Origin of the sequence: Myroides sp. C15-4, assembly GCF_050522745.1 — a bacterium.
Taxonomy (GTDB): Bacteria; Bacteroidota; Bacteroidia; order Flavobacteriales; family Flavobacteriaceae; genus Flavobacterium.
Map to the genome: position 1 here is coordinate 1 of NZ_JBMVQX010000006.1, position 115343 is coordinate 115343.

99 protein-coding genes (1 of these 99 running past the window's edge) are annotated in these 115343 nt (G+C 37.5%); 67 read left to right on the forward strand and 32 right to left on the reverse strand.

The genetic code is table 11. From position 1 onward, the window contains the following. Window positions 1–210: 210 nt before the first annotated feature. Window positions 211–1617, forward strand: coding sequence for a hypothetical protein (locus ACPDHL_RS04185; protein ID WP_430531551.1), 1407 nt, complete (start codon window positions 211–213; stop codon window positions 1615–1617). A gap of 46 nt (window positions 1618–1663) precedes the next feature. On the opposite strand, the gene ACPDHL_RS04190 is transcribed toward ACPDHL_RS04185, so the two are convergent. The 3 genes from ACPDHL_RS04190 to ACPDHL_RS04200 form a co-directional block, all read right to left on the reverse strand. Continuing rightward, entirely contained in the window at window positions 1664–2452 is a 789-nt protein-coding gene (locus ACPDHL_RS04190) for a S1/P1 nuclease (RefSeq protein WP_430531552.1), read from the reverse strand. A gap of 15 nt (window positions 2453–2467) precedes the next feature. Beyond that, window positions 2468–2977 (reverse strand): acyl-CoA thioesterase, encoded by a 510-nt coding sequence (locus ACPDHL_RS04195; RefSeq protein ID WP_430531553.1) that lies wholly within the window; start codon window positions 2975–2977, stop codon window positions 2468–2470. 80 nt (window positions 2978–3057) lie between these two features. Continuing rightward, on the reverse strand, window positions 3058–3990 hold the full coding sequence (locus ACPDHL_RS04200; RefSeq protein ID WP_430531554.1) for an SPOR domain-containing protein: 933 nt from the start codon (window positions 3988–3990) through the stop codon (window positions 3058–3060). A 166-nt stretch (window positions 3991–4156) separates the two neighbouring features. On the opposite strand from ACPDHL_RS04200, the gene dprA reads away from it, so the two are divergent. After that, the gene (dprA, locus tag ACPDHL_RS04205) at window positions 4157–5266 is read left to right on the forward strand and encodes a DNA-processing protein DprA (protein WP_430531555.1); all 1110 of its coding nucleotides are present in this window, start codon (window positions 4157–4159) and stop codon (window positions 5264–5266) included. A gap of 39 nt (window positions 5267–5305) precedes the next feature. Here the strand turns inward: dprA and trpS are convergent, their stop codons facing one another. After that, window positions 5306–6286, reverse strand: a complete 981-nt coding sequence (gene trpS / locus ACPDHL_RS04210) for a tryptophan--tRNA ligase (RefSeq protein ID WP_430531556.1) — start codon at window positions 6284–6286, stop codon at window positions 5306–5308. Between the two features lie 139 nt (window positions 6287–6425). On the opposite strand from trpS, the gene ACPDHL_RS04215 reads away from it, so the two are divergent. Both ACPDHL_RS04215 and ACPDHL_RS04220 read left to right on the forward strand, forming a co-directional pair. Next, window positions 6426–7208 (forward strand): lysophospholipid acyltransferase family protein, encoded by a 783-nt coding sequence (locus tag ACPDHL_RS04215; protein ID WP_430531557.1) that lies wholly within the window; start codon window positions 6426–6428, stop codon window positions 7206–7208. A gap of 68 nt (window positions 7209–7276) precedes the next feature. Then, entirely contained in the window at window positions 7277–7570 is a 294-nt protein-coding gene (locus ACPDHL_RS04220) for a hypothetical protein (protein WP_430531558.1), read from the forward strand. A gap of 53 nt (window positions 7571–7623) precedes the next feature. On the opposite strand, the gene recA is transcribed toward ACPDHL_RS04220, so the two are convergent. Continuing rightward, a complete protein-coding gene (gene recA / locus ACPDHL_RS04225; protein WP_182625969.1) occupies window positions 7624–8631 on the reverse strand; it encodes a recombinase RecA in 1008 nt (335 codons plus the stop codon). 437 nt (window positions 8632–9068) lie between these two features. Here recA and ACPDHL_RS04230 point away from each other — a divergent pair, with 437 nt between their 5' ends. From ACPDHL_RS04230 to ACPDHL_RS04275, 10 genes are all read left to right on the forward strand, one after another. After that, window positions 9069–11042 (forward strand): KUP/HAK/KT family potassium transporter, encoded by a 1974-nt coding sequence (locus ACPDHL_RS04230; RefSeq protein ID WP_430531559.1) that lies wholly within the window; start codon window positions 9069–9071, stop codon window positions 11040–11042. A 163-nt stretch (window positions 11043–11205) separates the two neighbouring features. Then, complete coding sequence (locus ACPDHL_RS04235; RefSeq protein ID WP_430531560.1) at window positions 11206–12564, forward strand: rhodanese-related sulfurtransferase; 1359 nt, start codon at window positions 11206–11208, stop codon at window positions 12562–12564. 13 nt (window positions 12565–12577) lie between these two features. Continuing rightward, on the forward strand, window positions 12578–13822 hold the full coding sequence (locus ACPDHL_RS04240; RefSeq protein WP_430531561.1) for a peptidase U32 family protein: 1245 nt from the start codon (window positions 12578–12580) through the stop codon (window positions 13820–13822). Beyond that, entirely contained in the window at window positions 13819–14049 is a 231-nt protein-coding gene (locus ACPDHL_RS04245) for a ferredoxin (RefSeq protein WP_430531562.1), read from the forward strand. Before ACPDHL_RS04240 ends, ACPDHL_RS04245 begins: the two co-directional genes overlap by 4 nt. Window positions 14050–14051: 2 nt before the next feature. Beyond that, window positions 14052–14408: an arsenate reductase family protein gene (locus ACPDHL_RS04250; RefSeq protein WP_430531563.1), complete on the forward strand. Its 357-nt coding sequence runs from the start codon at window positions 14052–14054 to the stop codon at window positions 14406–14408. Between the two features lie 517 nt (window positions 14409–14925). After that, entirely contained in the window at window positions 14926–15774 is an 849-nt protein-coding gene (locus tag ACPDHL_RS04255; protein WP_430531657.1) for a YicC/YloC family endoribonuclease, read from the forward strand. A 17-nt stretch (window positions 15775–15791) separates the two neighbouring features. Continuing rightward, complete coding sequence (gene gmk, locus ACPDHL_RS04260) at window positions 15792–16361, forward strand: guanylate kinase (protein ID WP_430531564.1); 570 nt, start codon at window positions 15792–15794, stop codon at window positions 16359–16361. A gap of 6 nt (window positions 16362–16367) precedes the next feature. Next, window positions 16368–16955: a nicotinate (nicotinamide) nucleotide adenylyltransferase gene (gene nadD, locus ACPDHL_RS04265; RefSeq protein ID WP_430531565.1), complete on the forward strand. Its 588-nt coding sequence runs from the start codon at window positions 16368–16370 to the stop codon at window positions 16953–16955. A 244-nt stretch (window positions 16956–17199) separates the two neighbouring features. Beyond that, window positions 17200–18195 (forward strand): NAD(P)H-dependent glycerol-3-phosphate dehydrogenase, encoded by a 996-nt coding sequence (locus tag ACPDHL_RS04270; RefSeq protein ID WP_430531566.1) that lies wholly within the window; start codon window positions 17200–17202, stop codon window positions 18193–18195. A gap of 200 nt (window positions 18196–18395) precedes the next feature. Next, window positions 18396–19379 (forward strand): TerC/Alx family metal homeostasis membrane protein, encoded by a 984-nt coding sequence (locus ACPDHL_RS04275; RefSeq protein ID WP_430531567.1) that lies wholly within the window; start codon window positions 18396–18398, stop codon window positions 19377–19379. Between the two features lie 245 nt (window positions 19380–19624). Here ACPDHL_RS04275 and ACPDHL_RS04280 read toward each other — a convergent pair whose 3' ends face one another. Further along, window positions 19625–20038: a c-type cytochrome gene (locus ACPDHL_RS04280; protein WP_430531568.1), complete on the reverse strand. Its 414-nt coding sequence runs from the start codon at window positions 20036–20038 to the stop codon at window positions 19625–19627. Between the two features lie 86 nt (window positions 20039–20124). Continuing rightward, window positions 20125–20535, reverse strand: coding sequence for a hypothetical protein (locus tag ACPDHL_RS04285; RefSeq protein ID WP_430531569.1), 411 nt, complete (start codon window positions 20533–20535; stop codon window positions 20125–20127). A 246-nt stretch (window positions 20536–20781) separates the two neighbouring features. Here ACPDHL_RS04285 and ACPDHL_RS04290 point away from each other — a divergent pair, with 246 nt between their 5' ends. The 12 genes from ACPDHL_RS04290 to atpG all read left to right on the forward strand — a co-directional run bounded on the left by ACPDHL_RS04290 (window position 20782) and on the right by atpG (window position 32222). Next, complete coding sequence (locus ACPDHL_RS04290; protein ID WP_430531570.1) at window positions 20782–22242, forward strand: DUF5687 family protein; 1461 nt, start codon at window positions 20782–20784, stop codon at window positions 22240–22242. Window positions 22243–22250: 8 nt separating this feature from the next. After that, window positions 22251–22952: an ATP-binding cassette domain-containing protein gene (locus ACPDHL_RS04295; protein ID WP_430531571.1), complete on the forward strand. Its 702-nt coding sequence runs from the start codon at window positions 22251–22253 to the stop codon at window positions 22950–22952. 338 nt (window positions 22953–23290) lie between these two features. Beyond that, entirely contained in the window at window positions 23291–25975 is a 2685-nt protein-coding gene (locus tag ACPDHL_RS04300) for a tetratricopeptide repeat protein (RefSeq protein ID WP_430531572.1), read from the forward strand. 14 nt (window positions 25976–25989) lie between these two features. Next, window positions 25990–26367 (forward strand): bactofilin family protein, encoded by a 378-nt coding sequence (locus tag ACPDHL_RS04305; protein ID WP_430531573.1) that lies wholly within the window; start codon window positions 25990–25992, stop codon window positions 26365–26367. Beyond that, entirely contained in the window at window positions 26367–26579 is a 213-nt protein-coding gene (locus ACPDHL_RS04310; protein ID WP_430531658.1) for an AtpZ/AtpI family protein, read from the forward strand. Before ACPDHL_RS04305 ends, ACPDHL_RS04310 begins: the two co-directional genes overlap by 1 nt. A 4-nt stretch (window positions 26580–26583) precedes the next feature. Beyond that, the gene (locus ACPDHL_RS04315) at window positions 26584–26997 is read left to right on the forward strand and encodes a DUF6168 family protein (protein WP_430531574.1); all 414 of its coding nucleotides are present in this window, start codon (window positions 26584–26586) and stop codon (window positions 26995–26997) included. 89 nt (window positions 26998–27086) lie between these two features. Then, entirely contained in the window at window positions 27087–28271 is a 1185-nt protein-coding gene (gene atpB, locus ACPDHL_RS04320) for a F0F1 ATP synthase subunit A (RefSeq protein WP_430531575.1), read from the forward strand. A gap of 61 nt (window positions 28272–28332) precedes the next feature. Then, window positions 28333–28527, forward strand: a complete 195-nt coding sequence (locus ACPDHL_RS04325; RefSeq protein WP_002988855.1) for an ATP synthase F0 subunit C — start codon at window positions 28333–28335, stop codon at window positions 28525–28527. A gap of 100 nt (window positions 28528–28627) precedes the next feature. Continuing rightward, window positions 28628–29128: a F0F1 ATP synthase subunit B gene (locus tag ACPDHL_RS04330; protein WP_430531576.1), complete on the forward strand. Its 501-nt coding sequence runs from the start codon at window positions 28628–28630 to the stop codon at window positions 29126–29128. Between the two features lie 7 nt (window positions 29129–29135). Next, window positions 29136–29672: an ATP synthase F1 subunit delta gene (gene atpH, locus ACPDHL_RS04335; RefSeq protein ID WP_430531577.1), complete on the forward strand. Its 537-nt coding sequence runs from the start codon at window positions 29136–29138 to the stop codon at window positions 29670–29672. 44 nt (window positions 29673–29716) lie between these two features. Further along, window positions 29717–31291, forward strand: coding sequence for a F0F1 ATP synthase subunit alpha (gene atpA, locus ACPDHL_RS04340; RefSeq protein ID WP_430531578.1), 1575 nt, complete (start codon window positions 29717–29719; stop codon window positions 31289–31291). 67 nt (window positions 31292–31358) lie between these two features. Beyond that, window positions 31359–32222 carry an ATP synthase F1 subunit gamma gene (gene atpG / locus ACPDHL_RS04345; protein WP_430531579.1) on the forward strand — a complete coding sequence of 288 codons (864 nt, stop codon included), beginning with the start codon at window positions 31359–31361 and terminating at the stop codon, window positions 32220–32222. 274 nt (window positions 32223–32496) lie between these two features. On the opposite strand, the gene ACPDHL_RS04350 is transcribed toward atpG, so the two are convergent. Then, the gene (locus tag ACPDHL_RS04350) at window positions 32497–34479 is read right to left on the reverse strand and encodes a DUF5689 domain-containing protein (RefSeq protein WP_430531580.1); all 1983 of its coding nucleotides are present in this window, start codon (window positions 34477–34479) and stop codon (window positions 32497–32499) included. Window positions 34480–34490: 11 nt separating this feature from the next. Further along, window positions 34491–37328, reverse strand: a complete 2838-nt coding sequence (locus ACPDHL_RS04355; RefSeq protein WP_430531581.1) for a carboxypeptidase-like regulatory domain-containing protein — start codon at window positions 37326–37328, stop codon at window positions 34491–34493. Between the two features lie 134 nt (window positions 37329–37462). Between ACPDHL_RS04355 and ACPDHL_RS04360 the strand changes: the two genes are divergently transcribed. Beyond that, window positions 37463–38518 carry an endonuclease/exonuclease/phosphatase family protein gene (locus ACPDHL_RS04360; protein ID WP_430531582.1) on the forward strand — a complete coding sequence of 352 codons (1056 nt, stop codon included), beginning with the start codon at window positions 37463–37465 and terminating at the stop codon, window positions 38516–38518. A 60-nt stretch (window positions 38519–38578) separates the two neighbouring features. On the opposite strand, the gene ACPDHL_RS04365 is transcribed toward ACPDHL_RS04360, so the two are convergent. Together ACPDHL_RS04365 and ACPDHL_RS04370 are read right to left on the reverse strand one after the other, a co-directional pair. After that, complete coding sequence (locus ACPDHL_RS04365; RefSeq protein ID WP_430531583.1) at window positions 38579–40093, reverse strand: DUF5689 domain-containing protein; 1515 nt, start codon at window positions 40091–40093, stop codon at window positions 38579–38581. Between the two features lie 11 nt (window positions 40094–40104). Beyond that, a complete protein-coding gene (locus tag ACPDHL_RS04370; RefSeq protein ID WP_430531584.1) occupies window positions 40105–42918 on the reverse strand; it encodes a carboxypeptidase-like regulatory domain-containing protein in 2814 nt (937 codons plus the stop codon). A gap of 111 nt (window positions 42919–43029) precedes the next feature. Here ACPDHL_RS04370 and ACPDHL_RS04375 point away from each other — a divergent pair, with 111 nt between their 5' ends. Beyond that, window positions 43030–44091: an endonuclease/exonuclease/phosphatase family protein gene (locus tag ACPDHL_RS04375; protein WP_430531585.1), complete on the forward strand. Its 1062-nt coding sequence runs from the start codon at window positions 43030–43032 to the stop codon at window positions 44089–44091. Window positions 44092–44126: 35 nt separating this feature from the next. On the opposite strand, the gene ACPDHL_RS04380 is transcribed toward ACPDHL_RS04375, so the two are convergent. Then, window positions 44127–44885, reverse strand: a complete 759-nt coding sequence (locus ACPDHL_RS04380; protein ID WP_430531586.1) for a 5'-methylthioadenosine/adenosylhomocysteine nucleosidase — start codon at window positions 44883–44885, stop codon at window positions 44127–44129. 303 nt (window positions 44886–45188) lie between these two features. Here ACPDHL_RS04380 and ricT point away from each other — a divergent pair, with 303 nt between their 5' ends. The 5 genes from ricT to ACPDHL_RS04405 all read left to right on the forward strand — a co-directional run bounded on the left by ricT (window position 45189) and on the right by ACPDHL_RS04405 (window position 51029). Next, window positions 45189–46781, forward strand: coding sequence for a regulatory iron-sulfur-containing complex subunit RicT (ricT, locus tag ACPDHL_RS04385; RefSeq protein WP_430531587.1), 1593 nt, complete (start codon window positions 45189–45191; stop codon window positions 46779–46781). Then, on the forward strand, window positions 46768–47262 hold the full coding sequence (locus ACPDHL_RS04390) for a gliding motility lipoprotein GldH (protein ID WP_430531588.1): 495 nt from the start codon (window positions 46768–46770) through the stop codon (window positions 47260–47262). The genes ricT and ACPDHL_RS04390 overlap by 14 nt, the downstream gene beginning before the upstream one ends. 16 nt (window positions 47263–47278) lie before the next feature. Then, window positions 47279–49579: a penicillin-binding protein 1A gene (locus tag ACPDHL_RS04395; protein ID WP_430531589.1), complete on the forward strand. Its 2301-nt coding sequence runs from the start codon at window positions 47279–47281 to the stop codon at window positions 49577–49579. A gap of 66 nt (window positions 49580–49645) precedes the next feature. Next, complete coding sequence (locus ACPDHL_RS04400; protein WP_430531590.1) at window positions 49646–50347, forward strand: CoA transferase subunit A; 702 nt, start codon at window positions 49646–49648, stop codon at window positions 50345–50347. A gap of 25 nt (window positions 50348–50372) precedes the next feature. Next, window positions 50373–51029 carry a CoA transferase subunit B gene (locus ACPDHL_RS04405; protein ID WP_430531591.1) on the forward strand — a complete coding sequence of 219 codons (657 nt, stop codon included), beginning with the start codon at window positions 50373–50375 and terminating at the stop codon, window positions 51027–51029. 31 nt (window positions 51030–51060) lie between these two features. Here the strand turns inward: ACPDHL_RS04405 and ACPDHL_RS04410 are convergent, their stop codons facing one another. Then, window positions 51061–51855 (reverse strand): NAD(P)H-binding protein, encoded by a 795-nt coding sequence (locus ACPDHL_RS04410; protein ID WP_430531592.1) that lies wholly within the window; start codon window positions 51853–51855, stop codon window positions 51061–51063. A gap of 97 nt (window positions 51856–51952) precedes the next feature. Between ACPDHL_RS04410 and ACPDHL_RS04415 the strand changes: the two genes are divergently transcribed. Continuing rightward, entirely contained in the window at window positions 51953–53224 is a 1272-nt protein-coding gene (locus tag ACPDHL_RS04415) for an ectonucleotide pyrophosphatase/phosphodiesterase (RefSeq protein ID WP_430531593.1), read from the forward strand. Window positions 53225–53278: 54 nt separating this feature from the next. Here ACPDHL_RS04415 and ACPDHL_RS04420 read toward each other — a convergent pair whose 3' ends face one another. From ACPDHL_RS04420 to ACPDHL_RS04435, 4 genes are all read right to left on the reverse strand, one after another. Then, complete coding sequence (locus tag ACPDHL_RS04420; RefSeq protein WP_430531594.1) at window positions 53279–54052, reverse strand: porin family protein; 774 nt, start codon at window positions 54050–54052, stop codon at window positions 53279–53281. 15 nt (window positions 54053–54067) lie between these two features. Next, window positions 54068–55198, reverse strand: coding sequence for a PCMD domain-containing protein (locus ACPDHL_RS04425; protein WP_430531595.1), 1131 nt, complete (start codon window positions 55196–55198; stop codon window positions 54068–54070). Window positions 55199–55471: 273 nt separating this feature from the next. Further along, window positions 55472–56287: a porin family protein gene (locus ACPDHL_RS04430; protein ID WP_430531596.1), complete on the reverse strand. Its 816-nt coding sequence runs from the start codon at window positions 56285–56287 to the stop codon at window positions 55472–55474. Beyond that, complete coding sequence (locus tag ACPDHL_RS04435; RefSeq protein ID WP_430531597.1) at window positions 56274–57359, reverse strand: PCMD domain-containing protein; 1086 nt, start codon at window positions 57357–57359, stop codon at window positions 56274–56276. The genes ACPDHL_RS04430 and ACPDHL_RS04435 overlap by 14 nt, the downstream gene beginning before the upstream one ends. Before the next feature lie 340 nt (window positions 57360–57699). On the opposite strand from ACPDHL_RS04435, the gene ACPDHL_RS04440 reads away from it, so the two are divergent. The 10 genes from ACPDHL_RS04440 to ACPDHL_RS04485 all read left to right on the forward strand — a co-directional run bounded on the left by ACPDHL_RS04440 (window position 57700) and on the right by ACPDHL_RS04485 (window position 69068). Further along, window positions 57700–60024 (forward strand): two-component regulator propeller domain-containing protein, encoded by a 2325-nt coding sequence (locus ACPDHL_RS04440; protein ID WP_430531598.1) that lies wholly within the window; start codon window positions 57700–57702, stop codon window positions 60022–60024. Continuing rightward, the gene (gene recO, locus ACPDHL_RS04445) at window positions 60024–60737 is read left to right on the forward strand and encodes a DNA repair protein RecO (protein WP_430531599.1); all 714 of its coding nucleotides are present in this window, start codon (window positions 60024–60026) and stop codon (window positions 60735–60737) included. The genes ACPDHL_RS04440 and recO overlap by 1 nt, the downstream gene beginning before the upstream one ends. Before the next feature lie 258 nt (window positions 60738–60995). Beyond that, a complete protein-coding gene (gene ileS, locus ACPDHL_RS04450; protein WP_430531600.1) occupies window positions 60996–64400 on the forward strand; it encodes an isoleucine--tRNA ligase in 3405 nt (1134 codons plus the stop codon). Window positions 64401–64410: 10 nt separating this feature from the next. Next, window positions 64411–64797 (forward strand): TraR/DksA family transcriptional regulator, encoded by a 387-nt coding sequence (locus ACPDHL_RS04455; protein WP_002988912.1) that lies wholly within the window; start codon window positions 64411–64413, stop codon window positions 64795–64797. Between the two features lie 85 nt (window positions 64798–64882). Beyond that, on the forward strand, window positions 64883–65476 hold the full coding sequence (locus tag ACPDHL_RS04460) for a lipoprotein signal peptidase (RefSeq protein WP_430531601.1): 594 nt from the start codon (window positions 64883–64885) through the stop codon (window positions 65474–65476). 160 nt (window positions 65477–65636) lie between these two features. Beyond that, window positions 65637–66593, forward strand: a complete 957-nt coding sequence (locus ACPDHL_RS04465; protein ID WP_430531602.1) for a succinylglutamate desuccinylase/aspartoacylase family protein — start codon at window positions 65637–65639, stop codon at window positions 66591–66593. Further along, entirely contained in the window at window positions 66586–67152 is a 567-nt protein-coding gene (locus ACPDHL_RS04470) for a 5-formyltetrahydrofolate cyclo-ligase (protein ID WP_430531603.1), read from the forward strand. The genes ACPDHL_RS04465 and ACPDHL_RS04470 overlap by 8 nt, the downstream gene beginning before the upstream one ends. Before the next feature lie 907 nt (window positions 67153–68059). After that, the gene (locus tag ACPDHL_RS04475) at window positions 68060–68368 is read left to right on the forward strand and encodes a hypothetical protein (RefSeq protein ID WP_430531604.1); all 309 of its coding nucleotides are present in this window, start codon (window positions 68060–68062) and stop codon (window positions 68366–68368) included. Continuing rightward, a complete protein-coding gene (locus ACPDHL_RS04480; protein WP_430531605.1) occupies window positions 68365–68547 on the forward strand; it encodes a hypothetical protein in 183 nt (60 codons plus the stop codon). The genes ACPDHL_RS04475 and ACPDHL_RS04480 overlap by 4 nt, the downstream gene beginning before the upstream one ends. A gap of 98 nt (window positions 68548–68645) precedes the next feature. Beyond that, on the forward strand, window positions 68646–69068 hold the full coding sequence (locus tag ACPDHL_RS04485) for a hypothetical protein (protein ID WP_430531606.1): 423 nt from the start codon (window positions 68646–68648) through the stop codon (window positions 69066–69068). Window positions 69069–69124: 56 nt separating this feature from the next. On the opposite strand, the gene ACPDHL_RS04490 is transcribed toward ACPDHL_RS04485, so the two are convergent. After that, window positions 69125–70897, reverse strand: coding sequence for a helix-turn-helix domain-containing protein (locus tag ACPDHL_RS04490; RefSeq protein WP_430531607.1), 1773 nt, complete (start codon window positions 70895–70897; stop codon window positions 69125–69127). Window positions 70898–71358: 461 nt separating this feature from the next. Between ACPDHL_RS04490 and ACPDHL_RS04495 the strand changes: the two genes are divergently transcribed. The 11 genes from ACPDHL_RS04495 (at window position 71359) to ACPDHL_RS04545 (ending at window position 87894) form a co-directional block, all read left to right on the forward strand. Next, on the forward strand, window positions 71359–71808 hold the full coding sequence (locus ACPDHL_RS04495; RefSeq protein ID WP_430531608.1) for a hypothetical protein: 450 nt from the start codon (window positions 71359–71361) through the stop codon (window positions 71806–71808). Window positions 71809–72311: 503 nt separating this feature from the next. Then, a complete protein-coding gene (uvrC, locus tag ACPDHL_RS04500; RefSeq protein WP_430531609.1) occupies window positions 72312–74102 on the forward strand; it encodes an excinuclease ABC subunit UvrC in 1791 nt (596 codons plus the stop codon). Between the two features lie 27 nt (window positions 74103–74129). Beyond that, window positions 74130–76382, forward strand: a complete 2253-nt coding sequence (locus ACPDHL_RS04505) for a patatin-like phospholipase family protein (RefSeq protein ID WP_430531610.1) — start codon at window positions 74130–74132, stop codon at window positions 76380–76382. Window positions 76383–76601: 219 nt separating this feature from the next. Next, entirely contained in the window at window positions 76602–77762 is a 1161-nt protein-coding gene (locus ACPDHL_RS04510; protein WP_430531611.1) for a homogentisate 1,2-dioxygenase, read from the forward strand. A 40-nt stretch (window positions 77763–77802) separates the two neighbouring features. Next, complete coding sequence (hppD, locus tag ACPDHL_RS04515; protein WP_430531612.1) at window positions 77803–78963, forward strand: 4-hydroxyphenylpyruvate dioxygenase; 1161 nt, start codon at window positions 77803–77805, stop codon at window positions 78961–78963. A gap of 257 nt (window positions 78964–79220) precedes the next feature. Next, window positions 79221–79997, forward strand: a complete 777-nt coding sequence (locus ACPDHL_RS04520) for a DUF3108 domain-containing protein (protein ID WP_430531613.1) — start codon at window positions 79221–79223, stop codon at window positions 79995–79997. A gap of 2 nt (window positions 79998–79999) precedes the next feature. After that, on the forward strand, window positions 80000–80929 hold the full coding sequence (locus ACPDHL_RS04525; protein WP_430531614.1) for a tryptophan 2,3-dioxygenase family protein: 930 nt from the start codon (window positions 80000–80002) through the stop codon (window positions 80927–80929). Window positions 80930–80965: 36 nt separating this feature from the next. Next, entirely contained in the window at window positions 80966–82189 is a 1224-nt protein-coding gene (locus tag ACPDHL_RS04530) for a peptidoglycan DD-metalloendopeptidase family protein (protein ID WP_430531659.1), read from the forward strand. A gap of 19 nt (window positions 82190–82208) precedes the next feature. Further along, the gene (gene pgi, locus ACPDHL_RS04535; protein WP_430531615.1) at window positions 82209–83831 is read left to right on the forward strand and encodes a glucose-6-phosphate isomerase; all 1623 of its coding nucleotides are present in this window, start codon (window positions 82209–82211) and stop codon (window positions 83829–83831) included. 106 nt (window positions 83832–83937) lie between these two features. Next, entirely contained in the window at window positions 83938–86799 is a 2862-nt protein-coding gene (locus ACPDHL_RS04540; RefSeq protein WP_430531616.1) for a TonB-dependent receptor, read from the forward strand. 144 nt (window positions 86800–86943) lie between these two features. Continuing rightward, entirely contained in the window at window positions 86944–87894 is a 951-nt protein-coding gene (locus ACPDHL_RS04545) for an aldo/keto reductase (RefSeq protein WP_430531617.1), read from the forward strand. Window positions 87895–87981: 87 nt separating this feature from the next. Here ACPDHL_RS04545 and ACPDHL_RS04550 read toward each other — a convergent pair whose 3' ends face one another. The 6 genes from ACPDHL_RS04550 to ACPDHL_RS04575 form a co-directional block, all read right to left on the reverse strand. After that, a complete protein-coding gene (locus ACPDHL_RS04550; protein WP_430531618.1) occupies window positions 87982–89373 on the reverse strand; it encodes a hypothetical protein in 1392 nt (463 codons plus the stop codon). A gap of 137 nt (window positions 89374–89510) precedes the next feature. After that, window positions 89511–91571 (reverse strand): methionine--tRNA ligase, encoded by a 2061-nt coding sequence (metG, locus tag ACPDHL_RS04555; RefSeq protein ID WP_430531619.1) that lies wholly within the window; start codon window positions 91569–91571, stop codon window positions 89511–89513. A 174-nt stretch (window positions 91572–91745) separates the two neighbouring features. Next, window positions 91746–92240 (reverse strand): hypothetical protein, encoded by a 495-nt coding sequence (locus tag ACPDHL_RS04560; RefSeq protein ID WP_430531661.1) that lies wholly within the window; start codon window positions 92238–92240, stop codon window positions 91746–91748. A 71-nt stretch (window positions 92241–92311) separates the two neighbouring features. Beyond that, complete coding sequence (locus ACPDHL_RS04565) at window positions 92312–92572, reverse strand: hypothetical protein (RefSeq protein ID WP_430531620.1); 261 nt, start codon at window positions 92570–92572, stop codon at window positions 92312–92314. A 13-nt stretch (window positions 92573–92585) separates the two neighbouring features. Further along, on the reverse strand, window positions 92586–93053 hold the full coding sequence (locus tag ACPDHL_RS04570) for a cytochrome d ubiquinol oxidase subunit II (RefSeq protein WP_430531621.1): 468 nt from the start codon (window positions 93051–93053) through the stop codon (window positions 92586–92588). A 3-nt stretch (window positions 93054–93056) separates the two neighbouring features. Next, entirely contained in the window at window positions 93057–93623 is a 567-nt protein-coding gene (locus ACPDHL_RS04575) for a hypothetical protein (protein ID WP_430531622.1), read from the reverse strand. A gap of 188 nt (window positions 93624–93811) precedes the next feature. On the opposite strand from ACPDHL_RS04575, the gene ACPDHL_RS04580 reads away from it, so the two are divergent. Continuing rightward, window positions 93812–94924 (forward strand): DUF2891 domain-containing protein, encoded by a 1113-nt coding sequence (locus ACPDHL_RS04580; protein WP_430531623.1) that lies wholly within the window; start codon window positions 93812–93814, stop codon window positions 94922–94924. A 40-nt stretch (window positions 94925–94964) separates the two neighbouring features. Here the strand turns inward: ACPDHL_RS04580 and ACPDHL_RS04585 are convergent, their stop codons facing one another. From ACPDHL_RS04585 to ACPDHL_RS04605, 5 genes are all read right to left on the reverse strand, one after another. Then, window positions 94965–95315 carry a tRNA-binding protein gene (locus ACPDHL_RS04585; RefSeq protein WP_286440526.1) on the reverse strand — a complete coding sequence of 117 codons (351 nt, stop codon included), beginning with the start codon at window positions 95313–95315 and terminating at the stop codon, window positions 94965–94967. A gap of 74 nt (window positions 95316–95389) precedes the next feature. Further along, window positions 95390–95953 carry a 2'-5' RNA ligase family protein gene (locus tag ACPDHL_RS04590; protein ID WP_430531624.1) on the reverse strand — a complete coding sequence of 188 codons (564 nt, stop codon included), beginning with the start codon at window positions 95951–95953 and terminating at the stop codon, window positions 95390–95392. 199 nt (window positions 95954–96152) lie between these two features. Next, window positions 96153–99563, reverse strand: a complete 3411-nt coding sequence (locus ACPDHL_RS04595) for a hypothetical protein (protein WP_430531625.1) — start codon at window positions 99561–99563, stop codon at window positions 96153–96155. Between the two features lie 119 nt (window positions 99564–99682). Then, window positions 99683–100936 (reverse strand): aspartate kinase, encoded by a 1254-nt coding sequence (locus tag ACPDHL_RS04600; RefSeq protein ID WP_430531626.1) that lies wholly within the window; start codon window positions 100934–100936, stop codon window positions 99683–99685. A gap of 6 nt (window positions 100937–100942) precedes the next feature. After that, window positions 100943–101413: an N-acetyltransferase family protein gene (locus tag ACPDHL_RS04605; RefSeq protein WP_430531660.1), complete on the reverse strand. Its 471-nt coding sequence runs from the start codon at window positions 101411–101413 to the stop codon at window positions 100943–100945. Window positions 101414–101506: 93 nt separating this feature from the next. On the opposite strand from ACPDHL_RS04605, the gene fbp reads away from it, so the two are divergent. Further along, window positions 101507–102517 carry a class 1 fructose-bisphosphatase gene (gene fbp / locus ACPDHL_RS04610; RefSeq protein WP_430531627.1) on the forward strand — a complete coding sequence of 337 codons (1011 nt, stop codon included), beginning with the start codon at window positions 101507–101509 and terminating at the stop codon, window positions 102515–102517. 50 nt (window positions 102518–102567) lie between these two features. Here the strand turns inward: fbp and ACPDHL_RS04615 are convergent, their stop codons facing one another. Continuing rightward, window positions 102568–102996 (reverse strand): TerB family tellurite resistance protein, encoded by a 429-nt coding sequence (locus ACPDHL_RS04615; protein WP_430531628.1) that lies wholly within the window; start codon window positions 102994–102996, stop codon window positions 102568–102570. A gap of 266 nt (window positions 102997–103262) precedes the next feature. Between ACPDHL_RS04615 and ACPDHL_RS04620 the strand changes: the two genes are divergently transcribed. Genes ACPDHL_RS04620 through ACPDHL_RS04630 form a run of 3 tightly spaced genes read left to right on the forward strand, consistent with a single transcriptional unit; the run spans window position 103263 to window position 105750 of the window. Beyond that, window positions 103263–103691 carry a deoxycytidylate deaminase gene (locus ACPDHL_RS04620; protein ID WP_430531629.1) on the forward strand — a complete coding sequence of 143 codons (429 nt, stop codon included), beginning with the start codon at window positions 103263–103265 and terminating at the stop codon, window positions 103689–103691. An 8-nt stretch (window positions 103692–103699) separates the two neighbouring features. Beyond that, window positions 103700–105277, forward strand: a complete 1578-nt coding sequence (locus tag ACPDHL_RS04625; protein WP_430531630.1) for a S41 family peptidase — start codon at window positions 103700–103702, stop codon at window positions 105275–105277. Between the two features lie 38 nt (window positions 105278–105315). Next, window positions 105316–105750, forward strand: coding sequence for a four helix bundle protein (locus ACPDHL_RS04630; protein WP_430531631.1), 435 nt, complete (start codon window positions 105316–105318; stop codon window positions 105748–105750). Between the two features lie 136 nt (window positions 105751–105886). Here ACPDHL_RS04630 and ACPDHL_RS04635 read toward each other — a convergent pair whose 3' ends face one another. Further along, window positions 105887–107953: a M13 family metallopeptidase gene (locus ACPDHL_RS04635; RefSeq protein WP_430531632.1), complete on the reverse strand. Its 2067-nt coding sequence runs from the start codon at window positions 107951–107953 to the stop codon at window positions 105887–105889. 250 nt (window positions 107954–108203) lie between these two features. On the opposite strand from ACPDHL_RS04635, the gene ACPDHL_RS04640 reads away from it, so the two are divergent. The 7 genes from ACPDHL_RS04640 to ACPDHL_RS04670 all read left to right on the forward strand — a co-directional run bounded on the left by ACPDHL_RS04640 (window position 108204) and on the right by ACPDHL_RS04670 (window position 114629). After that, the gene (locus ACPDHL_RS04640; protein WP_430531633.1) at window positions 108204–108914 is read left to right on the forward strand and encodes an SCO family protein; all 711 of its coding nucleotides are present in this window, start codon (window positions 108204–108206) and stop codon (window positions 108912–108914) included. Window positions 108915–109106: 192 nt separating this feature from the next. Further along, window positions 109107–109346, forward strand: coding sequence for a FeoA family protein (locus ACPDHL_RS04645; protein WP_430531634.1), 240 nt, complete (start codon window positions 109107–109109; stop codon window positions 109344–109346). An 18-nt stretch (window positions 109347–109364) separates the two neighbouring features. Beyond that, window positions 109365–111473 carry a ferrous iron transport protein B gene (feoB, locus tag ACPDHL_RS04650; RefSeq protein WP_430531635.1) on the forward strand — a complete coding sequence of 703 codons (2109 nt, stop codon included), beginning with the start codon at window positions 109365–109367 and terminating at the stop codon, window positions 111471–111473. 7 nt (window positions 111474–111480) lie between these two features. Beyond that, window positions 111481–111615 (forward strand): FeoB-associated Cys-rich membrane protein, encoded by a 135-nt coding sequence (locus tag ACPDHL_RS04655; RefSeq protein ID WP_430531636.1) that lies wholly within the window; start codon window positions 111481–111483, stop codon window positions 111613–111615. Window positions 111616–111856: 241 nt separating this feature from the next. Then, a complete protein-coding gene (locus tag ACPDHL_RS04660; protein ID WP_430531637.1) occupies window positions 111857–114217 on the forward strand; it encodes a TonB-dependent receptor domain-containing protein in 2361 nt (786 codons plus the stop codon). 82 nt (window positions 114218–114299) lie between these two features. Beyond that, window positions 114300–114440, forward strand: coding sequence for a ComC/BlpC family leader-containing pheromone/bacteriocin (locus ACPDHL_RS04665; RefSeq protein WP_430531638.1), 141 nt, complete (start codon window positions 114300–114302; stop codon window positions 114438–114440). A gap of 60 nt (window positions 114441–114500) precedes the next feature. Beyond that, the gene (locus ACPDHL_RS04670; protein WP_430531639.1) at window positions 114501–114629 is read left to right on the forward strand and encodes a hypothetical protein; all 129 of its coding nucleotides are present in this window, start codon (window positions 114501–114503) and stop codon (window positions 114627–114629) included. A 556-nt stretch (window positions 114630–115185) separates the two neighbouring features. Here ACPDHL_RS04670 and ACPDHL_RS04675 read toward each other — a convergent pair. After that, on the reverse strand, window positions 115186–115343 hold the final stretch of the coding sequence (locus ACPDHL_RS04675; protein WP_430531640.1) for an NADH-quinone oxidoreductase subunit N. Its footprint extends 1222 nt past the window's final position; 158 of the gene's 1380 nt are visible here — the last part of the coding sequence; its start codon lies off the right edge, out of view; its stop codon occupies window positions 115186–115188.

Sequence of the window (115343 nt, forward strand, 5' to 3'; positions counted from 1 at the left end):
AAAATAGATTGCAAATCGAACTGTTCAGAAGAAGATCACGCGATCAACAGACGAAGTGAGTTTGTCATCATTAAATAGTTAAAGTATTTAAGTTTAGTATATTTTAAGAAGCCCTTACCATATCGGTAAGGGCTTTTTTTGTACCTTAGTTTAAATTTGTTGGCACATTATTTGAATAACAACAAATGTTTAACTTAAAAAGTGGACAAAATGAAGTTTTTATATTATATGATCGTTGCTTTGTTTTTTGGTTTTGTTACGCAAGTGCAAGCCCAAAGAGCGGTGGTAACTGCTACTAATTATGACATTAGTGATAACTTAGATTTACAAGCAGTTGCTTCTATATTCGGGGATTCAAAAGATCTAGAAGATTTTGAATACCGTCTGAACGACCCTAGTTTGCGTATCAATAACCTCGATTTGAATAAGGATGGGTACGTAGACTATTTGAGAGTAATCGAAGTAACAGAAGGAAATACTCACTTGATCGTGATTCAAGCCGTTTTAGGACGCGATATGTATCAAGATGTGGCAACAATTGAAGTAGAGAAAAATAAGCGCCGTAATCAAGTGTCTGTTCAAATTGTAGGTAATAGTTATCTCTATGGACCAAACTATATTTATGAACCAGTTTATGTCGTAACACCACCTGTATTTAGTTTATTCTGGGGAGTTTCCTACCGTCCGTATTACTCGTCTTGGTATTGGGGTTATTATCCATCGTATTACTCGTACTATACGCCTTATCCAACGGCAACCTATGTCGTTCATGTACACAATCACATTAATTACAGCAATCGTTATGTGTATACCAATAATCACTACAGCAGTAATTCAAGATCTATGTACAGCGAGGTAAGAAAAGATTATTACGAACGATCAAACCCAAATAACTCATTTTATGTGCGAAATAACGGTTATTCTAATAGCCGTGATTTAGCAGAGGCTAGATCATCGTACACCAAAGAAACAAGTAATTATTCTCGAGGAAACAACAATACTTCAACGAGTAACTCAACACGTGATATCAATCGTGTGGATAATAGCAACTATTACTCAAGAAGTACAACCACGTCTAATGGAACGGATTCATATAAACGTGGCGAAGCGATAAACGGAACGAATAACACAACAGATAATTCAAATTCAGGCTATTATTCACGTAGCGCTAATTCGTCAGGAAATAGCAATTCCAATACAGGAAATTATTCACGCAGTTCAGGTACGTCAACTAGTTCATCAGGAACAACAAATTCAAATTCAGGATACTATTCTCGTAGTTCGGGCTCATCTAGTAATGTGGGTAGTAGCAATTCAGGCAGTAGCTCTAATTACTCCCGTAGTGCAGGCTCATCTAGTAGTTCGGGAAGTAGTAGCCCAAGTTATTCGCGTAGCTCATCGAATTACAGCTCAGGAAGTAGCAGCAGTCCAAGCTATTCGCGTAGTTCATCGAATTACAGCTCAGGAAGTAGCAGCAGTCCAAGTTACTCGCGTAGTTCCTCAAATTACAGTTCAGGAAGTAGTAGTCCGAGTTATTCCCGTAGTTCTTCAGGATCAAGTTCAAGTTCAAGAAGTAGCAGTGGATCATCGTCTTCCTCTTATTCAAGAAGTAGATAAGCAAAAAACATATAAAAAAAGAGCAAGTGATAAACTTGCTCTTTTTTTAGTTATATAATTCGTTTAGTAGCTTTGCTAAACGAAGACCTCCTTTTAAAAGTTGTTCTTCAACAGTGTCTTTAAAGTCGAAGTGGTAGCGGTAGCTTAGACTTTCATTCTCTTCAGCGCTGTTGTAAATCGTGTTAGCCGAAGTATACGAATCGAAAATCCAATCTTCTAATGTACCAGAAACTAAAGCCGTATTGTGTTTTTTGCCGTGAACGTCAAGTACAGTAGCATATTCGGTATAGCTGTATTTATCAAAATCTACTAAAGCAGAGTCCCAAAGGCTGTGTAAGTTCGTTGATTTTCTAAACCATTCTACTTTAATTCTGTTTCCTCCTAAATCTTCTGATCGTCCGATGTGAAGCGGTTGATGTGCATCGCCAATAATGTGAATTAAGAAGTACAATTTTTGTTGTTTCTCTTCTAAAGTAAGGGTATTATTTTTCAATTCCTCCATCAAAACCAAGGCGCGTTTGTATAAGTTTTCATCTGTAGAATTAGCCAATTCCTGATCAAAAGCAGCCCGACTTAAGTTACCAGGCATGTTTAGATAATGCCAGCTGTCGGCAAACTTCCAAGTAGGATCTGATTTAATAAAATCAGGCCAATTCGCCCAATAAGCCAATTGTTGGTTACCGATGATCTTTTGTAATTCTTTTTTAGCTTTTTTGTTTAGGTTTCTTTCTGCTATTTCAGCAATAACGCGATGCCCTGTGGTTCCCCAAGCAAAGATCGCACTAGTTTGTAACAGACAAAAAGTAAGCGCTAAACCAAATAAAATTTTTTTCATTGTTTGTTTTTAGTATTAATTAAAAAGAGCTTTTAACTCTGTTGCGTCGCTTGGTTTCATTTTCCCAGCGAGAACTAAGCTCAATTGTTTTCTTCTTAAAGCGGCTTCAAAACGTTGATGTTCTAGCTCTGTTTCTGTGATTAATTCAGGAACAGGAACAGGATTTCCCATATCATCAACAGCAACGAAGGTATAAATGGCTTCATTGGCTTTGGTCTTGCTCCCCGATTCGCGATCTTCAATCCAAACATCGATATAGATTTCCATAGAAGAAGTAAAGGCTCTTGATATTTTTGCCTCTATCGTTACGACACTTCCCAAAGGAATAGGCTTATTAAAAGCAACGTGATTCACTGATGCAGTTACGCAAATTCTTCTCGAGTGCCTTCTCGCAGCAATCCCCGCAGCTCTGTCCATACGCGCTAATAATTCTCCTCCAAACATGTTGTTTAAAGGATTTGTTTCTCCAGGGAGAACTAAATCGCTCATGATAGTAGCTGATTCAGATACTAATTTTGCCTTCATAAAGAATATATTTTTGACAAAGATAACGACAAAGCAAAAAAAAACCGAACGTTTTGCGTTCGGTTACTATATTTAACGTATTATTTAATAAAGATCCATGCGTCTTTATTTGTAGTACGGTGAATTTCTTTTAAAGCGTCTTTGGCTTCCTCATGTGTTGCATAACTTGCATATAATACGGGATACATCCCATATTTGGTACGTCCTAAGAAAGAAGCTTGTTCAAAGCCTTTCCCCTTTAATAGATCCACTTCGATTGCTGCGTTTTCCTCACTGCGAAAAGCTGCAGCTACTAAGTGATAAGGAGTCGCAAGAACTGTGGTTTCGTCTTTTACAGGTAGGGCAATCGCATCACTAGTAGGTTCAATGATGAAGGTCGCTTGTTGAATTTTATTTTGTAGTTGTGATTGTACATTGTTTTCAATTGAAAGTGTCTGGTCATTGACATAAGCTGTATAGCCATTTTGCACTAAAACACTTCCAATACCCGCAACAAGTACTAAAACAGAAGCATACTTAAAGAAAGAAGCTGTTCGTCTTGTTTTTACTGGTGTTGGGTGTAGCGCAACTACTTGTGGAGCTGCTTCAGCTGTTCGGGCAATTGCAGGCGCGCCAACAGAAGATAGACCGAAAGAAGTCGCCAAGTAATTTTGATTTTGAATCGGATCAAATTGCAAACTCTTCTCCTCATTATAGCTAAATACTCCAATTGATTCTAAGTTTAAAGAATCAAAAGAAGTTAAGGTACTATGCCAATCAGCTACCATATTTTGAATGCGCATAACGGCTTCCTCATACGAAATACGTTCTTGCGTCGCCAAGTGATTTGCTAATAATCCATCATTGTTTACGATATTTCTATTAAAAGAAATTCGCTTTTGAGGCGGAAAAAAAAGTTGTTTTTCAGCATCGTAAAAAGACGATTGGATTTCAGTGATAAAAGCACCAAAACCTGGAACAATAACGCAGGGATAGCGATATAATAAGGCTGATATGTATTGAGTCATCTTCATACTACAAAATTAGTCTAAACCAATCGGTTAGCAAATAATAAACTAGTTTTTTTTATTAACAATTCACAAAAGAATATGAGCTTGTTAAGTATTTGGTACTGAATGGTTAGGTTTTTGATATTGATAAGACTAAGATAAGTAATTTAAATTAATTAACATAGTTTTAATGAAGGAGGAAGATTTGTTTTATACGTTAGCGTTGACCAGAGTGAATGGGGTAGGACCGATTACAGGCAAGCGATTGATTGAAAGTTTTAGTTCAGCTAGGAGCGTATTCAAGGCTACGACAGACGAGTGGCGAAGCAAGAGCGTATCAGAGGTGTTAATTAAGAATTTACAAGAGAAGAGCGTTTTGACATGGGCAGAAAAGGAACTCAAGCAGATGCAGAAGCACAGTATTCAGCCTCTATTTTATCAAGCACCGACCTATCCTTTTTATCTGAAGCAATGTGATGATGCTCCACTGTTGCTTTTTTGTAAGAGTAACCAAGAACTTAACTGGACGTCTCGTCCAATCGTTAGCTTAGTGGGTACGCGAACGCCTACGCAAAGGGGGTTGGCCTTTTGTACGCAATTTATGGAGGCAGTTCATTCGTTTAATCCTATTATAATCAGTGGATTGGCTTATGGGATAGATGCCTGTGTACACCGGGAAGCCTTAGCCTTTGGATTAGATACCTTTGGGATTCTTGGACATGGTTTACACCGCATATATCCAGCAATTCACGCAAAATTGGCCAAACAGATGTTAGAACAAGGAGGACTGTTGACGGAGTTTGCTATACAAGGAAAAATAGAGCGTGAAAATTTTGTGCAACGCAATCGCATTGTGGCGGGGATTAGTCAAGCAACTGTAGTTGTTGAAAGTGCTCTAAAGGGCGGTTCTATGAGTTCTATCGCCTTTGCCAATGAGTATAATCGCGATGCTTTTGCCCTTCCAGGTCGTGTGGATGATTTGATGAGTCAAGGATGTAATGAATTGATTCGAACGCATCGCGCTCAGCTTTTACAACATCCAGCTGAATTGATAGAAGTATTGAATTGGAATCAAACCGCGCGAAAACCGAAAATTATTCAACCTCAATTATTTGTGAATCTTGAGGAAGATGAACAGTGTGTTTTTGATTATTTGTGTGGTGTAGAACGCGAGCTTATTGATGTAATTGCTTTAGCGTGTAAGTTGCCCATCTATAAAGTGAGTACATTGTTGTTACAATTAGAATTACAGGGCTTGGTTAAGCCCTTGCCTGGAAAGTATTTTGAACGCATCGGATAAAGTAAAAGCGGGCATCCTGTTTGAATGCCCGCTTTTGTTTTATTTTACGGTGTTATAGCCTAGTTTTTCTCTTACTCGATTTAGTGTCGCATTGGCAACTTCTCCTGCTTTTGCAGCGCCTATCGCTAATAAGCGATCTACTTCTTCTAAGTTATTGATATAGTAGTCGTACTTTTCTCTTATTCCTTGGTATTTCTCCACGATTAGTTCGTATAGCTCTTGTTTCGCATGTCCATAACCGTAGTTCCCTCCTTCGTATTTAGCACGCATTTGCGCATTTTGCTCTGGAGTAGCCAATAGCTTGTAAATCGTATACACATTGCAAGTGTCTGGATTTTTGGGTTCTTCAAGCGGGGTGCTATCCGTCTCAATACTCATTACTTGTTTGCGAAGTGTTTTATCGTTTTCGAAAATATTGATAATGTTATTTCTGGATTTACTCATTTTATTACCATCTAATCCAGGTACAATCATTACCTCTTCTGAAATTTTTGCATCGGGTAAAACAAAGGTTTCCCCCATTTGATGATTAAATCGAGCGGCTACATCACGGGTAATTTCTAGGTGTTGTAACTGATCTTTTCCTACAGGAACAAAATTAGCATCATACAATAAAATATCCGCAGCCATGAGCATAGGATAGGTAAATAATCCTGCGTTAACATCAGAAAGCACTTCCGCTTTGTCTTTGAAAGAGTGTGCTAATGTTAAACGTTGGAAAGGAAAAAAGCAACTTAAGTACCAACTTAGCTCAGTCGTTTGCGGTACGTCGGACTGGCGGTAAAAAGTTACATGATTAACATCTAAACCACAAGCAAGCCAAGTAGCCGCAACACTATAGGTGTTTTCCTGTAATGTTTTTGCATCTTTTATTTGCGTTGCTGAATGTAAATTCGCAATAAATATAAAAGACTCATTCTCTTTGTTGTTGGCCATTTCTACTGCAGGTAGAATTGCGCCTAAGAGATTCCCTAAGTGTGGAGTTCCTGTACTTTGAACTCCTGTTAGAATTTTAGCCATTGCGTGTTTGTATATATAATAACAACAAAGATAGCGTTTTTGGAAGTACTGTTATTTCTTTTTTTCTTTTTCCTTGGTTTAACATCCCTTTATTTTTTATTTTTGAAGGACTTCATGCAATATTAAAATGCATTGTTTAATGAAATATATTCGCACCTTTTTCAGCGTATTATGGCGTTCGTGGTTTTATCTGTGGATGCTTATCGTAATCCTGTTGTTGTCTCCTTTGCTTTTAGCAACTATTTGGTCTGATTCGACCTACCCTACTTTTTTTAAAGTGGCGCGTTTATGGGCGAAGTTGACGTTTTACGGGATGGGGATGTCGATTGAGATTGAATCTGCTTATGCCCTAGAAAAAGGCAAAAGTTATATGTTTATTGCCAACCATACCTCAATGATGGATATCATGATGATGTTGATCTTAGTTAAAGACAATCCTTTTGTTTTTGTGGGTAAAAAGGAGTTGGCTAAGTTGCCAATCTTTGGTTTTTTCTACAAGAAGACTTGTATCTTGGTGGATCGAAAGGATTCGAAGAGCAGATATCAGGTGTTTGAAAGTGCGCAAAAGAAGTTGAACAAAGGATTGAGTATTTGTATTTTTCCTGAAGGAGGCGTTCCTGATGATCGAAGGGTGGTGCTTGATAGTTTTAAAGATGGTGCTTTTCGCTTGGCTATTGATCATCAGATTCCAATTGTACCTATTGCGATAGGGTATTTAAAATACTATTTCCCCTTTCAATGGGGGATCGGAAAACCAGGCAATGTACCCGTTGTAATTCTACCACCAATTATTACTGCAGGTTGTAGCCAAGAAAATAAAAAAGACCTTAAAGATAAAGCCCATCAAGCGGTTTGGGAACAAGTTTTCTCTTGGGAAGAAAATCGAACTAAAAAGGAAATTAATTCAATAGTAAATTCGTGATTTTTACTATATAAACCTATTTTGGTATTTTTTTTGTTTAAACAGCAGGTGTGATTAAACAGCATACCATGCAAATTAGATTTTTTTTACAACGCCTTTTTATTCAATGCTTTTGGCTTAATATGCCTATTTTACTAAGTTGGGGGCTTTTCTTCTTGTTGCGTGATACTATTTGGAGCGCCTATGCGATCGTTTATACGTATTATTTTTTGCAAGTGTATATTGGTTTGTATTTGTGTATCCTATGCTATCAGTGGAGTACAAGTAAGAAGAAAGAAATTCAATGGGCAGATTGGATCAGTTTGGTTGTATTGGTCTGTGGAGCTTATATATCCTCTTGGGCGGTGTTACTCTTCTATTAAATAAAAAAGCCTCAAAACGAATGTGATGAGGCCCTTTTAAGATCAAGCATGTTTTATTGTGCTTCTCTATTTTTGATTTCTTCTTTAATTTTTTGTTCTAACTCGTCCATTAGTTCTGGATTGTCTTTAATCAAAGATTTAACAGCATCTCTACCTTGCCCTAATTTTGTATCTCCATAGCTAAACCAAGAACCGCTTTTCTTCACGATTTCATAATCTACAGCTAAGTCTAGTACTTCACCAACTTTAGAAATACCTTCTCCATACATAATGTCAAATTCGGCAGTACGGAAAGGAGGTGCAACTTTATTTTTTACAATTTTTACTTTAGTACGGTTACCAATTACATTTTCACCATCCTTAATTTGCGTAGAACGACGAATGTCAATACGTACAGAAGCGTAGAATTTTAAGGCGTTACCCCCAGTTGTTGTTTCAGGACTTCCGAACATTACACCAATTTTATCGCGTAATTGGTTAATGAAGAACACCGTACAATTTGTTTTACTAATGGTTGATGTTAACTTTCTCAACGCTTGAGACATCAAACGCGCGTGTAATCCCATTTTAGAATCACCCATATCACCTTCGATTTCCCCTTTTGGAGTTAATGCCGCAACAGAGTCAATAACAACGATGTCGATCGCACCTGAACGAATTAAGTTTTCCGCAATTTCTAATGCTTGTTCCCCATTATCTGGTTGAGAAATAATTAAATTGTCAATGTCAACACCTAATTTCTGAGCATAAAAACGATCGAAGGCATGCTCTGCATCAATAAATGCCGCAATTCCTCCTGCTTTTTGCGCTTCAGCAATCGCATGTAATGTTAGGGTTGTCTTTCCTGATGATTCAGGACCATAAATTTCAATAATTCTTCCTTTCGGATATCCACTTACACCTAAAGCTAAGTCTACACCTAGTGAACCAGAAGAGATGACTTCAACTTCTTCCACAGCTGTATCTCCCAATTTCATTACCGTTCCTTTTCCGTAGGTTTTGTCTAATTTATCTAATGTTAGCTGTAAGGCTTTTAATTTAGCTTCTTTATCTGCACTCATTTTTTTTGAAGTATTGATTCTTAACTGATGTAAAAATAAGATAAAAATACCATAGATTATTGCTTGATATAAAGAATGCTACAAATTGTAGCAAAAAAAGTTATTTTGATTGCTCGAAAAAATCATCTTCACTGAGCCAAGCCCAATAACCTGCTGTAAAAAAAAACAATCACAAGGCGTAGGAGAGGTGAAATAGTTAAAATTTGTACTAATTCTCCTTGATTTAACGTGTTGTTTTTTTAATAGATCCGCATTCCTACTAGAAAAAAAATAAAAATACACCTTTAAAAATTAATAATTAATTACAAAGCAGGGCTTTGCTTGTAAATTTCACATTGAATTTGAAGTTCGTATGGTCTTAGTTTATACCTTTGTAACAACAAAAAATGTAAAAAAATTGAGCTTAGACAATTTAGTTACTTAAAAAATAATTTGAGATGTCACAATCGAAAACCACGCATTTAGACCGCGTAACCTTAGGAACCTTATTAGTCACACTTGGAATTATTTATGGCGATATAGGAACCTCTCCTCTTTATGTAATGAAGGCGATTATGGGACGTGCAGTTATTCGTGAAGAAGTTGTTTTAGGTGCCATTTCTTGTGTTTTTTGGACGTTAACCTTACAAACGACAGTTAAATATGTCTTTCTTACTTTAAAAGCAGATAACAACGGAGAAGGAGGAATCTTTTCGCTCTTTACCTTGGTGAAAAAGCTCAAGAAGCCCTGGCTTATCGTACCTGCGATTATCGGAGGAAGTGCTTTATTAGCCGATGGGATTATAACACCACCTATTTCTATTTCCTCTGCCGTAGAGGGATTGAAAATATACAAACCAGAGCTGGCTACGATTCCCATTGTTATTGGAATATTGATGGGTATTTTCTTTATTCAACAATTTGGGACACGCACCATCGGAAAGTTTTTTGGTCCTATGATGATGATTTGGTTCTTGATGCTAGGTGTGTTGGGATTTAGTCACTTAATTGATAATTTAAGTGTGCTGAGAGCCTTAAATCCATACTATGCGTTTCACCTGTTGACCATTCATTCCGAAGGATATTTGGTGCTGGGATTTGTGTTTTTATGTACCACGGGAGCCGAGGCTTTGTACAGCGATTTAGGACATTGTGGAATAAAAAACATCCGTATTAGCTGGGTGTTTGTCAAAACGATGTTGGTATTGAGTTACTTTGGACAAGGGGCTTTGTTGATCGAACATGCAGGTAAAACGCTAGTGGATTTAACTCCAAATTCGGATCAGCCAGCCAATCCTTTTTATTTGGTCATGCCTGACTGGTTTTTGCCTTTTGGAATTGGTATCGCAACTCTAGCTGCTGTCATCGCTTCTCAAGCCTTGATCAGCGGATCATTTACCTTGATTAACGAAGCGATTCGCCTGAATTTATGGCCTAAAATACGCGTGAAATTTCCTACGAATATACGCGGACAATTGTATATACCTTCTGTAAACTTTTTGCTATTTATCGGCTGTGTTTTTGTGGTTTTACACTTTAGAGAATCTGGAAATATGGAGGCTGCCTATGGGTTGGCCATTACGTTGTGTATGATTATGACTACTATTTTGTTAGGCTATTTCATGGTGTTAAAACGCGTACCACTGATTTTGATTATTTTGGTGGAAATCGTCTACCTAACTATTGAAGTCTCGTTTTTTATCTCCAATGTACAGAAGTTCTCCCATGGTGGTTACGTTACGGTGTTTATCGCGGGAATCTTAGCTGCAGTGATGACCGTTAATTACCTCGGAAAGAAAATCAGACGCAATTATACCGATTTAGTGAATATCGTCGATTATCAAGAGATCTTAACCGATTTGAGTCAGGATCAAACCATGCCCAAATACGTGACAAACTTAGTGTATTTAACCAATGCCTATAACCCATCTAAAGTGGAGTATAAAGCAATGTTCTCCATTATCAATCGCCGTCCAAAACGCGCAGATAATTATTGGTTTGTGCACGTTAATGTGGTTGATGAACCCTATAAACTAGAATATAAAGTCGTCAAATACGGGGCGAATCAAAATATTTTACGCGTCGACTTCTATCTGGGCTTCCGCAACGAACAACGAATCAATGTATTGATGAAGCAAGTTGTTACTGAATTAATGCATCAAGGCGAAATTGATATTACAACCCGTTATGAATCCCTGCATAAAATTGATGCCATTGGTGATTTTGAGTATGTACTCATTGAAAAAGAGTTGTCGTATGATAACGATTTACCAATGAAAGAGAAAATTATTCTCGACCTCTATGATTTCTTGAAAAAGATATCACTCTCAGAAGAAAAGGCCTTCGGTTTGGATAGTAGTGCCGTAAAAGTGGAGCGTTTTCCACTGATTATTAATCCTATTGAAGACTTACCTTTGAAGCGTTTAGAATAAAAAGGTATAATTTTATAAAGAGCTGATGTATAGTGATATACGTCAGTTTTTTGTTTTAGGGTATTTGTTTTTTAAATCAAAAGCGTATCTTTGCATCTTGAAATTCTTCCATTTAGAATTTCATTTCGTTTTTTTATTTATTCTACACTTAAATTTATATAGCATGCAACTGTATAACACATTAAGCGCAGAAGAAAGAGCAGAACTTATTGAACAAGCCGGGGAAAACCGCTTGACTTTGTCTTTCTATGCGTATGCCAAAATCGAAAACCCACAACAATTTAGAGATGATTTATTCTTAGCATGGAATGCGTTAGACGCCCTTGGTCGTACTTACGTCGCTCATGAGGGGATCAATGCACAAATGTCTGTACCTGCCTCGAAATTCGAAGCATTTAGAGACACCTTAGAAGCCTATGATTTCATGAAGGGTATTCGCCTCAATGTTGCTGTGGAACAGGATGACTTATCCTTCTTAAAGCTAACTGTAAAAGTTAGAAATAAAATTGTTGCCGACGGATTGAATGATGATACGTTTGACGTAACCAATAAAGGAATCCACTTAAAAGCCAATGAATTTAACGACTTATTGGAAGATCCCAATACGATTGTTGTAGATTTCCGCAATCACTATGAGAGTGAAGTAGGACATTTCGTGGGGGCCATTACACCTGATGTGGATACGTTTCGCGAGTCTTTGCCGATTATCAAAGATCAGTTGGAAGAAATCAAAGAGGAGAAAAACCTGTTGATGTATTGTACGGGAGGAATTCGCTGTGAAAAAGCATCGGCTTATTTCAAGCACCACGGCTTTAAGAATGTGTACCAATTAGAAGGAGGAATCATTGAGTATACCCGTCAAGTGAAAGCCGAAGGATTAGAGAGTAAATTCATTGGAAAGAACTTTGTATTCGATCACCGTTTGGGTGAGCGTATTACGGATGATGTGATTGCCAACTGCCACCAATGCGGAAAACCTTGTGATGTACACGTAAATTGTGCAAACGAAGCGTGCCATTTGTTATTTATCCAATGTGATGAATGTGCTGAAACGATGCATGGTTGTTGTTCGAATGCGTGTTTAGAGGTGATTCAACTGCCTGTTGAAGAGCAAAAAGCACTGAGAAAAGGCGTCCAAAAAGGGAATTTAATCTTCAAAAAAGGGCGTTCAGAGTCTTTAAAATTCAAGAAAGACGTGGATGGAACAGCTGAAATTCAACCAGTGAAGGTGAGTACAGTGACTCAAATTCGCAAAAAACAAGCAGAGCGCAAGCAACTTGTGGGAACAGTTCAACACTATTTTACCAAAGCGGGTGTGGGACAATTTGAGATGGAAAAAGCGGTACAATTGGGCGATAAGATTGCCATTATAGGACCAACAACAGGAGATGAGCGTTTAGTGTTAGAGAAAATGTTGGTGAATGGACAAGAAGTTGCTGTGGCAAATGTGGGTGATCGCATGACAATGGAATTAAACTTCCGCGTGCGTAAAAACGATCAAATTTTTAAAATTTTAGATTAAAAATAGATAAGCTATGACAGTTTCAGGAAGAGTTGAATTGATGGCTCCCGCTGGAAACTTCGAATCATTGCAAGCTGCAATTGACAACGGAGCGGATTCAGTGTACTTTGGAGTAGATCAATTGAATATGCGCGCGCGTTCAACGGTAAATTTCTCCGTAGATGATTTACCCGAAATAGCCCGACGTTGCCAAGAAAAGAATGTACGTACCTATTTGACATTGAATACGATTATTTACGATCACGATTTGTCAGTAGTTAAAACATTGCTCAACAAGGCAAAAGAGGCGGGGTTAACCGCAGTAATTGCTTCGGATCAAGCGGTAATTGCTTCGGCAAGAGCCATTGGTTTGGAAGTACATATCTCGACCCAATTGAACGTGACTAATATTGAAACTGTTAAGTTTTATAGCTTATTTGCCGATACAATTGTCTTGTCGCGCGAATTGAGCTTACGTCAAGTAAAAAAGATCACCGAAGCCATTGAGCGCGAACAGGTAAAAGGACCTGCTGGGAACTTGGTCGAAATTGAAATTTTCGGACATGGTGCTTTGTGTATGGCGGTATCTGGAAAATGTTACTTGAGCTTACATTCCCATAATTCATCGGCAAATCGAGGAGCATGCAAACAAAATTGCCGTAAAAAGTATACGGTTATTGATCAAGAAAGCGGGTTTGAAATCGAGATTGACAATGAATATATGATGTCTCCTAAAGATTTGTGTACCATTGATTTCTTGGATCAAGTGATTGATGCTGGAGCAAAGGTCTTGAAAATAGAAGGAAGAGGAAGAGCACCGGAATATGTGGCTACTGTGATTCGCACGTACAGAGAAGCCATCGATGCCATTGCAGCGGGTACCTATAGCAAGGAAAAAGTAAGCGAATGGATGGCAGCACTAGAAACAGTGTATAACCGCGGATTTTGGAGCGGATATTACCTTGGCCAAAAATTAGGGGAATGGAGTGATAATCCCGGTAGTAATGCAACACAGAAAAAAGTATATGTCGGTAAGGCAGCACACTATTTTCAAAAAGCATCGATTGGGGAATTCAAAATTGAAGCCTATGACATAAAAGTAGGCGATCGAATTTTGATCACAGGCCCAAGTACAGGAGCACAAGAATTAACCGTGGAAGAATTATTTGTCAACGAACAAGCAGCGGAAAAAGCTACCAAAGGAGATGATTGCACCTTAAAACTGCCATTCCGCGTGCGACTATCAGATAAAATGTATAAAATAGTAAGCAACGAATGATTGTAGTTACCTTACAACGCGATAAGTGTATTGGATGCAATTACTGTGTTGAAGTGGCACCCCAACAATTTCAAATGTCTAAAAAAGACGGAAAAACCGTTTTGTTAAAGGCTGTAAATAACAAGGGATTTCATACGGTAAAGTCGCCAGATTATACGATATTAGAGGCTTGTGAACAAGCAGAGAAAATATGTCCCGTACATATTATTACCGTTAAAGAAGTCTAAAGATGAATAGGAAAATATATTATTTGAGTACTTGTGATACTTGTAAACGCATTTTGAAAGAAATGCCCCAGGTAGAAGGGTTTGAATTACAAGATATTAAAAAAGATCCTGTTACAGCACAACAGTTGGCAACGATGTATGCTGCTGTAGGCAGTTATGAAAAACTCTTTAATAAAAGAGCACAGCTGTATAAATCGCGTGGATTGAAAGATCAAAACTTGCAAGAGGAAGATTATAAAAACCTAATTTTAGAACAGTATACCTTTTTAAACCGGCCAGTTATCTTTATTGATAGAGCTGTTTTTGTCGGAAATAGCAAAAAAGTACTTGAAGAAGCCTATACACAGGCTGAAAAATAAAGAAAGTCGAAGTTAAACTTCGACTTTTTTGTGTTTAAAACTTGTTGATTATTAAAAGGTTGTAGTTTTTTATTCTTTTTTTTTAAAAAAAGATGTGACCAAATAGCGTCTATAATGTCTTAATAATGAAAAAGGGAATAATTGCTATGAGATTTTTCAGGTTTTAATAAGAAAAAGAAAAAAAAGTTACACTATACTGGTTTGGATTTTTAATTGTTTATTAAGGGGTTCAATCAGAAAGAAGAGCCGGTATAGTTCTTTTTACTAAAGATGAAGAATTGCTATTGAAAAAGAACATTTTTATTTCATAATAGAGTGAAGTTGGTTAAGACTTAACGTAGTTGAAAATGATTGGTTTGTTTTTAAAAAAGTTACAGTTAAGTACAACGTTGGTTTGAAAAGGAAAGCTTAGGCTTTCCTTTTTTTGTTTACGGTGAACCGTAAACAGTTAACGGTCTACTGTTCACCATTTTTTATTACCTTTGCAGTCATTATCTAGAAGAATATGATACATTCAATGACAGGGTTTGGTAAAGCATGCTTGCAATTACCCACAAAAAAAATTACGATCGAAGTAAAGTCACTTAATAGCAAGAACTTAGATTTAAACGTGCGTTTGCCTTTAAGTTATAGAGAAAAAGAGTTGACTTTGCGCAATCAGATTGCTCAGGAGTTGGAGCGCGGAAAAGTAGATTTCTCTCTTTTCTGTGAAATTACGGCAGAAGAGACTTCGAGTAAAATCAACGGCCCTATTGTCTTGGCTTATATTGGGCAAATGAAGGCGATTATTCCAAATGCAGACGAAACTGAATTGATGAAGATGGCTGTGCGTATGCCTGATGCATTAAAGGTAGAGCGTAATGATTTTGATGAAGAAGAATGGAAGGATATTGAAGTGGTAATTAACGAAGCGATTCAAAGTATGAAAGGATTTCGTTTGAGCGAAGGCCAGTCGTTAGAAAACGATTTTAAAGCGCGTATTGCCAATATTTTTTCCTACATGGAACAAGTATCGCTTTTAGATAAAGAACGCATTGTAAGCGTAAAGGAACGCCTTCGAAATAATTTGAATGAATTGCAATTGACGATTGATGAAAATCGATTCGAACAGGAGGTTATTTACTATTTAGAAAAGCTGGATATTACCGAAGAAAAGGTGCGTTTAGCTAAACACTTAGACTATTTCTTGGAAACCTTAAATGGCAGCGAAGCAAATGGTAGAAAACTAGGTTTTATTGCACAAGAAATGGGAAGAGAGATTAATACGATGGGCTCTAAATCCAATCATGCAGAGATGCAACAAATTGTGGTGCGCATGAAAGATGAATTAGAGAAGATTAAAGAGCAAGTATTAAACGTATTATAACGACAACATAAGACCATATGAATAAGGGAAAATTAATCGTTTTTTCAGCGCCTTCTGGATCGGGAAAAACGACAATTGTACGCCATCTATTAGCACAAGCAGATCTAAATTTAGACTTTTCTATTTCCTGTACTTCTCGTGAGCCTAGAACAGGTGAAGAGCATGGAAAAGACTACTATTTTATTTCGTTGGAGGATTTTAAGACACACATCAAAAACGATGATTTTTTAGAGTGGGAAGAGGTCTACCGCGATAATTTTTATGGAACATTGAAAGCAGAGGTTGAGCGTATTTGGGCTTTGGGAAAAAATGTTATTTTCGATATTGATGTAGCTGGTGGATTGCGAATCAAACGCAAATTTCCAGAAGAAACTTTAGCTGTTTTCGTAAAACCACCAAGTATTGATGAGCTGAAAATTCGCTTAAAAAAGCGTTCAACCGAAAGTGAAGATAAAATTAATATGCGCATTGCAAAGGCTTCTGTTGAATTGGCAACAGCCCCTCAATTCGATATTATTATAAAAAATTACGACTTAGATACTGCAAAAGCAGAAGCTAGTCAGTTGGTTCGCGATTTCGTAAAATAGTAGAAGATGAAAGTTGGTTTGTATTTTGGGACCTTTAATCCCGTGCACATTGGGCATGTGGTTATTGCTAATCACATGGTGCAATACAGTGAGTTAGATGAGGTTTGGATGGTGGTGACTCCTCACAATCCCTTGAAAAAGAAAAAGGGCTTGCTTGAAGACTTTCACCGGATTCACTTAGTGAATCTTGCTACCGCAGATTACGACTATCTACGACCTTCGGATATTGAGTTTAATTTACCCCAACCCAACTATACGGTAAATACCATGGCGTATTTACAAGAGCGCTTTCCCAAACACGAATTCGCTCTGATTATGGGAGAGGATAACCTAGATTCCTTTCCGAAATGGAAGAATTATGAGGTCTTGCTCCATACATATAAGATTTACGTTTATCCGCGTATTGATCACAGTCGAGTAGAACCAAGTCCTTTAATGCAACATCCTAATATTGTTGTTGTAGATAATGCTCCAATCATGGAGATTTCGGCTACCTTTATTCGAGAAGGAATCAAAGCAGGTAAAAATATGCAACCCTTATTAGATAAAGAGGTGTGGAAATACATCGACCACAATCTCTTTTATAAAAAATAAGAAGGAGATAGAACCAGAAAAAACAAATAAAAAGAGCTGTTTTACAGCTCTTTTTATTTGTTTTTTCTTTTTGTTAGTAGGACTGGGTATAAATTGTTAGTCTTAGACCAAAAGAGGTGGTTTTTTGTAGAGAATACAATAGAATGAAGTAAAAGAGAAAGAACTATAACGAATTGTTTTACAGTTTTTCAATTGTTTGCATTAAGTTTTTTAGTTACTTTTGACGAAGTTATAAGCTAAAATTATGAGTGATTATCCAAAGTTTGCAGTAATTGGAGGAGGGAGTTGGGCAACGGCTATCGTAAAAATGCTGAGTGAAAACCTACAGCAAATAGCATGGTACATGAGAAACGAGAATGCGATAGAAGAAATTAAGGTAAACCATCATAACCCGAATTATTTGAGTTCGGTTGAGTTTGATATCGATCAGTTGTTGCTGACGAATGATATTAATAAGGCTGTGTCGTATGCAGATTACGTTATTTTTGCCATTCCTTCTGCTTTTTTAAGTGAAGAAATGGAGCAATTATATGTAAGTCTTGACCAGAAGGTTGTTATTTCCGCAATTAAGGGAATTATTCCAGAAACGAGTCTGATCGTAGGAGAACATTTTCATCAAACCTATGGTGTCTCTTATGATAATATCGCTGTGATTACTGGACCTTGTCATGCAGAAGAGGTGGCTTTAGAGCGCTTGTCATATTTGACGATTGCTTGTCGAAATGATGAACACGCCAAAGTGATAGAAAGCTGTATCAGTAGCCATTATATCAAAGTAAAGCTTACTGATGATATCATTGGAACAGAATATGCTGCTGTGCTAAAGAATATTTATGCCATTGCCTGTGGAATGGCACATGGATTAGGATATGGAGATAATTTTCAAGCCTTGTTGATGAGTAACGCGATTCGCGAGATGAAAAAATTTATCAAAAAAGTACATCACATGAAGCGCAATATTAATAATTCGGCCTATTTGGGGGATTTATTAGTAACAGGTTATTCGCTTTTTTCTCGCAATCGCATGTTTGGAAATATGATTGGTAAAGGCTATACCGTAAAGTCTGCTCAAATGGAGATGAATATGATCGCTGAAGGCTATTACGCAACAAAAAGCGCTTATGAACTCAATGCGCAATATGGTGCTAAGACACCGATTATCAATGCCGTGTACGATATTTTGTACAATGGAAAAGATCCGAAAAAAACCTTTAGAAAACTCACAGAAAAGTTAGATTAAAAAAATAAAAAAAGGCCGTTATCGGTTTTTTTATGAAATAAAGCAATATAATAGGCTGATTAACAGTTAATTATGTTGCTTTTTTTGTTTGAGTATAATATAATAAATTAGTTGTAAATTGCTGATATATAATGACTTGTGAAGGTTTGCCTTGGGGGAGAATAGATCAAGTAGTTTTGTGCTGTTAAAAAATAAATAAGATGGATCATTTAATTAATCACCCCGGTCTATTGGCCGTTTTTGGAATTGTAGTTTTCGTTATGCTCTTGTTGGACTTAGGTGTTTTCAATCGAAATAGCCACGTGGTTTCCACCAAAGAAGCACTCATTTGGACCGTAGTTTGGATTGGTTTAGCCATGGTATTTAGTGGCGTAATCTACTACTATATGGATTTTGAAAACTTTGCACGCTTCCAATCAGCCTATTGGATTGAGAAAGCCCTCTCTGTTGATAACCTCTTTGTGTTTATCCTAGTCTTTACCTTTTTTAAAGTACCCAAAGAATTACATCATCGTGTTTTATTCTGGGGTATTATTGGAGCCTTAGTGTTTAGAGCGATTTTTATCTTTGCCGGAGTAGAATTAATTAACCATACGTATCTACCTGCATTTGAATTGTTCGGACAACAGGTAGAAATTAATGTTGTCTTGACTATTTTTGGTTTTTTCTTACTCGTTTCGGGAATTAAATCTTGGTTTGCTAAAGATGATCACAGCGAAGAACAAGATCTGACCAAGAACTTTGCCGTGCGCATGGTGCATAAGTTTTTTAAAGTAAGCAAAGAATACGATGGGGATAAGTTCTTTACCATTCAAAATGGAGTAAAGATGGTGACACCTCTGTTTGTTGCTTTAATGGTGATCGAGTTTACTGATTTAGTCTTTGCCGTAGACAGTATCCCTGCTATTTTTGCGATTGCTCCGGATGACCCCTTTATTCTGTATACGTCGAATATTTTTGCCATCTTAGGATTGCGTTCGCTTTACTTCTTGTTGGCTAATTTTATGGACAAATTCTCCAAGCTGAAATACGGGCTAGCAATCATTTTATCGTTTATCGGAGTGAAGATGATTATTTCGCCATTTGTTCACATTGAATCCATGGTTTCGCTAGCAGTGATTGCAAGTGTATTAATCTTATCGGTAGTCTTATCGTTGTTGTTTCCACCGAAAAAAGTAGTCTAAATATCCAAGTGAATACCTTATAAACAATTGTACCATTCTATCAGTTTTATAGGACATGAGTCCATAGTGAGTCCATAATGCGCCCATGGTGCCTCTATTAAAAAGTGGGTTTCCTATAGACTCACTATGGAGGAACTACGGAAGTATGCTGGAGGTAGGATAAGGTTAACAATACAAAAACAAAGTGGGTGTCCTTTTGGGGCACCCACTTTTATTTTATGCTGTTGCGGTAAAGAGTCAACAATTTACTTTGAAGCACTAGTATTTCCTCTGTGACACATGGTACAAGTGACCACATTAATATTTTCTGGATTTGGATCGTTCTCCCAGTTGAAATGTTCCGCGTTAATCTTGCGAGTCATCACAATCATGTGACGAGCAAATTCCTTTTCTTTTTTTGCATCAGAAGCAAAGTCCAATCCGTCTTTTCCTTCTGCGGGAGCATGGCAATAGCTACATTTAACTCCCAAAGCAGTATTGTACCCTTTCATTACTTTTTCTAAATCTTCTTTAGAAATATCTTGAGGAAGTACTTTTAAGTTTTCCCATTCCGATTGAGCTACAGTGCTTTCTGTTACTGTTGTATTGTTTTTAAAGGAAAGCAAGCTGATCATTAAGCCTAAAAAGCCCAATACAATCCACGTGTTTTTTAGTTTCATATTTTGTCGCAATTATAGTTTGAGACAAGATATAAAAAGTAACCTTTGGAATTAGTATAAATAAGGCCTAACCGTTTGGTTTATAGCTATTTTGTATGGGTTATCCCGTTTTTATTGACAAATGGGAGTTTTTTTAACGTTTCGTCTGATATACTTTTGGCAGGGAATACGAAATTTTTGTCATAAAGTTTAGCACCCTGAAAATAGGTCAACATAAAAGTATTAGATAAATCAAAAATAGCCTCGTCTAACAATTCAACCTTGATTGATTCCCCAGCAGCTAAAGAAGGAAATGCATGTCTAAAAATACTCGAATTTCTCTTTTCTCCATTGATTTCTCCCTCTGCTTTAGACACAATCATAATAGCTTCGATTGGTTCTGGAGAATTATTAAATAAATAGGCGTACCAAGCATCCTGTAAAAATTCTTCGTTATACTCTTTTACAACTGCCACTTCAACATCCTTTACTTCCGGTATTTCTATGTCTTTTTTCATTCGAATTAAATTTTGGACAAAGATAAAATTATTTCTTCGATTCCGCTTTCTTGTTTTTTCAAAAGAAGATTTGGCCTGAAGTTTGGTATGGATTACTATAATGTTTATATAATGGATTAGTTTAGAGTATAAAGGTCTTCCCTGTAGTTCAGGGGAGACCTTTATTATTAAGAGATTGTAAGAAATGTTGTAACGTTTGTATCTTTAGGCGTACTAATGTAGGTATACACCAAAAATAAAAGAAAAATGACGTACCAGTGGTTTTTAACGTTAGAACGGAAACGTTTAGCTCGAGGGAATAAAAGCAACATGGATATTGTGGTCCGTGTTTTCAAATGGTTGGGGATTGCCTATTTTACAGCTATGATGCTGTTGGCTGGAATTGCAACCTATGACGGTCTGTTAGAGTCGGACTTGGGAGCGACTCCTATTGAAGCGGTGAGCCGCTATTTGATTTACTATTTCGCATTTGAATTAACCATGCGATTCTTCTTTCAGAAAGGCCCCGTAGCCAGTATTAAACCTTTCTTGATTCTCAATATACCCCGATCGAAAATCGTGACGTTTTACGTGGGCAAAACATTCTTGAGTGCTTTTAATATCGTGCAGCTGTTTTTCTTGGTTCCCTTTACCATTATAGCGATCCGTGAAGGAGAAAGTGGATGGGCTGTTTTGGCGTGGTCCTTGGCTGTGTATAGTATCGTATTCATGCTGCATTGTATTACTATTTTGATGAGTGCTTATGCGCCTGTTTTTTATGGGGTAATTGGATTTATAGCGCTTTGTTTTGGTTTGCACTACTTCGATATTGTTGACCCTACTGTATATACCAAGTATTTTTATTTTACGGCTTATCAATATCCAATCAGTTTATTGGGCTATGTATTGCTATTGGCTGGGTTAGTTTGGAGTACCCATCGTTTTTTCTTGAAACGCTTGTATTTAGACGATTTAGAAAAAGTACGCGTGAAGGAGGGCATTGCTTTAGAAATGAAATGGTTGGATAGATTTGGACGCTATGCCAGCTTCTTGCGCAATGATATTCGCTTAATTGTTCGAAACAAAAGAGCGCGATTGACCGTACTTATGAGTGTTGTTTTTCTTTTTTATGCCGCTCTTATGTTCAATGCGAAAGGAATGGATTTCTTTTCTGTTTTCTTGGCTTTCTTTTCCACAGGTGGATTCTTAATGCTATTTGGACAGTATGTACCGAGTTGGGATTCTTCTTATTATCCGTTATTGATGACACAAAACGTTATGTACCGCGATTATTTAATGTCCAAATGGTTAGTTATTGCCTTGGGAACTTTGGTGTCTACCTTGCTGTGTTTATTTTATATCTTTCTCGATATGAAGTTATTCTATTTGATGATGGCTATGGGGGTATTCAACATTGGAATTAATGGCTATTTTGTCCTATGGGGTGGGGCTTATCTCAAGACGCCCATGGACTTGACAGCTGCAAAGAACGTTTTTGGCGATGTCAATGCATTTAATTTACGCGTGATGCTAATTAGTTTACCTAAAATGGTATTGCCCTTAGTTTTTTATTTCTTGGGAACATTAATTTATCCGTTTTGGGGTGGATTTGCACTCCTTATTATCATTGGATTAGCGGGTTTATTTCTACATAGTTATGTATTCCAAGCCATTGAAAAGATTTATAAAAAAGAAAAATACGCGACACTAGCCGCTTACAAAAAATAAAGATTCGTATGATACAAGTAGAACTTTTAAGCAAAACATATAATGGAACAACCGTTCTAGCATTAGATTCACTTTCAATTGGTGCAGGAGAGAGTATTGGATTGGTAGGGAATAACGGGGCAGGAAAGACGACCTTTTTCAGCCTATTGTTGGATTTGATTCAGCCCTCAGCAGGAGCCATTTACTCAAAAGGTCAAAATGTAGCTGTTTCTGAACAATGGAAGAATTACACGGCGTCTTTTTTAGATGACACCTTTTTGATCGGTTATCTTACTGCAGAAGAGTATTTCGTCTTTTTGGGAAATTTACGCGGTTGGTCCACCGCTGAGGTAGAAGCGTTTGTCAAAGGGCATGAAGATTTCTTTCATGGAGAAGTGCTGGGACAAAAAAAGTACATCCGCGACTTCTCTAAGGGAAACCAAAAGAAAATCGGTATTATTGGCGCTTTTATTGGCAATCCCGAATTGGTTATTTTAGATGAACCTTTCGCAAACCTCGATCCTTCCACTCAGATTCGCTTGAAGGAATTGGTGAAACAAAAAAGAGCAACACGCGCCATGACTATTATTATTTCCAGCCATGATCTACAGCATACCTATGAGGTATCGGATCGCATTATTGCGTTGGAAAAAGGCCGATTGATTCACGATGTGCAAACACAAGCAATTACGTACCAAGAATTAGAAAGTTTTTTTAGTGTAGCAGGATAGAAAATAAATAAAATTGAAAAATGGCGCTCAACTTTGGGTGCTATTTTTTTAAGCCGACCTCTGGTGTAATTTTATCAGTATCATTACTTTATAATAGAAGTTTCTTTCGTAATTTGCAGCTCTATATTGTCCTTCTTTAAGGAAAGTAGGAGTTACTTGCGCAAAGAATGCAAAAGCAATAAGTATCGTCCAGTATAAATGAAAGAAAGTATACAGCTAAAGCAAGTTTTAATTTTTAACAAAATTTGCATAAAGTATTAAAAAGTGATGTATTTTTACTGTTTGGTGTATACTAAAAGAGAGAAAAAATAGTTGTTATATAAAGTTTAGCCTAAATATTGAAAACAAAGATTGTCATCCGGTTTGGTGGAATTATTCTGCTCATTATGTCTTTTATAGCGTGTTCTGTAAAGAAGGATAAGATGTTGAATAGGGGGTATCATGCTTTGACAACAAAGTACAATATTCTCTTTCACGGGAATGAATCCTACACAGAAGCGTTGGACGCTTTAAAAGGAGACTATTTCGATGACTATTGGGAGATCTTGCCGATTGAGCGAATTGAAATTGAAGTCGATCCTGAACGTGAGTTTGAAAAAGGCACTTCATTAGAGTCTAAGCAGCGTTCGGTTTTAGATAATTTATCTGTGACAGGTACTGATTTAGGCGCACCCGAAAGCGTAGACGGACAAGGGTTTACCCGAGCGGAAAACAAGGCGACCAAAGCCATTCAAAAACACTCCATGTACATCAAGGGAAGAGAACGCAATAGTCAAATGGCCAATGCGTATCTTTTACTAGGGAAATCAAGATACTACGACGGAAGATTTGTTCCTGCCTTAGAGGCATTCAATTATATTTTATATAAATATCCTGATAGTGATTTAATTGGGGAAGCTAAAGTTTGGCGCGAAAAGACCAACTTGCGCTTGCGCTATGATGATTTGGCGATTAAAAATTTAAAAGAATTATTGCGTGAGCGAAAAGGGAGGCTACCTAAACAGGTGGAATCCGATGCCTATGCAATGCTAGCGCAAGGGTATATTAACCTTGAACAATTAGACAGTGCAAGTACTGCGCTGCAATCTGCGGTCGTACTAGCAGGAAATCACGAAGAACGCGCGCGTTACCACTATATCTTAGGGCAACTTAATGGGCGTATCAATAAAAAAGAAGAGGCAAAAAACAATTTTGAGGCGATTCTCGATATGAATCGCAAAGCACCACGAACGTATACCATACATGCGTATGCGGAACTATTTAACCTCGAAGGGGCAACAGAAATTGATTCAGTTGCCTTTCTAAAACAATATAGAAGCTTGCTCAAAGACCGAGAAAACCGACCGTATTTGGACGTTTTAAATCGTCAAATTGGCCTTTTTTATCGCGATATTGGCCTGCAAGAACAAGCCTTAGACTATCTAAAAGTCGCAGCGAAAGAGGGTAAACAAGACAAACAACTAAAGGCAAAGAACTTTTTGAGTATTGCTGATATCTATTTCAATGATGCGGGATACGCTATTGCGGGGCAATATTACGATAGTGCCATCGCCTTGTTGCCACCAAAAGCAAAAGAAACCTTCCGTATTACTAAACGCAGAGAGTCTTTGCGCGAAGTGGTAGACCTTGAAATTTTAGCCCATAAAAACGATAGCATTCTTCATTTGGTGGCCTTATCACCAGAAGAACAGAATGCCTATTTCCAAACCTATGTTGATGATTTGCGTAAAGAAGATGCTAGAAAACTACAAGCCAATTTAGGGAAAGGTGTGAATGCTGGTGCTGATTTTTTCAATGTGCCTAATTTTGGAGATGCCATCGAAAAGTCATTTGGCGAAACTAATTTCGGTAGTATGGGAGGAAAAACCACCTTTTATTTCTACTCGAATCAAGCCTTAACACGTGGAAGACAGGATTTTAAACGCCGTTGGGGCAGTCGAACGCTGACCGATAATTGGAGGTGGAGTTCGATGCAATCGAATGCGAATACTGCTAATTTGACCGAAGAAGAAGAGGAATTAGCCGCAAATAGCGGAGATAAAGGGAACAAAGGAGGATCTAATGACGATTTCGATGATCCGCGTTACCAATTGGATACGTATACCAGTAAAATACCTACGGATAGTACTCAAATAGCCAAGATGAAAGAAGATCGAGACCTCGCTTATTTTGAGCTAGGTGCTATTTACAGCGAACGTTTTGGCAAAATCCCGGAGGGAATTAGTCGTTTGGAGCAATTGTTGCTGTTTGATCCGAAGGAGCGATTGGTGCTTCCGACGATGTATAAATTGTATAAGTTGTATCAAGAAATTGATCCAGCCAAAGCAGCGCAAATGAAAGCGCGTATTATTGCAGAACACCCAACTTCTCGCTATGCTAAATTGATGCAGAACTTGAGTGTGTCTAATGATGGGGATTTATCACCAGAACAGATTTATGCTTCTATTTATCAGGTGTTTAAGGCGGAGAATTTTGAAGAGGCCAAAGCAATGATGAAGGATGCACTTGAAAATATTGATGATGGATATGTCAGCAAATTTGAACTGCTGAATGCGATGATCATTGCGCGTACAGAGGGGGTAAATCAATATAAAGAAGCGCTGAATTACTTGGCGTTAACCTATAGTACAACAGCAGAAGGAAAAGAAGCCGCACAGCTGTTGGAACATGTAATTCCTACCTTAGAATCCAAAGGATTTGCCACAACAGATTCGAGCAATTGGAAAATTTTAGTTGCTGTGCCTGTCGACAAAGTAGCTGATTTTGCTTCCATGAAAGCCAATATGCAACGCATGGCTGGGGTAGAAGCAGGAACAGGATTGAAATTTACGGAAGACTATTATATTGCTTCCACTAAATTATATGTATTACACGGATTTAAATCCAAAGCAGAAGCAGAGCAAATGATTGGTCGTTTGGGCGATGACCCTTCTTTTATTCCAATGATGCAGGAGGATTATACCGTGGTACAGATTAAAAAGAATTTACAAGAATACCAGGCTCCAGGAAGCATAGAGCCTTAAAAAAGCGTTTTTACATGTTTGAAAAATCGAAAAAGAAAGGAACAGGATTGGATTTGTTGGGACAAACTAATCGAATTGTAGAAGGAACAGTCATCAAAGGGGATATAGAAGCCATTGCCGATATCCGTATTGATGGCGTAATTGAAGGGAATATTGTGGTGAAAGGACGACTTGTACTTGGTCCCATCGCAAAGATTAAAGGAAATATCACATGCGAAAACAGTGAGGTGGAAGGTGAAATTGAGGGGAATATTTTAGTAAACGATTTATTGACAGTAAAATCAGCAGCGCGAATAAAAGGCGATATACGCGTGGGACGATTAGCTGTTGAACCCGGAGCAAAGATCGACGTAAAATGCCAAATGGTTGGCAGTCCATCGACTTCCGACTAATGGACGACAAGAACTCATCACGAAAGTGGTTATCCTTGATTAATATCCCCTTTCAAATGGGGATTATTATTTATTTAGCAAACCGATTAGGAGTCTGGTTAGATGAGAAGTACAATTTAGAACAAGCAATTGCAAATAAAATTTGTACGTTATTGGGAGTAGGATTAGCTTTGTACCAAGTAATTAAACAAGTCAATCAGTTAAATAAATAAAAAAATGGATAAAGAAACGGTGCAAATGGGTGTAAAACTTTTAGTAGGCCTGATCATTGTGTTTGCTTTGCATTATGCAGTGGTAGCCTTTACTAGTGCAGGAGATTCCTTAATCGCTTTGGGATACAGCTTAGAAAAGTTTTACGGATTTGAATTCATTTTTACACTTGCCACTTTTTTTGGGCTTTATGGAATCAAAAATAGCCTACCAAATAATTTGGGATTTGTGTTCCTTGGATTTATCACTTTGCGATTAATTGCAAGTTATTTATTCGCAAAAAAAGGATTGGATCACGAAATGATGGAGGAAGGATTTAAGTATAATTTTTTAGTGATTGTACTCGTTTTCCTTGGCGGGGATGCATTTGTAGCCTATTCTATTTTAAATAAGAATACTACATCAAACGAAACTAAGTAAAAAAAGTTTGATATAAAGGTATGATAATACAAGAATTATTGTACTTTTGCACAAAATTTTAGGAACCAAAATATTCAAGAAGTTAAGATATGGTGACTCTCAAGAAATCACTGAATTTATTAGCAGCTGTTTTATTTACAGCCTCGTCGGTATTTTCGTACGCGCAAACAACTACTCAAAAGCTTGAAAATTCAATTCAAGAAGCTGAGCAATCTATTGAAAAAACCCTAGAGCACATCGAAGGTGAAGGAATAGAAAACCCTGCTGAAATGACTCAAGCTGAGAAAGTTCAGGCACATATTAAGCATCACTTGGCCGATGATTATTCCTTTGTTTTCTTCTCAGATGAAGAAACTGGTAAAAACTACGGGTTTTCATTGCCTGTTATTTTAATCGACAACGGTCTTAAAGTTTTTATGTCTTCTGAATTTGACTACGGAAAGAACGTAGTAGAAAAAGATGGACAGTTTTACAAATTATACCACGGTAAAATTTACAAAACAGACGCTGAAGGTACAATCACGTATGATGAAGCACACCACCCTACCAATGAGAAACCACTTGATTTCTCTATCACAAAGAACGTAGCTTCTTTATTCTTCACTACAATTTTAATGTTTATCCTGTTCTTAGGATTAGCTAAAACATACAAAAACGGACCGAACAATTTGCCGAAAGGTATCGCTAGAGGATTAGAGCCTTTAGTACTTTATGTTCGCGATGAAATGGCTGTGCCAAATATTGGTAAAGCGAAGTACAAAAAGTTTATGCCGTACTTACTGTCGGTATTCTTCTTGATTTTTATTTTGAATATTTTAGGATTAACACCGCTAGGGTTTAACGTTACAGGTAGTATTGCCGTGACGGCTTGTTTAGCATTGTGTACGTTTTTTATTGTACACTTTTCTGCAAACAAGGATTACTGGAAACACATATTCTGGATGCCAGGTGTACCTGTTCTTATGAAAATTATGTTGATGCCTATTGAGATTTTAGGGGCAATTATTAAACCGTTCTCTTTAATGGTGCGTTTATTCGCAAACATTACAGCAGGTCACTCCGTAGTATTCGGACTAATCGCTATCATCTTCGTAATGAAAGAAGCGTTAGGAGCAGGTGGAGCAATTGGAATCGGATTCTTCTTGTCAACGTTCTTAGTGTTATTAGAGATCTTAGTTGCTTTCTTACAGGCGTTCATCTTTACGATGTTGTCGTCTTTGTTCATCGGAATGGCAGTAGCAGATCACGATCACGAACATGCAGAGGCACATTAATCAATATAGAATAAAAATAGAGTATAAATAAATTTGTTTAATTAATATTAAATTCAATACTATGACAATTCCAACTATCATTGGTGCAGGTTTAATCGTAATCGGAGCTGGTTACGGTTTAGGTAAAATTGGTTCTTCTGCAATGGACGCTATTGCTCGTCAACCAGAAGCTGCTGGAAAAATCCAAACTGCAATGATTATCATTGGAGCATTATTGGAAGGTTTAGCATTCGGTGCTTTAATCTTAGGTAATTAATCCAAGTCAGTACAAAGAGTTTATCTGTAACGGTTGGTTACAGGTAAACTTCTTATTTTAATTAAACAAAATCAGGTATTAAAAAGTATAATTTTAGATAATGGATAAGTTAATTAACGATTTCAGTTTTGGACTATTTTTCTGGCAACTAATTATTATGATAGTAATTGTTGTTATCTTAGGAAAATTCGCGTGGAAACCAATTGTAAATGCTTTAGAAGCTCGTGAAGAGGGTATTACTGATGCATTAGCAGCGGCAGAAAACGCTAAAAGAGAAATGGCTAATTTAAAAGCAGATAACGAGAAGTTATTAGCAGAAGCTCGTGCTGAGCGCGATACTTTACTAAAAGAAGCTCGTGAGATCAAGGAAAAATTGATTGCAGATGCTAAAACGGAGGCTGAAGCACAGGGTGAAAAATTAATCGCTCAAGCAAAAGCTACAATTGAAAGCGAGAAAGCTGCGGCTATTCTTGACTTAAAAACTCAAGTTTCATCAATTTCAATTGAAATCGCTGAAAAATTATTGAAAGATCAATTATCTAACAAAGAAGCTCAAACTAATTTAGTTGAGAAAATGTTAGATGATGTAAAATTAAACTAATATCACTATGGTAAGCACAAGAGCTGCAGCACGTTATGCAAAAGCAATGCTTGAGGTTTCTTTAGAAAAAGGAAATGTTGATGCTATCAATACTGATATGATCCTTATTTCTCAATCAATAGCTCAAAGCACAGAATTGAAAACGTTCTTGACTAATCCAATCGTTAAAGATCAGTTGAAATTAAATGCTTTATTGGAAGTATTTGCAACGGTAAACGAAGGGACAAAAGAACTTTTTAAGGTATTAAAAGCAAACAATAGATTTGGAATTTTGCAAGCAACAGCGAATGAATTCCAAAAACAATACGATTTGCGTAAAGGTATTGAGCAAGTAACAGTTACTACAGCAATGCCTATTGATGCTAGTATAGAGGCTAAAGTACTTGAAAAAGTAAAAGTTTTAGCTCCTGGAAAAGAAGCAGTCATTACAAATATTGTAGATGAATCAATTTTAGGAGGATTTATCTTAAAAATTGGAGATATTCAATACAATGCTTCTTTAGCAAATCAATTACAAGTATTAAAAAGAGAATTAATTAAGTAAAAAAAAATCACCGCACGAATTTTCGTGTATAAACATAGATAAAAATGGCGGACATTAAACCAGCTGAAATTTCAGCGATTTTAAAGAAACAATTATCTGGATTTAGCTCTGAGGCTACTTTAGAAGAAGTAGGTACAGTACTAGAAGTTGGAGATGGAGTTGCTCGTGTTTACGGGTTGACAAATGCTGAGTACGGAGAGCTAGTTGTATTAGACAACGGTTTAGAGGCAATGGTACAAAACTTAGAAGAAGATAACGTAGGTATTGTATTGTTAGGTTCTTCTGTTGGTGTAAAAGAAGGTACAACTGTGAAAAGAACAGGTCGTATCGCTTCTCTACGTGTAGGAGAGAAAATGGTAGGACGTGTTGTAAATACGTTAGGATTACCAATTGATGGTAAAGGTCCTATCGAAGGTGATTTGTATGAAATGCCATTGGAGCGTAAAGCACCTGGTGTTATCTACCGTCAGCCAGTAACTGAACCATTGCAAACAGGTATCAAAGCGATTGACGCAATGATCCCAGTAGGACGTGGACAACGTGAGTTAGTTATTGGTGACCGTCAAACTGGAAAAACGACAGTTTGTATCGATACAATTCTAAACCAAAAAGAATTCTATGATGCAGGTCAACCAGTTTACTGTATCTATGTAGCTATTGGACAAAAAGCGTCTACTGTTGCAGCTATTGCTAAAACATTAGAAGAAAAAGGTGCAATGGACTATTCAATCATTGTTGCGGCTAACGCATCAGATCCTGCTCCAATGCAAGTGTACTCTGCTATGGCAGGTGCTGCTATCGGAGAGTATTTCCGTGATACAGGTCGTCCAGCATTGATTATTTATGATGATTTATCTAAACAAGCGGTTGCGTACCGTGAGATGTCTTTGATCTTAAGAAGACCACCAGGACGTGAGGCTTACCCTGGAGACGTTTTCTACCTTCACTCAAGATTATTAGAAAGAGCAGCTCGTGTTATTGGTGATGATGAAATCGCTAAAAACATGAATGACTTACCAGAATCAATCAAACCTTTCGTAAAAGGTGGTGGGTCTTTAACAGCTTTACCTATTATTGAGACACAAGCGGGTGACGTTTCGGCTTATATTCCAACAAACGTAATTTCAATTACGGATGGACAGATTTTCTTAGAGTCTGACTTGTTCAACTCAGGGGTACGTCCAGCGATCAACGTAGGTATTTCGGTATCTCGTGTTGGGGGTTCTGCTCAAATTAAATCAATGAAAAAAGTAGCTGGTACATTAAAATTAGACCAAGCGCAATTCCGTGAATTAGAAGCATTCGCGAAATTTGGTTCTGACTTAGATGCAGCTACAATGAACGTTATTTCAAAAGGTCAACGCAACGTTGAAATCTTGAAACAAGCAGTTAACGATCCGTATACAGTAGAAGATCAAGTAGCTATTATCTATGCTGGATCTAAAAACTTATTGAGAAATGTTCCTGTAAACCAAGTGAAAGCGTTTGAAAAAGATTTCTTAGAAGCGCTTAACTCACGTCACAGAGATGTGTTAGATCAATTAAAAGCTGGTAAATTCGGTGACGAACAAACGAGCGTTTTAGAGAAAGTAGCTAAAGAATTAGCTTCAAAATATTAAGAATTTTTTGAAAGAGTATAAGCTGGTCTAACCGCTTATTCTCTTTCTGAATTATATACGTTTTCAAATGGCAAATCTTAAAGAAATACGCAATAGGATTTCTTCTATTGGATCTACAATGCAGATTACATCTGCGATGAAAATGGTATCAGCAGCTAAATTGAAAAAAGCAACTGATACGATTACAGCTATGCGTCCTTATTCAGAGAAGCTAACTGAGATTATTCAAAATGTTAGTTCTACTTTAGAAGGAGAGAATTCAAGTGTATATTCGCAAGTTAGAGAGGTAAAAAATGTATTGTTCCTTGTCGTAACTTCTAATAGAGGGTTATGTGGTGGTTTCAATGCCAACATTATTAAACAAGTTAATGTATTAGCGAATACAGTATACAAAGGAGCTAACCTTGATTTATTGACGATCGGTAAAAAAGGAAATGATATCCTTAAAAAATCGTTCAACATTGTAGATAATCAAAGTTCGCTTTATGACCATTTCGATTTTGATCACACCGCAGTTATTGCTGAGCATGTGATGGAAGCATTTGTGAATGGAAAGTATGACTCGATTCAAATTGTATATAACCAGTTTAAAAATGCAGCTACACAAAACGTAATGACGGAGCAATTTTTGCCATTATTGCCAATAGAAGCAGAAGCAACTGCTGCAGCATCTGATTATATTTATGAGCCTTCAAAAGAGGAAATCATAGAAACATTAATTCCTTTGTCGTTAAAAACACAGTTGTTTAAAGCCATTGCAGACTCTGTAGCGTCAGAACACGGTGCGCGTATGACTGCGATGCACAAAGCAACAGATAACGCACAAGAATTGAGAAATGAGCTTAAGTTAAGTTATAACAAAGCACGTCAGGCGGCGATTACAAATGAAATTTTAGAGATTGTTGGAGGTGCAGAAGCATTGAAAAACTAATCAATAGATCATATACTTTTTAAAAAGAGGGTGTCCCAAAAGGTCACCCTCTTTCGTTTTCTATACGTAGGTTGATCCTCCCATCCTTACTTTTGAAGGTATAAGCAAAGACTAAACGTTCGTATTTGAACCCTACATGGGTCTTTCTTCTTGTTTGGGTTTGCTTGAAAATAATTTTATGTTAGATTAAACAATGAAAAAACCCCGCTTTTTGGCGGGGTTTTATTTATAGGCCTTTTTGAAAGCCACTGTTCTAGTTAGGTGAAGAACTATGTTATTCGAAGTAAATACTGTCTATTAGTAACTCATACGTAGAACCACTTCCTGTTTTTAAGGCGAATACATCTCCAGTTCCCGTAGTGTTGTATTCTGTTTCGGTTAGATCTAGGGTTAGTTTTACCCAGTTTCCACCCGTATCTATTGTACCTGTATATTGATTCGAATTGAACTTAGACAGACTCAGATCTGTCGTTTCAATACCCCCCGCATTGAATGGGTCGAAACCACCTGCTGCCTTGTTGACATTGAAAGAAAGTGATTTTTTGTCTGAGGTACCTTTTACCCAAATCACAACTTTCGTTTTCCCAGCCGGAACTTCTTTGTTGGTAATGGTAAAGACATAGTCATTCGCTGTCGTCGTGCCTGATAGTTTTAAGGCATCTTTTCCATCTCTACCTTGACCTGGTGCATGTGTAGCATACGGTTTTAAGCCAAAGTTGTTTAACGTTCCTACAAATCCATCCCAAGCATTGAAATCAGCCACAATAAAGGGCTCTCCTGGTTCTGGATCTACAGGCCCTTCCCCGTTATCATCTACTGGTGTTCCGTCTTCAAAGCGAATTTCGTCGATCACAAGGTCATAGTTAGCTTTATTTCCATTTCTAAAACTAATGAATGTTCCTGTGCCCGTTTTGTGGTAATCGCCGTTTAAAGCGCCTAAATCAAGGGTTATTTTTACCCAGTTTCCACCTGTGTCAATTGTACCCGTGTATACATTTGTCGTATTACCTGAAGGAACGCCGTCAAAAGAAGTTTCTTCCATATTCGGTTGAATTACTTTACTTGTTGTTACATTCTCTAGGTTGTAGGCATAGTAATTCGTTCCATTGGCTTTGTGAATGTTAATCGATAATGATTTTGCTGATGTTCCTTTTACTAAGAAAGAAAGTTTGGTTGCATCGGTTGGCATTTTTACTTTTTCTACAGAGAACAAGTATCCATTTTTATCGCGTTGTCCTTCTACAGCTAATCCAGTTGAATTTTCCCATCCTTTATTTGGCGCTTTTTGCGCTGTTGCATCGCTCAATTGATTTTTGAAAATTACCCCTAAGAATGCATCCCAGTCTTCAAAATCAGCTCCAGGGAAAGCTAAAAATTTACCTAAAGTAATGTCTTCTGGTTCTGGATCTACTCCACCATCGCCAAACGGTTGATCTTTTAGGTTAATATCATCTAGCACACGAGGATAAAATTGAACGTTGTTGCTAAATACATCGACAATACCTGTAATTGAACCGCTGTATTTAGTTATTTCATAGGCTACAAAATCTCTAGAGTATTGGCTTGTTCGAATAAAAAAGGTGCGACCGTCTTTGTCTACCATTTCTCTTAAGGTTTGACCTTGGCTGTCTACATCCGATTTGTCATAGAGTTTTTTCCCTATGAGGTTGCGGTTGAATTGCACATCTTTAATCGTTACTAATTTTCCTTTGTAGAACTCTTTTTTCGAATTCAATTCTTCTAATGTAATGATAGGATTGTAATCGTTAAAGTCTTTAATAGGCGTACAAAATTTACCTACAAATTTATTGATTGATCCCTTTGGAATAGTTGTTGTATACTTTCCGTTAGTTCCTCCCCCCACGTTAAGTAGGTCATAGCTGTTGTTGAAGTACAACCCGCCTAATCGAACATAGATCACTGTTCCCGGAGGATATTGCACAAAAGAAGCACTATTCTCAATGTTTAGCACAAGTGGCTTTTTTGTTTCTTTATCCAGGATGTGTAATTTGTTGTGAAAATTTCCACCTTGATCACTCGATACGACAACACCTTCCAGGATATCTTTTGGATCTCCACTGTAGGGTTTTACTGTTTGTTCTGCAAGGAGATACAGCTCGTCAATGGTCTTGTTGATCGTTACTTTGGGATCCTCACAATTTAATGTGGGAACCGAAAAGTCGTCATTTTTTGCACAACTCCCAAAGAAGAGTGTTGATAGTGCAATAAAAAATATAGATTTAAAAATTGTTTTCATAAGTACAGAAATTAGAAGTTGTAGTAAACATTTACAAAGAAGTTACGACCATAGCCATAGAAGTATTTATTTCCAAATAGGTTGTATGGACCTTTATTGTTTTTCACTTCTTCGGCATAATTAGCATTTCTTGCTTGTTCAAATCCTCCTGTTTTATATTCTTTGTTGAATACATTGTTTATCGATGCAAAGAACCCTACAATGGTTCTATTGGGTAAACGCCAAGATTTACCTCCCGTAATATTGACGATGGTAAAGTCAGCCAGTTTCTCTTGTTTTAAGATTTGGTGTAATTTATCATCTGTCAAATCCGTAAATGGTTGACCTGGTGTAGTCGGATCGATCACAAAATTACGCGTTCTGCGTAATGCAGAAATATCCGTATACGCATCAGCCATATAGTTTAGGTTGGCTCCAACGAACCAAAATTTAGGATCTCTATATTCTAAACCTAGGGATAATGCTGTTTGCGGACCATTGGATAGCTTGTATTTTTTTAAAGCCGCTTCCCCATAGTCAAATACACGTGTTTGATTGTCCGTTGATAAGGTTACATTGGGATTGCTGATGTAAAACGCTTGTCCTAAAGCAGCAGCAGCAGTAGCCTTAAGGGTTGGTGTGATTTGATATTCTGCACCCAATTCAAAACCAAGTTGTCTCTTGTCGATACCCGATAAAATCTCTGAAACAAAGTTGTTTCCTGAATTCTCTAAATTACCTTCTGCATCTTTTATACCCGTACCATTAGCAAAGTAGAAGTTAATTTCTGTGCTGTTGCGAATTTCAGAAAGATAACCTGTTACTCTTGCCTTTAAGCGTGGAGTTCTCAAGATATAACTACCGTCTACGCTAAAGATATCTTCTTTTTTGTTGTCGGGAACGAGGTAGTTGTTCACTCTGACATTGGCAAACGTATTTTTGATGGACGGTGCCTGATTGTGGTAGGAGATGTTGAAATCTAAGGCGTGTTTACCTGTAATTTGATAGGTACCTCCTCCTTTAAATCCAAAAGTAGTATAGTCTGTATGTCCGCTTTTTCCATAGGAGTTGTCTATGAAAATAGGATTTTTATACAAGCCTTCTCTTTGGTAGTCGGTATACCCAATGTTTTGAGCAAGGTAAAAATTCAGTTGGCCATAATCAAAAACAAATTGTGTAAAAACATCTACGACATCCGCATATAATTTGTAGTTGTACCCAAAGCGATCCCCTTCTTTGACGATGCGATCTGGATTGTTGATGTCTTTATCCTGCAATCCCGCCTTTTGGTAAGTATCTACATCCATATAGTACCATCCGCCAAGTAGGTCCGTTAGTTTTTGATAGTTTTGGGAGTTCAATTTGCGATAATTAGCTCCTGCATCAAAGGTGATATTGTTGTTTAATTTCGTTTTGAATGCGGTATTTAAAGCAAATATTTTTTCTTGTTGTCTGTCTTCATATTGAACAACTTGACTTCTTCCGCCATTTTTAGTGTTCAATGCATAGATATGACTCCAATCGATTTGTCCATCATCAGCGAAACTTGATCTGTTTCGTTCTGCTTGATTCAAATGAGAGATCGTTTGTTCTTTGAAAGGGTCGTCATCTGAAAGTGCATCGAATTCTGCCTGTGACATCTCCCAATATTTAGGATCGATTTGTGTTAAGTAATAACTAGGCAGTCTTTTATAATGCGCCGGATCAGGGTTTTGGTTGTTTTGATAGCCAAGTCGACTATCGGCAATATGACCAAATTGATACGAAGCTGTTGTTGTTAAGGAGCTTCTGTCATTGATGTTCCAATAATGCGTCAACATAAAAATAGGTTGCTCAATGTCTCGATAACGCGAATTTCGCTTATCTCCTTCTTGCGATCCCCAATACGAACTGTATTTAAAGCCTTTAATGTCCGCTTGTTCTTGGGTGATTGGTGAGTTTTTTCCTCTTTTGTTTTTGGCGTAAATAGCAGAAAAATTCAAACTATGTTCATCGTTGAATTTCTTCTCAATGGCTGTGAAAAACGAGAGCGCATCGTAATTACTCCCTTCCCAATAGCCTTCTTTCGCTCCGCGATAGGATCCTGCAACAGCATAGGCCCATCCTTTTTTGTTTAGCCCTGAAGAGTGCATAAACGTTGGACGCCAATTGTAGTTGGTGTTGGAACCAGAAAACGTGGCACGCGAACCTTTGCGAATATGAGAAGCACGGGTAGAAATGGCCTGTGTTCCCAAAATACCTCCAAAGGTATAATCAGAAGGTGTTGATCCAGAAGAAAATTCCTGGTTGCGCATCACATCGTTTAATCCTCCCCAATTGCTAAATTGTGGACGACCATCCAAGATGCGATTCATTACAATACCATTGATCAACGTTTTGCCGTATTCATTGTTCAGTCCACGGACTTTAAAAAAGGACTGTCCCCAATTGAAAGCAGCCACTTGTTGAAATGGATCTTTGGTTGCCTGTAATAATCCAGATGACGTTTCAGAGCCCGAATTGTCATCGCTAAGATCATTTTCAGTTAAGGTAATAAAGCCGATTTGGGCTTGTGCCATCAAATCTTCTTCCAAGAATACTTCACCCAAATCAAAAAAATGATCGGCGTTGGGCTCAATTGGCAATTGCTGGTTGACATATCCTGGATAGGATAATTCGAGCAAGAGTTCGCCAGATTGATTGTTTTCTAGGACAAAGATTCCTTCACTGTTTGTTAGAGTTGAATTATTCGAGCCAGAAACTCTCGCAGATACCGCATTAATTGGGGTTCGAGATTTGGCATCGAGTACTTTTCCTCTAATTTCGTGACTACTTTGTGCAAACGTAAATGAAGATACGGCACAAAGCAAAACAAATAAAAGTTTCCTCATAAGTGCTAATAAATGATTAAAGTGCTAATCTAAAAAGTGCGATACTTTTTATAGCAGTAAAGTTAAGTTTTTAAGATAAAAACTACTACTTTTGTGGAGAGTATTTTTGTAATTTACGTTAACTTATGAAGAAAATGGTAAAAAAACTGATTTTAGCGTTATTTCTAGTAGTACTAGGTATAAACCTTCATGCACAGGATAAGAAATTTCAGATTCACACAATCGCATTTTATAATGTTGAAAATTTGTTTGATACGATTCGCGATCCAAAGATTTACGATGAAGAATGGACTCCAGATGGAGCACAAGCATGGACGAAAAAGAAATACGAGAAAAAAATCGACAACCTCACTCGTGTTATGTCACAAATTGGCACGGATGAAAATCCCAATATGCCTGTTGTTATTGGTGTAGCTGAAATAGAAAACAGAGGAGTATTGGAGGATTTAGTTCGTGCACCTGCGATGCAACCTGGTGATTATGGCATTGTGCATTACGATTCGCCTGATCGACGTGGGATTGACGTGGGATTGCTATACAGTAAAAAACACTTTGTGCCAACATCTACTTCAGCTCACACATTGTATATCTACGATCAATTAGCGAAAGCAAGTGCTGGGGGTAAAAAGCGTATTTATACCCGTGATCAGCTATTGGTTACTGGATTATTAGATGGAGAAGAAATACATTTTATTGTTAATCACTGGCCTTCACGCGTGGGTGGTGAGAAAGCAAGTAGCCCTAATCGAGAGGCAGCTGCAGCATTAAATGTCAAAATTATTGATTCCCTACAAGCCCTTAATCCACAAGCAAAGGTGATCACCATGGGAGATATGAATGACGGACCTCTAAATAAGAGTATCAAAAAAGTATTGAATGCAGGTGGAGACAAAAAATTTGTACAACCGCAAGGGCTCTTTAACCCGATGGAGAAAATGGCGAAAGATGGTTTGGGTACTTTAGCCTACCGCGATGCATGGGATATCTTTGATCAGATGATTTTGACTGAAGCGTATTTGCAAGAAGGCTATGATTCTTGGAAGTATTGGAAGGCGAAAATATTTAAAAAACCGTTTATGATCCAATCTACAGGACAATATAAAGGCTATCCGTTGAGAAATAGCAACAGTGAACCTGGGTTTAGTGATCACTTTCCCGTTTATATATATTTGATTCGCGAACAAAAATAGTAGAAAAGAGTGCCATTTGGCACTCTTTTTTGATAGGGTTGTACTTTAGTTTGGACACTTTTATTCTGTGCTTTCTTGTTCAAAGCGAATTTCATCAATCACAAGGTCATAAGTACTGGAAATTGTAGCTGTTTTTCCTCCAAAACGAATAGCAAAGAAAGGACCCATACCTGTTTGATTGTAAGCAACACCTGATAGAGGCAGTAAAATCTTAATCCACTGTCCTTGGGTATCAATGGTACCATTGTATTGATTGACATTGCCTTCCTGATTGGTGTGCGTAGATGGTAAAACGGATTGACTGTGTTGGACATCACCTAAATTGTAGGCAACAAAATACCCTGCTGCATCGTATATTTGAATGCATAGAGAGCGTCTACTGGCTTGACCTTTCATCAGAAAAGAAATCGCTGTTGCTGATGAGGGAACTGACACATCGCGAGCAATAAAGGCCATCTCCGTTTTAGTAGGTGAGCCGCGAAAAGCCAATGCCGTGGAATTGTTCCAGCCTTCGCCTGTTGCTTGGGTAGCAAATTTGAGTCCTGCTCGAGTTAAGGTTGCATTAAATGCGTCCCAATCTTCAAAATCTGCACCAGGGAAGACTAATACACCTCCTGGTTCAACAGGAATATCTTCGTCGGTATTGCCTCCTTCATTGTTATCTTCACTGTTATCTTTATTTCCTTCTTCATCATTGTCATTACCGGAAGTTGTGCTATCTTCCGTTAAGGGATCTTGATCCAACAATAGATCTGTCAGTAAGCGAGGATACAGCTGCATTTGCTTGCTAAAAACATCGAGAATTCCCGTAATCGATCCGCTGTTTGCAGGAATAACATAATCAACAAACTCTTTACTCATCTTTCCTGTTCGGATGTAACAGGCGTTTCCTTGATTGTCAATGAGTTTTCTCAGGGTATAGCCTTGAGCATCAACATCCGTAGGATCATATAGTTTTTTCCCCACTAAAGAAGGATCGAATTGCACATTTTCCAGTGTAAGAAGTGTACTCGTATACTGAGCTGTGTTTTCTTTGAGGTCTTGTAGGGTGAGGTGATGGGTGTAAGGCTCGAGATTGACTGGAGCTTCGCAATATTTTTCTAGATGCTTAACCACGTTGTTTTTCGGAATACTTCCCATGTATTTTTTATCTTTCGACGAGGTGTAAATTCCGCCACCAAGAGTTAGTTTATCGAAACTATTGGTGCAATAGAGGTTGTCTAATTTGACAAGTATTTTTGTTCCTGGTGGAAATTCTACGAAGGAAGCCGCTAGTTCTAAGTTGATGATCAATGGACGTTGCGTCTGTTCATCAACAAGATAGAGCTTGTTGTAAAAATTACCTCCTTGATCACTGGATATGACGATTCCGGTAAGGACGTCATCTGCAGCGCCAGGGTAAAGACGTATTCGCTCATCAGCTAAACTGTATATGTTGTCAATGGTTGTGTTGGGTTGAGTATTAGGATTTGTACAGTCGAAAGACGGAGGACTAAAAGGGTCTGTTTGCGCACAACTTGTACATATAAAAGCCCAAGTGATAAGAGCTATTCTTAGAAGGGGTTTGATTTTCATATATTTAGGGATTAAAGGTTATAATAGAGTTGAATAAAGAAATTGCGGCCATAACTATACCAATATTTGGTTCCAAAAACAGCATAATCACCACTGCTTCGTGCCATTTCTTGAGGATAGGTTGCATTGCGTGATTGCTCAAAACCACCCGTTCGATATCGGATGTTGAAAATATTTTGAATGGAGCAAAAAAAGCCAAGGATTGAACGATTGGACAGTCGCCAAGATTTTCCCGCTGTAATCGAAGCTAAAGTAAAGGCAGGGAGTTTTTCTTGTTGTAGTAGCTCTGCTAAGTTTAATGCCGTAATTCCATCATAGGGGCGTCCCATTTTTTGAGGATCGCTAATAAAGGTTGGAGACCTTTTTAATGGTGATACGCGTACATAAGAATCAGTGAGATAACTTAGTGTTGTTTCGATGAACCAAAACGACGGTGCTCGATAAGATAGACCTAAGGCAAGGGCAGTTTGTGGGCCATTCGCAATTCGGTAATGACGCAACTTTGCTTGACCAAGGTCTTGGGGTTTGGCTGTGTTGGTTGCTTGGATATACAGCCTTGGGTTGTTTGTATAAAACGATTGTCCAAATCCGGCCGCCGCGGTAATTTTTAAAGTCGAGCTGAGGGCATAAGCAAGGCTTAGCTCAATTCCAATATGACGGGTATCCACAGGGGTTAGTAGTTCAGAAACCAAGGAGCCTTTCGAATCTGTGAGGTCCATGCCTTCGGTATAATAAAAATTAAGTTGGGTACTCTGGCGTATTTCTGTTAGATACCCAGTAAGACGCGTTTGAAGGCGCGTTGTTCGCAAGCGGTAACTACCTACTATATTCCAATTATTCTCTGCTTGGAGATGAGGAGTAATAGTATTGGTTACCCTTACATTGTCAAATACATACTGAAGGACAGGTGGCCTATTATTATAAGTAAGGTCCAATTGTACGAGGTGTTTACCCGTGAGGTAATAGGTGACTCCCCCTTTAATGCCCAAAGTATTAAATGGTATACGTTCACTGCGACCATAAGAATTGGTGGGATAATTGGGGTTTCGATATAGTCCTTCTCTCTGGTAGTTAGTAAAATTGACCTGCTGTCCAAAATAGAGATCCACCCGATGGAGGTGCAAGGTAAACTGAGTAAATGCTTCTAAACTTTGACCTAAAAGGAGATAGTGATACCCATAGGTATCTCCAGCATAAATAGTTCGGTTTGGGTGATTCAGGTCACTGTCCTGTCGAGTTTTTTCCTGATAAGAATCGATGTCTTTGTAATAGCTACCTCCTAATAAGTCTACGGCTTTTTTGAAGTTCATTGAGCGCAGATTGCGGTAATTTACTCCTGCAAATAACAAGAGGTGATCATTGAGTGCTGTTTGAAAGGCGGTATTAGCCGAAAGCGTTTGATCTTCCTGTCGATCCTCAAACAGAATAATTTTACTTTGACCATTAAAGCTAGTATTCTTTTTATAAAGTGCTTCCCAGTCAATTTGTCCTTGCTGAATAAACGATGAACGCGATTCTTCTGCTTGTTGCAAGTGAGCAAGTGTCGTTTGTTTGAAATCGTCTGCTTCTGGTAATGCGTTAAACTCATCCGAAGACATTTGCCAATAGGTTGAGTCTATTTGGGTCAGGTAATAACTAGGAAGATTCTTGTAATGAACGGGGTCTGGGTTGAGGTTGTCTTGGTAGTCCAATCTACTTTGTGCCTGATATCCCCATTGATAGCCGAGGGTTGTGGTTAATTTACTGCGTTCATTGAACGTCCACACATGGGTCAATAAAAGTAAAGGTTCTTGAATCGTTTGATAACGGGCATTTCTTTTTCTATTGCCTTGCCAACCCCAATAGGCATTGTAGTTAATTCCCTTTAGTTCAGTTTGCTCTAGGGTATTGGATGAATTTTTTGCGCGTTTATTTTTTGCGATTATACCCGAAAAATAGACGCTGTGCTTCTTGGTTATCTTTTTTTCGATCCCCATAAATAGAGAAAAAGCAGTATAATCACTTCCTTGCCAATAGCTTTCTTTGGCCCCCCGATAGGAGCCAGATAGTGCAAATGCCCAACCCCGAGAGGTTAGCCCCGAAGCATAGTTGAAAAAAGGCTTCCAATGGTAGGTGGTCGTTGTTCCTGCTAGTCCCAATCGCAAACCCTTTCTGAATTGAGCGGGGGAAGTAACAATGGATTGCGTACCTAAAAGGCCACCAAAGGTAGAGGAAGCGAGAGCAGGACCAGAAGAAAAGACTGCATTTCTCATGACGTCATTTAGACCACCCCAATTGCTCCATTGGGGACGTCCGTGGTGCATTTTGTTCATAATAAAACCATTAATCAGCACAGATCCATAGGAATTATCTAGCCCACGCATGCGATAGAAACTCGATCCCCAAGTATAAGCCGCTGCTTGCTGAAAAGGATCTTTGGTCGCTTGTAATAAACGCGCGGAATTGGCTGTAGGAATTTCTTCTTCTTCGAGGTCCTGGTCTTCTAATAAGATCAGCCCTAGTTTCTCTGTAGAAATCCAGTCTTCTTCGAGGAAAATAGACCCTAAGTCGAGCTGTTCCTCTTGGAGTATTTCTACAGTTATTCGTTTGTTGGCATAGTTCGCTAAGGAAAATTCGAGTTCCCAGTTTCCCGATGTGGGCGGATAGAGAACAAAAGTACCTTCTCGATCTGTTAAGGTTGAAAGAGCCGTTCCGATTAGACGAACGACCGTTGCTTGGAGGGGCATTCGCGTTTTGGCATCCAATATTTTACCTTTTATTTCGCGTTGTGCCAGTGCATAGGGGATGGAAAGTACTAAAAACAGGGCCAATACAAGTTGCTTCATAAATAGTGGGAGATTAAAGTGGATTGATTTTTGATTGATTTATATTAAAGTTAGTATTTAAATAATTTATTATTTGTTTTTGGAGCTATTTATTGAGTAAAAATTAGAAAAATGAATGATTTTGTGTATTTTTGTTTGAAAGTATTAATTGTGGCTTTCAGTTTGATGAATGGAAAGAAGGGGTGGACCCAACAGAAGCAATATCAAATTCGGACGATTGCTTTTTATAATTGTGAAAACTTGTTTGATACAATACGTAATCCCAAAACATATGATGAGGATTGGACGCCTAACGGAGCGAAAAGGTGGACAAAAGAAAAGTACGAGCAGAAAATTGCAAATCTTGCTCGAGTTTTAGCTCAAATTGGAAGGGAGGAGAATCCGAATATGCCTGCTATTATAGGCGTTGCAGAAGTAGAAAATAGAGAGGTATTGGAAGATCTAGTGCTACACCCAACGTTGCGTAAGGGGAATTATGGTATTGTGCATTTTGACTCTCCAGATAAACGCGGGGTAGATGTGGCTCTGCTATACGCCAAGGACCATTTTATTCTTCAAAATGCCTCGCATCATACGTTGTGCCTTTACGATAAAGCCCATTCCGGCAAGCGCAAGAGAATTTACACCCGGGATCAGTTGTTGGTATCTGGGTTATTGGATGGAGAAGAGATGCATTTTATCGTCAATCACTGGCCCTCGCGATTGGGTGGGCAAAAGCGGAGCAGTCCCAATCGAGAAGCGGCAGCAAGGTTAAATAAAAAGTTGATCGATTCCCTACAGAACATCCATGCCAAGGCAAAGATCGTCAGCATGGGGGATTTTAATGATGGGCCGTTAGACACTAGTATAAAGCAGGTGCTGCAGACAGAAGGAGAGGCAATTAAGGTGCTGCCTTTGGGATTGTTCAATCCCATGGAAAAAATGGATAAAAAAGGCTACGGTACATTGGCCTATCGCGATGCTTGGGCTATTTTTGATCAGCTAATCCTAACGGAAGCCTTTTTACAACAAGAGTTTACTTCTTGGAAATATTGGAAAGCTCGTATTTTTCAAAAGCCATTTATGGTGCAATCAGACGGACTCTATCAAGGGTATCCCTTGAGAAACAGCAACAATGAGCCAGGATTTAGTGATCATTTTCCCGTTTATTTCTATGTGCTGCGCGCTTGGTAAAAGTAAAAAAGACAGCGGATGAGGCTGTCTTTTTGTTATTGAAAGAGTTTTTCGATAATTTCTTGTCCGTAGACTTGTGATATTTTCTGAACAAAAGATTCAAAACTGAAGCTGGCTTCTTGATTGGCTTTGTCTGAAATAGTGCGTATAACGCTGCATGGTACTTGGTATTCGTAGCAGATTTGCGCTACAGCAGCACCTTCCATCTCTACACAAAGTACTTGAGGTAGGGCTTGTTGCAAATTTTCTTTTTGTATATCAGTAGAAAAAAATTGATCTCCGCTGGCAATGGTTCCTACGTAAACCTTAGGTTGATCGATGGCGAATTTTTTCAACTCATCAGACGCAATTTTGGTATGAAGTACTGCGGGGTCAAGGAAGCTCTCAATGTGTTGCTTTACTTGATTGGATCGCATGGCACTAGTCTCAAAGTAGGTTTTGTTGAGCAGGGGAATTTCATATTTTGGTCGCAAAGGCGAAACATCCATGTCATATTGAATTAAATCTTTGGCAATGACGACATCACCCACTTCGATGTGAGGAGCAATACCACCAGCAACACCAATAAAGATAATTTCACTAACGCGGAAATGCAACAGTAAAGCTGATGCCGTTGCTGAAGCTGCAACTTTTCCAATACGAGAGTAGACGACCACGACTTGTTGTTTACCAAGTAATCCCTGATAATAGGTGCGATTGCCAATCGTTGTAGCCGTTTTATCTTGTAAAATAGCGATGATTCCATCTATTTCCTGGGGAATGGCACCCATGATTCCAATTAGTTGTTCCTCCATATTGAATTGTGTATTTGCAGCTCAAAAGTAGAAATAATTGTTCAATATCCTGAGGATATTCTCCTACTGACACCTGAGCGATCCTAAGTCTTCACAGGGAAGCGTTAGCGATACTTGTCTTTTTTAGCTAATAAAATAAAGATAAGAGTTGTATTTTATTCTTTTAAAGCAAAAGAGCTAATTATTGCAACTAAAAAAATCTTGAAGTAGCCTATAAAAAAATAGTATCTTTACAACGAAAAGTGAGAAAATAATTCCTCCTGTTTTTTGGAGGATCAAATATATAAATACATAAATACACAAATGGCTTGTACAAATTGTTCAACGAAGACAGATAGTAATGGCGTACCCAGAGGGTGTCAGAGTAACGGAACATGCGGAACAGACAGCTGTAATAAATTAGCAGTTTTTGATTGGTTGTCGAATATGGTTTATCCAAATTCAGACAGCATTTTTGATATAGTTGAGGTTCGATTTAAGAACGGAAGAAAAGATTTTTACCGCTATCCAAGTGGAATGACTGTGGCAATGGGAGATATCGTTGCAACAGAAACATCACCAGGACACGATGTGGGAATCATTTCATTAGTAGGAGAGCTTGTTAAGGTTCAAATGAAAAAAAAGAAAGTAGACCCAGAGGGAGAAATCTTAAAAATTTATCGAAAAGCAACGCAAAAAGATATTGATATTTGGCAGGAAGTTCGAGAAAAAGAAGAACCTGTTCGAATGAGAGCAAGAGAGATTGCAATCAATTTAAACCTTGAAATGAAAATATCAGATGTGGAGTTTCAAGGGGATGGATCAAAAGCAACGTTTTATTATACAGCGAGTGAGCGTGTCGATTTTAGACAGTTAATTAAAGAGTTTGCTAGAGAATTTAGCATTCGAATTGAGATGAAACAAGTAGGATTCAGACAAGAGGCCGCGCGTTTAGGCGGGGTTGGATCTTGTGGAAGAGAACTTTGTTGTTCGACTTGGCTAACGGATTTTAGAAGTGTAAATACTGCAGCAGCACGTTATCAACAATTATCGTTAAACCCACAAAAATTAGCAGGTCAATGCGGTAAGTTAAAGTGTTGTTTGAACTTTGAATTGGATACGTATTTGGAAGCATTGAAAGATATGCCAGATTCGGATACGAAACTAATGACTGTAAAGGGAATTGCCTTTTGTCAAAAGATCGATATTTTCAAAGGTCAAATGTGGTTTGCTTATGCAAATAATTCAGCGAATTGGTACGTTTTGACAGCAGAACAAGTAAAGGAAATCTTAGACTTGAATGCGCAAAACGAAAAAGGAAATGAATTAGAAAGTTATAGCGAAGATATTCCTTCAGATAAAGATCATTTCCAAAGTGCGGTTGAACAGGATAGCGTAACGCGTTTTGATCAACCTAAGCGAAGAAAAAAGAATACGAAACCCAAAGGAAAATCAACAGATCGCAATGAGTCTTCTGCTGGTGCAAGAGGGGAGGCGAGAGAATCGGCGAATGAAAAAGACGATAGAAAACGCAGACCAAGAACCCGAACTAAAAATGCAGAAGGTAGAGAAAAACCTATGGCAAAAGAGGGAGAACGCAGATCAGAAGGTAGAGTGGAGGCAGGCAGACCAGAAGGAAGGCCGCAACGTAAAACAAAACCAGAAGGACGACCAGAAGGTAAAGTAGAAGGAGGAAAACCGGAAGGGAGACCTGAGCGAAAATCACCAGATCGAACGGAGGGTAGACCAGAAAAAAAACGCGTAAATAAAGAGCCAAGAACAAACAATGAGGCAGAAGGTGAGGATAATAAAGGTAAGAATCAAAAACCGCGTTCCAATAAACCCAAGCCGAGAAAACCTCGTCCAGCGAATCCAAATACAAACCCAACAAATAAACCAGAAGGTGAAAATAAATAGTCTTTATTTAGCTTTGAGTCTTTCGTTAGGCCTATTGATGAGTTGTCAACATGACCACAAAGTGGTTTTTGACGAATTTCAGCCTACCAAAGGAGTTTGGGAAAGACAAGATATCAAAACATTTGTGTGGGATGTTCAGGATACCCTGACTACCAACAATTTATTTATGAATGTAAGGGTAAATAAGGAGTATCCTTTTAGCAATCTGTTTGTCATAGCTAAGTTGTATAAACCCAATGCTGAAATTGTGATTGATACCCTACAATTTCAAATGTCAGATCCTAATGGAGCTCTTTTAGGTAATGGTTTTTCGGACGTAAAAGAGAGTAAATTGTGGTTGAAAGAAAATTTCGTTTTTGACCAAGCGGGAAAATATAAACTCACACTTGAACAGGCGGTACGTGCACTTGGCGATGTCGAAGGGGTACCGGAGTTAAAAGGAATTAGTGAAGTCGGATTTAGAATCGAAAAAGCAGAATAAGTTTCATAAAAGTTGTATGAATAATAAAAAACAAATGAATAAAAAAGCACCAAGTTTCAAAAAGTATGTAGCTGCTTTTTGGATTGCCTTTTTAGGATTAGGTGTTGCTCTTGTGTTATTTTTCCTTTGTGCTTCTTGGGGCGTTTTTGGGGCAATGCCTACATTTGATGAGTTGGAAAATCCATCGAGTAACGTTGCAACAGAAATTATCTCTTCAGATGGGAAGACGATCGGAAAATTTTATTTAGAAAATCGCGTACCGGCGAAATATGAAGATTTACCTCCGCATTTGGTTCAATCGTTAATCGCTACAGAAGATGAGCGATTCTATGGGCATTCGGGAATTGATGCTAGAGGAACCTTACGTGCTGTTACTTCAGTAGGAAGTAGTGGAGGAGCGAGTACAATTACCCAACAGTTAGCGAAATTGTTATTCCATGGGGAAGGATCTCGTAACTTAGCAAAACGTATTACACAAAAAGCAAAAGAATGGGTAATCGCAGTTAAATTAGAACGTCAATATACCAAAGAGGAAATCTTGACGATGTATTTGAACAAAGCAGATTTTGTGAATAATGCCGTGGGAATTCGCTCTGCAGCCAAAGTATACTTAGGTAAAGAACCCAAAGACTTAACGGTTGATGAGGCAGCTATGTTAGTGGGGATGCTTCAAAATCCAGCGTATTTCAACCCTGTTCGACGACCAGAATTGGTGCAAAAGAGAAGAAATGTCGTTCTGCATCAAATGGCTAAAAATGAATTTATTAGCAAAGAAGAGAGTATTCGTTTACAAAACGAACCATTGTCTTTGCATTTTACACCAGAAAGTCACCGCGAGGGAATCGCGACCTACTTTAGAGAGTATTTACGCGATTATATGCGCCGTTGGGTAAAAGAGAATCCGAAAAAAGACGGAACGACTTACGATATTTATCGCGATGGATTGAAAATTTACGTTTCGATTGACTCGCGTATGCAAAAATATGCAGAAGAAGCTGTACAAGAGCATATTAGTAATTTACAAGAGGAGTTTTTTATTCGACAAAAGACCAATAAAAATGCGCCTTTCTACAATATCTCAGCAGCTGATACGGAAGCAATTATTTTGCGCGCGATGAAAACGTCTGAACGTTGGCGCCAAATGAAAGATTTAGGAAAATCAGAGGATGAGATTCTCAAGTCATTTGAAGTGAAAACAGACATGCGTATTTTCTCGTGGAAAGGAGAAATAGATACGGTTATGACACCAAGAGATTCGATTGTGTACTATAAGCACTTCTTGCAAACGGGAATGATGTCTATGGAACCACAAACGGGTCATATTAAAGCTTGGGTTGGTGGAATCAATTACAAACACTTCCAATACGATCACGTAGGACAGGGAGCAAGACAGGTAGGATCGGTATTTAAACCTTTCGTTTATGCTACAGCTATTGAACAATTGCACTATTCTCCTTGTGATTCGATTATTGATTCACCATTTACGATGCCAAAAGGACGATATGGTATTGGACAAGACTGGTCGCCACAAAATTCAAACAGAAGTTATAAGGGAATTATGACTTTAAAACAAGCTTTGGCAGGATCTGTGAATACGATTACGGCTAAACTAATGGATAAAGTAGGCCCTAAAGCGGTTGTTAATATGACACGTGATTTAGGTATCTCAGCAGAGATACCTCAAAGTCCTGCGATTGCATTAGGAGCAGTTGATATTACAGTAAGCGATATGGTGGCTGCTTATAGTACATTTGCCAACCAAGGAATTTATGTAAAACCTGTATTTGTTACGCGAATCGAGGATAAAAATGGGGTAATCTTATTTAATGCAGTACCAGAAACAAAGGATGTATTGAGTAAAGATGTTGCTTATACGGTAGTGAAGTTGCTCGAAGGCGTTACAGAAAGTGGTTCTGGGGTTCGTTTGCGTACAACTTGGCAAGGACCAGGATATAAACGCGTAACGGGACACCCCTACAAATTCACCAATCCAATTGCTGGAAAAACCGGTACAACACAAAATCAAAGTGATGGGTGGTTCATTGGTATGGTGCCCAATTTAGCAACAGGAGTTTGGGTTGGAAATGACGATCGTGCCGCACATTTTAATACAATGCTGTACGGACAAGGAGCGACAATGGCCTTACCGATTTGGGGCTTGTATATGAATAAGTGTTATGCTGATAAAACACTGAATGTTTCGAAAGGAACTTTTGAAGTGCCCGAAGGATTATCGATCCGAGTGGATTGCTCAAAAGTACTACAAGAAACCGATAAATCAGATGACGAACTAGATACAAATGAATTTGATTTCTAATAAAAAAACGCCTTTTTTTAAAGGCGTTTTTTTTATATTTTAGAGGAGTTAATTAAACCAGAGATTATGATAAATAAAAAAGTAGCTAATGTCCAAGAAGCATTGGCTGATGTTCAAGATAATATGACGATAATGCTTGGTGGTTTTGGATTGTGTGGAATACCAGAAAACTCAATTGCAGAGCTTGTTCGCAAGAATATTAAAGGCTTAACGTGTATTTCTAACAATGCCGGAGTGGATGATTTTGGTCTAGGTTTGTTGTTGCAAAAACATCAAATTGACAAAATGATTTCTTCCTATGTAGGAGAGAACGCAGAGTTTGAACGTCAAATGTTGTCTGGAGAACTTAATGTTGAGTTAACTCCACAGGGTACTTTAGCAGAGAAATGTAGAGCTGCTAAGATGGGAATTCCTGCTTTTTTTACACCAGCAGGGTATGGAACGGAAGTAGCAGAAGGAAAAGAAGTACGTGTCTTTCATGGTAAACCCCATATTATGGAGGAAGCTTTTGAGGCGGATTTCGCTATTGTGAAAGCGTGGAAAGGAGATGAAGCAGGAAACTTAATCTTCAAAGGAACGGCAAGAAACTTTAATGAATGTATGGCGGGTGCTGGTAAAATTACCGTAGCAGAAGTAGAAGAATTAGTGCCAATTGGAACGCTGGATCCGAATGAAATTCACGTACCGGGTATTTTTGTAAAGCGCATTTTTCAAGGTGAAAAGTACGAGAAGAGAATTGAACAACGCACTGTTCGTCAAAGAAAATAACCAACCAACTGTTTAAAGAAATATTATGTTAGATAAAGTAGGTATTGCAAAACGCATAGCAAAAGAGTTACAAGACGGATTTTTTGTAAACTTAGGTATTGGTATTCCAACACTTGTTGCTAATTATGTACCAGAAGGAATGAATGTTGATTTTCAAAGTGAAAATGGCGTTTTAGGGATGGGACCCTTCCCTTATGAAGGAGAAGAAGATCCAGATTTAATTAATGCGGGAAAACAAACGATAACAACCTTAGCGGGAGCATCTTTTTTTGATTCGTCAACGAGTTTCGGAATGATTCGCGGAAAACACGTCGACTTGACTATTTTAGGTGCAATGGAAGTTTCTGAAAAGGGAGATATCGCCAACTGGAAAATTCCTGGTAAGATGGTAAAAGGAATGGGAGGTGCTATGGATTTAGTAGCTTCTGCAGAAAATATCATTGTCGCTATGATGCATGTAAATAAAGCAGGTGAATCAAAAATATTAAAATCGTGTTCACTGCCATTAACAGGCGTTGGTTGTGTGAAAAAAATTGTGACTGAACTTGCCGTAATGGAGGTTACACCACAAGGAATTAAATTACTAGAAAGAGCACCTGGTGTTTCGGTAGAAGATATTATTAAGGCAACAGAAGTTGAGCTAATTATAGAAGGAGATATTCCAGAAATGATGTTAGATTAAATAGAAAAAGGAGGTTTTTAACCTCCTTTTTTTATAGCGCTTGGTAGTTGATTCCCGTTTGTTGTACTATTTTATCGCCAGCTATTTTGCGATGCGTTTTCCAGTCGTTCTCACCCAAAGGAGGCAGCGTTAAGGCTAACTCATCTGCTTCTTTGCTGTAGTAATCCAATCGGTTCTCATAATAAGGAGACACTAAATTATATACTGCATTAGCCGTGAAATCTTGTTCTATTAGGGCAGTTGTAAATTGAATAATATCGTTGAGGTGAATCATGTTGATTGGCAACTCCGGATTATCGAGAACATCGCGGTTTACAATATAACGGACTGGTTTTCGATCAGGACCGAATAAACCACCTAAACGCAAAATGAAACTAGTTAATCCATCCGCAGTAAGTATAATCTCTTCTGCTGCTAAAATCTGTCGACTTGTTGGATCATTACTATACGATGTACTAGATTCAGTGACTACGGATTCACTAGGTGCATAAACTGAAACAGAACTCATCATCATTACCTTTTCAACTCTATTTTTCTTTAAATACGGCAATAAACGTTGAAAACTCGCCTGATATAAGGTGCTCTCTTCACCTCGAATGGGCGGAATTGTGATAATTAATAGATCAACACCTTGTAAAAAAGCGTGAATTTGTGCGTCATCCGGATGTTGTAAATCCACAAGATAGGGGTCAATGCCCTTTGTTTGTAGTTCTTCCAACTTGGATGCGCTTGTTGTTGAACCCTTTACAGTAAAGCTTTTATTTAGAAGATGTTGACTTAGGTGCAATCCCAACCAACCACAACCGAGTATGCCAATTGTTTTCATTTGTATTATTTTTTGACTATCAAAAGCTAAAATTACGGAATTACTTTGTGAGTGTAAATTAATCTATTGATATTTGAAATTATAAATTTCAGTAGACATGAAAAAAATCGCATTATCCCTGATGGCTTTCTTTCTTGTAGGAGGTAGTTTGACTACTCAAGCACAAGAAGTAGAAAAGCAAATTGTTATAGAAAATAGGAAAAACGCACCCGAACAACAAGATAAACCTTATGTTATTTTAGTGTCTTTGGATGGCTTTCGTTATGATTACATAGAAAAGCACCAGGCTAGTTTCTTACAAAAGTTGGCAAAAGAAGGTACGTCTGCAGAATCATTAATTCCGTCCTATCCTTCGGTTACGTTTCCCAACCATTATTCCCTTGTTACAGGAATGTACCCTGGGCATCATGGATTAGTAGGAAATACGATGTATGATCCTAAAATGAACGAGCGTTATTCGTTGGGTAATGCAAGTGCAGTGACCAATGCCAAATGGTATGGAGGAACACCTTTGTGGGTCTTAGCAGAACAGCAAGGCATGTTGAGTGCTTGTTACTATTGGCCAGGTTCAGAGGCTCCTATTCAATCGGTATTGCCAACCTATTATTACAAATACAGTGAGAAAACAGAGATAAAAAGCCGTATAGAAGAGGTAAGAGCTTGGTTGAAGTTGCCTGAAGAACAAAGACCACATTTTATTACGTTCTATATGCCAGAGGTTGATCATGCAGGACATAAATATGGACCTGATGCAGTGGAAACGTTTAAAGCTGTTCAACACGTAGATAAGGCAATAGAAAAACTTTATCAATTGATACAAGAATCTAAAATGCCAATCAATTTAGTTGTGGTGTCAGATCATGGGATGTTAGAATTAAATCAAGAAGAATTATTGAAATTGCCCTTTGAGGTAAATGACAAAGAATTAACCGTTGCTTCTAATGGAACGTTTGTCAGCCTTTTTGTCCAACATCCAAAAGAGGTAGAAAAATGGTATAAGATAGCAAAAGAGTCAGCAGATTCTAAATATATGCAAGTATTCTTAAAAGATGAATTGCCTAAAGAATATCATTTTGGTAGGGCTGACGATCGTTTTAATCGAGTAGGCGATATTGTGATAACAGCTAATCCACCTTATTACTTTACGAATCGACCATTGGCAGGTAGCCATGGATATGATCCCGCATTGGTCAAAGAGATGCATGCTTTGTTTGTTGCAATTGGTCCTAACATTCGAAAGCAAAATAGGATACCATCTTTTGAGAACATACATGTGTATCCGATAATTGCCAAAATACTTGGCTTATCAGTAGATCAAGTTAAAATTGATGGCAATATGAGTGTTGGCGATCAGGTGTTGACAAATTAAAAAAGACCTATATAAAATAAAAAACTCGATCTTGAAAAAGATCGAGTTTTTTTATTAGAATTGATATCCAAAACCAAGATTCAAATAGATGTTGTGCATACTAAATGAAATGGCGTCAAAATTTTTGTCTAATAGCCCATTAAAACCATAGGTAACATCTCCGAATAGGAAGAAGTTTTGATTGACCTTCCACTCAGCGCCAATTTGTGTACCCCATTGGAATTTATTCACATGATTCGAGAAATCGTAATCTGCTTTTTTTCCGTCTTCGAAGATTAGTTTTTGACCTGTCGGATTGTTTTGTCTGAGGTAACCATCATATACATAGCCATCAAATGATTGATCAATAGCTGTGGAGAAATACAATCCTCCATAGACATTCCATTGCTCATTGATGTTATATGTAGCCAGTACAGGAAAAGTTAAGTACGTATTTCGGATTTCAGTTTTTACATCTCCTGTAAAGTGTCCCTTTACATAAGCGCCATTGTAATTGATTTCGGTTAAATAATCTTTTACTCTAGCGTCCGTTTTCATTCCTTTTCCTTCTACGCGAATTCCAAGTCGAATCCCCCATTTGTGTTCGTCAGATAGCCATTTGGTCATATTAGCTTCCATGCCCAATTGTAGTGTTGGATTATAACTTTTTACCTTTCGTATTTCACGAGGTAATCCCAAAGGAGCGGCTCCACCAATACTAAATTGAGAACGCACTTGGTAGGTTACATTATGATTGAAAAAATGTTGTTTTTTTTGCTCTCCTTCTTGTGCATAGGTTGATAAGGCTATAGAAGAGAGAAGAATAATATATAGATAATTAAAATTCATTGCTGTAGATTTAAATTAGTTTTTTAAGATTTCAACTTCATCAATGTAAAGTGTACTTCCAATAGCTCCATTAAAGAGACTTCCTTCTTCACTAGAGGAGAAAACAATTGCTAATTTGTATTTTTTATTTGAATCGTATGATTTACCTTCTACATAAGTAAACGGAATTTCAAATAAGGTCCACGTGGTTGTTTCCTTTTTTAGTTCAGCTGGTACACGTGCAATCGAAACGATTTTTTCATCAATAAAGTCGTGATCCCCATATAAAAAGTCCGTTTTGTCAGCCTCAAAAAGTACTGCATAAGCATCCCAGCGGTCTTCTTTGAGTTTGTTTTTATCGGGATTATTTACTTGGAATTCTTTTCCTCTAGTATATTTATAGAATCCTCTAAAAACGGTTGGTTCATAGTTGAATTCAAAGCCAAATTTCGTTCCTTTTAACGGTTTTGAAACCGCGGTAGCGATGTCAAATTCTCCTAAAAATAAATTTCCTGCTGCTAATGGACTTCCCATCATTGGGCCTAGCGGTTCAGTAGATAAAGTTGTTAACTTGATACCGTGTCCGACAAAACCATTTGGTACAACAGAGGTTGGGAAATCACTTGGTTTTTTTGCATTGTCGGGATCTCCATCTGTCATTGCGAAACCAATGTTTCCACTAGCCCAAATGTATTCTTCTTTCTCTATGCCCTTGTCATCTAGGGTAATGTCATAAAGCACATGGTAGATATCAGTACTATAGAATCCTCCTGCTACTTCTTTGAATCGTTCAAAATTGTAGATCGTAGAAATTTCGGCATTGGTAAAATCAACCGTATAAATTTTACTCCAGTTTTGGCTCTGTGAAGTCACGCGATAAATTAACGGTCCCTGACTAAAATCGCGTACTGTTCCACTTGCAGGAACAATTGTGGCCCCATTAGTCAGTGTAAATTCAGGTGCCACTTGAGTTAAGTCTAATGACTTGGAAACTCTAAATGTTACTTTATCATTGCTGATAATAGGCGCTGTTAACAAAAATTCAGGATTGATTTTTGCCGTTTCAATATCGGCTTCTGCATTTAATGCTTCATCTTTGATACAAGATGAAAAAAGGATCCCTATCACTAGCGATAGGGATAAGAAAAAGTATTTGTTTCTCATCATTGAAATGGATTTATTATGTTTTGTACACGCAATTGCACTAATGGTGTAACCAAGACTTACAAATTTACGCTATATTAACGAGAATATGCGTTTTTTGCTTATTCGGTGAATGTATTGTGATTTTTTGTGCTTAAAACAAAAAAACAAGGGAATCCTTTTAGTACTATCAACGTAAAATTAATTTTTTTTTGATAAAATGATTCACAATGGACTGAAAGAACGATATAATTCAGTAGTTATGATCTTGACCTATTGGATAAGACAGGTGAAAGACTAGAATTGATAGCCAAATCCCACATTTAAATAAATGCTGTACATGGAGAACGAGATTGCTTCAAAATCTTTTTTAAACAGGTTGTTTAATCCCCAATTAAGATCAGAAAACAAGCGTAAATGATCGTTTACTTTGTATTCGAAACCCCAAGCAGTTCCCCATTGAAATCGATTTAAATCCGAAGAAAAGTCGTATTCTCCTTTTGCGCCATCTTGAAACTCAACGGGTGTACCAATAGGATTGCCTTCTCGCAAGACTCCGTTGTATACATAGCCCGTAAAATCTTTGTCAATTAAACCTGAGAGATAGAGTCCACCATAAATGTTCCAATTTTCATTGACTTGATAGACGGCAAGTACGGGAAAGGTAATATATGAATTTTTCATTTTTGTTTTTACGTTCCCTGTAAAGTATCCTTTGGTTTGTTTGCCATCGTCACCATCAATTTGTGTATAGTAATTTTTAACACGCGCATCGGTTCGCATACCGCGTCCTTCAAAGCGAAGACCTGTTCGTATTCCCCACCTATGTGTATCGGTTAGCCATTTGGTGGCATTCACCTCTAATCCCAATTGCAGGGTTGGGTTGTAGCTGTTTATTTCTCGAATTTGAGCGGGGATACCCAAAGGTGTACTGCCGCCAATACTAAATTGCGCTCGTGCTTGATAGGTTGTGTTTTTCTTGAAAAATACAGCAAAAGAAGAGGTGTTTTGTTCTTCAAAGAAAGAGGTCTCGAGCGATTGTGCAAAAAGGCCATTGGGAAGCGCAACAAGACAGATCAACAGCAGGTATAGAAGGGAATTATTCTTTTTCATACACTAATTCTATTTCATCAACAAATAAGGTGCTTCCAATGGCACCTTTAAAAGCAGCGCCATCTATACTTGAGGTCATCACAATAGCAAGCATATAGTCTTTATGGGGATCATACGTTTTTCCTAGTACAAGCGTAAAGGGAATATTAAAGGTAGACCAAGTTGTCGTTTCCAAGCGGTCAGCTGCTGAGATTCGGGCAATCGCAACATTTCTTGGATCCGCAAAATCGTGATCTCCTGTTAGGTAGTTGTCCTTTTTTTGTAATTCAAAAATAATAGCATAGATATCAAAAGAATCTCGTGCACCTACAACTTCATTGTAATCCTCATCTGTTACCTTTTCACCAGGGGTATATTTGTAAACCCCACGAAGGGTTTGAGGTAGTGCGCCTGAATAGGGCAAGCCAAAACGAGTGGATTTTAAGGCGTTGAACGGATTGAGTTTAAATTGCCCTAAAAATAAATTTCCTGCAGCGATTGGATTACCGGTTGCTGCCGCAAAGTTTGAGGTATAAACGGTTTGCATTTTTACCGCTAATCCTCCGCGACGACCTTGGGCTACTGCTGTGGGATAGCCTTCTGGAGGTGTTGAACCTGCGATAGTTGCGTACCCTTGATTTCCGCTATCCCAATCGTATATTTTTTCTCCATTGGAGCCAATTTCATAAAAACGATAGTAGCGATTTCGATCCGTGAGTTCAGCGTTGTTGAAATCGTAAAACGTACTTAATTCATCACTGGTAAAACTCACCAGATACGTTTTTTTCCAACGTTGATCTTGAGCCGTAACCACTACTTTTTGAGCCGTAGTAAAATTCCTCGTCACTCCATTAGGTGGATCCATTGTTGCATTGGGCGAAACGATGAAAAATGGTGTTTGTTTTTCTAGATCAACATTTGATTTAACGCGAAACTCTACAGTGGTATTGGTGATAATAGGATCCATTTTCAAATATTCTGTAGGAATATAAGCTTCTAGAATGTCTGCATTTGTATCTAGTTCTTCGTCTTTAATGCAACTACTATGCAGTAGACCTAAACCTAGCAACAAAAGTGAAATACGGTGCTTCATAAAGGGGTTAATTAAGTAAAGACTTGTTTTACAATTATCTTGCCATTTCTACTGGTGTTTTTTATCTTTTTGAATAAGGAAAGATACTGTTATTTTAGTTTCAAAAATGAGTTTTAATCCTGTTTTTTTTAAGGTAAATATCTCTTTTGTTGTTAAAAGAGTTGGTATAATTGTTTTTAAGAGTAAGAAACAAATAAAAATAAAAAGTAAAGTTTCAGGTTCCTTAGTGTAGAATTTCAAATTTGTTCTTTGTTTTGTGCGGTATGCAGATGCAAATCTGAAGGAATCTCTCATTATTTCTATCGATAATAGTATATTTGTTTGATTGTAAATAGACTATATGAAAATCAAAGGATTCGTTTGTTTGCTGTTTCTTGTGGTTGCAAGTCTGAGAGGACAAGAAAGAGCCGTGTGGAGTAGCTATTTTTCTTATAAAGAATTAGTTGCACTAACCCAAGGTAGGGATGTTGTCTTCGCAGCGACACCTTCTGCTTTGTTGCGCTATAATGTAAATAGCGCTAGCGTTGAGGTGTACAATTCTATTAGTGGACTAAAAACCAATACCATTACGGCCCTCCATTTTAGTGAGGTACACCAAAAGTTACTAGTTGGAAATGAGGATGGAAGTTTGCTTGTATTTGATTTAAAAAGTGATCGCATCCGCACCATCTTAGACATAAAGAATAAACCCTCTTTGCAACAGTCAGAACGCAGAATTAATGCGTTTTTGGAAGTAAAAGGAGAGGTTTATATTGCAACTAATTACGGAATAAGTGTTTTTAATCTCAACAATAACGCTTTTGGAGATAGCTTTTACATTGGGCAGAACGGAAAGAATACCGTGGTACGTGATGTGGTTGCTACTAGTAAGGATTTAATTGCTATTACAGCTGAGGGTATCAAGCAAATTGATTTACAAAGTTTAAATAAAGTAGATTACAGACAATGGAATCTTTGGGAGAATAGCACCAAATGGGAACGTGGATTTGTTCGTCAAGAGAAGTTGTATCTTAGTGCAAAAGAGGAGGCTGTGTTGTACCAATGGCTTGAACCGAACCAAGTTCAAACAATTGTGTTGCTAGAAGAACCGATTGTGAAATTCAATGTAAATGAAGAAGATCGCTTATTGGTGATTACGCCATCTAAAGTCTTTGCTTTACAGGCAGAGAATCAGCTAGTGGAAGTAGCCCAGCAAAACAACTTGATTGATGTTGTTGCAGTGAAAGGAAATTACTATTTGGGAAGTAATTACGATGGGTTGTTGCAACTGTCTAAATCGGGAGCTAAAGAATCTCTTTCGCCTGACGGACCAGAATCAAACCGCATTTTTTCGTTGCTCGCTACGCGTGCGGGTACTTGGTTTATCAGTGGTGGATATGATAAAAATACCTACAATCCCTATGTGCCTACGTTAACAGGAAGGGGATTGAGTTATTTCAATAAGAAAAAGGGATGGGAATTTATTTGGCTTACTCAATTAAAAGACGCAAAAGCTTTAACCTATGCAACGTTAAACCCTAAAAATGACAATGAATTGTTTGTGGGGTCTTATCACTCTGGGTTGTTGCAGATCAAATTAAATTCCAGTAAAATTAGCACAAGCGAAGTTAGCTTGTGGAATCACGAAAATACGGGACCTACGGGATTGGAGAATTTGGAAATTGACCCAGAAGATCCGTCATTTCCTCCTGGTTATGCCAGCGTACGCGTGAATGGAGTCGTTTTTGATACACAAGGCAAATTGTGGATGACGAATAATTTTGTGCGACGTGCCTTGAAAATGAGAGAAGCAAGTGGCAAGTGGGAATCCTATACAACTACTTCAGGCATGTTCGATTATAAGAGAGGGAACTATGGGCGATTGGTTGTCGATAAAAACAACACCAAATGGATTCCGTCTTTGGAAGATGGGATGATGGCATTTAACGAAACAAAAAACAATCGATTAGCCTCATTTAATACTGATTTAGGAACATTGCCTTCCAATAATGTCAGCACTTTGGCTTTGGATAAAAACAATCAGCTTTGGATTGGAACAAATAAGGGATTGCGCGTTATTCAGAATGTCAATCAGTTTTTGCAAACGACCAATCTCAAACCGACCAATATCGTGATTGAGGAGAATGGAATAGCCGAAGAACTTTTTTATCAGCAATATATTACGAAAATTGAGGTAGATGGTGCAAACCAAAAGTGGGTCGCTATAGCCGATGCAGGGGTATTCTTAGTTTCTCCAACAGGTAAGGAAATTAAATATCACTTTACGAAAGATAATTCACCTTTGCCAAGTAATACAATCAATGATATTGCTGTGGATCCAATTGCAGGAGAGGTCTTTTTTGCAACTGATCTGGGCGTTGTATCTTTCTTAGGAGATACTTCTGAAGGACAAGAATCCAATAGTTCTTTTTATGCCTATCCCAATCCTGTACGTCCTGAATATTTAGGCGAGGTACGCATTGTAGGATTGATGGATCGCTCCGTTGTAAAAATAACGGATATCGAAGGGAACTTGGTTTTTGAAGCCACATCAAATGGAGGAACCGTTGTTTGGGATACCCATGCATTCAATGGAAAGAGTGTTGGATCAGGTGTATATTTAATCCTAGTATCTTCCGCAGATAACAGCAATACTAAAGTTAAAAAATTAATGATCATTCGCTAATGGTTATACAGACAAAGGCCATCGTCTTACAGTCCATAAAATATCAAGATAAAAGTTTGATTGTTAAGTGCTTGACAAAAGAAGTGGGAATCCAGACTTTTTTTGTACGCAACGCTTTCGCTAAAGGGAAAAATGCACAGAAAATTGCGTATTTTCAGCCGTTGATGTTGTTGGATATTACTTTTTCCTTTAAAAATAAAGGGGGAATGGAGTATTTCAAAGAGATTAAAGTCGATCAAGTCTATCAAACGATTTACTATGATTTTTCTAAAAATAGCATTGCTCTTTTTGTCAGCGAAATATTGAGCATGATTGTCAGCGAGCAAGAACGCGATGAACAATTTTATACGTTTATTGAAGCTGCCTTACTTTGGTTGGATACACATGATGAAACCGCAAATTTTCACCTGTTGCTCTTAGTGGAACTCACCAAATACCTTGGCTTTTACCCAGACTCCTCCGAGATGGAATGCCATTACTTTGACTGGGTAGAAGGTGTTTTTACCAATGTACACGTGGCTAGTTGCTTTGATGGGGAGGAAACTTTTTTGTTTAAGCGACTCCTGCGTTTAGGCTTTGAATCTGATCAAAAAATATTTTCGTCTCGTGATAGAAAAACGTTATTGGCCCTCTTGATGAAATATTATGAAGTGCATTTTACAGCATTTAAGAAGCCCAAGTCGTTAGAGATTTTGAAAGAGGTGTTTTCGTGAAGTAGCATACTTTGTTTTTGCCCAGTCAATTGTGACTGTTAAATACGATAAAAACAAATTTTCCCAAGAATAAATTCCACAAGCTACAAAAGCTAGATTAAGCAAACCGTATGTTTTTACTTCTTACCATCCTATAAAAAACGCAAATTCATCCAAAAAAGCCTTTTTTTGCTCTTTTTAGTAGCAATAATTTGAGCTGTAATTAAATGAAAATGCGTAAATTCGCCCAATTGATTAAAAAATAGTAGAATAATAACGATGAGCACTAAATTTACAGAATATAAGAATCTTGATATGTCAGGGGTAGCAGCTGAGATGCTGGCATTTTGGAAAGAACAATCAATATTCGAAAAAAGTATTAGTACGAGAGAGGATAATAAGCCTTTCGTATTTTTTGAAGGACCACCTTCAGCTAATGGAAAACCTGGTATTCACCACGTAATGGCTCGTACGATTAAAGATATTTTTTGTCGATATAAAACGCAAAAAGGATTTCAAGTTAAGCGAAAAGCAGGTTGGGACACTCATGGATTACCTGTTGAGTTAGGTACAGAGAAAGAATTAGGGATTACAAAAGAAGATATCGGGGTAAAAATTACCATCGAAGAATATAATCAAGCTTGTAAGCGTACGGTGATGCGTTATACAGATTTGTGGAATGAATTGACACAACAAATGGGGTATTGGGTAGATATGGAAGATCCATATGTTACCTATAAACCAAAGTATATGGAGTCTGTTTGGTGGTTGTTAAAACAGATTTACGACAAAAATTTATTGTATAAAGGATATACCATCCAACCCTATTCGCCCAAAGCTGGTACAGGTTTGTCTTCGCATGAGATCAACCAACCAGGCGCGTATAAAGATGTAACAGATACTACCGTTGTAGCGCAGTTTAAAGCCATAGAAGCAACGCTTCCTGACTTTTTACAAGGATTGGGGACGATTCACTTCTTGGCTTGGACGACAACACCTTGGACGTTGCCATCGAATACCGCTTTAACCGTAGGCCCTAAAATTGACTATGTATTGGTTCAATCATTCAACCAATATACAGGAGAGCCTATTCAAGTAATTTTGGCTAGTGCATTAGTTGGCAAGCAATTTGCAGGAAAATTTACAGCAGTAGAAACGGCAGCCGAAGTAGACACCTACCAAGAGGGAGATAAAAAGATCCCGTATTTTATCGTTAAATCGTTCAAAGGAGCTGATTTGGTGGGGATTAAATACGAGCAATTACTTCCATATACCTTGCCTTATCAAAACCCAGAAGATGCATTTAGAGTGATTTCGGGTGACTTCGTAACGACAGAAGATGGTACGGGTATTGTACATACAGCTCCTACTTTTGGTGCGGATGATGCGAAAGTAGCGAAAGAAGCTACACCTGAAGTTCCTCCTATGTTAATTTTAGATGTTGAAGGAAATCCTGTGCCTTTGGTAGACTTACAAGGTCGCTTTGTCAAAGAAATGGGGGAAGAGTTTGGTGGAAAATACGTGAAGAATGAGTATTATGACGACGGAACTGCACCAGAACGTTCGGTAGACGTTGAAATTGCCATCAAATTAAAAGAAGAAAATAAAGCATTCAAAGTAGAAAAATACGTGCACAGTTATCCACATTGTTGGAGAACGAATAAACCAGTATTATACTATCCTTTAGATTCTTGGTTTATCAAGATCACGGAAGTAAAAGACCGCATGTTCGAATTGAATGAGACGATTAACTGGAAACCAAAAGCAACAGGAGAAGGACGTTTTGGAAATTGGTTGAAAAATGCCAACGACTGGAACTTATCTCGTTCGCGTTATTGGGGTATTCCACTTCCAATCTGGAGAACAGAAGATAAAACAGAAGAGTTAATCATTGGTTCAATGGAACAAATGATGGCGGAGATTGCAAAATCAAAAGCTGCTGGTTTCCAAGGAAATAATCCGTATGAAGGGTTTGTGGTAGGAGATATGTCGGAAGAAAACTACGACAAAATCGATTTACACAAAAACGTGGTCGATGCGATTGTACTCGTTTCCCCTAGTGGAAAACCAATGTACCGCGAAGCGGATCTAATTGACGTTTGGTTTGATTCTGGATCGATGCCATACGCACAATGGCACTATCCGTTCGAAAATAAAGAGCTAGTGGATCAAAATGGAGCCTATCCTGCTGATTTTATCGCAGAAGGAGTGGATCAAACCCGCGGATGGTTCTATACACTACACGCAATTGCAACGTTGGTATTTGATACAAAAGCCTATAAAAATGTGGTGTCGAACGGTTTAGTTTTGGATAAAAATGGATTGAAAATGTCTAAGAGTTTAGGCAATACCATCGATCCTTTTGAAACATTAGCGGAACATGGCCCAGATGCAACGCGTTGGTATATGATTTCCAATGCCAATCCATGGGATAACCTAAAGTTTGATTTAGAAGGGATTACGGAAGTTAGAAGAAAATTCTTCGGCACGTTATATAACACCTATAACTTCTTTGCACTATATGCTAATATCGATGGTTTCAACTATTCAGAGGCTGAGGTTCCATTAAAGGATCGTCCAGAAATTGACCGTTGGATCTTATCCGAATTGAATACTTTAGTACAAAAAGTAGATGAGTGCTATGGCGATTATGAACCAACACGTGCTGCAAGAGCGATTACAGAATTTGTAACAGAAAACTTGAGTAACTGGTATGTGCGTTTATGTCGTAGAAGATTCTGGAAAGGCGAGTACGCTCAAGATAAAATTGCCGCTTACCAAACGCTGTATACGTGTTTAATCACGGTGACTAAATTAGGTGCTCCGATTGCTCCATTCTTTATGGATAGACTTTACAGAGACTTAACCTTAGTGACGAATAAAGAAAATGTAGAATCTGTACATTTGGCTGATTTTCCAACATTCGATCCCTCATTCGTTGATGCAGGATTAGAGAGTAGAATGCACAAAGCACAGGTGATTTCTTCTTTGGTTCTTTCTTTACGTAAAAAAGAAATGATTAAAGTACGTCAACCGCTGCAACGTATTATGATTCCTATCTTGGATGAGAATCAACGTTTAGAGATACAAGCGATTGAGGATTTGATCAAAGCAGAGGTTAACGTGAAAGAAATTGAGCTGTTAGATGATGCTTCAGGAATTTTGGTGAAGCAAATCAAACCAAATTTCAAAACATTAGGACCGCGTTTTGGAAAAGATATGGGGTTGATTGCTAAGGAAATACAAAAATTCACCCAAGAAAATATTTCTGAAATTGAGAAAAACGGAGAAATTGTTTTAAAATTAACGGAAAAAAGTATTATATTAACACTTTCGGACGTAGAGATTACCTCTCAAGATATTGAAGGATGGTTAGTAGCCAATGAAGGAGGAATTACTGTTGCACTGGATATTACCATCACAGAACAATTGAAAAAAGAAGGGATTGCTAGAGAATTAGTAAACCGCATCCAAAATATTAGAAAAGATTGCGGGTTCGAAGTAACAGATAAAGTAAAAGTTACATTGCAAGATGTAGTAGAAATAAGAGAAGCTGTTTTAGCAAATGAGGATTATATTAAATCTGAAACATTAACTCATACATTAGAATTTGTAGAAACATTAGAAAACGGTGTAGATGTAGAGTTTGATGAGCTGAAAACGCGAGTATTAATTTTAAAATAAAATTAAAATTATGAAAGAGACTGGCGAATTAGTACGTTATTCTGACGCAGAGCTGGCAGAGTTCAAAGAGTTGATTCAAGCTAAAATTGAAAAAGCACAAGCTGATTTAGAATTGATCAAGAGTGCATATATGAATGATTTAAACAACGGGACAGATGATACATCTCCTACGTTTAAAGCATTTGAAGAAGGTAGTGAAACAATGTCCAAAGAGGCAAATTCACAATTGGCTATTCGCCAAGAGAAGTTCATTCGCGATTTAAAAAATGCATTAATTCGCATCGAAAATAAAACCTATGGGTTGTGTAAAGTGACAGGTAAATTAATTGATAAAGAACGATTAAAATTAGTCCCTCACGCAACCATGAGTATTGAAGCAAAAAATATGCAACGATAAATCATAAAAACAACGCTCTTTTAACTAAAGGAGCGTTTTTTTTATCACGCAAAATCGTTTACATTTGCCTGTAAAAGAGAAAAGAATGTCATTAAAGAAAGCCTATTTACTAGTTGCTATAATTTTAATTATCGACCAGTGGTCAAAGATTTATATCAAAACGAATTTTTTGTTAGACGAAGAGATTTTTGTCTTTGATTGGTTTCGAATTCACTTTATAGAAAATGAAGGTATGGCTTGGGGCGTTTCTCTTCCTGGTGACTATGGAAAATTAGCATTAACCCTGTTTAGAATTATCGCTGTTTTTGGTATTGGCTGGTGGTTACAAGATTCCATCAAGAAAAAGCTGTCTAATTACTTGATTGTGGCTATTTCGTTAATTTTAGCAGGTGCAGTAGGTAATATCATTGATTCGATGTTCTACGGTGTTATTTTCAACGATAGTACGCACCAATTAGCAACGTTGTTCTCGGATAAACCCTATGGAACCTTTTTCCATGGAAAAGTAGTGGATATGCTGTATTTTCCTATTTGGCGTGGTAACTTGCCAGAATGGCTTCCAATCTGGGGCGGTAAGTACTTTACTTTTTTTAACGCCATTTTCAATTTTGCCGATACCGCAATCTCCGTAGGTGTGGGGATTCTAATTGTTTGGAATAAACGCATTTTTAAAAACTAGCTTGGTTAGTTAGGGGTGAATAGTGATGTGTTAAGGGTGAATCATCTGACTGAGTGCAAACTTTCTAAACCACAATCCTGACAACGAGCAAACCGCGCAACAAACAAACCACACAAAATAAAAGAATTTCACTATCTTCACTTCTCGAAAAAAGTGAGTTATGAAGATATTAGAGGAAGTCATTCTACCTGGAGAGAGCAAGACCGTACATTTAGAAATTGCGCGATTGCATACGGCAACCAAATTAAAGATTCCCGTAATTATTTCCCGAGCATTGGAGGACGGACCTACGATTTTGCTATCAGCAGGATTGCATGGAGATGAGCTCAATGGCGTAGATATTGTCCGTCAAATTGTACACAGTGGATTAAACCGACCGAAGCGCGGAACGATTATCTGTATTCCTGTGATTAATATCTTTGGGTTTATTAATAAAACTCGCGAATTTCCCGATGGACGCGATTTGAATCGCGTATTTCCTGGAAGTAAAACAGGATCGTTGGCTGGGCGTTTTGCCTACCATATTCTAACGCATATTATTCCACATGTTGATTTTGTGATCGACTTTCACGCAGGGGGACAGAGCCGTTTTAATGCGCCTCAATTGCGCATTGCTACAGACGACAAGGAAAGCCTAGAGCCTTTAGCTGCGATCTTTCATCCTCCTTTTTTACTGTATTCTAATCAAATTTCAGGATCCTTTCGAAATGCCTGTGCAAAACGAGGAGTGAAAATGTTGCTTTTTGAAGGTGGAAAATCATTAGATATCAACGCCGATATCTCCAAAATGGGGGTAGAGGGAACCAAGCGTGTGTTGCGTCATTTTGATATGTTACTCGAGGAGTTTGATGTTGAAAATCGCACGGATAAAATGGTGGTGATTACCCAATCCGTTTGGGTACGCGCAAAACAATCGGGCTTGATGCACGATCAAGTCGCTGTGGGTACCTATGTGCGAAAAGGAGAAGCCCTCGCTTATATCTCAGATCCTTATGTAAAGGAAAACATGATGATTAAAGCACCAAATAGCGGATACGTCATCAATGTTAATGATTCGCCTATTGTATACCAAGGCGATGCTATTTTTCACCTGTCAAAAAATGTAAGCAATGAATAAAAACACCTTGCGTCAAACCTATATTCAAGCGAGAGAAGCCCTTTCTCCAGAAGAAATTGACGACAAAAGTCTGGCCATCGCCAATCAAGCGCTGCGTTTGCCCATTTGGGATAAAACCAACTATCACTTGTTTCTATCAATTGTAGCAAAAAAAGAAATAGACACGGACTATTTGTTGCAAGTATTAGCGGGCAAGGATAAGAATATCGTACTGTCTAAGTCGGATTTTAAAACAGGCGATATGCAACATTACCTCCTAACGGATAATACCGTTTTGCGTGTGAATACGTATGGTATACCAGAACCACAAGGGGGAATTGAAATTCAAGAAACTCAACTCGATGTTGTTTTTGTTCCCTTACTTGCCTTTGATCAACAAGGAAATCGCGTGGGATATGGCAAAGGGTTTTACGATCGATTTTTGCAAAAATGTAAACCAGAAGCCATCAAAGTGGGACTTAGCTTTTTTGAGGCTGTTCCATCTATAGATGAAGTATCTGAATTAGATATCGCACTTGATTATTGCATTACTCCAACAGAAATTTATACGTTTAAATAAAAAAGCGATGCCTAGGCATCGCTTTTTTGTTGCAGTTATTACCGCGTCCAATACAAGTAGAATACTGTCTCATTTATACTTTTGAACGTTGAGTTGAACGAGGTCAACTATATTGTTTTATTTCTAGTGATATGAAATACAATCAATTGGTAATCAATGTAGTAATAGTATAAGTAAAGGATTTATTTTAGCCGCTGAATTTGCTAGCAGTAGGGAAAAATAAAGAAAGTTAAAAAATTTAACGATACGTCTACTTTTGGCATCGTATTTGCATTTTTTCATAGTGAAATGAATGTGATAATTACCCAATAATCATGTCTTTTGTTTTTAATACTCTCGTATTTTGAGATTATAGACTAGGCCTACTGTTTTTTTATATCATTTTATTTTAAGAAACAAGTAAGTAAGTTGCATAGTATAGGATTTGCTGTTCATCTGTTTTTTCTTCAATATTTTTTTGCGGTACCCGATTAGAATTGCTTCGACAATCTAATTTCTTTATGCTTTGTGAAAGCAGTTTTCAGGAGAAACGTCTTCATCGGTAGAGCTTAATTCGTGTAAATAGGTTGGATGTAAAACTAGTGTTGAAGAATCTATACTATTTGTGGATTGACAATTGAGTTGGTTAATAAAAAAATCTCCTCCATAACTATTTATAGTATAGGTTAGGGGTAGTTCGTGTTATAGGCAAGGGGGCTTTGTGTATGGACGAATGGGGTATTGGAGGACATCAAAATCTTTTTTAAAGTTATGAGTTTGAAGTTTGTTAGGAAGATGTAGAGAAAAAAACAATTGTTTATTCGCAGTGGTCCGGAATACAACGAATAAACAAGGTGTTACTTGTATAATCAGTTGATTCAATCGCAGTAGATGGATTGACATAAAAACTTTAAAAATGAAAAAATCGATGAGAGTAGTACTATTTATAGTTTTGTTTTTAATCATCGAAAATGCTTTTGGGCAAATGAGAATTAAAGATTGCGCTACACAACAATTCGTTGCGGATGTTGTGGTGTATGATGCACAAAACAATACCATTCTAGGTGTTTCAGATAAGCATGGCGCAGTAGAAATAGATCCGCACATAGTAGATCTAACACTGGTGCATCCAGACTATGGGAATATTAAAACGATGAGACAAGAGGTGATTTGTATTGATCAATCGCTAAACACGATTGTTATTGAAATGCAATTTGATGCTAAAAAGAATTGTTGAGCGTGCTTCAAAATACCTATGATCAGTATCGTATTGATCCGTATGATGAACAGCTGTTTTTGTATACAGGAAATATTTATGAAAACAATAGGCAAGGAGAGTTATTGGCACAGGAAAAAGGGGGGGCAACCAAAATTCAACCTTTTATGATACTTCTTTTTTTATATCTGATCGGTTAGCAGATTTTTACGATCACATGAGTATAGTCTCTTTTCTTCCATTAATAGCAGATGATAAAATCTACTTTTTTTTCAACAGTAAAAAACATTTCAACAGGTTGATTAAAAAAGTTAAAGCAGCAAAGGTCAATAAGATCAAGTCAGATTATTTTGTTTATGACAATACGGGGGTTAATTATTGGCAGTTTGAGATTGATCCTGTGGACAAACGAGTCGTGCGCTTTGTTAATTCAAAAGTAGAGCTCTTTGCTTCTGATCGCAAAAGAAAAAGCCCAATAGTACAGCGCTTGATTGAGGTCCGTTATAACCTAGTCGGCAATAAATTAGGGCAGAGTTTGCATTTATTCGAATGGTACAAATCAACTTCTTCAGAACTGTCGATGACAAAATATTTGACGATCAACACCGTTGGTGCACAGGATGTGCCATTTGAAAAGAGTTATTCTGCTTTGGAGTATGGTAAATTGAAAATGCAGAGAAAAAAGGAAATTAGAGATTTAGTCTATGAGAGGAGAAAATAGAACCTAGTTGATGTAGGTAGAGAAAATAAAGCGATGCCGATGCATCGCCTTTTTGTTTAGGAAATAGGATGTTTTTGATCCATGTCTTTAAAATCTTCATCTTGTTGACGCATCTTAATAAAATCCGTCACCGATAGTTTGGTGATCTCTTTAAAAGCAGTAGAAAAGCTTTTGGAATTACCAAAACCAAACTCGTCAGCTAAACCCGTTAGGTTGAGCAAGTGCAATTTGGGATTATAGGTTAATTCTCTTACCGCATGTTGAATGCGCAATCGCTTTAAGTAATCAGAGAAATTGATGTGCTTCTCTTCGTTAAAAAATTTAGATAGGGTATTGCGGTTGGTGCCGAATTGACGGGCCAACTCATCCTGCGTAATTTTTTGTAAGAATCCCTTTTTATTTTCAAAATCCTCTAATTTCTTTACAAGAACCTGTGTGGTATTGAGTGGTTGACTTATTTCGGGTATTTCTACAACTGGAATAGTAGCTTGTACCTGTTGTAAACGATCCGAAAGCTGTATAGGTGTCTGAGGCGCATGATCAATAATATGCCTGTATTGCTGCTGTAATTTTTGCTGTTTCTTTTGGTAGTATAAAAGCCCGACAAATACAAGTAAGATCAATACCGTAACTAAACCATATAACCCTCTGATTTTTGACTTGCTTTTCGAAAGCTCATATTCTAACTTTTTCTGTGAGGCTTCTAATTTCTTGGTATCAAGATGTACATGCATATACGAGCTCAATTTGCTGTTCTTTTTGTGTAGTTCAGACGAAAGCCCCATCAAAAGTTTGGTATAGTACAACTCTTTTTCTAGGTTCTTCTTATTTTGATAATAGGTAATCAAATAGTCAAAGGCCTCACTTAATTCCGTATTAGCAAAAGCCGTTTCGAGGTATAGCTTTTCTATTTTTTCAAAATAAGGCAATGCTTTCTCTCGCTGATTGGTTTCCCACGCATTTTTTCCAAGATATAAATAGGCTAAATGCTCATTGCCAAAATCGCCATTGGTTTGTATAGGGGGTATAGATACTGTAAGTAAGGAATCAGAAAGGGGATAGTTTTTTATGCGATGATTATACATCCCATTGATTAAGTCAAAGTAAGCGGTTTCTAATGCTTTATCTTTTGAGGTCAGTTTGGCAATGGATGCATAACCGTCACGCAATAAAAGTTGAAGGGTATCATTCTTTTGCTGACGAAAATTGGTTTTGCTTAATGAGAATACACTGGTGATATAGCCTCTTAGATTATTGTAGGTATTGCTAGTATCGTGGAGTTTACTTTGATAATAGTCAATAACTTCTTTGGTTACTTTTTCTGATTTATCATAATCGTCTAAATGGTAATAGATGGAACTAATAGAACTTTTAACTTTGTTTAATGTATATTCATCTTGGGCGCCTTTTAAATAATCTTCCGCTTTTAATCCATATTCAAGGGCTGTTCTATAGTTTTTGTTAATGTATTCCACATAGCTTTTTACATTATAGGCTGTACCTACGGCTTTGATATCATTAAGCGTTAAAGCATAATTAAGTAAGCTATCTGCGTATAGTGTTTGTTGTGTATAGGCTTTAACTTGAAACACTTTTTTGCGATAACCCACAATAATCGCTTCAGGTACTTGCTCTTTTTTTGCTTTTTGTAAGTAATATTCGAGGTAAATGTCCTTATCAGTAGGGCTCAATAAATCGGAGTTGATACTAAAAAGTAGATCCTGTAAGGACCAATTCTTATAATCAACATGATTTTGAGCAGGTAGAGCATAAGAAAGCCCCCCACTAAGGGTTAGAAAAAAGAGAAGCCAGAGTTTTTTTAAAAACATTTTGTAAGGTTTTAAAAGCGTTTTCTTAAAGGTAGTGTTTTTTTGTATTTTATAAAACATTGATGTTCAGTGTTTTTTACAAATTTTCCGATCAATTGACAAATTTTCTGCTATGCTAGTTTTAAGGGTTTAACTCGTTAAAAATCAGTGTGTTTTACAAATTATCCTTTGCTGTTTACAATACTTCCGTCATTGCAACGATCAAAATTTGCGATTTTTTTACAAACGGTCTAAGTTTGCTTTGAAAATCATACGAAATCAAGTTTGTTTGAATGAGAAATAGATTTGGATTCAAAAGGAACGAACAGTATAATTAAAAAGGCAAAACTATGAAAAAGATTTATATATGCGCAGTATTCGGCTTGTTGTTTGCTTCATGTAGTACAGATGAAGGACAAATGGAACCAGTAAAATACTCAAATGAAGTTCATAGCATAACAACATCTAATTGGTTAAGCGTAATGACGAGTATTGAGCAAGCAGCTCAAGATAAAACGAGTTATTACGGCACAAAACAAATGGTTTCCCATGTGGAAGGTAAAGCCTTGGCCAATGCAGGTTTTGTTGCTATGATGGATGCTTCCTATTTGGCTCCAACAGAATCAGAAATAAAAACGATAATGATGGCGGATAAAACGCAGTTGATCAATGCAATGAATTATAGCACAACCGCGAAAGCGTATCTGAAACAGTTGTTGGTAGATAACAAATCATGGGCAGTTAGTCCTGAAACAAATTCAGCATTAAGTGCGAGAGAGGTTCAATTGTTGCAATTTGCAAAAGAGATTAACGATCCAGATGATGAGTGGAACAGATTAAGACCATTAGCATTTGCTTACGGATATCAGAATAGCGATGCGCGTGCGGTAGTATTTGCAGTAATGGCGCATGAATTTAAAAAAGTAAAGTAAGAAAAAACGTGTTGTTTCTATATAACTAGCAGTCCGGAATGCTGGTATTGGAACAAAACAGAAGATACACTAGAAAGAGGGTATGTAATGAATGTATAAAAACAATAATCAATATTGATTATATCCTTAGAAAGTAAAAATAGTAATGGAACTTATAATTACCTATCGGTTTAAAATATTTGCAGTGTTATTGCTACTATGGGCAGGGATGAACTTTTGGGTATTTCCTCCTGCTTGGTTTTGGGTTGCCATTGTTTGCATGGTTCTGGTTTTGGGGATCAGTGTTAAATTGTTTAAGGCCAAACCTTAGATTTAATATGATAGACCAGCCATCAAATAATATCGGCAGAAAAATAGTTGGCATTATCTTTTTAGACGATAAAAAATAGAGGAGTTATATCCATTATAATTGATTAATTTAAATGGAAAAAAGCGATGAATTTTCATCGCTTTTTTGTTCTCATCTATTTTAGCTTTAATTTTGTGACTTAATCATGGAGTAGATGCAAGTAAAAGAAGAGTTAGCGTTACAGATACAAACCTTGCCCGATCAACCGGGTGTATATCAGTATTTTGATAAAGAAGGGAAGATATTGTATGTCGGTAAAGCAAAGAATCTAAAGAAGCGCGTGAGCTCCTACTTCAATAAAGTGCACGACAATGCGAAGACCAATGTATTAGTCCGAAAAATTGTAAAAATAAAACACATTGTTGTTCCTACTGAAACAGACGCACTGCTGTTGGAAAACAATCTGATTAAACAACTCCAGCCCCGATACAATGTTTTGTTGAAGGACGATAAATCCTATCCGTGGATTTGCATCAAAAAAGAACCTTTTCCTCGTGTTTTTACCACACGTCGAATGGTCAAAGATGGTTCAGAATACTTCGGACCTTATACTAGCACCAAGACCGTAGCTACTTTATTGGATTTAATCAAAGAATTGTATGCGATACGTACCTGCAGTTATGACTTATCTCAACAAAATATCCGCAGTGAAAAATTCAAGGTATGCTTAGAGTATCATATTGGCAATTGTGGAGGCCCCTGTGAGGCTTACGAATCGGTGCAACAATACGACAAAAAAATTACAGAAATACGCGATATCCTCAAGGGGAATTTCAAGGAGAGTCTCAAGGGATTCAAAACGTATATGTTGGAATTAGCCGCTGATATGCGTTTTGAGGAAGCACAACAAATCAAAGAAAAGATTGAGTTGCTTGAGAATTATCAAGCCAAGTCAACCATTGTCAATCCCAAAATTGGCAATGTAGACGTCTTTACTATTCTTTCGGATGAAACCAATGCTTATGTCAATTTTTTACAAGTTTCCTATGGAGCAATCATTCGCTCTCACAATATGGAGATGAAAAAGAAATTGGAAGAGACGGATGCTGAATTACTCGAATTGGCTATTGTTGAGATACGAAGTCGATTTGAATTATTGACTAAAGAGATTTTGGTGCCCTTTGAGGTAGAATTAGGAGAAGAGATTAAGGTTACCGTACCTAAAATGGGAGATAAAAAAGCCCTGTTGGACTTGTCTGAACGCAATGCTAAGTTCTATCGTTTAGATCAATTGAAGCAAATTAAAATTGTTGATCCCGATCGACATGTGAAGCGCATCATGCAACAGATGATGAAAGATTTGCGACTCCCGAAAGAACCGCGTCACATTGAGTGTTTCGATAACTCAAATATTCAAGGAACCAATCCTGTTGCCGCATGTGTGGTATTTAAAGACGGAAAACCCAGTAAAAAAGACTACCGTCATTTTAATGTTAAAACCGTAGAAGGTCCAAACGATTTTGCTTCCATGCAAGAAATTGTATTCAGACGTTATAGACGTTTGCTCGATGAAAAAGAACCACTACCAGATTTAATTGTTATTGATGGAGGTAAAGGACAGTTAGGGGTTGCGTTAAAAAGCCTTGAAGATTTAGGATTAAGGGGGAAAATTCCCATTATCAGTTTAGCAGAACGATTGGAAGAAATTTTTTATCCAGGGGATAGTTATCCGTTGTACTTGGATAAGCGATCAGAGACAATGAAAGTGATTATTCACCTTCGAGATGAAGCCCACCGTTTTGGTTTGACGTTTCACCGAAACCAACGCAGTAAAAATGCAATTACTAGCAAGCTAGATGAAGTACCTGGTATTGGTGAAAAAACGAAGACCAAGTTGCTCAACCACTTTAAATCTGTGAAGCGAATTAAAGAAGCACCACTAGAAGAAGTAGAAAGTATCATTGGGAAAGTAAAAACTAAAGTTTTATTGGAACATTTGAAGTAAATTAGTAGGGCGAAAAAAAGAAAAACTATGTACAGAATTATTGTTGTTATAGCAATTGCACTACTTGGTGCTACGGGAGTTGCTCAAGAGACTAATCAAACGAAGGAAAAGTTGAAGGATCGACCAAAAGTAGGAGTGGTTTTGAGTGGAGGTGGTGCAAAGGGATTGGCTCATATTGGGGTGCTCAAAGTGCTAGAAGAACAAGGTGTACAAGTCGATTATATCACGGGAACGAGTATGGGTGCTATTGTTGGAGGTCTCTATGCATCAGGGTATACGGCTAGTGAGTTAGATTCTATTTTTAGCAGTATCGATGCAACGGCTTTAATCCGAGATTATATTCCTCGTGTGTCCAAGTCATTTTACGAAAAGAAAAATGATGAAATTTATGCGTTGACTTTGCCTTTTGATAAATTTAAAATAGGATTGCCCAAGGCTTTTTCTCGTGGTATGTACAACTACAACTTGATGAATAAGCTTTTGGCGCATGTGCGTCATGTACGTGATTTTAACGATTTGAATATTCCTTTTTTGTGTATTGCAACCAATATTGAAACGGGTAAACCCGTATTAATTGACTCGGGCTATTTGCCACAAGCTATCTTGGCTAGTGGTGCGTTTCCCTCTTTGTTTGCACCAGTGTTAATTGACGAACATCACCTGATTGACGGAGGAATTGTCAATAATTACCCTATTGATGAACTTAGAGCGTTAGGGGCTGATATTGTGATTGGTGTCGATGTACAGGATGGGTTAAAATCCATTGATGATATTAATGGAGCTGCGGATGTCTTGCTTCAAATCTCCAACTATTCCACGATCAATCAAATGAAAAATAAGATCGATCAGACGGATATTTATATCAAGCCTGATATTTCTGGGTATACTGTTATCTCTTTTGATGAAGGAAAAGCGATCATTGAAAGAGGGGTAGAGGCTGCCAATGTCAAATTGGAGGAAATAAAAAAAATTGGAGGCAGAAAAGATGTTTTACAAAAGCAATTTGTGCCCAAATACACGGATAAGCTATATGTTAACTCCATTGATATTAATGGATTAAAACATTATACTCAACGGTATGTACACGGGAAATTAGGTTTTAAACCTGAAAGTTATATTTCTTTTGATGATCTAGAAAAGGGAATTGATCAGCTGAATGGATCCGATAACTTTAGTAGCATTTCCTATCGTTTTGACGCAAATGGCGAAGGTGATGCATTGGTATTAGATCTAGTAGAAAATCCGACGAAACGCTATCTTAAGCTTGGGGTGCACTACGATGGACTTTATAAATCAGCAGCCTTAGTCAACGTAACGCAGAAAAATCTCTTGATGAAAAGTGATGTCGCTTCTTTGGATGTTGCAGTAGGAGATAATGTGCGCTATAATTTCAACTATTTTGTAGATAATGGTTTTTATTGGAGTGTGGGAATCAATTCCAAATTCAACCAATTTAGCAGCGATTTGCGCTATAAAATGTTGACCGATAACGATCGAGTTACCTTGCCAGGACAGGGAGATTTAGCGAATTATCCGTCTAAATTCAGCGTTGATTATAAAGATTTTGAAAACCGCTTGGTTTTCCAAACATTTTACCAACAAAAATTTTTGGTTGCTGCGGGATTGGAGCACCGTTATTTTGATGTAAAGAGTAATACACTAGCAATTGAGCACAATAATTTTGATATCAGTACTTATCTTGGTGGATTCGCTAGTTTTACTTTCGATACTTATGATAATAAGTATTTTCCACGTAAGGGATTTATGTTTAAAGGAGAATATAAGAATTACTTCTTGTCTTCGGATTACCTCGGTAATTTTCAGAACTTTTCAACCATTACAGGGCAAGTAGGTTATGCAACAAAGGTAACAGATAAGTTGTTTGTCGATTTGCGTTCACGTATGGGAGCGACGATTGGAAATACACCTTCTATTGGATTTGTTTACTTTTTAGGCGGATATGGATTTGCAGAACGCGATAATATTATTCCCTTCTATGGGTATGATTTATTGAGTATTGCCGGAAATTCCTACATTTTGGGATCGATCAATTTAGATTATGAAATATTCAAAAAACACCATCTGAATTTCTCTGCTAATTTTGCCAATGTAGGAGAAGACATATTCTCTGGTTCCGAATGGTTGTTTAAATCGAAGTATTCAGGCTATGCCATAGGTTATGGGATGCAAACGATGATTGGCCCTATCGAAGTGAAATACAGTTACTCGCCAGATACGGGAAGTAGCTATACTTTTTTCTCGGTTGGTTTTTGGTTTTAGTTAAGAATTAAAAAAAGATAAAGCGCTGTATTTTAGCAATACGCAAATAAAATTTGGTTATAAAGTTGGATATATCATTTTTATTTCGATATTTGTGACATTATGAATATACAATGGGACGGTTTATTGGCTTATATTAAGTTTCTGATCAAGAGAAATCCTGAATGAGAAACTTTTACTTATATTATTTTTTTTCCAACCTTAAAACTATAAGTAATTATGCCTTTATATCATCGCTTAGGGAGTATTCCCCCTAAACGTCATACGATTTTCCGCAAGGAAAACGGTGACTTATACTATGAACAATTGTTTGGTACAGTTGGTTTTGACGGAATGTCAACAAATATGTACCATGTACACCGACCAACACAGGTGAAAGAAATACGCAAACAGTATTCTGTCGCACCTAAAATTGCGAAAGCAAATAACATTCAATCTTACCGACTAAGAGGATTCCAAGTAGAACCCGAAAATGATTTTTTAGAAAGCCGAAAAGCAGTTTTGACCAATAGTGACTGTACCATTGTATTAGCGGCTCCTAAACAATCAATGAAGGACTATTTCTATAAGAATACCGATTCAGACGAATTGATTTTTATCCATAAAGGATCAGGAACCCTGCGTACTTTTTTAGGTAACTTAACCTTTAAATACGGAGATTACTTGGTTATTCCACGCGGAATGATTTACAAAATGGATTTTGATACAGAAGATAATCGATTATTTATCGTAGAATCTAAACACCCGTTTTATACGCCAAAACGCTATAGAAACTGGTTTGGACAATTGATGGAACACTCGCCTTTTTGCGAGCGAGATATTCGTCGTCCTGAAAACTTAGAAACGCATGATGAAAAAGGAGATTTCTTAATCAAGTTGAGAAAACAGGATGAAATCTTCGAAATGGTTTATGCTACGCATCCTTTTGATGTCGTAGGATACGATGGATATAACTATCCTTATGCGTTCTCCATTCACGATTTTGAGCCAATTACCGGTCGCATTCACCAACCACCTCCGGTGCACCAAACATTTGAAACCGCAGGCTTCGTAGTTTGTTCTTTTGTACCAAGGTTATACGACTATCATCCAGATGCGATTCCAGCACCTTATAACCACAGTAATATCGACAGTGATGAGGTGTTGTACTATGTAGATGGTGACTTTATGAGTCGTAATGATATTGCACCAGGTCATATCTCGCTTCACCCAGCAGGAATTCCACATGGACCACATCCAGGGGCTGCAGAGCGTTCAATCGGAAAAACGGTAACGGAAGAATTAGCGGTTATGGTAGATACCTTCAAGCCGTTAATGGTAACGGAAGAGGCCATGAAGATTGCCGATGAACAATACTACCAATCGTGGTTAGAAGAATAAAAAATCAAAAACAGAATAAACAACAACTAAAAACTATATTATGAGTAAAGAAGTAAAGTCAGTTGAATTTGGCTTAGAAAAAATATTTGAAGGAGCACAAGATTTCTTACCTTTATTAGGAACAGATTACGTTGAATTTATCGTAGGAAACGCAAAACAAGCAGCTCATTTTTACAAAACAGCTTTTGGATTCCAATCGTTAGCTTATGCTGGATTAGAAACAGGTGTAAAAGACAGAGCGTCATACGTTCTAGTACAAGATAAAATCCGCATTGTTTTAACTACGCCACTTACAGCAGAGTCTGAGTTAAACGACCACATCGTTAAACACGGAGATGGAATTAAAGTAGTAGCGTTATGGGTAGAAGATGCTCGTAAAGCTTATGAAGAAACAACTAGCCGTGGTGCAAAATCATACATGGAGCCTGTTGTAGAAAAAGATGAATTTGGAGAAACGGTACGTGCAGGTATTTATACGTACGGTGAAACAGTTCACATGTTTGTAGAGAGAAAAAACTACAACGGAGTGTTCTTGCCAGGTTTCGTGAAATGGGAAAGTGAGTACAACCCAGCACCAGTAGGATTAAAATACGTAGATCACATGGTAGGAAACGTGGGATGGAACGAAATGAATACATGGGTAAAATGGTACGAAGATGTAATGGGATTCGTAAACTTCTTATCGTTTGACGACAAGCAAATTAATACAGAGTACTCTGCTTTAATGAGTAAAGTAATGTCAAACGGAAATGGACGTATTAAATTCCCTATCAACGAACCAGCAGAGGGAACAAAACGCTCTCAAGTAGAAGAATATTTAGACTTTTACAATGGTCCTGGTGTTCAACACATCGCAGTTGCTACAGACGATATCATCAAAACAGTTGCTGAGATGAGAGCTAGAGGAGTTGAGTTTTTATCTGCTCCGCCACAAGCGTATTACGATGCAATCCCTGGACGTTTAGGTGTTCACATGGATATGATGAAAGAAGATATCAAAGAACTTCAAAAATTAAGTATCTTAGTGGATGCTGACGAAGAAGGATATTTATTGCAAATTTTCACTAAACCAGTAGAGGATCGTCCAACTTTATTCTTCGAAATTATTCAAAGAATGGGTGCAAGAGGATTCGGTGCAGGTAACTTTAAGGCACTTTTCGAATCAATCGAACGTGAGCAAGAGTTGCGCGGTACACTATAATCTGAGTTAAGGATATCTTAAAAAGCCTCATTTTGAATATGTTATAGTTAAAGTGAGGTTAAAAGATAGTAGATATATGAATAATCAATAAAAAACCATACATTTGCACTCGCAAAAATAAAGATGTCATAAGCTTTATTTGAGTGTAATAAATTTTTCATAATTTATAGTTTTTTGGTTGGTTAATAGCATAAAAACTCAGTCAATTATTTGACTGGGTTTTTTTGTTTGTTATTTTTGAATAAAATTAGCCGATTATGAAAAAAGTATTATTTGTTATTTATACCTTCCTATGCTGTGCGACGATCTCGTTTGCACAAACGAAGCCAACGGCATTTAAAGCTGGAGAATATCTGAAATTCAGAGTTTCCTATGGTTTTTTAAATGCAGGAATAGCTGAACTACAACTCTCTGAGACTACGTATAAAGGAAAGAGCATGTACCATGCAAAGGGTATTGGCTATACAACAGGACTCTCCAAAGTGTTTTTTAAAGTATACGACGATTATCAAAGTTATTTTGAGAAAGATCAAGTTGTGCCTCATCGATTTATTAGAAAAATTGATGAAGGAGGTTATACCAAAAATCAAGAGGGCTTTTTTGATTATGCCAAAAACAATGTTCTTGTCAAAGACTACGAAAAGAATAAAGACAGTACATATCCCATTGTAACAGAGGTGCAAGATATTGTATCTGCGTTCTATTATCTTAGAAATCATCCTAAACTCGATAATCTAAAAAAGAATGAAGCGGTCGAAATCGATATGTTTTTCGATGGAGAAGTTTTTCGTTTTAAACTATTGTATTTGGGAACAACTGAATTAAAAACTAATTTTGGGAAAATTAAGGCCCTAACTTTCAGACCCTATGTTATGGCTGGTCGCGTATTTAAAGAAAAGGAAAGCTTAACTGTTTGGGTATCAGCTGACAGAAATAAAGTTCCTTTGCGAATTAAAGCAAGCCTAGCTGTTGGATCACTAAAAGCGGATTTAGAAGAATACAAGGGATTAGTTTCAACCTTAAAGCAAGAATAACCATGAACGACTTAACCAAGCAACACATACAAAATTTAGAAGAAAAGTTTACACAAATGGGACAGAATCCCAATGTGCATTTAGAAGGGCTATTGCATGGCAAACCCTTAACGTATTGGGATTATATTCAAACCGATGCGCTACTGGGCCTGCAAATCCAGCGTAGCTTGTATCCAGATGAGATGGTGTTTATTATGTATCACCAAGTCAATGAGTTACTGTTTAAAATGATCTTGTGGGAAATTGAGCAATTAGCCGATACGGTTCAAATTGAAGTGGAAGTATTTACCGATAAATTGATGAGAATTAGCCGATATTTTGATATGTTGACTAATTCTTTTAGCATTATGGGTGATGGAATGGATGTGGAACAGTATAATAAATTTAGAAATACACTGGCGCCAGCGAGTGGTTTTCAAAGCGCACAGTATCGTTTGATCGAGTTTGGATCAACGGATTGGAGAAATTTAATCGATAAGCGATTTATTCGCGATTTAGCGGAAAATATTTCGGAAGAAGAAGCGTTAGAATTTATGTATTGGCAAGCCGCTGGAAAAAATTACAAGACGGGCGAGAAGTCCTATTTACTCAGTGCATTTGAGAAGAAATACAGTCAAACTTTTGTTAAAGCAATGAAAGATTATGAAAAAACAAATTTATGGCAGAAATTTGTTGAACTTCCCAAAGAAGCACAAGAGCGTCCAGAATTGATTCAGGCCATGAAACACTACGATTATACCGTGAATGTGACTTGGGTGATTGGACACTATAAAACTGCGTTGAAGTACTTAGAAAGTACGGGGGTAACGAAAGAAGCAACGGGCGGTAGTGATTGGAAAAAATATATGTTGCCAGAATATCAAAAAAGAATATTCTTCCCAGCCTTATGGTCTGCAGAAGAAATGGAAAATTGGGGAAAAGGATTGGTTTAAAATAGAAAAAAGAAAGGTTTGAAGTATAAAATTTTTATGTTGTTAACAGGGCTACTTTTATTTACTTCTTGTAAAAAAGAAGGAGAAATGGAAGTAAGTACAGATACTGAAGAAGAAACAGTAGAGGAGATTGTGGCCGAATTATATGGGTTTAATTTGAATGATTACGTCGTAACAGAAGATACGATTAGGTCAGGCGATAACCTTGGAAAGATATTTGGCAATTACAATCTCAATGCTTCAGATGTACACAATATTGTTACCAAAGTAAAAGATACGATTAATGTAAGAGGAATCCGTGCAGGACAGCCCTATACGTTGATTAAGTACAAAGATAATCCAGATAAGTTGGCGGCTTTTGTCTACCATCCGAATATTTCAGGGTATCAAGTCATCGATTTACGCGATACAGTTACGGCTTATACTAAAACTTATCCCGTTACCATACGAAGAAGAACGGTGGCTTCTACTATTGAGGGGTCGCTTTCTGTAAGTTTGAGCAATGAAGGTGTGGACCAATCGCTAGCTACGCGTATGTCTCAGATTTTTGCTTGGTCGATTGACTTCTTTAAACTACAGCCTAACGATCGATTTGCGGTAACGATTGAAGAAAAATACATCAACGATACGGTGTATGTCGGCATTTCAAAAATTGAGGCGGCGTATTTTAACTATAGAGGAAAAGACCTATACTCTTTCCCTTACCAACGATCAGGAGCAAAAGGAAAAGATTATTACGATGAGGAAGGACGCCCAATGAAGAGTATGTTCTTAAAAGCGCCATTAAAATTCTTCCGCATAACTTCGCGCTATACGAAAAGCAGATTCCATCCCGTTCAAAAAACATGGAAGTCGCATAATGGAACAGATTATGCTGCACCAACAGGTACGCCAATCATGACGACCGCTTCAGGAGTTGTAGAACGTACGGGTTATACGGCTGGAAATGGAAATTACGTCAAAGTAAAACACAATGGAACGTATTCAACCCAATACCTGCATATGTCTAAAATTCTCGTGAAAAAAGGACAATATGTAGAGCAGGGACAATCAATCGGTTTAGTTGGGAGTACAGGATTAGCTACAGGGCCTCATGTGTGCTATCGCTTCTGGAAAAATGGTGTTCAAGTAGACCCTTTGGGACAAGTTTTGCCAAATTCAGAACCGATGGACAAAAAAGATATACCCGCTTATAAAGAATATATCCAACCGCTTAAAGCGGAGTTGGATGCTGTGATAAAAGAAAAATTTAATAAATAACTGCTGTTTTTACATAAAAATGTTACAAGCTATTAATCCTACTAGTACTGCTGCATGGAGTAAACTACGCGAGCACTTTGAGCAAATGAAGTTGATCCAAATGCAAGACCTCTTTGAAGAGGATTCTAGTAGAGGGAGTTCATTTAATATTCAATTCGATAATTTTCTATTGGATTACTCTAAAAATAAGATAACAAAAGAAACGTTATCTTACCTGATTGAGTTAGGAGAGGAAGTACATTTGAGAGAAGCTATCGAAGCTTTGTTTAATGGAAGTAAGGTAAATAAGACAGAAAATAGAGCCGTATTGCATACGGCTTTACGCGATTTTACCCCAGAGGCATCTATTGTTGTGGATGGTGTAAATGTCTTAGATGAAATCCGCCAAACTAGAGCGCGAATCAAAGACTTTGTCGACCGTGTTGTACAAGGTGATTATACTTCTAGTACAGGCGAAGCTTTTACCGATATTGTCAACATTGGTATTGGTGGATCGGATCTTGGACCTAAAATGGTGGTACAAGGATTGGCGAACTACAGCAATCATCTACGTGCCCATTTTATATCCAATGTCGATGACGATTATTTGTATTCGATACTCGATAAGTTGAATCCCCAAACGACCTTAGTACTTGTTGTGTCCAAGACATTTACAACGCAAGAAACGGTATTAAATGCCGATAAGGTTGTACAATGGCTTTCCGAATCTGTTGCGAAAGATCAGTTGACCCAACACTTGGTGGGGGTGACAGCAGAGGTGGAACGTGCTGTTGCGTACGGAATTAATCCAGCAGTGATTTTCCCGATGTGGGATCACATAGGGGGGCGCTTTTCGCTCTGGAGCTCTGTGGGACTTTCAATTGCCTTGGCCATAGGGTACGAGAATTTTGAAAAGCTATTGAAAGGTGCAAATAAAATGGATGTTCATTTTAGAACGGCTCCTTTTGAACAAAATATCCCAGTTGTTTGTGCATTATTAAGCGTGTGGTATAATAATTTCTTCGGATATGAGACAGAAGCCGTCGTGCCCTACAGTCAATTTTTGGAGCGATTTCCTGCGCATTTGCAACAAATGATCATGGAGAGTAATGGGAAAGATAAAAATCGCGAAGGATTTCCAGTGAATTACGAAACAGGAACTTTAATTTGGGGAGATGTAGGCGTATCCGCCCAACATGCCTTTTTTCAACTGTTTCACCAAGGAACGAAAGTTGTTCCTGTAGATTTTATTGGATTTGTTAACCCTTTTTGTTCCTCAGATAGTAACCACACCATCTTGATGTCTAACTTTTTTGGACAAACAGAGGCTCTGTTAAACGGAAAGGAAGCGACGCGTGAAATAGATACAGAAGATCCATTGATTCAAAACTTTAGGGAATTTACTGGAAATAAACCATCCAATACACTTTTAATCGATAAGTTGACACCAGAATCACTCGGTGCACTTGTTGCGTTGTATGAACACAAGACTTTTGTACAAGGTGTGATCTGGAATATTTATAGTTTTGATCAATTTGGCGTAGAATATGGCAAGGTTTTAGCAAAAAATATTCAGGGCGAAATTATTTCGAATAATGTACTGAAACACGATAGTTCTACAGCCTTTTTGCTGAATTACTATTTAAGAAACAGAAGTCTTTAGAATTCAATAAATTGGGTCGCACGTTAAATTTAATAATTTCGTAACATTTGAGGAGTATCTTTTTGTACATTTGCGGTGAAATTAATTTATCACTTACACTTACAAAATGAAAAACTTGAAGAACTGGATGTTGTTTTTCGTAATGGTTATTACGTCAACATCTGCATTTTCACAAAACAAAGTAACGGGTACAGTTATTGATGGTGAACTTAACATGAGTTTACCAGGTGCGACTGTACTAGTGAAAGGAACGCAAAATGGAGTATCAACAGATGCCAATGGAGTGTTTACTTTAGATGTAAATAACGATAAAGGAGAGGTTGTTCTTTCGTTTATTGGTTATCAGTCTAAAACAGTGGCTTTTAAAGTTGATGCAAACAAAGTTGCAAACTTAGGAAACATTGTTTTAAACCCAGATGAGAACATGTTAGAAGACATCGTGATCATGGGAGTTGCGGACGTTGCAAAAGACCGTAAAACACCAGTTGCCGTTTCTACAATTAAGGCAGCTGAAATTCAAGAAAAATTAGGATCTCAAGAGTTTCCTGAAATTTTAAACACGACACCTTCAGTTTATGCCTCTAAAGGAGGAGGAGGTTATGGTGACTCTAACATCAATATTCGTGGATTTGATCAAAGAAACGTTGCTGTGTTAATTAACGGTATGCCTGTTAATGATATGGAAGGTGGTGCTGTATACTGGTCAAACTGGGCTGGTTTATCAGATGTAACTTCAGCCATGCAAGTACAACGTGGTTTAGGATCTTCTAAAATTGCGATTTCTTCTGTTGGAGGTACAATTAACGTATTAACTCGTACATCAGATGCAAGAGAAGGTGGATCAATCTCTGCAGGTGTTGGAACAGGCGATTACTTTAAAGGATTAGCTTCTTACAACACAGGAGTATTAGAAAATGGATTATCTGCTTCAATTTTGTTAGGATATACACGAGGAAGTGGATATGTAGAAGGAACAGGATTTGAAGGGTATAATTACTACTTAGGTTTAGGATATAAATCAAAGGATTCACGTCACAATGTTCAGTTTACTTTTACTGGTGCTAAACAAGATCACGACCAACGTTCTACTTCAGTTTCTATTGAAAATATCCAAAAATGGAACAATGGGAAAATGAATAAAAGATTCAACCCAGATACAGGATTCTATAATGGAGAGCGTTTTAACTTTAAATCAAATTACTATAATAAACCAGTAATGTCGATTAACTATGATTTCAATATCAATGAAACATGGACATTAGGTGCTGTTTTCTACGGTTCTTGGGGACGTGGAGGAGGAACTGGAACAATTGGTGGAGGACCAAATGGTTACAGAGACTTTGGAACTGAAGTAAGAGATGCAAACGGACATATGCGTTTTGACGATATCGCTGCTTGGAATAGAGGAGAGATTGTTGAAGATTGGAAAGAAATTAAAGATAAACAACCAGTAGGTCCTGGTACAAGTAATAGTTTAATGGATGATCCGAATAATCCAGGGCAACAAGGATACTATATTACGGATTTTGACAATAAAACAAAAGCATATAGAGGAGGTTGGGCTCGTCGTTCTAGTATTAATTCACATGACTGGTATGGTACGGTGATTAATATGAATGCTAAAGTAAACGAAAACTGGACCGTTGATTTTGGTTTAGATGGACGTATTTACAAAGGATACCACTACCAATTACTTGATAATTTGATGGGGGCTGATGGTTTTTATGTTGCTAAAAACAAGAATAATAACAACCAACATTATGTTGTAAATCAAGTGTATGATGCTAAAGCTTCTTTGAATCCATGGGTAAATTGGAATAATAGAGAAAAAGTAGGATACCACAATGATGGTAACGTAAAATGGTTAGGTGGATTCGGTCAAGTAGAATACTCTAAAGATGATTTGTCTGTATTCGTTCAAGGAGCAATTTCTAACCAATGGATGCAGCGTGTTGATTATTTCAACTATGATCGCAGTACTGCTGAAGGTGCGAAAGACTACAAAACTGATTGGGAAAGTATCTTAGGAGGAAGTATTAAAGGGGGCGCAAACTACAACATTGATGAAAATCACAATGTTTTTGTTAACTCAGGTTATTTCTCTCGTCAACCTTTCATGAATAATGGGGTGTATTTAAATAATACCAATACATTAAATCCTGATTTAACAAACGAAAAAATATTCGGTTTAGAAGCAGGTTATGGATATAGAAGCCATAAACTAAGAGCGAACTTAAATTTATATAGAACGTCTTGGAAAGATAGAGTTACACGTGCAACAGGAAAAGTGCAAGATAAAGGGGTAGACGGAAGTATTGTAACTGCTAATGGTTATGCTACTTTAGTTGGAGTTGAACAAATCCACACAGGAATGGAAATGGATTTCATTTACTATCCAGTAGATCGTTTAACTATTACAGGATCTTTCTCTTGGGGAGATTGGCATTATGGATCAAATGTTACAGGAACCTACTATAACGAGGAGACGAATCAACCGATCTATAATGAACCAGGTCAACCTGAGTCAGGATTCAAAACACACACATTATACATTGATGGAGCTAAAGTGGGTGGAGCGCCTCAGTTAATTGCAAACTTAGGAGCAGGCTACGAAATAGCAAAAGGATTGAAAATTGATGCAAACTACAGATACAATGACAACTTCTATGGTACTTTAGTTGTTACTGATGCTAAAGAAGAAGGTAAAAATGGATCAATGAAGTTACCAGCATTTAATTTGTTTGATGCAGGTCTTTCTTACCGCATGGAACTTGGTAAAGAAAAACAAAATGCGTTAACAATGCGTTTTAACGTAAATAACGTATTCGATACTACCTATATTTCTTCTGCAAGAACAAATATTGAAGCAACACCGACAAGTACAACTTGGAAAGGAGTTGATGTTCGAAATGAAGTGATGTTAGGAGCAGGTAGAACATGGAACTTTACAATGAGATTCAATTTCTAGTAAATTACTACGATATAAAAAGAGCGGTTATGAAAATAGCCGCTCTTTTTTTTGTTGTATCTTGTACAGACGCTTTTTAGGGAAGATGAATTCGATTTGAACGTATAAACGAGCGTTTTTATAAACACACAAACACATAAGAACATGGAGAAAAAGAAATTAACTAATGAATTAAGCATCTCAAGCATTTGCTTTGGAGGAAATGTATTTGGCTGGACGTTAAATGAAAAAGAATCCTTGCGTATGCTGGATGAATTACACGATCAAGGGATTAATTTTATAGATACAGCCAATAGCTATTCGCATTGGGTAGAGGGAAACGTAGGGGGAGAGTCGGAGCGCATTCTTGGTAAATGGTTTATGGAGAGTAAGAAAAGACAGGATGTAGTTTTAGCTACCAAAGTGGGTGGAGGTATGCAAGGCGTAGAACGAGGATTGACTCGACAGCAAATTATTGATGGAGTTGATGCCTCTTTGCAGCGTTTGCGTACGGATTATATTGATTTATACTATTCGCATCACGATGATCTCAATGTAGGGGTTGAGGAAATCATGGGGACTTTTCAAGAGTTGATTCAAGCAGGAAAGGTTCGTGCCCTGGGTGCCTCTAATTTGAGTAAAGAACGCTTACTGGAGAGTAATCAAATAGCAGAAGTAAAAGGATGGACTAAGTATATTGCGCTTCAACCGCTTTATAATCTCTATGACAGAGAGCAATTTGAAAAAGAGTATGCAGAGATAGCCAAGAAAGAAAACATAGCTGTAATGCCTTATTTTGCCTTAGCAAGCGGATTTCTTTCTGGTAAGTATAGAACAGAAGCGGATTTAGAGGGAAGTGCGCGTAAAATGATGGTGGAGCACTATCTGAATGATCGCGGATTGAATATCCTTGATGCTTTAGCTCAAATCGCTCAAAAACATCAGGCAACAAGTGCTGAGATAGCGATCGCTTGGTTGTTGCATCAACCTGTAATTACTGCGCCCATTGTCAGTGCTACCAATGCTAAACAATTGGAGAGTTTGATTCGCGCTACAACCATTCAATTGGAAAACGTTGATTTGACTTTGCTTGAGGAAGCGAGTAAATATAAATAACATAAATGGCGTATGATCCAAGGGCTAACGCACAGAGAATAAAATAAAAACCCGCTTGCATCAATTTCATGCAAGCGGGTTTTTATTTTAAAAAGGTACTAAATCAAACGTTTTACTTCCTGATTCTTGTTTGCCATAATAATCTTGATTATTAGCTTTAAATACGAGTTTATACTTGTTATTTGTTATGCTGAAACCTCGTTTTCTTCTTAATGTTCTCAACTTATCTTCATTGGGTATCGCAAAGGAGAAATCAGGCTCTAATTGCTGATCTAAGGCTGTAGTGGCAAGGACAACTATCGATTTAAAATAAGGATTGAACATATTCGTTTTAGATCCATTGATAAAAACATCAAAGAAAAAGTTACGAGCAAATGGTTTGTTTCGATTTGCCGAGCCAAATTGCATAACAATATGGTCTCCAACTGGATAGGCAATGATTCCATGTAAACTGTTATTTTTAGCTGATAGTAAAAACTGACCTGTTTTATCTACTGAGGTATGTTGATCCTTAAATAAGCCTCTAACATTCCTAATCATTATCATTTCACCTGTTATAAAATCAGCATTATCCTTTGTCATATTAAATGTCTTTAGAGGTTCTCCCTGTTCATCTCGAAGTAGAATAGAAATGAATTGTTTATCAAAATAAGCTTGCACAAGCTTATTGTCAAAAAGCATAGAATTAGATGCAGGATGTTTTAAATGCGGTTTGTTGAACGGTTGTGGATAACTAGCATAAGTAGATTTTTGAGTGTTTAGGTCAATACTCAAAATTTCGGTACTTTGATTGGAAGTATCCAAAGTGATATAAAGAATATCGTTGTGAATATAGTATTTTCTTTGTGCCGCTGCTTTTAGTAAATCTGTAGGTTGATTCATTTCGATATAGGTCATCGGTACCGAATCTTGTAAAGCTTGATTGAGAGATACCTGACTGTTAGAACCTAAATAAAAATTATAGCCTGTAAAGTTTACCAGGGTATCTTTTTGCGGTTTTAAGTTTGCATCTAGTTGCAAGAAACGGATTTGATTATTTTGGAATCTGGTATGAAGAGCGTAAAATTTATCCCCATGTGAAAAATGTAAAAATGAATCTTCTTCTTTGTCATTCCAGGTAAAAGGAGCAGCCGTAGTTGTTCTATTTTGCTTAAAATCAAAGGTTTTAGCTTGAATGTCTTTCGCTGTTGTAATATACATTGTGGCTTTATTTTCTTCAGCCGCTGTAAAAGCAACAACTGTATCATCAAAGTAATAAGGAATAGTTGTAAACAAGGATTGTTTTTCAGTTAGACTATCTGTCAATTGAACCCCTTGTAATTGCTTACGAGATTGCAAGAAAAAGAAATTTTTGTTATCAGTATTATAATGATACGCTTGGGTAATATTGTCCAACTTCGTTGGAATTTTCACTTCTTTTACTTGAGCTTGTAAAGAGCCTAGAAAACAAAGTAGGAGTAGGGTTGCAATATATTTCACTATAGTTAGGTGTTAATTTTGCGTAAATATAGCTTTTATGTAGCAGAAAGAGAAGGCTGTTTTTCTTGTGCAAGTAATGGCATACTTAAACAAGAATAAAAAAAGAGTGTCCAACTGGACACCCTTTTTTAGTATAATTAATTAATTGTTGCTCCGTTTTTTACTCCTTCTTCTCCTGGATTAACGAAGACCAATTTGCCATTGGCATCTTCTGTCATCAAGATCATTCCTTGACTTTCTACTCCGCGTAAAGCTCTTGGTGCTAAGTTCGCTAATACCGTTACGCGTTGACCAATAATATCTTCAGGTTTGAAGTGTTCTGCAATACCCGATACAATCGTTCTAACATCCAGTCCGGTATCCACTTTTAATACTAGAAGCTTGTTGGCTTTTGGCATTTTTTCTGCTTCGATAATCGTACCAACACGCAAATCTAATTTAGCAAAATCGTCAAAAGTTGCGGTGTCTTTTTGTGGTTCTACCACTGCATTAGCTGCTTTATTTTCTTGTTTAGAAGCTTCTAAGCGATCCAATTGTTTTTGGATTGCTTCATCTTCAATCTTAGCAAACAACAATTCCGCTTCACCAATTTGGTGTCCATGTTGAATTAAAGGTTGATCTGCTTCTATAGCAGACCAAGCTAATGGAGTTTTCAAGCGCAAGATCGATTTTAATTTTGTCGCAGTGAAAGGCAAGAAAGGTTCTGCTAATGTGCTTAAAGCTGCTGCAATTTGCAAGGCTACATACATTTGTGTTTGTACACGTGCTTCATCCGTTTTGATCAATTTCCAAGGCTCTTCATCTGCCAAGTATTTATTTCCTAAACGCGCAACATTCATCATCTCTCCTAATGCCTCTCTGAAGCGGTAACGATCAATAGAACTCTCAATTACAGCTGGATAAGCGCGTAACTCTTCTAAAGTTGCGATATCTACGTCTGAAAACGCATGCGGTTGTGGTACTACACCGTTGTAGTATTTGTTTGTTAATACGACAACACGGTTGATGAAGTTACCAAAAATAGCTACTAATTCGTTGTTATTTCTCGCTTGAAAATCTTTCCAAGTAAAGTCATTGTCTTTTGTTTCGGGTGCATTTGCTGTTAAAGCATAGCGCAATACATCCTGTTGACCAGGGAAATCTTGTAAGTATTCATGTAACCAAACCGCCCAGTTTTTTGAGGTAGAAAGTTTGTTTCCTTCTAGGTTCAAAAACTCGTTAGCTGGTACATTGTCTGGTAAGATGTAGCTTCCTTCTGCTTTCAGCATCGCTGGGAAAATCACACAATGGAAGACAATATTGTCTTTTCCAATGAAGTGCACCAATTTGGTGTCTTCTGATTTCCAATACGGTTCCCAATCTTTTCCTTCGCGAGCGGCCCATTCTTTCGTTGATGAAATATAACCAATAGGCGCATCAAACCACACATACAATACTTTGCCATCTGCTCCTTCTACGGGAACAGGAATTCCCCAATCCAAATCACGGGTTACAGCACGAGGTTTTAAACCGTCGTCTAACCACGATTTTACTTGTCCGTATACATTGGGTTTCCAGTCGTTTTTATGTCCTTCTAAAATCCACTCACGTAAGAATCCATCGTATTGATCGAGGGGTAAAAACCAGTGTTTGGTTGATTTTAAAATGGGTTTTGTACCAGTGATTGTTGATTTGGGATTGATTAAATCCGTAGCATTCAACGAAGTACCACATTTTTCACATTGATCACCGTAGGCTTCTTCATTTGCACATTTTGGGCAAGTTCCCATAACAAAACGGTCTGCCAAAAATTGTTGAGCTTGCTCATCGTATAATTGTTCTGTGATTTCTTCGATAAATTTCCCTTCGTTATACAACTTCTTGAAAAATTCAGATGCTGTTTGATGGTGTATAGAAGAAGAAGTACGCGAGTAATTGTCAAACGAAATACCAAAATCTTCAAAAGATTGCTTGATAATTCCGTTGTATTTATCGATTACCTGTTGAGGGGTAATGCCTTCTTTTTTCGCTTTCATAGAAATAGCAACCCCGTGTTCGTCGCTTCCACAGATGAAGGCAACATCTTTGCCTTGCATTCGCAAGAATCGAGCATAAATATCAGCCGGAACATAAACACCTGCTAGGTGTCCAATGTGGATGGGACCATTGGTATAAGGCAATGCCGCCGTTAGCGTATATCTTTTCGGATCTTGTATCATAAACTATTATCTATATGAAATTAATAAGAATGCAAAAATAAGCAATATTGCTGTAAGTTGAATGGATTATTTTACTGTGTTTTCGTTGGTTTTTTTATCGGTATACAAGCAAAAAAGGCAAAATCACGATCGATTTTGCCTTTTTTATGGATATTAAATAATAAAATAACTACATTATGGAAGTGGATCTCCTACGTTGATATCACAACGATGTCCTGGTTGTCCATGAGGAGGATTAACTTTTCCACTGCTAGCGGTTTGACCTTGTTCTTGCGCGATGCGACTCTTCGCTGCATCATTCACTAGAAATGGTTGTCCTTGACTTGATGCTGGTTTTGCATTGGTCATCGGTGTTGCTCCACCCATATTTCTAGGTGGTGAGTCTAGAGGCTCTCCAACATTAATGTCACAACGGTGACCTGGTTGTCCATGTGGAGGGTTTAGATTGCTCTTTGCTGCTGTTTGGTTCGTTGTTGCCTGATTTGTTGTTGCTGGAGTAGCTGTATTGGGTGCCGGCGTAGCTTCAGCGTCCATGGCAGGAGCTGTACTCGCTGGTTGTTCTGTTGCTGCTCCATCAATCGTAATATTTGAGGGCTCTTTCCCTGTATCCTTACAAGAAGTTAGGCCTAAAATAAACAAAGTTGATACTGCAAATAAATAGTTCTTCATGATTAGTTAATTGGTTTGTCAGGTAAACTTAACTATTTTTAGTTGGAATAAAAATAATTAGACGTTAAACCTTATTCTTCGATTGCATTTTTTTCTCTTGCATTTTCTTGCATCTCTTGCTTCATTTCTTCCTTGATTTTGAATGAAGTAAGCCCAGATGAACTGTTCTCCTTGGTGGCGTGCATCGGGATTTGAACCGGCTGTGTAGCGTTTGTAGAAGCAGGTTGTTCTAGCTTGATGCGTTGAGGCTCCTGTGTCTCTTTGCTTTTATTTGTACAATGGGTTAAAGCGACAGCCACTAAAACCAAGGGAAAGAAGTATTGTGTTTTCATGTGAGTGGTTCATTTAGGAAAGTGATTCCGTTTCGAGATTAGGTGTTGTGGATGCTAAGTCTGTCAGGGTTACTTTCTTTTTCTTTAAAAATAGAAAGAAAATTGCAGAAAAGATCCAAGCGCCCCAAAATAAATAAAAACCTGTGTGAAAATTGCTCTTCATGTATTTATGTGAGGTCATCGTAAAATCAAGGTAGGTGTAATAAGCCGCACCTAATCCGATGAGTATGGTGAAAATAGCCAACGTATTGGCAATTTTTGCTGGAGTAAAATATTTGAAAAAAGCTAAAATCACAATGAGAAAAAGCTGAACAGCAAAAATAACAAGCGCTGTTTTCCATGGGGATTTTAAAACGAGGTATTCGCGATATAAAAAAGTAATACCCATACGTCCAATAAACGACATTTTAGATATCATAAATGCCATTAATACCGCTAGTAAGGCTTGTATTAAAACTAAGATAAAAATATTCTTACCCATGGATTATTTTGTGATTTTCCAGCCTGTTTCCTCGGCATACTTCATTTTGAATTTTCTCGTGATAAATTCCGTATTCGGTGATTTATCTTCCTTCAAGAAATGAAAAGGCGTAGGGCTTTTTTTCAACATTACTGTCGCTGTAGCGGACTTTTTACCTTTGGAATCCAATTGGAATCCATTGTCCTTATCAACCAAGTATTCAATGGTTTTTACTTTGATTTTATTGCCTTTTTGCTCTAAGACATATGGATGTGCTTTTGCTGTTAATTTGATCGTTCCTTGCCATAGGCTGTCTTTCGACATAAAGCGTTTTTTGGTGCTAAAATCTGCAAGATTGAGGTATCCTTCCTCTGCTAATTGTTGGTATTGCTGAATGAGATCTGCGTCTTTTCTAGTTCTGAGTTTGGTATCTCCAACAGTAAAGATCGTACTTTCATAAATGGGTTGTGTTTCCATGTATGCTTCAATTGCTGTAATAGCCTTGGATGAATTCAAAGACTTATTGTCACAGGAGATGAAAGTGACTGTTAACAGGAGGACACTTAAAAAGGGTAGGGTGATTTTATGCATTTTTTATTTCAAATGTACAAAAAAGTGATCGTCCAAACGGCATTTATTTCTAAACCCTATTCTTTTTGTAAGGTGTAGATAGTCAAAAGGATAGGAGAGTGGTTGTTTGATAAATGGAGTTGATTATTTCAATTTTGTAGGTCTTTGTTTTTAGAATAATTCCTACCTTGTGAGCTAAACGAGATACAATGAGAAAAATAAGTGTTTTAACCTTGCTGAGTTTAGCACTACTTGGATGTACACCCAAAGAAAAGAACAAGGTTGAAGAAAAAACTATAGAAACCTCAATGGAGACAACGGCTCCTCTAGTGTTAAGTGTAAGGGAAGCGCAAAAGATTATTGCTTTGCCTTTGCATTGTATTGAACAGGAATATCCCAATAAATTGGGGCAAGTTTTAGGGGCGGATACGGATCTAAAGACGCCTCAACAATTGCGCCCTATTTTTTATGGTTGTTTTGATTGGCATTCCGCAGTACATGGGTACTGGTCTATTATTGAACTGATGAAGCGCTTTCCAGAGTTGGATCAAAATGGTGAAATTCGCAAGCGTCTGAATACGTTGATTACACCTGAACATGTCAAGGTTGAGCTAGCTTTCTTTGACGATCCCAATAATAAGACGTTTGAACGCACCTATGGATGGGCCTGGTTATTTCAACTGCATGGTGCGCTGTCCACTTGGGAGGACGAGGATGCTCAGCGTTGGGCTAGCTATTTAGAGCCATTAGCACAGGTATTGATGGAGCGCTACACCACTTATTTGCCCAAATTAAATTATCCAATTCGCACGGGAACCCACGATAATACAGCCTATGGTTTGTCTTTGTCGTTAGAATATGCGCGTTTGATGAAGCAAACGGATTTCGAAAGCTTACTTGTAGAAACTGCACATCGACTCTATGCAAAGGATACACACTGTAATTTAGCCTTTGAACCTAGTGGACATGATTTCCTTTCTCCATGCTTAGAAGAGGCGCGATTGATGAGTAAAATTCAAGACGAAACTGCATTTAGAACGTGGTTAACGGCCTTTTTACCCGATGTTTTTGCTACAGATTTTGAACTAGAAGTGGGGAAGGTTTCCGATCGTACGGATGGTCATTTGGTACATTTAGATGGTTTGAATTTTAGCAGAGCAACTTGTTTAGCAGATCTCGCTAAAAAACTTCCGGAGTTAGCGCACCTACGCCCTATTGGAAACCATCATTTTGAGACCTCGTTTGGCAATATTACGGATGATGACTATATGGGAAGTCATTGGTTGGGAACATTTGCCCTATACGCTTTGTTACACCAATAAATGGAAAAAGGTTTCCATGCGGAAACCTTTTTTTGCTTTATTAGCCTATTCTTAATCCGTTTTTTACGGGTTTATCTAAACTCATTAGGGTTACTTCTTTTCCTTCTACTGCTCCCATGACCAAACATTCACTCATGATATTGGCAATTTGTTTTGGTGGAAAATTAACGACGGCAATCACTTGTTTTCCTATTAATTCCTCTGGGGTATATAGTTTGGTGATTTGAGCTGATGTTTTTCTCAACCCAATCTCTTCGCCAAAATCGACAACTAATTTATAAGCAGGATTGCGGACTTCTTTGAATTCTTCGGCTTGAATAATTGTACCAACGCGCATTTCTACTTTCATAAAATCATCCCACGTTAGCGTATTATTGTTGCTGTTTTCCATAATTTAAGTTTTGTGTAAACTCAAAAATAAGAAAAAAAAGAAGAAGAGAATTTGTCAATTGGCAAAAAAGCACTTTAAAATAGGGTTAACTGTGTATCTTCAATCAACGGTTGGGATAAAAAAGGATACGTTGAAAGGATATCAAATTGTCGTCGTTGCGTGTTGAGACGTCTTAATACAATTTGATTACAAGTAAAATGTAAATCAGGCTGTTCAAACAACGCATAGGCCTGTTGGATTTTATAAGGGTCTAATTTTCGCCCAATAGACAAGTGAGGATCCGTGCATTTGTATGCTTTTTTTAACTGCAAGGTTTGAAATAATTTTTGTGCATATTCCCTTAATTGCGGTTTGGCAATTGCGTCTACGGCAAGAAAAAAAGTCCCATTGGGATAAGTTCCAAATTCGGTTAAATACGTTTCTACTGGTGTAAAACTTGTACAACAACGCTGAATTTGTTGCTGCATGCGTTGAATGTCGGCTTCACTCGCTTGAAATTCAGCAATGGTTAAATGGGCCAATGAATTCTTACTGTTATACCAACCAATAGCTTCTCCCAATTGTAATTTTAGCGTTTTCACTTGCTCAATTAAGACTTCATCGGGTTGGAAACACAAAGAATATTTATCGCTGTACATGTTAGTTAGTTTACGGTTTACCGTTTACAAGTTACAATAACGTTGATAAAAATCAAATCGTAACGCAGATTCATCGAACATCAAAACAAATGTAAACGCTGTGAGATAAACCGTGCAAAGAGCAAAGAGCAAATCGCAGATTCATCGAATACCAAAACAAATGTAAACGCTGTGAGATAAACCGCCCAAAGAACAACTATTAAAAAAACGCACGCAATTGTACACTTCCCGTGTGAATAGTTGCTGTAGATTCGTTGCTTCGGCCTTGATAATTCAAACTAAGATCTAGGTAATTGGTTAAGTTCTTCTGGAACATCAAACGCCAAGTCATATTTTTCCCAGGTTGTAATCCCTCCAACATTTGATAGCCAATAGGAGAGAAGGCATTACCTGTAAAGGTATTTTGAAAAAAGGAGAATTCGCCATTCATGGTGAATAGTTTTGGCTGATTTACTGTAAAGGAAGCACCGATGCGATGTTGTTGTAAATTTTCGAATTCAGCTGTTTGGTTCTTTTTCTCTTGGAAGATATAGAACACATCCACTTGCGCTTGGGATGAAAACAGATAAGAAAGCTTAGTTTCAAAACCTTGAATTTGAAGCTCGTAGTTTTTACTTGCGTAAGAAGGGGATTGGGTCTCCTGTTGGGTGGTTTTACCCAATAGATCAATCAGCCACGTTTTTTGAATGAGGTGATTGTAGCCTAATTGATGGGTTTTAATTTTGTTTTCTGTCGCACCATAGGACAGTAAGTTTTTACTCTTTGATTGGGTGTACATATACGTAACACTATGGCGTTTTTTGCCGCGATTGTAATAGAGGTAATTGTTGAAATTCTCCATTAATCCTACCATCTGCTCTTCATCTGCAGTGAATGGATGAAGTTTAAGTTGGTTGCCTTTTTTCAGATCTTTACGGTCGATGCTATACGAGGTTTGATTGTAGAAAAAAGCAAGCAATCGTTTGATTCCCGTTTCATTTTGCCAAAGCGCTGCTGGATTTAGCGTTAGTGTTTGGGTGAGCTTGTTTTGATTGGTTGGCAAGAAAACCTGACTTGGTAAGTATAAGCGTACATATTTTCCTAAATCAGGATAAGGGGCAAGTTCGAATTCTTCCAATTCCTGTATGCCATTGTTGTTGTAGTCAATCCACATGTATTGTCCTCGCCCAGGTTCAACTTCTAAGTAGGTGAATTCTTGCTGGGCAATGGTTCCTGAGCTAATTTCATATAAAGTATGCGATTGAACAAATCCCTTAAAAAACTGATCGCGGTAGGTCAATACACTATTTACGGTATTCTCTGTTGGTTTAGCTTCATCCACAGGACGTACGGATCGGTAATTCGCATAGAGATTTAAATCGCGCGTTTCCGATTTGAGAAGCTGTGATTTTAAATAAAACGTATGTGCCTTTGAAAAAGGAGCTAATTTGTTGTTTTGGAGGCTGTCGTTGATTCGAAATTGGTACCCCAACTCGATGTTTTTCCCCAGTGAATCTCCGCGACCTACAAATAAATCTACCGAAGTGTATCGGTGACTGATGGGATGGAGGAGCTGGGTCTCTTGATCCGTTTCCTTGTTTTGTTCAAAATCGATACGCGTACCCACATAGTTTTGATCCCAATGGTATTTGGCCTGAGAATGACTTTGGATAAAGGTTGTTTTTTGTATTATTCCATCTGCTTGCATAAGGCTATTCTGCGTTTGAATGAACCAAGGTTTAGCCTGCCAAGTTCCCGTTAAGTTTTGTCGATGTCCCTTGTAGTCCGAACCAAAATTAAGCTGTTCAACGAGATAAGTGGCGCTTCCTTTTCCTGCTGTGATAAGCTCTAATCCTCCCGTTAATAAACTTTGATTTCCTTCTGCATATTGTAAATTCCAGTTGCGATCAAATTCAATCGAAAATAGATTTTCTAAGGAATGGAAATTCTTGTGGATGAATTGGAGGTCTGTCACTACATTTAATTGCGTTTGGTTGTGCGTCCATAGACGTTGTTTTCCTTTCATCGCGGTAGCCCAACCTTTGTTCTCTTCCTGGTCTAAAGACGAGAATAAATTGGCATCGTGATTGCTGAAGGCAAGCTCTACATCTACTGCCGTTTTCTCAGAAGGGTGATAGGCCGCATTGAAGGTCGCAATGGTATTTTGTATGGGAGCAACGAGTTTGACCACAGGAGAATAATTTCCTTGTGGTTCGCCATTAAGGGGCGTGACGTATTCGTATATGCGTCCAATGGACTGGGTGCTCTTTAGAACATAATCCCCTTGGTTGTTCCCCACTGCCATAAAGGTGACGTGGTATAATTCGGCTTCAGGATCTGTTGAAAAGGCAAAATACGCTTGCCCCTCCACCGTTTGCTCCTTGGTATAAAGAATTTTGTTTTCCGAATAGGTATCGCGATAAGCAGAAGGAGCAATCATACGTGCAGGATCATTTCCTGCTTGTTTGAGGATGTCGATTTGCTCTTCTGTTAAGTTCTGTTGGAGGTTTTGATTTTTTAAATCCGTTTCTGTAAAAACACTTACTCCCAGTTGCCAGGTTTTGGTTTCATGTTGAATATTTCCATAACCCACAAAACGGGTATAGTTGCGATCCGTGTACTGGTATTCAATAGCAATACGCATGTCAGCAGTAATGGGATAACGCTTAGTAAAACGCAATTCTCCCGAGTTGTAATCGATAACATAGTCATTTTCTTCTCCTCGTTGTAGGAGTAACCCATTGACATATACTTTTTCAGAACCCGAGACAATTAAGATGTATAGCTCTCCATTACCCCCTTTTAATTTATATGGACCTTGATTTCCCTCTTGACCGTTAAAGGTACTGCGGGTGTATTGACCTCGTGCCAAGGCAGCAGCGGCTTCGATAGTCGTTTTATTTTCCTCATCTCCAAAGATAAAACGCGTCGATAACCCCTGTACTTTTTTGTTGAAGTTTAAAAAACGTCGGCTTCTATTTTCTAAGAAAATATCTCCTGCTCGAATAGACCAAGTATCGGAAAATAGCTCAATAAAAATTTGGTCGAATTCATTGATTTTTTGTGAGTAACCCCCATATTGTAGCGGTAGGTTATTATCTTGAATAGACGCGCGAATTTTGACGCGATCGGATAAGTTTCCTGTGATCTGTAAATCTAAATTGGATGAGGTAACTGCACTTTGATTGGTTCCCATGGTTAATCCTCGCGATAAACTTCCCATGGTATTTAGCCCCTCAAACGGAACAAAAGCAGGTTTGTGACTGGTTGAGTGTTGATAGGTGAAGTTCCCTGCTTCATTGGGCACAATACGCGAGGTATCATAATAGCTTATGGGCGTGGTTAAAAACGACGGTAGCTCTAAATAGTAGAGCATTAGTGGAAAATCGAGCGTGGATTGGAGTAAAGTAACGGTATTTGTCTCAAAGTTTACGTGATAAGCAGCAGGAGAGACTAGCACATTATGCGCATCTCGTATTTCAAAAAAACTATTGTTCAGTGGGGTGGGAGGCAATTGAATGCTCGTCTGTCCTGCTTCCCAAGTCCGTTGTTGATACAGCGAATTCCCTTCTTGTGCATAGCCGCAAGAATACCAAAAAAGGAAAAGAAATAAAATTCGCTGTAGGTTCATCTAACTATAAACTCCAATTCCTCAAAAGTAGTGTATTTATCATAATATTTAACAAAGCTTCCCCACGAGAACAAAACCTAGGGAAACAAAAATAGCTTCATAAAAATGAAGCTATCTCGTTATTCTTTGGTTACAATTTGCATGGTTTCTCGATTGACCTGTTTTAATAAAAGCGTGCGATCGAGTAAGATACGATCAGCAGAGGCCTCGTCAAAATGGCGAATCGTGTAGAGGGAAACATTTTCATTATAGCTCACGCGATACTGATGGTTGAGCTTTTGACGCAATGCTTCAAAGTGATTGAATTTATCCTCCACACAAACAGAAAAACTGATGGCCGAGTTTTGAATAACATTGACTTTGATGTTATATTCGCAAAAAAGCTTGAAAATATCGCTAATGTTTTGCTCCATGATAAACGAGAAATCTTTGGATGAAAGCGAAATCAATAGTTGGTTTTTCTTGACGATAAAGCAGGGAATTGCGGGTTTTAAATCCGCTCCACGTGACACGGAGGTTCCTGCCAAGGTCGGATTGACAAAGGATTTTACATAAAGTGGAATTTCCTTTTGACGTAGCGGTTGTAGTGTTTTAGGGTGTATAACAGAGGCCCCATAAAACGCCAATTCAATGGCTTCTTGATAGGAAATTTGTTCCAAGAGTGTTGTTTCCTCGAAATAACGAGGGTCTGCGTTGAGTACGCCTGGTACATCTTTCCAAATAGTCACGCTTTCTGCATGTAAGGCATAAGCAAAGATCGCTGCAGAATAATCCGAACCCTCTCTGCCCAAGGTCGTAGAAAAACCATTGTAATCCGAACCGATAAACCCTTGGGTGATATACAGCTCTTTTTTATCGATGGCTTGCGTAATGGCTGCACAAGTCGTGTCCCATTGTACATTGGCATCGCGATAGGTAGTATCCGTCTTAATTAAATTTCGAGCATCCATCCACGTATTTTCAATACCTGCATGGTGTAAATAGTGGTGTAGAATAGTGGTCGATAGCAATTCGCCATAGCTGACAATCTGATCATAGACAAAATTGTAGTTAGGCGATTTATTGTTCAACAAAAAAGAAGTTAGCGATGTAAATAATTCCTCGATCGCTTGGTAAACCGGATGATTCATATCGATAAATAAATCATGTAAAATCTCGAGGTGATACGTTTTAACGGTTTGTACGGATTCAGCTAAATCAAAGCGATTTTGAAAATAGTTGTGTACGACCACTTCGAGGGCATTGGTTGTTTTACCCATGGCTGATGCGATGAGTAGGCTATCAGCATATCCCACAGTACGCAGTACTTGAGCTACGTTTTTTACATTGTCAGCATCTTTTACAGAAGCCCCACCAAATTTATATATTTTCATATTCAACTAATTTGTGATAAAGGCGTGAATTCCTTGCTCGCTCATTTGAACAGTATACCAATCTTCCAATACAGTTGCGCCTGATTTTTTGTAGAACTCAATTGCTGGTGTATTCCAGTTGAGAACTACCCATTCCACGCGTTTTATTCCTTCTTCTTTTGCAATAGCAATGACTTTTTTGTACAAGGCGAGACCCGCTCCCGTTCCTCTCGCTTTCTCTGTAACGATTAGATCTTCTAAGTGGATGGTTTTCCCTTTCCATGTAGAGTAGCGGTAGTAGAACAAAGCCATACCTATTATTTCATTTTCATGTTCAGCCACCCACACGCGAAAAAGAGGTTGTGAGCCAAAACCATCGCGAATAAGGTCTTCCGCAGTGAGGATTACGGCTTCGGGTTCTTTCTCAAAGGTCGCTAATTCTTGAATCAAATTTAGTACAGCTGGCATATCAGCTGGAGTAGCTGTTCTAACATTCATGTCTTTTGTTGGATTTATGGTTAATAACTTCATTTGAATGACAAAATTAACGATATTTGCACAGCAAATACACAACTAAAGAATCATTTTTCCATGACAACAAAAAGACATCAAACCCTAGGGGAGTTTATTATCGACAAACAAGAGCATTTTAAATACTCATCAGGAGAGCTTTCTCGTTTAATTAACTCTTTACGACTTGCTGCGAAAGTAGTTAGTCACCAAGTAAACCAAGCTGGTTTAGTTGATATCGTAGGCGCTTTTGGTACAGAAAACATACAAGGTGAACAACAACAAAAATTAGATGTTTACGCAAATGAGGTGTTTATTAACACGCTAGTAAATCGTGAAATCGTATGTGGAATTGCTTCAGAAGAGGAGGACGATTTCATCACCATTCATGGAAAAAAAGGAGATAACGATAGCAAATATGTTGTCTTAATAGATCCACTAGATGGATCTTCCAATATTGATGTAAACGTGTCAGTAGGAACTATTTTTTCTATTTACCGTCGTGTGACTCCAGAAGGAACGCCTGTACAATTAGAAGACTTTTTACAAAAAGGAGAAAATCAGGTTGCTGCGGGATATATCGTATATGGTTCATCAACGATGTTAGTGTATACTACAGGAGCAGGAGTAAACGGGTTTACCTTAAACCCAGCGATTGGAACGTTCTATTTATCGCATCCAGATATGAAGATCAAAGAAGATGGTTCAATCTATTCTATCAACGAGGGAAATTACATTCAATTTCCACAAGGAGTGAAGGATTATTTAAAATACTGTCAAGAAGAACAAGGAAATCGTCCTTACTCTGCACGTTATATCGGAAGTTTAGTTTCGGATATTCACCGCAATATTTTAAAAGGAGGAATTTACATCTACCCAACAAGTACAAAAGCACCGAAAGGGAAATTGAGATTGTTGTATGAATGCAACCCCATTGCCTTTATTATGGAGCAAGCAGGAGGTAGAGCCTCTGATGGATACCAACGCATCATGGAAATTGAACCAACGGAGTTACATCAACGTGTTCCTTTTTTCTGTGGTAGTAAAAATATGGTAGAAAAGGCAGAAGAATTTATGGCATTACACTCTTAACGAGGTAGCAAAATATAAAAGGGGTTTTACAAGTGTAAAACCCCTTTTTTTTAGCGTTTAATTTTTTGAATTTCTTCAATAAAAGTATCTAGGTCAACCCCTAGTACTAAAAGCGATAGAGACTTGTTGACAATTAAGTCAATGTCACCAGTAAAACCTAAAGCTGCCGCAAATTTGCGTAAGATGTCCTTTTGCTTTGGTCCTAATACGTGATTCACATACACCATACGCGCTAAATCATATAAGCGCTCAATTCGGTTAATCTCTAAATAAGGCGGATTAACGGGGTATTTTTCGGGATTGGCCATGATTTTGTCATAATCATCTGTCGAAATATCAAGCTTATCTGCTAGTTCATTTAGGAATTTAAGCTCCTCTTCACTGATATCTCCATCCGCTAGGGCAACGCGTACAATAGAGGCAAAATGCCCTTTGTTACGCTCTTTAAAGCCACTGTCATATAAATCTAAATAAGCCATAGTTCGTAATTTTTTGTTGTTAATTGGTTTAAGGTGTTAATTAAAAGTAATGTACAAAATTTATAGCGAAAAAAACGTGTATGGATCAAAAAAATAATTCACTTAAACTTAGTGGATGTAAGTGGTCAAGGGTGTTGAGGTTGAAGATACAAAAGAGGTGAAACTCGATTTGATTCGGATTATCGCATTATTTCAAAAGAGGATAGAGAGTCAAGTGAAACTTATGTGTATTTTTGTCGTATATTAAGAGTTAAAAATAGAGGTTTATGTCCAATCCTAAAGTAACGAAGTATGATAAAGCCTATTTGCGTATCGCACGTGAATGGGGACAGTTATCGTACTGTAAACGAAAAAAAGTTGGCGCAATCATTGTTAAAGATCGCATGATTATCTCAGATGGATATAATGGAACACCTACGGGATTTGACAATTGTTGTGAAGATGATCGCGATCAAACGTATTGGTATGTCCTACATGCTGAAGCGAATGCAATTCTCAAGGTGGCTAGTTCAACACAGAGCTGTCAAGATGCTACTTTATATATTACCATGTCTCCTTGTCGCGATTGCAGTAAATTAATACACCAAGCTGGTATAAAACGCGTTGTTTATGTAGAAGGCTATAAAGATATGGCTGGTATTGAGTTTTTGATCAAAGCAGGTGTTGAAGTTGTGCATATTGAGGATTTAGATTAACACAAGAGATGAAAAAGTTTTTTTGGCCCTTTATCGTTGCAATATCGCTGTCCCTTGGTGTACTCTTAGGCGGTTTTCTTGTATCGGCCTCCCAGCGTACACACAGTAATTTTTTTACCAATCACAATAAGCTAAAACTCAATCGACTGTTAGATTTTATCGAACAAGAATACGTCGATCAGGTAGATACGGATTCTATTGTGGATCGCACCGTAACAACTATACTGGAGCAATTAGACCCTCATTCTGTTTATATTGGCAAAGATTTGATGAAAGAAGTGACCGAATCCATGCAAGGAAGTTTCGTAGGGATTGGGGTACAGTACTATTTGTATCAAGATTCACTAGCGATCATTAAACCCTTGGAAGGAGGGCCGTCAAGTAAGGCTGGATTATTAGCAGGAGACCGTATCTTGAAAGCAGACCAACGGGTGCTTTACGGTAAAGAAATTTCAACGGATACTATTTCAACTGTATTAAGAGGAGAAGAAGGAACAGCTATTACCTTAGAAGTGTATCGTAAGACAACACAAGAGCTACAAAATATCGTAGTGAAACGGGAGCCAATTCCACTGAAAAGTGTAGATGTGGCCCTTAAACTCGACAATCAATATGGTTATATCAAGGTCAATCGATTTTCCAGTACAACCTATGAAGAGTTTCAAGCAGGATTGTTAGACTTGATAACCCAAGACATCAAAGGATTGATTATTGACCTACGCGATAATAGTGGAGGTTATATGGATCAATCGAGTAAAATATTAAATGATTTGCTGTCAACCGATCAAACCATCGTTAAAACGATCAATCGTGGTGGACAAGAAAAAGTGACCAAAGCAAAAAGTACGAATCTGTTTACCTCAAAACCGCTATTTATTTTAGTCAATGAAACGAGTGCTTCGGCTAGTGAGATTATTGCGGGGGCTATTCAGGATAACGATAGAGGAACAATTGTCGGACGACGTACCTTTGGTAAAGGGTTAGTACAACGAGAATTAATGTTGGGTGATGGTTCAGCTATCCGTCTAACTACAGCGCGTTACTATACACCTTCTGGACGATCCATTCAGAAGAACTATAAAAATGGGATTGAGGATTACAACAATGATTTCCGTTCGCGTTATGAACATGGTGAACTGTATGCTGCTGATAGTATTAAGGTAGCGGATAGTTTGCAATTTAAAACACGCAACGGTAGAATCGTATATGGCGGTGGGGGAATTGTACCTGACGTATTTGTACCTATTGCGCGAAAACACGGAGAAGAAGCTATTGTGATGATGATGAAATCAGGCATGGTAAGTTACTACGTTTTCCAAGAGATTGATAAAGACCGCCAACGCTATAATACCATGACAACAGCCGAATTAATTGCGGATCTCCAAGGAGATTCAAAAGAATTTGGACAGTTTAAGCGCTATTTAGAAACGAATAAGTTGTTTTTCAAATTAGATCGCCACAAGGATCTTGTAATGCACTACCTGATCGCAGAATATGTAAACCAATTAAAAGGACAAGAGGAGTATTACGAATGGTTATTAAAGATTGATCCGATGGTTTTGAAAGTTATGAGTGATGGGTTATGAGTGATGGGTTATGAGTGATGGGTTATGAGTGATGGGTTATGAGTTCAGCTTTTATCCATCACTCAAAATTCATTTCTCATGACGTAAAAAATGGTTTAAAATTTGCAATGTGTCTTGAAAAGTATTTTATGATGACACACAAGGACTTAGAAGTTTGGAAGGTTAGTAGACACTATGTTTCGGAAATTTATAAATTGACAAGTTTGTTTCCAAATGAAGAAATTTACGGTTTAACTAGCCAAATACGACGGAGTGCAATATCTATTCCTTCTAATATAGCAGAAGGATGTGGAAGAAGAAGTAATAAAGAATTGATACAATTTCTTTATATTGCTATTGGAAGTTTGTCAGAATTAGAGACACAATTGTTAATCTCATTTGATTTAGGATTTTGTAGTTTAGAAGACTGTAATCTAGACATTCTTGTAAGTATTAGAAGAATGCTTTTGGGGTTAATTAAAGCAGTAAGTTAAGAGTTCTCAGATCATAATTCTATTTTCTTGTTCAAAGAAATTCATTTTGGTATTTCAGGAGAATTTATCCATAACCCATAACCGATCTCTCATAACGTAAAAAAGGGTATTTCGAATAGAAATACCCTTTTTTATACTACCAAATTTTCACTCGCTCTTCTGGTTGGATGTAAAGCTTGTTTGTTTCTTTGATATCGAATGCTTCGTAAAAAGCATCCACATTTTGTAAAGGAACAAATGCTCTATAATATCCTGGCGCGTGTGGATCTGTTTTTACTTGATTTTTGATTGCCTCATCACGTGCTTTCGTTCTCCAGATTGTTCCCCAAGAGATGAAGAAACGCTGTTCAGGTGTATAACCGTCGATTAGTCCTGGATCACCATTTTCTTTTAAGTAGATTTTTAATCCGTCGTAAGCAGCATTAACTCCACCTAAATCTCCGATATTTTCACCTAATGTAAAGTGACCATCAACGAAAACACCTGGTAAGGGCTCTAATGCACTGTATTGATCTGCTAATTTATTACCTAAAACAGTAAAACGCTCTAAGTCAGCATCAGTCCACCAGTTGTTTAAGTTACCATTTTTGTCATAACGCGCTCCAGAGTCGTCAAAACTATGTGAGATTTCGTGTCCAATAACTGCACCAATTCCTCCGTAGTTGATTGCCTCATCTGCTTTGTAATCATAGAATGGCGGTTGTAAGATAGCTGCTGGGAATACGATTTCGTTGTATAATGGGTTAAAGTAAGCATTCACTGTTTGTGGTGACATACCCCATTTCGTCTTATCTACCGGTTTACCATAATCTTCTCTGTTTTTCGCTACTTCCCATTTCGATGCATTTCTCATGTTTTCGAAATAGTTTCCTTTAGCTTCAGGTGATTTGATATCCATTGTTGAATAGTCCTCCCATTTGTCAGGGTAACCAATTTTAACGGTAGTAGTTGCTAATTTTTCAAGTGCTCCTTTTTTCGTCTCTTCAGCCATCCATGGTAAGTTTTTGATGCGCTCACCAAAAGCGGTTAATACGTTTTTGATCATCGCTTGTGCTTTCGCTTTCGCTTCAGCAGGGAATTTTTTCGCTACGTATAATTGACCCAAAGCCTCACCAATTGTATTGTTTACCACTGCAAGAGCTCTTTCTTCTGCAGGTCTTTGCTCTTTTGCACCTTCTAATGTTTTAGAATAGAACTCCCAGTTTGCTGTTTCCATATCCGTAGATAACGTACTAGCATAACCATTTACTAAAGTCCATTTTAAGTATGCCTTTACATCTCCGATGTTTTTAGCAGATAAAATGTCGTTCAATGCCTTCATATAACGCGGTTGCGAAACCACTACCTTATCGATGTTTTTCAATCCAGTTGCATCAAAATAAGCCGTCCAATCCACAACAGGTGTTGTTTTTTGTAGCTCAGCAATTGTCATGGGATTGTAGGTTAAACGGCTATCTCTACGTTCTACTCTTGTCAAACGAGGTTCTGCCATTTTTGTTTCAATCGTCAATACGCGTGTAGCATCTGCAGTTGCGTCTTCTTTTGATTCACCTGCCATTTCTAACATACGCGCTACGTGTGCCACGTATTGCTCGCGTTTTTCTTTCATGTCTGCATCTTGCAACACATAGTAATCGCGATCAGGTAATCCTAAAGATCCTGTACTTAAATAAATCGTGTTCTCATTCGAGTTTTTGGCATCAGCATAAACATAGGAAGAGTATAATCCTAAACCACCTTCATCCGCTAAATCGTTGATCAATTTAGTCACGTCTGCTGGCGTTTGAATCGCGTTGATTTGATCCAAGTAAGGTTTTAAAGGGGTAACACCTACACTGTTACGCGTAGTATTATCTAAATAAGATTCAAACAAAGCAACCGCTTTTGCCTGGTCTGACTTCGCATCTAGATTATGAGCTTCAGCCGCTTCTTTTAAAATTGCCAAAGCATCTTTATCCGTGTTTTGTCTTAATTCATCAAAACTTCCCCAACGGGTTCTATCATTGGGAATCTCGGTGTTATCATACCACGTACCGTTTACAAAACGGAAAAAGTCATCCCCAGGATTTACACTTAGGTCCATATACTCTAAGTTAATCCCGTGATTCTCTTGATCTGCAACTTCTTCAGTTTTTTTGCCATCTTTACAAGCAACTAATGAAGCTAGAGCAAGACCAGAGGTTAATAATACTCTTTTTTTCATTTTATTTCAGTTTTTACTTTAATTCTAGTTTAAACAAAAATAGAAAATATCTTTTGAGTAATTTTCATTTCAGCCTATAAATTGAAATTTTGGGAATAAAACTTCTTTTTTTGTTTGATTTGGTGTGTTTCCAAGCAAAATAAATGGTTTAATCAACGGGGCAAATGGTCGTTTTTACTCGTAGGTTTTAAGCTAGCTTTAACGTATTTATGGGTTGGAATTTGTAAGTTTGTAGGAAACTCAAATCATCATGTTTCAATTTTTTAAACGCTATAGATATTTCTTTCTATTTTTCTTCTTGATGTGCTGTGGAATCATGGCTATGTTTTACAATGCGTTGAAATACAGAAAAAGTTTACCTGTTTATACGCCTTCAATGGTGAATCCTGAGATGGTGGATAGTTTAATTCAGCATGAAGCCAATAAGCAAAGACATCGCATCGCTGCATTTTCTTTTATCAACCAAAATGGAGATACGATTACCAATAAGGAGTATGATGGCCATATTTATGTTGCTGATTTTTTCTTTACTACCTGTCCGACGATCTGTCCAATTATGGGAGATAATATGGAGTGGCTGCAAGACAAGATCAAGACCCTACCAGGAGTAAAACTATTATCTCATACTGTAACGCCTGAAATTGACAGTGTACCAGTGCTAAAAGAATACGCATTAAAACGAGGCGTTGACGATTCTATTTGGAATTTGGTTACGGGTGACAAGCGCGAGATCTATTATATCGCTAGGAATTCGTATTTAGCCGTAAAAACAGGTTCACCAGAAGAAATGTACGATATGGTACACACAGAAAACTTCGTTTTAGTAGATAGTGAAGGGCGAATTCGCGGTTTTTACGATGGGACGAATTTAGATACGAAAGATCCTGAAAACAAAAACATGCAGGAACTATGGGAAGACATCCAATGGTTGTATCAACACGAAAAAGAAACGAAAAAATAACAATCGATATATCAAGTAAAAAAGACAAGCAGTGAGGCTTGTCTTTTTTATTTGATTTTAGGCGAATCCCTTTAGTTTAGAGCTTTGAAGCAGTCTGTTAAACTAGTAGTATTTAGACTAATAAAAAATAAATTAATGCTCAACTTGTTTTTTTATTGCTTATTTTTGCAATGTGAATTAAATCTAAATAAGGTGAATACAACGTTAGACTTATTGAAAAGAAACGAAAAGGGCGTAATCGCTGACTTTGACCTTCATAAAGTACCTTTGAAACTCTTAGAAATGGGATGCCTACCAGGCAATCCTGTTGAACTATTAGAAGTTGCTCCATTAGGAGATCCCATTTATTTTTGCATTAACGATACACATTTATCGATTCGCAAAGAATTAGCACGTGAAATTGTGGTAAGCTTGGAGGATAATTTGAAATAAGATTAGCAGAAGAACTCAATGAAAAAAGATATAAAAGTTGCCCTAATAGGTAATCCTAACGTAGGGAAAACCTCTGTATTCAATGCCTTAACGGGCTTAAACCACAAAATTGGTAATTATCCCGGTATTACGGTAGATAAAAAATCAGGTACCACCAAGTTAGACGAAGAAGTAAGTGCAACGGTTATTGACTTACCTGGTACCTATAGTATCAATGCTAGTTCGGAAGATGAACGCATTGTCTTGGATTTGTTGTTTGATCAAACCAATGAAGATTATCCTGATGTTGCTGTTGTTGTAGCAGAAATCGAAAACTTAAAGCGAAATTTACTCCTGTTTACCCAAGTCAAAGAGTTGGGTTTTCCTACGGTATTAGTCATCAATATGGCAGACCACATGGAAGAAAAAGGAATTAGCATTCAGGTGACGGAGTTAGAAAAGAAATTAAACACCAAAATAGTTTTGATGAGTGCCAAAAAGAAATTGGGCATTCAGGAATTAAAGCAAGCTATTTTGGGCTATAAGAATTATTCAATTGAACCTTGTTTAAATGCCACAGCCGTAGACCCAGAGTTTTTTGGTCAATTAGCCTTGACCTTCTCTACGCTTTCCGTATTTAAACTGTGGATGATTTACTCCCAAGATATTGTCATCGGCAATATTGGGAAAAAAGATATTGAAGAAAAAGGCATTCACTTATCAGAAAGTGAAATCAAAAAATTACAGCATAAAAAGACGATTAAGCGCTATCAGTTTATTAATGATACACTAAAGGAAACCTATAAGCGCGATCTCAATAAGGCATCAGATATTCGCACCAAAGTCGATCGTATATTAACCCATAAAGTATATGGGTATTTAATTTTCTTTGGTATCATGATGTTGGTGTTTCAAGCGATTTTCGAATGGTCGAGTATTCCAATGGATTGGATTGACGAGCAATTTGCCAATCTGAGTTCTTGGGTACACGAAGTGATGACACCAGGAAAATTAACCGACCTAATTGCCGATGGTATCGTACCAGGAATTGGAGGGGTGATGCCTTTTATTCCACAGATTGCCATTCTGTTTATGTTTATTTCTATTTTGGAAGAAACAGGCTATATGAGTCGTGTGGTGTTCTTGATGGACAAACTAATGCGTCCCTTTGGATTAAGTGGAAAATCAGTAGTGCCATTGATTTCTGGAAATGCCTGTGCAATTCCAGCGATTATGTCAGCACGTAATATTGAGAATCCCAAAGAACGATTGATTACGATTTTAGTGACACCTTTTACTACGTGTTCAGCTCGTATTCCCGTATATATTATTATCATTGCCTTAGTGATTCCAGAAACGCGTTTGTTTGGTTTCTTGAGTTTACAAGGCCTAACGTTAACGCTGTTTTACTTCATCGGTTTCTTAGCTGCTTTAGTCTCGTCATGGGCCTTGAGTAAGTATATCAAGAGCGAGCGTAAGTCGTATTTCGTTATTGAAATGCCGAATTACCGCACGCCAATTATCAAAAACGTTGTGGCAAATATGTATGAGAAGACCAAGGCATTCGTTGTGGGTGCAGGTAAAATCATCTTCGTACTATCGATTATTATTTGGTTTTTAGGTGCACATGGACCTGGCGATAATTTCGAAAATGCTGAGGAGCATATGGCTCAACTACACCAAGGACAAGAAGTTTCGGAAGATGAAATGAGTGAATATGTAGCGAGTTATCGCTTAGAAAATTCGTATATTGGAATATTGGGAAAATCCATTGAACCTGTGATTAAACCGTTGGGATATGATTGGAAAGTTGGAATTGCCGTATTGTCTTCTTTTGTTGGACGTGAGATTTTTGTCGGTGTTTTAGGAACGATCTACAATGTGGGGTCAGGAGATGAGAACGATGAAGATGGACGTATCAAACAAAAAATGGCTGCTGAGGTATGGCCCGATACGGGTGAAAAAGTATTCACTTTAGCTAGTGGAGTTTCCCTGATGTTTTTCTATGCATTTGCCATGCAGTGTACTGCTACGGTAGCGATTGTACGCAGAGAGACAAAATCGTGGAAGTGGACCATCTATCAATTGGTCTTTATGACGGTTCTCGCTTATGTGGCAGCGTTTATAGCCTATCAACTCTTAAAGTAAAGGAGATATGGATTATCAAGAAATTATCGTTTATATTCTATTAATTCTAGCAATTGCTTTTTTTGTAAGAAAGAGCTTTGGCAAGAAGAACAACACCAAAGGAGGAGGCTCTTGTGGGAGTGGAAACTGTGGGTGTTCGTAGGAAGAAAGTAAGGTGAAAATAAATAAAAAAGCAGCAATAAACTCGAGTTTATTGCTGCTTTTTTTATGGTGGTTGTTTTGTGAATATGAAGAGATTAGAGGATAAAATCGTTGTTTTTGATCACATATTTGTATATTATCTGAAATTTGTATAAAATAATTGAATTTTTTATGATAAAAATTAAAGATGTATTGCTGTAAGTAGTAATTTTAAATACTATTAATTTTTATGTGGTTGATTGATGATGAAAACGATAATTTTATGTCTTGTTTGTTTTTTATTTATCCAGAGGATAGCAGGACAACAATTCAATTTAAGAGGAAAAGTACACAATGAAAACGGCAGTCCTATAGCGTTTGCTACAACTATATTATTTGTGCATGATACTATTCCTATAGCTTATACTTATACAGACAGTCTAGGGAGTTTTGTTATGACTCAAAAAAAAGGACTATATAAACTAAGTATATCGTGGGTGAATGCTGATGATATAACGAAAGAAATTGACCTATCTCACGATTTGGATATAGGGGAATTACTGCTAAATGAAAATACCAATCTTGAAGAAATTGCTATTACTACTAGAAAAAAAACATTTGAAAGAAAGACAGATCGAATTGTTTTTAATGTTTCTCAATCCATTGCTGCGACAGGGATGAGTGCTTTAGAAGCCCTAGCATTGACCCCTTTAATTGTGGTTAATGGACAAGGAGAGATCGCTGTAGTAGGAAAGAATAAGGTTGGAGTATTAGTTGATGATAAAATTGTGTATTTATCAGGAAATGAGCTTAGTTCTTATTTGAATGCTATACGGGCTGAAACTATAGAACGCATTGAAGTCATTACGGCACCACCGTCAAAGTATGATGCCCAAGGTAATAGTGGATTAATTAATATTGTGCTGAAGAAAAATGAAAGTTTAGGGCTGAGTGGCAGTATAACTAATACGGTAAAACAAACAACGTATACTAATTTTTCCAACAGCTTGAATTTGAATTATCAAACTAAGAAACTGACTTCTTCCGCATCCTTTCGGCAGTATTATACGTCCATTAAAGCAGTTGAGAAATATGGAATATGGAATGCTCAATCATTACTTTCAAAAGAAGTGCGACATGATTTTTACAAAGGAATTGGAATCGAAACCCATATAAATTATGCCTGGTCAGAGAATACGAAATTGGGACTTATTTACAATTACGGAACTGCAGCTAATAATAAAGGTGTTGATACAAAGACTTTTTTTTATGATACGAAAACGTTGTATAAGGATTTATCAACAGAGGCAACCCATCGAAATGATGTACCGACACATGCATTTAATGCTTATGCTCAAAGTAAGTTAGCTGAGCGTGGGGATCAAGTAGAGATTGGCGTAAATTATTTGGATACTTCATCTAATTCGAGGATCGATTTTACTACTACCGATTCTTTTAAACCATTGCTAACCGATGTAGTAAATAGTAACTCTTTGGTTGGATATCGTATTTTTTCCTCTACAGCTGATTTTACCCTGAATAGTTCATGGAGTACATTTTCATTTGGTATAAAATATGTGATGATACGTACTAATTCGGATGTAGGCTATTTTAATTGGAAGGATCAGGGCTATTGGATTGATCCCACCAAGTCAGCTTTATTTGCGTATAAAGAAAATATTTATGCAGGATATTTTGATCTTACTAAAACACTTTTTAAGACCTGGGAATTGAAAGTAGGTTTGCGTTATGAATATACGAATGCTCAAGGTTTATCTAAAACAACAGGTGATCTTACTAAAGCAAACTATACACACTTTTTTCCTTCTGTACATCTAACACATAAAGTAAATGATGCCAATGTGTTCTATATGTCCTACAATAAACGAATCAATAGGCCTGGTTTTAGAGAAGTAGATCCCTTTAGATGGTATAGTAACCCTTATTCTTATTCTACGGGAAATCCTCTTTTATCCCCTTCCTATAATTACAACGTGGAGTTAGGCTATTTATTTCAACATTTTTTATCTGTTGATCTATACTATCAACAGGTAAGAAATGAGTTTGGACAAATTTCATCTTTTGATAATGAAACAGAAGTTTCTACCTATTACAATTACTACGATCAGAATAATGTAGGAGTAAATGTGATGTATACTAAATCGCTTTTCAGTTTTTTGGAAAACAGTATTGCTTTCAATATAGCTTATGTCAAGGCTAGACCAAAGATGGAAAACATCATTGGAGAAGAAGGATTGTCCGCCAGTTATTCCATCAATAATACGATAACGCTAAAACCAACACATAGTTTCCTATTAGTGAACTATTGGCAAAGGTTACCCTCTAAAAAGGGAAATAGTTCTTTGCGAAATATGGCTTCTTTTGACCTAGGTCTTAAATTTCTTTTTTTCGATCAAAAGCTATCCTTGAACATTGTTGGCAATGACTTGTTTCAACAATTAAGAGCAAAAGGAGAGAAGAAATTTAATACAAATCATCAAGAATTCAATAATTATTATGATGCAAGAAGTATATCCTTCTCCGCTTCGTATAATTTTGGACATTCTAAGCAGAACAATAAAAATAAAACGATTGACTTTGAAGAAACTTCAAGGGCAAATTAACGATATGGTTTGCAAACGAATACCAATGAGGGTCTAATGTATTAAAACTTTGACTGATTATTTTATTAAAAAAAACAATATTATGAAATTAGTTAGTTTAGAGCAATTCAAAAAGCTTAATGAAGCAGAATTGAAAGTTGTTAAAGGTGGTGGACTAGTACCAGGATCTACTGTTGAATCTGACAAACATGATGATGATAAAGCATCGACGGAACAAAAGTAATTTAAGTAGAACATTTGCAGGAGTATAAATATATACTCCTGTACTTAAAATTTAATATAGATGATATTAATTTTAACTACAAAGTACTATGAACAAGGTACAACTCCAGTGGTAGATTGGCTAATCTACAGTAGAACTCCTTATATTATCATACACTACGAAGATCTAATTTCGAAAGATCATAGATAAGATGTATAATTGCTGTAGGCATGTAGTAGTAAAACAACCAGTTGTACTTAAAAATACCCAGTGAAAGCATAGGACTAATAGGAAGCCTGAACCAGATAAAGGAGGATGTAAAAAACCCGTAAGGTTTAAGTGTCCTATGCCAATAACAGCATTACAGTTGTTTCCAATGCTGCCACCTTGCCTTACGGGTAAAATCTTTAAGAAGCTGTTGTTATTGTTTTGGATGTATTAGGATGTACTAATTTCGTGCCTGCTTTTATGTTTAGCTATTTTTTTTCATGTTTTGTTTGATTCGTAAATGACATTTTAGAAGTGTATTTCTTTTTTTGAAAAAGAATAGGTGTTTTTGGAAACTTTATGCTAGGTACCACACAACGAACAAACCACGCAACGAACGAACCACACAACGAACGAACCGCACAACGAACAAACCGCACAACGAACAAACCGCGCAACGAACAAACCGCGCAACGAACACTTCGAACCAAAAAAAAACCAAGCATCTAAAAAGAATACTTGGTTTTTCGTAATGTATTGAATTGTTATTTATTTGTTCTTAGTTGAATAAACCTAAAAGTAGGGATGGACATAAACCGAATACAATAATCGCTGTAATAGAAACTAGTCCTACGATTTTGTATGATAGAGGAACTTGAATAGCTGTTGTTGCTTCATCTTCCTCTTGTTTTGTGAACATCAAGATGATAATTTTTA

Coding starts and splice junctions, on each gene's coding strand:
- ACPDHL_RS04520 (WP_430531613.1), top strand. CDS start 79,221: ATGAAAAAAGTATTATTTGTTATTTATACCTTCCTATGCTGTGCGACG.
- ACPDHL_RS04525 (WP_430531614.1), top strand. CDS start 80,000: ATGAACGACTTAACCAAGCAACACATACAAAATTTAGAAGAAAAGTTT.
- ACPDHL_RS04665 (WP_430531638.1), top strand. CDS start 114,300: ATGAAATTAGTTAGTTTAGAGCAATTCAAAAAGCTTAATGAAGCAGAA.
- ACPDHL_RS04355 (WP_430531581.1), bottom strand. CDS start 37,328: ATGAGGAAACTTTTATTTGTTTTGCTTTGTGCCGTATCTTCATTTACG.
- ACPDHL_RS04375 (WP_430531585.1), top strand. CDS start 43,030: ATGAATGATTTTGTGTATTTTTGTTTGAAAGTATTAATTGTGGCTTTC.
- ACPDHL_RS04280 (WP_430531568.1), bottom strand. CDS start 20,038: ATGAAACTAAAAAACACGTGGATTGTATTGGGCTTTTTAGGCTTAATG.
- ACPDHL_RS04595 (WP_430531625.1), bottom strand. CDS start 99,563: ATGAACCTACAGCGAATTTTATTTCTTTTCCTTTTTTGGTATTCTTGC.
- ACPDHL_RS04400 (WP_430531590.1), top strand. CDS start 49,646: ATGATAAATAAAAAAGTAGCTAATGTCCAAGAAGCATTGGCTGATGTT.
- ACPDHL_RS04425 (WP_430531595.1), bottom strand. CDS start 55,198: ATGATGAGAAACAAATACTTTTTCTTATCCCTATCGCTAGTGATAGGG.
- ACPDHL_RS04245 (WP_430531562.1), top strand. CDS start 13,819: ATGATTGTAGTTACCTTACAACGCGATAAGTGTATTGGATGCAATTAC.
- atpB (WP_430531575.1), top strand. CDS start 27,087: ATGGTGACTCTCAAGAAATCACTGAATTTATTAGCAGCTGTTTTATTT.
- ACPDHL_RS04200 (WP_430531554.1), bottom strand. CDS start 3,990: ATGAAGATGACTCAATACATATCAGCCTTATTATATCGCTATCCCTGC.
- recO (WP_430531599.1), top strand. CDS start 60,024: ATGGTTATACAGACAAAGGCCATCGTCTTACAGTCCATAAAATATCAA.
- fbp (WP_430531627.1), top strand. CDS start 101,507: ATGACAACAAAAAGACATCAAACCCTAGGGGAGTTTATTATCGACAAA.
- ACPDHL_RS04565 (WP_430531620.1), bottom strand. CDS start 92,572: ATGAAAACACAATACTTCTTTCCCTTGGTTTTAGTGGCTGTCGCTTTA.
- ACPDHL_RS04350 (WP_430531580.1), bottom strand. CDS start 34,479: ATGAAAACAATTTTTAAATCTATATTTTTTATTGCACTATCAACACTC.
- ACPDHL_RS04560 (WP_430531661.1), bottom strand. CDS start 92,240: ATGAAGAACTATTTATTTGCAGTATCAACTTTGTTTATTTTAGGCCTA.
- ACPDHL_RS04585 (WP_286440526.1), bottom strand. CDS start 95,315: ATGGAAAACAGCAACAATAATACGCTAACGTGGGATGATTTTATGAAA.
- ACPDHL_RS04570 (WP_430531621.1), bottom strand. CDS start 93,053: ATGGGTAAGAATATTTTTATCTTAGTTTTAATACAAGCCTTACTAGCG.
- ACPDHL_RS04395 (WP_430531589.1), top strand. CDS start 47,279: ATGAATAATAAAAAACAAATGAATAAAAAAGCACCAAGTTTCAAAAAG.
- ACPDHL_RS04330 (WP_430531576.1), top strand. CDS start 28,628: ATGGATAAGTTAATTAACGATTTCAGTTTTGGACTATTTTTCTGGCAA.
- recA (WP_182625969.1), bottom strand. CDS start 8,631: ATGAGTGCAGATAAAGAAGCTAAATTAAAAGCCTTACAGCTAACATTA.
- ACPDHL_RS04295 (WP_430531571.1), top strand. CDS start 22,251: ATGATACAAGTAGAACTTTTAAGCAAAACATATAATGGAACAACCGTT.
- ACPDHL_RS04315 (WP_430531574.1), top strand. CDS start 26,584: ATGGATAAAGAAACGGTGCAAATGGGTGTAAAACTTTTAGTAGGCCTG.
- ACPDHL_RS04465 (WP_430531602.1), top strand. CDS start 65,637: ATGAAGATATTAGAGGAAGTCATTCTACCTGGAGAGAGCAAGACCGTA.
- ACPDHL_RS04185 (WP_430531551.1), top strand. CDS start 211: ATGAAGTTTTTATATTATATGATCGTTGCTTTGTTTTTTGGTTTTGTT.
- ACPDHL_RS04655 (WP_430531636.1), top strand. CDS start 111,481: ATGGATTATCAAGAAATTATCGTTTATATTCTATTAATTCTAGCAATT.
- ACPDHL_RS04575 (WP_430531622.1), bottom strand. CDS start 93,623: ATGCATAAAATCACCCTACCCTTTTTAAGTGTCCTCCTGTTAACAGTC.
- ACPDHL_RS04235 (WP_430531560.1), top strand. CDS start 11,206: ATGCAACTGTATAACACATTAAGCGCAGAAGAAAGAGCAGAACTTATT.
- ACPDHL_RS04215 (WP_430531557.1), top strand. CDS start 6,426: ATGAAATATATTCGCACCTTTTTCAGCGTATTATGGCGTTCGTGGTTT.
- ACPDHL_RS04365 (WP_430531583.1), bottom strand. CDS start 40,093: ATGAAAATCAAACCCCTTCTAAGAATAGCTCTTATCACTTGGGCTTTT.
- ACPDHL_RS04455 (WP_002988912.1), top strand. CDS start 64,411: ATGAAAGAGACTGGCGAATTAGTACGTTATTCTGACGCAGAGCTGGCA.
- ACPDHL_RS04305 (WP_430531573.1), top strand. CDS start 25,990: ATGTTTGAAAAATCGAAAAAGAAAGGAACAGGATTGGATTTGTTGGGA.
- ACPDHL_RS04475 (WP_430531604.1), top strand. CDS start 68,060: ATGAGAGTAGTACTATTTATAGTTTTGTTTTTAATCATCGAAAATGCT.
- ACPDHL_RS04540 (WP_430531616.1), top strand. CDS start 83,938: ATGAAAAACTTGAAGAACTGGATGTTGTTTTTCGTAATGGTTATTACG.
- ACPDHL_RS04530 (WP_430531659.1), top strand. CDS start 80,966: ATGTTGTTAACAGGGCTACTTTTATTTACTTCTTGTAAAAAAGAAGGA.
- ACPDHL_RS04435 (WP_430531597.1), bottom strand. CDS start 57,359: ATGAAGCACCGTATTTCACTTTTGTTGCTAGGTTTAGGTCTACTGCAT.
- ACPDHL_RS04590 (WP_430531624.1), bottom strand. CDS start 95,953: ATGTACAGCGATAAATATTCTTTGTGTTTCCAACCCGATGAAGTCTTA.
- ACPDHL_RS04430 (WP_430531596.1), bottom strand. CDS start 56,287: ATGAAAAAGAATAATTCCCTTCTATACCTGCTGTTGATCTGTCTTGTT.
- ACPDHL_RS04630 (WP_430531631.1), top strand. CDS start 105,316: ATGAGTTCAGCTTTTATCCATCACTCAAAATTCATTTCTCATGACGTA.
- nadD (WP_430531565.1), top strand. CDS start 16,368: ATGAAAGTTGGTTTGTATTTTGGGACCTTTAATCCCGTGCACATTGGG.
- ACPDHL_RS04410 (WP_430531592.1), bottom strand. CDS start 51,855: ATGAAAACAATTGGCATACTCGGTTGTGGTTGGTTGGGATTGCACCTA.
- ACPDHL_RS04285 (WP_430531569.1), bottom strand. CDS start 20,535: ATGAAAAAAGACATAGAAATACCGGAAGTAAAGGATGTTGAAGTGGCA.
- ileS (WP_430531600.1), top strand. CDS start 60,996: ATGAGCACTAAATTTACAGAATATAAGAATCTTGATATGTCAGGGGTA.
- ACPDHL_RS04510 (WP_430531611.1), top strand. CDS start 76,602: ATGCCTTTATATCATCGCTTAGGGAGTATTCCCCCTAAACGTCATACG.
- ACPDHL_RS04440 (WP_430531598.1), top strand. CDS start 57,700: ATGAAAATCAAAGGATTCGTTTGTTTGCTGTTTCTTGTGGTTGCAAGT.
- ACPDHL_RS04250 (WP_430531563.1), top strand. CDS start 14,052: ATGAATAGGAAAATATATTATTTGAGTACTTGTGATACTTGTAAACGC.
- dprA (WP_430531555.1), top strand. CDS start 4,157: ATGAAGGAGGAAGATTTGTTTTATACGTTAGCGTTGACCAGAGTGAAT.
- ACPDHL_RS04420 (WP_430531594.1), bottom strand. CDS start 54,052: ATGAATTTTAATTATCTATATATTATTCTTCTCTCTTCTATAGCCTTA.
- ACPDHL_RS04470 (WP_430531603.1), top strand. CDS start 66,586: ATGAATAAAAACACCTTGCGTCAAACCTATATTCAAGCGAGAGAAGCC.
- ACPDHL_RS04220 (WP_430531558.1), top strand. CDS start 7,277: ATGCAAATTAGATTTTTTTTACAACGCCTTTTTATTCAATGCTTTTGG.
- ACPDHL_RS04415 (WP_430531593.1), top strand. CDS start 51,953: ATGAAAAAAATCGCATTATCCCTGATGGCTTTCTTTCTTGTAGGAGGT.
- ACPDHL_RS04660 (WP_430531637.1), top strand. CDS start 111,857: ATGATGAAAACGATAATTTTATGTCTTGTTTGTTTTTTATTTATCCAG.
- ACPDHL_RS04640 (WP_430531633.1), top strand. CDS start 108,204: ATGTTTCAATTTTTTAAACGCTATAGATATTTCTTTCTATTTTTCTTC.
- ACPDHL_RS04325 (WP_002988855.1), top strand. CDS start 28,333: ATGACAATTCCAACTATCATTGGTGCAGGTTTAATCGTAATCGGAGCT.
- ACPDHL_RS04460 (WP_430531601.1), top strand. CDS start 64,883: ATGTCATTAAAGAAAGCCTATTTACTAGTTGCTATAATTTTAATTATC.
- atpG (WP_430531579.1), top strand. CDS start 31,359: ATGGCAAATCTTAAAGAAATACGCAATAGGATTTCTTCTATTGGATCT.
- ACPDHL_RS04195 (WP_430531553.1), bottom strand. CDS start 2,977: ATGAAGGCAAAATTAGTATCTGAATCAGCTACTATCATGAGCGATTTA.
- hppD (WP_430531612.1), top strand. CDS start 77,803: ATGAGTAAAGAAGTAAAGTCAGTTGAATTTGGCTTAGAAAAAATATTT.
- ACPDHL_RS04490 (WP_430531607.1), bottom strand. CDS start 70,897: ATGTTTTTAAAAAAACTCTGGCTTCTCTTTTTTCTAACCCTTAGTGGG.
- ACPDHL_RS04505 (WP_430531610.1), top strand. CDS start 74,130: ATGTACAGAATTATTGTTGTTATAGCAATTGCACTACTTGGTGCTACG.
- atpH (WP_430531577.1), top strand. CDS start 29,136: ATGGTAAGCACAAGAGCTGCAGCACGTTATGCAAAAGCAATGCTTGAG.
- uvrC (WP_430531609.1), top strand. CDS start 72,312: ATGCAAGTAAAAGAAGAGTTAGCGTTACAGATACAAACCTTGCCCGAT.
- pgi (WP_430531615.1), top strand. CDS start 82,209: ATGTTACAAGCTATTAATCCTACTAGTACTGCTGCATGGAGTAAACTA.
- ACPDHL_RS04310 (WP_430531658.1), top strand. CDS start 26,367: ATGGACGACAAGAACTCATCACGAAAGTGGTTATCCTTGATTAATATC.
- trpS (WP_430531556.1), bottom strand. CDS start 6,286: ATGGCTAAAATTCTAACAGGAGTTCAAAGTACAGGAACTCCACACTTA.
- ACPDHL_RS04270 (WP_430531566.1), top strand. CDS start 17,200: ATGAGTGATTATCCAAAGTTTGCAGTAATTGGAGGAGGGAGTTGGGCA.
- ACPDHL_RS04580 (WP_430531623.1), top strand. CDS start 93,812: ATGAGAAAAATAAGTGTTTTAACCTTGCTGAGTTTAGCACTACTTGGA.
- ACPDHL_RS04290 (WP_430531570.1), top strand. CDS start 20,782: ATGACGTACCAGTGGTTTTTAACGTTAGAACGGAAACGTTTAGCTCGA.
- ACPDHL_RS04190 (WP_430531552.1), bottom strand. CDS start 2,452: ATGAAAAAAATTTTATTTGGTTTAGCGCTTACTTTTTGTCTGTTACAA.
- ACPDHL_RS04405 (WP_430531591.1), top strand. CDS start 50,373: ATGTTAGATAAAGTAGGTATTGCAAAACGCATAGCAAAAGAGTTACAA.
- ACPDHL_RS04625 (WP_430531630.1), top strand. CDS start 103,700: ATGAAAAAGTTTTTTTGGCCCTTTATCGTTGCAATATCGCTGTCCCTT.
- ACPDHL_RS04615 (WP_430531628.1), bottom strand. CDS start 102,996: ATGGCTTATTTAGATTTATATGACAGTGGCTTTAAAGAGCGTAACAAA.
- ACPDHL_RS04545 (WP_430531617.1), top strand. CDS start 86,944: ATGGAGAAAAAGAAATTAACTAATGAATTAAGCATCTCAAGCATTTGC.
- ACPDHL_RS04240 (WP_430531561.1), top strand. CDS start 12,578: ATGACAGTTTCAGGAAGAGTTGAATTGATGGCTCCCGCTGGAAACTTC.
- ACPDHL_RS04370 (WP_430531584.1), bottom strand. CDS start 42,918: ATGAAGCAACTTGTATTGGCCCTGTTTTTAGTACTTTCCATCCCCTAT.
- ACPDHL_RS04670 (WP_430531639.1), top strand. CDS start 114,501: ATGATATTAATTTTAACTACAAAGTACTATGAACAAGGTACAACTCCA.
- ACPDHL_RS04635 (WP_430531632.1), bottom strand. CDS start 107,953: ATGAAAAAAAGAGTATTATTAACCTCTGGTCTTGCTCTAGCTTCATTA.
- ACPDHL_RS04620 (WP_430531629.1), top strand. CDS start 103,263: ATGTCCAATCCTAAAGTAACGAAGTATGATAAAGCCTATTTGCGTATC.
- ACPDHL_RS04605 (WP_430531660.1), bottom strand. CDS start 101,413: ATGAATGTTAGAACAGCTACTCCAGCTGATATGCCAGCTGTACTAAAT.
- ACPDHL_RS04360 (WP_430531582.1), top strand. CDS start 37,463: ATGGTAAAAAAACTGATTTTAGCGTTATTTCTAGTAGTACTAGGTATA.
- ACPDHL_RS04380 (WP_430531586.1), bottom strand. CDS start 44,885: ATGGAGGAACAACTAATTGGAATCATGGGTGCCATTCCCCAGGAAATA.
- gmk (WP_430531564.1), top strand. CDS start 15,792: ATGAATAAGGGAAAATTAATCGTTTTTTCAGCGCCTTCTGGATCGGGA.
- metG (WP_430531619.1), bottom strand. CDS start 91,571: ATGATACAAGATCCGAAAAGATATACGCTAACGGCGGCATTGCCTTAT.
- ACPDHL_RS04275 (WP_430531567.1), top strand. CDS start 18,396: ATGGATCATTTAATTAATCACCCCGGTCTATTGGCCGTTTTTGGAATT.
- feoB (WP_430531635.1), top strand. CDS start 109,365: ATGAAAAAAGATATAAAAGTTGCCCTAATAGGTAATCCTAACGTAGGG.
- ACPDHL_RS04255 (WP_430531657.1), top strand. CDS start 14,926: ATGACAGGGTTTGGTAAAGCATGCTTGCAATTACCCACAAAAAAAATT.
- ACPDHL_RS04600 (WP_430531626.1), bottom strand. CDS start 100,936: ATGAAAATATATAAATTTGGTGGGGCTTCTGTAAAAGATGCTGACAAT.
- ricT (WP_430531587.1), top strand. CDS start 45,189: ATGGCTTGTACAAATTGTTCAACGAAGACAGATAGTAATGGCGTACCC.
- atpA (WP_430531578.1), top strand. CDS start 29,717: ATGGCGGACATTAAACCAGCTGAAATTTCAGCGATTTTAAAGAAACAA.
- ACPDHL_RS04230 (WP_430531559.1), top strand. CDS start 9,069: ATGTCACAATCGAAAACCACGCATTTAGACCGCGTAACCTTAGGAACC.
- ACPDHL_RS04495 (WP_430531608.1), top strand. CDS start 71,359: ATGACGAGTATTGAGCAAGCAGCTCAAGATAAAACGAGTTATTACGGC.